Raw genomic sequence first — 115343 nt, forward strand, 5'->3', positions numbered from 1 at the left:
TTATAATATAAATTTTATTTATTTGGGACATTTTCATCTTTCTTATACTAGGACATTATCATCTTTCAATCATAAGTATAGTTTTGATTTCAAATAATATATTGACATGGCAATACAAGTGTAGTATACTTAACAAAGTTGAGTTTTAAGAAGAAACTAGCCGTTTCTCACCTTACGGCATAGCTAGTAAGGTTAAGTGGGATTTTTAAGTGTAAAGTTTACATTTTCCTATTGGAATATTGAGAGGCGGCGTGAGCTGTCTCTTTTTTGCATGCTTATATAATTTTACTAGGGGGTGAAAATTATTAATAAGGGTTTTCTCGTAAATGAAGAAATAAAGGCAAAAGAAGTAAGAACTATTGCAAGTGATGGAAAACAGCTGGGAATTTTGCAAGTAGATGAAGCATTTAGACTTGCAGAAGAAAGCGAATTGGATTTAGTTATGGTATCTCCTAATGCGAAACCTCCAGTTTGTAAAATCATGAATTATGGAAAGTTTATATATGAACAATCAAAAAGGGAAAAAAAGTCTAGAAAGAAACAAAAAGTTATTGTTGTAAAGGAAATTAGACTTAGTCCATCCATTGAGGAGCATGATATTTCTGTCAAGGCAAATAATGCAAGAAAGTTTTTACAATCAGGATATAAAGTTAAAGTTTCAGTTAGATTTAGAGGAAGAGAAGCGGATTATTCATTTACTGGAAGAAAAATATTAAATAATTTTTATTCTAAACTTGAAGATATCTGTTCAATAGAAAAAAAAGCAAAGCTTGAGGGAAGAAATATGGTGATGATATTGTCACCTAATAAATCATAAATAAAAGCATAAATAATGGAGAGGAGGAATTATTATGCCAAAAATGAAAACTAAGAAGGGTGCAGCAAAAAGATTTAAAGTTACAGGAACAGGAAAACTTAAGAGAGCAAAAGCTTTTAAAAGTCATAAATTAACAGCTAAAAGTTCAAAGAGAAAGAGAAATCTTAGAAAAGTAGGTTATGTTTCAGAAGCTCAAGAAAAAAACATGAAGAATTTACTACCTTATTTATAATCGAAAATTCTAAAAGGAGGTTAAAGGAATGGCAAGAGTAAAAAGAGCTGTTAATGCTCGTAAGAACCATAAGAAAGTATTAAAATTAGCAAAAGGCTATTATGGTGGAAGAAGTAAATTATTTAAAACAGCTAATGAGTCAGTTGTAAGAGCACTTAGAAATGCATATGTAGGAAGAAGACTTAAGAAAAGAGATTTTAGAAAGCTTTGGATAGCAAGAATAAACGCTGCAGCAAGATTAAATGGACTTTCCTATTCAAAATTCATAAATGGAATAAAAACTGCTGGAATAGATATAAATAGAAAGATGCTATCTGAAATAGCAATAAACGATCCTAAGGCATTTGCTAAATTAGTTGAAATAGCTAAGAAACAATTAAGTGCATAAAATAATTTACATATGGAGTGTAGAGTGTCTACACTCTTTTGTTTATAGGAATATCAATTAAAAGTTCAGGTGGATTTTTTGAATATAATAAATAGTAAAAATAATATTCAGATTAAAGAAATTAAAAAATTAAGAAACAGGAAATACAGAAATCAGAAGGATAAATTTCTGGTAGAAGGATTTAGATTTTTTGAAGAGGCTGTAAAATCAGAATTTATAGTTCCAACTATATTTGTAAATGAAATTTTGCAAGATAAATGGGAAGAATTTATAAAAGATAAAAATTTAGAAGATTTAATTAAAGGAAAAATATATTATGTTTCAAATAAACTATTTGAAACTATTAGTGGTACAGATAATTCCCAAGGTGTAATTGCAGTGGTGAAAAATAGGAAATTAGAGGTTAAATCTCAAAATGGATTTTATGTACTTACAGATAGAATACAAGATCCTGGAAATATGGGAACTATAATAAGAAGTGCACATGCGTCAGGAGCTTTAGGTGTAATATTGACTAAGGGAACTGTTGATATTTATAATGAAAAAACATTAAGATCTACAATGGGATCAATTTTTCATATACCTATTATTTATGATTATAATTTGGAAAATATAAAATCTTTAAAAAAAGATGGATTTAAAATTTTAGCAAGTACTCTTGATACAGATATAGATTTTTATAAATGTAAATTAGCTGATAGAATAATAATTGCAGTTGGTAATGAAGGGAATGGACTAAGTGAAGATATAATAAATATGTCAGATATAAATGTTAAAATACCAATGCCAGGAAGTGCAGAATCTTTAAATGTATCTGTGGCCGCAAGTATAATGATGTTTGAAATAGTGAGGAGAAGATTAAAATAAATTTATATTGACATTACAATAGGATAATTGTATCATTTACAATAAATAATGATAAAAATCAATATATTTATACTTTGATGGAAAGAGTAGGAGTATAACTATTTACAGAGAGAGAAAATTTAAGTTGAGAGTTTTCTTATATTTGTTTTACTTTGAAGTTCGTTCCGGAGTTCTAATTGTGAATTTTATAGTAGCAATTAGCGAATAAAAATCGTTAAATTTTGCAAGAGGATATTTTTATAATATCAATTTGGGTGGTAACGCGGATACAGAGTTCGTCCCTTTTGGGAAGTGCTCTTTTTTATTTTATTGAATTTTATATATTTGTGAAAGGAGAAAGCATGATGATAAAAGAAAAACTTGAAAAGATAAGAGAAAATGCTTTACAAGACCTGAAGAATAAAACAGAGGTTACAGAAATAAATAAGATAAGAGTTAAATACCTAGGCAAAAAGGGGGAATTAACTCAGATACTGAGAAATATGAAATCACTTTCTAAAGAAGAAAGGCCTATTGTTGGAAAATTTGCCAATGAAGTTAGAAAAAATCTTGAAGAAGCTATAGAAAAGTCTTTAAATAAAATAAAAATATCCAATATAGAAAATAGACTGGAAAGTGAGAAAATTGATATAACTATGCCTGGTAAAAAACAAATTATAGGCAAAAGACATCCACTTGAGCAAACTTTAGAAGATATGAAACAAATATTTATTTCAATGGGATTTACAATAGAAGAAGGTCCTGAAGTTGAATTGGATTATTATAATTTTGAAGCATTGAATATACCTAAAAATCATCCTGCAAGAGGTGAACAGGATACATTTTACATAAATGACAATATAGTTTTAAGAACTCAGACATCTCCAGTACAGATAAGGATAATGGAGAAAGAAAAGCCACCTATAAAAATGATATCTCCAGGTAAGGTATATCGTTCTGATTCAGTGGATGCCACACATTCTCCTATATTCTATCAAATGGAAGGACTTGTAGTTGACAAAGGTATAACATTTGCAAATTTAAAAGGCACACTTGAAATGTTTGCTAAAAGAATGTTTGGAGATGGAATAAATACAAAGTTTAGACCACATCATTTTCCATTTACAGAACCTTCTGCTGAAATGGATGCCACTTGTTTTGTATGTGGAGGAAAGGGATGTAGAGTATGTAAAGACGAAGGTTGGATAGAGCTTTTAGGATGTGGCATGGTTCATCCACAAGTACTTAGAAATTGTGGAATAGATCCAGAAGTGTACAGTGGATTTGCTTTTGGTATGGGTGTAGACAGAATGGTTATGCTTAAGTATGGAATAGATGATATACGAAATATGTATGAAAGTGACATGAGATTTTTAAATCAATTTTAACATTTATATATTTATAGTAATTTAGGAGGGAGTAACTTATGAAAATTCCAGTTAGATGGTTAAAAGATTATGTAGATATAGATATTTCTGCTAAAGAATTGGGAGATAAATTAACATTAAGTGGATCAAAGGTTGAAGAAATTCAGACCACAGGGGATGAAATAAATAAAGTAGTAACAGGTAAAATTATAAATATATATAAACATCCGGATGCAGATAAATTGTCTGTATGTAGTGTTGATATAGGAAAAGATGAACCAATACAGATAATAACAGCAGCTACTAATATGAAAGAACAGGATGTAGTACCAGTAGCATTACATGGATCAACTATACATGGTGGAGTGAAGATAAAAAAAGGAAAATTAAGAGGGCTAATGTCAAATGGTATGTTTTGTTCTGAAGAAGAGCTTGGAATAGCAGGAGATGAACCGGTATACGGACTTATGATACTTCCAAAGGATACACCTGTAGGAAAAGATATAAAGTCAGTTGTAGATATGGAAAGCAGTATTATAGATTTTGAGATAACTTCAAATAGACCTGATTGTTTAAGTGTTTTAGGAATAGCAAGAGAAACTGCTGCAACATTAAATAAAAGTTATAAGAATCCTGAAATTACATATAAGGAATCAAATCTATATAATGTTAAAGATGAGATAAAGGTTGAAATTAAAGATGAACTCTGCAAGAGATATATGGCAAAGGTTATAAAAAATGTAAAGATAGAGCAGTCGCCATCTTGGATGCAGAAAAGACTTCTTGAAGCTGGAGTTAGACCTATAAACAATATAGTTGATATTACAAATTTTGTAATGCTAGAACTTGGTCAGCCTATGCATGCTTACGATATAAGAGATATACATTCTAAAAAAATAATAGTAAAAAGAGCGGAAGATGGTGAAAAGTTTACCACATTAGATGGAGAAGAAAGAGAATTAGACAATAATATACTCACTATAAGAGATGGTGAAACTGCAATAGGTCTTGCAGGTATAATGGGAGGACTTGACTCAGAAATAAAAGATGATACCAAAGATGTAGTATTTGAGTGTGCAAATTTTGATGGAACTAATATAAGAATTTCTACACAGAAATTGGCACTTAGAACTGAGGCTTCATCAAGATTTGAAAAAGATATTGATCCTAATTTAGCAGAAATTGCAATGGATAGAGCTTGTCATTTAATAGAAGAACTTGGAGCTGGGGAAATTGCAGAAGGAACTATTGATATCTATAATAAAAAAGTTGAACCTCATTATGTGCAGGTGAATTCAGATTGGATTAATAAATTTTTAGGAATACACATATCTAAAGAGGAAATGGCTGATTGCCTTAACAGATTGGAATTAAAAACAGAGATAAAAGACAATATTTTGAATGTCTACGTTCCTACATTTAGAAGCGACATAAATATAAGAGAAGATGTAGCTGAGGAAGTTGCAAGAATATATGGATATGATAAAATCCCTTCAACAGTTATAGAAAGTGTAAGTACTAAAGGAGGAAAAAATAAGAAACAAAAACTTGACGATAAAGTTATAGATATACTTATTGCAAGTGGTTTAAATCAATCTATAAGTTATTCTTTCTTTAGTAGGAAAGCTTTTGATAAAATATGTCTTCCTAAAGATAGTAGTCTTAGAAATGTAGTTGTTATAAGAAATCCTTTAGGTGAGGATTATAGTATAATGAGGACTACTTCAATTCCATCAATGATGGAAGCACTTAGTAGAAATTACTCACGAAGTAATGAATCTGCTAGATTATTTGAAATAGGGAAAGTATATATGCCAAATGATGACCCAAACAAATTACCAGATGAAAAAAATATTTTGACTGTAGGTATGTATGGAAATGTTGATTATTTTGATTTAAAAGGTATCGTGGAAAATATATTAACTTCATTTGAAGTAAGTAAATTTTCATTTGAGAGAGAAACTGAAAATCCAAGTTTTCATCCTGGAAGAACTGCAAATCTATTTGTAAAAAAGGATCTAATAGGTACATTTGGTGAAATTCATCCAACTGTTGCTGATAATTATGGAGTTGGAGTAAGGTGTTATATTTTAGAAATAAATCTAGATTCATTATATAAATATGTGGACTTAACTAAAAAGTATAAGCCACTTCCTAAATTCCCTGCTGTATCAAGAGATATTTCTATTGTGGTTGATAAAGATACTCTTGTACAGGATGTTGAAAGTATAATAAAGAAATATGGTGGAAATATGCTTGAAAGTATAAAACTATTTGATGTTTATACTGGAAAGCAGATAGAAAAGGGTAAAAAATCTATAGCATATTCTATAAATTATAGATTAGAAAATAAGACACTTACAGATAATCAAGTAAATAAAGTTCACAATAAGATACTTAGAGCACTTGAAAATAAACTTGGCGCTAAGTTGAGATAGTAAATTTTTATAAGAGATTATTACTAAAGATTATTTTTAATATAAAATAATTAATTAGTAATAATCTTTTATACTATGCTTTAATGGGAAATTTTACCTACAAATTTACAAATAGTAGTTTAATCTATATGTAATTTGTGATAGAATAATGGTATAGTTATTTAAAATGGCGATAGCTAAGAGGGTGTTCAAATGAATATGGTAACAGTCATGATAAATGGTATAGAGTATAAATTAAAAGGCGATGAGCAAGAAGAATATTTGCATAGATTAGCTAGTTATGTAGATAAAAAAGTAAAGAATGTACTTGAAATTAACAATAAATTAAGTACTTCTTCGGCGGCGATATTATCTGCTTTAAATGCAGCTGATGATATGTTTAAAATAAAGGAAAAAAATGAAAAATTAAAAAAAGAAATTGAAGAATTAAAAGAAAGTCAGAAATTATATGAAGGACAAATAAGCTCTTTGAAAAAACAACTTAAACATATGGAAGAATATAACTCTGAACTTGAGAAAAAATTAAAAGATTATGGAAGCAATAATAATTACAAGGAAAAAATGGAAAGAGATAGCAAAACAATTATGCAGTTAGAAGAAGAAATAAAATTGACTAAGAAATCTGTTGAGGAGTACTTAAAAGAAAATGCTAAAATTAAATCTGAAAATAAAGAGTACAAGTTTAAGATACAATCATTAAGATATAAGATAATGGATCTTGAAAACAAATTGCAGGAAAATCAAATAAATTTGGCTAAAGAGAGAAAGAAGAGGAATCCTCTTTTAAGTGAAAAGTCAGTGTAGAAATCGAACTAATGGAAAATGTTAGTTCGATTTTTTTATTATTTTTTAAGACTTTTTTAAGATGTTTATAGGAAAATATATAAAACTTTGAATGTATTAAATATTACTATATAATAAGTAATGTGTAAGGAGATGACTATATGAATAAAGTAGAACTGCTAGCCCCTGCTGGAGATATGGAAAGTGTATACGCTGCTGTACAATCTGGAGCAAATGCCATTTATATTGGAGGAGATAAGTTTTCAGCTAGAGCCTATGCTCACAATTTTGATAATGAGTCTGTAAAGTCAGTTGTTAGATATTGCCATTTATATAATGTCAGCGTATATGTAACTATAAATACTATTATAAAAGATGTTGAAATGAAAGATGCACTTACATATGTTGAGTTTTTATATAATATTGGAGTAGATGCAATTATAGTTCAGGACATAGGTCTTGCAATTCTTGTAAAGAAGCATTTCCCAGATTTTGAGATTCATGCATCTACTCAAATGACAATACATAATTTAGAAGGTGCACTATTTTTAGAATCAATAGGATTTGACAGAATAGTGCTTTCAAGAGAACTGTCTTTAGAAGAAATAAGGCTTATATCTAGCAAACTTACTGCGGAAACTGAAGTATTTATTCATGGAGCACTATGTGTATGTTATTCAGGGCAATGTCTTATGAGCAGTATGATTGGTGGAAGAAGTGGAAATAGAGGAAGGTGTGCACAACCTTGCAGATTGCCTTATAATATAGTGAGAAATAAAGATAAAGTTTCTAAAAGAGGGTATCTTTTAAGCCCTAAAGATATGTGCACTATTGACAATGTAAAAGATATAATTGAAAGTGGAGCTTTTTCTTTGAAAATTGAAGGAAGAATGAAGAGGCCTGAATATGTTGCAGGAGTCGTAAAAGAGTATAGAAAGGCAATAGATAGATGTTTAAGTAATAAAATGTCAAATAAAAGTGCTTTAAACACAGATAAAAGTAAAAAGAGATTGCTGCAACTTTTTAATAGAGAAGGTTTTACAAAGGCATATTTATTTAAAAATACTGGAAGAGATATGATGTCGTATTTATCTCCAAGAAATACAGGAATAGAGATAGGAAAAGTTGAAAAGGACATGACTGTCATTTTAAAAGATACTTTGTCTATAGGAGATGGAGTAAGACATGATAAAAGCGGATTTAATGTATTTAAGATATTAAAAGGTAACATGGAAGTTTCTAGTGCAGATAAAGGAGATAGGGTAAAAATTTTTCCTACAAAGTACAGACGAGGAGATATGCTTTATAAGACTGCGGATTTAAATCAGATGAAAAATCTTCAAGACATATATAAAAATCCTTATGAAAAGAAGATAGAATTAAATTTAAAAGTAAAATTTCAATTAGAAAGTCCAATTGAATTAGAAACAATATATGATGGCAAAGTTTTTAAAGTAGAAGGAGATATTGTTCAAAGAGCAATAAAAAGACCTCTTAGCCAGGAGAGAGTATTTAGCAGTTTGCTTAAAACGGGAGATAGTATATTTAAGTTTTCTAATATAGAATTAGCATATTTTGAACATGGTTTTTTACCTATATCTTCATTAAATTCAGTAAGAAGAAAGCTTATAAATTGTATTGAGAAATATATATTGGATAAAAATATAAATCGATCAAAAAAAGTTGTGCCACATATAGAATCATTTAAAAGGTGTTCATCTGTAAAAAAGTTGCCAGAAAAAATGGTATCTGTAACGAATGAAGAACAGCTTAGAGCTGTTTTGGAGTCTAGCTTAGATTTTATATGTATAAATCCCTTTAAAAGAAATTTTAAAATTGATTTAGAGAATTTGAAAAATAGAAAAGTATATATAGTTGTGCCAAATATAGTAAAACGGGAATTTGAATATATATGCAATTTTATACATGATAATATAAATAAAATAGAGGGGATAATTACATCTAATTTAGGTATAATAAATAGATTTAAAGGAAATGTAGATATAATAGGTGATTATAAGCTGAATATATATAACAGGGACTCTCTTAATTTTTATAATAATTTTATAGATGGGAGTTGTTTAAGTGCAGAACTTAGCAGAAATGAAGTAAAACATATGCTCAATAATAATCAAAACAATTGTCAGATGCTTGTGTATGGTAGAGTACAGGTTATGGTAAGTGAATACTGCCCTATAGGCAGTACATTTGGAGGAAAAGATTCATTTAAAGAGTGTAATTTAGCATGCGAAAATAGCGAGTATTCACTTATAGATAGAAAAAATAAAGTATTTCCAGTTAGTACAGATAGATTTTGTAGAAGTTATATATACAATAGTGTCCCAACAAATTTAATTCCAAATATAAGTGAGTTAAGAAAGATAGGAGTAAATAGTTTTAGAATAGATTTTATAGATGAAACTTATGAACAGGCAAAGGAGATAATTGATTCTTTTATTAATGAAAAATGGAATAAAGATTTTTCTGGATTTACAAGAGGACACTATAAGAAAGGTATAGAGTAAAGATAAGAAGTCTACTAATCTACACAAATTTATTACTTATTTATGAAAGGGGTATTACTATACGATATGAATGATAAATCTCTCAAAACATTGGAGTTTGATAAGATAAAAGAAAAGTTAAAAAAATATGCTATTACCAATGCAGGTAAAGATATAATAGAAAAATTGAAGCCTTATGATAATGTGTATGAAGTTAGAAAACACTTAACTGAAACTATGGAGGCATTTAAATTGCTTATAAAAAAGGGTTCCCCTCCTTTTGATGGTTCCTATGATGTTAGAAATGGAATAACAATGGCTAAAAAGGGTTCAGTGCTTATGCCTATACAGATATTGAGAATAGCTGGAGTGCTTAGAGCTTCAAGAAGGTTTAAAACATATATAAGTCATAAAGAAGAGGAAGAGTCCTATAGGATATTAGAAGACGTTTGTTCTGGAATTACAGAGTTAAAATCACTGGAAAATAAGATATTTGAGTCTATAGAAAGTGAAGATCATATTTCAGATAGAGCAAGTTCTAAATTATATGATTTGCGAAGAAAGTTAAGAAGTAAAAATGCATCTGTAAGAGATAAGGTAAATTCACTTGTAAGAGGATATTCTAAATATCTGCAAGATGATCTCTATACAATTAGGGGAAGTAGGTATGTACTTCCTGTAAAAGCTGAATATAAAGCATATGTTCCAGGTTTAGTACATGATCAAAGTTCCAGTGGAGCCACTTTGTATATAGAACCAATGGGACTTGTCAACTTAAATAATGAGATAAGAGAACTTATGCTTGAAGAAAAAGCTGAAATAGATAGGATACTTGCTGAGCTTTCAAAAGATATATATAATAATATATCTGCTGTTGAAATAAATGCAAATATATTGTGGAAGCTGGATTTCATATTTGCAAAGGCAAAATTTGCAAGTGAGTTCAATTGTACAGTGCCTGATGTAAATGAAAATGGGATTATAGATATAGTGCAGGCAAAACATCCACTTATAGATAGAAAATCAGTAGTGCCTATGGATTTATACATGGGAAAGGATTTTAAATCTCTAGTTATAACTGGACCAAATACAGGAGGAAAGACTGTTACTTTAAAAACTATGGGACTATTGCATATTATGGCATTAAGTGGGCTTATGATACCTGCAAGAGAAAACTCAACTGTTGGATTTTTTAAAGAAATTTTTGCAGATATTGGAGATGAACAGAGTATTGAACAGAGCCTATCTACTTTTTCTTCTCATATGACTAATATTGTAAACATAATAAATAAGGCAGATGAAAATTCACTTGTTTTATTTGATGAACTTGGAGCAGGTACAGATCCTACAGAAGGAGCTGCTCTTGCTGTATCAATACTTGAAAATTTAAAGAAAAGACATTCAACTATAGTTGCAACTACTCATTATAGTGAATTAAAAGTATATGCTTTAAAAACAGATGGAGTTGAAAATGCATCTGTTGAATTTGATGTTAAAACACTAAGGCCTACATATAGGCTTATGATAGGATCTCCTGGAAAATCTAATGCTTTTGAAATATCAAAGAGATTGGGACTTCCTGACTTTATAATAGAAGATGCTAGAAAAAATATATCAAGTGATGCCTTAAAATTTGAAGATCTTATACAAAATCTTCAAAATAAAAATTTGGAAGCAGAAAGATATTCAAGAGAGGCTAGGAATCTAAAAATTGAAGCTGAAAGAATCAAAGAAAAGTATGAAAAAAAGCTCGATAAACTTAAAAACATTAGAGAAAAGACTATTATGGAAGCCAATAAAAAAGCAAGAAATATAATGAAGGAAGCTAAAGAAGAAGCAGATACTATATTAAAGGAAATGAGAAGATTAGAAAAACTTGGATATAGTAGTGAAGCTAGAAAAGAACTTGAACGTCAAAGAAAGGGACTTGGAAAAAAACTAGACGATGCTGAAGAAAAGCTGTATGTGAATAAAACAAATGAAGGTGAAGAAATTGACAGCGTAAGAGAAGGAGAAGAAGTTTTCTTGCCATCCCTTAACCAAAATGTAATTGTACTTACATTGCCAGACAATAGAGGGGAAGTTCAAGTACAGGCAGGTATAATGAAAATAGATGTTAAGCTTAAGGATCTTAGAAAGGCAAAGAATTCTCAGAAAAAGTCAGATAGGACTAAAAAGAGATCTCCTAAGTTGAATTTGAAATCTGTTCCTAGTTCTGTGGATCTGCGTGGTATGGATTCTATAGAAGCTACTTATACAGCTGATAAATATTTAGATGATGCATATATGGGTGGACTTAAGGAAGTTACAATAATACATGGAAAAGGTACAGGAGTGCTTAGAAATTCAATAAATGAAATGTTAAAACGTAATTCACATGTAAAAAAATATAGACTAGGTGAGTATGGAGAAGGAGGTACAGGTGTTACAATAGTTGAATTAAAGTAGATTTCGTAATTTGGTGGAGGAGTAATAATATGATTATAGTAAGTGCTTGCCTTTGTGGTATAAATACTAGATATGACGGAAGAAGTAGTCTAAAAAAAGAAATTTTAAAACTTGTTATAGATGGAAAAGCTATACCAGTTTGTCCAGAACAACTTGGAGGATTAAGTACTCCAAGATTACCTTGTGAAATAAAGGGTGGATCTGGAATAGATGTAATAGAGAAAAGAGCATTTGTAGTTAATTCACAGGGAGTGGATATGAGTGAAAATTTTTTAAGGGGAGCCTATGAAACATTAAACATATGTAAAAGATGTAATGTAACTTCAGCTATATTGAAATCAAGAAGCCCATCTTGTGGATATAAGAAAATTTATGACGGAAGTTTTAATGGAAATATAATAGATGGAAATGGAGTAACCTGTGAACTTTTAATAAAAAACAATATAAAAGTATATAATGAAGATATTTTTTAGATGGAAGACTTATACATGTTATCATTTGGTAAAAACATTGTAGTTTAAGTGATTTTAATCACCATTTATAGTATAATTATAAATATTAAATATTACGCAGTAAGCATACAATAATCAGATTCATTTACTATAATTGCATATTATATTAAATAATTCATATAAAAATATACTATTTAATATATAACTAAGTAGGAGGTATTGATATGTATAAGGAAAGGTATGAAGAGTGGTTAAATTCAGATCTTATTGATGAAAAGGCAAAATTAGAGTTAAAAGGTATTAAAGATGAGAAGGAAATAGAAGATAGGTTTTATAAGGACTTAGAGTTTGGTACAGGTGGTCTTAGAGGTGTAATGGCAATTGGTACTAATAGAATGAATATATATACTGTAAGAAAGGCAACTCAAGGATTGTCAAATTATCTAATAAATAAGTACAATGAAGATATATCTGTATGTATTGGATATGACTCAAGACTAAATTCTGAAACTTTTGCTAAAGAAGCCGCTTTAAATTTATGTGCAAATGGTATTAAAGTAAATTTATTTGAATCATTGCGACCAACTCCTATGTTATCATATGCAGTTAGAGAACTTAAAAGTAAAGCAGGAATAGTTATAACTGCGTCACATAATCCTAAAGAATATAATGGTTATAAAGTATATGGAGAAGACGGAGGCCAAATTACAGATGTACCTGCAAAAGAAATATTTAAGTATATAGAAGCAGTTGATGATCTTTCAAAGGTGAAGACAATAGATATTCATGAAGCTAAAAATAAAAAATTGTTAAATATTATAGGTGAGGAAGTTGATAAGACATATATAGATAAAGTAAAAAAGCTTTGTATAAGAAAAGAACTTATACGCGATATGGCAGACAAACTTAAAATAATATATACTCCACTCCATGGAAGCGGAAATATACCTGTAAGAAGAGTACTTAAAGAGCTTGGATATAATAATGTTCATGTAGTACCGGAGCAGGAAAAACCTGATGGGAATTTTCCAACGGCACATTATCCTAATCCAGAAGATCCAAAAGTTTTCAATATAGCTCTTGAAATGGCAAAGGACATAAAGCCAGATATAATATTTGGAACTGATCCAGATTGTGATAGAATAGGTGTTGTTGTAAAAAAAGCAGATGGTAAATATAGTGTGCTTACAGGAAATGAAACAGGCATTTTACTGACTCATTATATATTATCTTCCTTAGATGAGATGAAGATACTTCCTAAAAATGCTGCAATTGTGAAAACCATAGTTACTACAGAGGCTGCTGAAAAAATAGCTGAAAGTTATGGAGTAGAAGTAGTAAATGTTTTAACAGGATTTAAATATATAGGAGAAAAAATAAAAGAATTCAATTCTAAAGGAGATAAAAAGTTTGTATTTGGATTTGAGGAAAGCTACGGATATTTGTCAGGAGATTTTGTAAGAGATAAAGATGCAGTAATTGCATCAGCACTTATATGTGAAATGGTTCTATATTATAAATCAAAAGGAATGACACTTTATGATGCACTTATAAAATTGTATGAAAAGTATGGATTTTATAAAGAAAAACTTGTGGCAATAGAACTTAAGGGCATAGAGGGTCGTGAAAAGATAGAGAAGATAATGCAATACCTTAGACATTCAATGAAAGACAATTTAGATAATGTGAAAATAGTAAAAAAGATTGACTACAAACTTGGAGTAGAAAAAGATTTGATTGGTATAAAGGAAAAAACCATTGATTTGCCTAAGTCAAATGTTCTTAAATTTATTTTGGAAGATAAGTCATGGTTTGTAGTAAGACCTTCTGGCACAGAGCCAAAGATAAAGATATATCTATCTGTAATAGGAGATAACTTAGATGACTCTAAAAAAAGAATAGAGATTCTTCAGAAAAAAATTGAAAAAGTACTTAATGATGCATGTAACTGTTAATTAAAACACAAATATGAAAAATAGGTGAGATTTATGGATATAAAGGTACACTTGAAAGATAAGTTATCAAGTATGTTGTTTTTGGAAATAGATAAAAATAATCTGAAAAAAATTTTTAATACAGATTTAAAAGGGCAAATATATTTACCTATAGCTGCAAGTAATATAATTGATACTGTTAAAGCACAAAAGAATATGGATAAAATACCTGTTCAGTTTTTTATAGAAGGAATGTTTTATGTATTAGGAGCAGATAGAGATTTCAAGTATAATGACAGCTATATTGAAATATTAAAAAATACACCAAATAGTGTAAAGTTTATAAAAGGTAAGATAGCAAAGCAGGTTAAAGATAAGAAATATGAGGATGCATATATACTTCTTAAAGGGCTTCTTAATGTAGAAAAAACTAAAGAAGTTTATGATAAAATAATAATTCTTGTAGATTATATTAGAAAAACTGATAGCAGTTACAAATCTGAAGAATTAGAAATTTTGGAAGATGCAGAGAGTATAGATAACTATGCTCTCCCATATTTTTATGATGCAATTATTCAAAGAGAAGATGAAAATTATGAAAAAGCTCTTTTTTGTATAAATAATTACATATCAAGAGGCGGAGAAAAAACTATGGAAGCCTTGGATTTCAAAGAGTCTGTAAAGTCAGTAGTTGAATTTAATAAAGCAAAAGAAATACTAAATGAAAATCCTACAGAAGCTTTAAAGATAATGTTGCCTTTAATGGATGTATTTGGAGATCATCCATCCTTTTATTACTATGTGGCAGTAGCATACAGACTATTGGAAAACTATGAAAAAGCCATATACTATTTAAATGAAGCTTTAAATATAGATAGCAGTATAGTTGAAGTTATAAATGAGATGGGAATAAATTATGCATGTATAGGAGATTATAAAACAGCGATTTCCTATTTGCGAAAGGCATTTGAAGCTACTAGATCAGTTGAAATTTGTACAAATTTGGTAATGTGTTATTTGAATTTAAATGATATGAAAAGTGCTAGAGAGCATTTTAATATTGCAAAAAAATTAGATCCTAAAGATGAAGTTGTGATTCAACTTGAAAATATATTTAAATAAATTGTAAATTTTTATATGTATGATTTTTTATTTGAAGGGAGATTTTTAGTTTGAAAGTAAAAAAAGCTATAATACCAGCAGCAGGTCTTGGAACTAGATTTTTGCCTGCAACTAAAGCACAGCCAAAGGAAATGCTTCCAATAGTTGATAAACCAACTATACAGTATATTATTGAAGAAGCTGTAGCATCTGGAATAGAACAGATTTTAATAATTACAGGAAGAAATAAGAGGGCTATAGAAGATCATTTTGATAAATCTGTAGAGCTTGAAAATGAACTTGAAAATCATAATAAGAAAGAACTTTTAAATTTAGTTCAAAAAGTATCAAATATGGCAGATATATATTATATACGTCAAAAAGAACCTAAGGGCCTAGGAAATGCTATAAGTTGTGCCGAAACTTTTGTTGGAAATGAGCCCTTTGCAGTTATGCTTGGTGATGATGTGGTAGATAGCAAAGTGCCATGTTTGAAGCAACTTATGGACTGTTATGATGAATACAAAACATCTATACTGGGAGTACAAAAAGTTCCTAAAGATGAGGTTTACAAGTATGGAATAGTAAGGGGTATGTATATAGAAGATAGAGTGTATAAAGTAAAAGGACTTGTTGAAAAGCCAAAATGTGAAAGTGCACCTTCTAATATAGCCATACTTGGAAGATATATAATAACTCCATCTATATTTGAAATATTAAAAGAAACTGTTCCTGGCAAAGATGGAGAAATTCAGCTTACAGATGCACTTAAGACCTTGGCAAAGATAGAGGCTATGTATGCTTATAATTTTGAAGGAAGAAGGTATGATGTAGGAGATAAATTAGGGTTTTTGCAGGCAACTGTAGAATATGCCCTAAAGAGAGATGAGTTGAAAAAACCTTTTATGCAATACCTTATGAATTTAAAAGATACTGATTTATTTAAAAATGTAAATAAGGAAGCAATGGATGAAGTTAGTAAAAATAAGTTTACAAATTCATAAATAAAATATATTGAATAATTTTTACTATGATGTAAAATAGAAAAGAGAGTTTGCTTAAAAACTTTATAAAAATAACTTTAGGAAGTGTTGATATGCAAAAAAGTAAAAAACTTATTATATATGATATGATATTGCTAATAGGTTCCTTATATTTTGCACTGCTTTTAAAATTTGACTTTACTTCTATACCATCTGAATATATGGAATTCTTAAAATTATCATTGGTTCCAGTGATAGGTATAACACTTATATTTAATAAGTTTTTTAAATTATACGATAGCATATGGAAATATGCATCTGTAGAAGAACTGCTTTCTATTATCTATTCAATTTCACTTTCAAATATTGTGTTTATAATATATAGCCGTTTTGTAAACTTTACGTTTCTAGGAAATAGATATTATAGATTCCCATTTTCTGTTCATATAATTTTTTGGATACTATCAGTAGTTACACTGGGGGGAAGTAGGTTTTTAATTAGAATAGTTGAACAGAGCAAGGGAGAGAAAGACACAAAGGAGAACGGTAAGAAACTGCTTATAATAGGAGCAGGCGATGCATCTTCTATATTGATAAAGGAAATAAAGAGAAATACCAATTTAAATTATGATATAGTTGGACTTATTGATGATGATGTTGCTAAAAAAAATAAGATGATAAGTGGAGTAAAAGTTCTTGGAGGAAGAAATGACATTATAGATATATGCAAAAAAAATAGAATAGAAGAAATAATAATTGCAATTCCTTCTGTGGATATTGATTCAAAAAGAGAGATTATAAATATATGTAAAAAAACAGGTTGCAAATTAAAAACATTACCAGGAATATATGAAATTGTGGACGGAAAGGTAAATATAAGCAAACTTAGAGATGTGAATATAGAAGACTTACTTGGCAGAGATGAGGTAAAGCTTGATAATAGCAATATAAATAAGTACATAAAGGATAAAGTTATATTAGTTACAGGAGGCGGAGGATCAATAGGATCTGAGCTTTGTAGGCAGATATCAAGGTTTAACCCAAGAGAACTTTTGATTTTGGATATATACGAGAACAATGCCTATAGTGTACAGATGGAACTTAACTATAAGCATCCAGAACTAAACAAAAAGGTTATTATTGCATCAATAAGGGATATTAATAGAATGAGAGAAATATTCTCAAAATATAAACCGGATGTTGTATTTCATGCAGCTGCTCATAAACATGTTCCACTTATGGAATTAAATCCACAAGAAGCTGTAAAAAATAATATAATAGGAACTTATAATGTACTTAAATGTTGCAATGAATTTAAAGTTAAAAAATTTGTCCAAATAAGTACAGACAAGGCAGTAAATCCTACAAATATAATGGGAGCTACAAAGAGATTTTGTGAAATGATGGTTCAGGCTTTTGATCAAGTTAGTGATACTGAATATGTTGCTGTAAGATTTGGAAATGTACTTGGAAGTAACGGTTCTGTTATACCATTATTTAAAAATCAAATAGCCCATGGTGGTCCTGTTACTGTTACCCACCCTAAAATAAATAGATTTTTTATGACAATTCCAGAAGCAGCCCAACTAGTTATACAGGCAGGTGCAATAGCAAAAGGTGGAGAAATATTTGTTCTTGACATGGGAAAACCAGTTAAAATAGTAGATTTAGCTAGAGATCTCATAACACTTTCTGGTTATAAGCCTGATGTGGATATAAAAATAGAATATACAGGACTTAGACCAGGAGAAAAACTCTATGAAGAACCACTTATGAATGAAGTGGCACTTACATCTACGGAACACAATAAGATATTTGTTGAGAAAAATAGCAATATAGATATTGGTTTTATAAATAGCTCTATAGATGAATTTAAAAAAGTAGTAAATAGAGATAAAGAAAGTGTATTCGAGCTCATGGAAGAAAAAGTTCCTACTTACAGGAGAAAGAAGAATGATGAGGAATCTGCTTAATACTTGATTAAAATTATAATTTTTATGTGGAGGAAATATGAAAGTTCTAATAATTTCCCATATGTATCCTTCAAATTTTAATAATATGGCTGGAATATTTGTATATGAGCAGGCTAGGGCACTTGTACGAAATGGATGCGAGGTAAAGGTTGTAAGTCCTGTACCTTGGGCACCTTTTCCACTAAAAAACATGAGTGCAAAATGGAAGGGATATTCAAATATACCATATAAGGATAAAATAGGGTCAATAGATGTGTACTATCCAAGGTATCTAGAATTTCCAAGAGGAATTCTATTTAATAGGTCTGGATATTTTATGGGGAAGTGTATAACAAGTACTGTAAAGCAAATATATAAGAAATTTAAGTTTGATGTAATACATTCAAATGTAGCACTGCCAGATGGATATAGTGCAATTATAGTAAATAGGAATTTGAAGCTTCCACATGTTGTTACTATACATGGGCAGGATTTTCAAAATACAATATATAGAAATAAAAAGTGTAAACAAGCAGTATTTAAAGTTTTAAATAGAGTAGACAGAATAATAACTGTGAGTACAAAGCTTGGCAATATTGTAGCTCAAGAGAACTTTTATAAAAAAGTGAGAGTTATACATAATGGCATAGATGAAAAAATTATAAAATGTAATTCCGAAGATAATCTAAATGAGGAAAAGAAAGATAAAATTAAAATTCTAAGCGTGTCAAATTTAAAGAAAACAAAGGGTATACAGATAAATTTAGAGGCAATAAGTAAATTAAAAGATAAGTATAAGAATATACAATATGATATAATAGGAAGCGGAGAATTTGAAAGTGCACTTAAAAATCTTGTAAAAAAACTTAACTTAGGAAAAATAGTAAATTTTTTAGGAAGTATGGAACATAGCAAAGTAATTGAAAATATGTCACAATATGATATATTTTCTCTTCCAAGTTACAATGAAGGATTTGGTGTTGCATATATAGAGGCAATGTCTCAAGGACTTCCTGTAATAGGTGTAAAAGGTGAAGGAATTGAAGATGCTATAGAACATGGATACAATGGATTCTTAGTTAAAAGAAAAGATGTAGATAGTTTAGTTTCTGTTCTTTCATATTTAATTGAAAATGAGAAAAAGAGAATGGAAATAGGTATAAATGCAATTGATACTGTAAAAAGATATTTTACATGGGATAAAAATGCTAAAGAGGTTATAAAATTGTATAATGAAATTATATGATTTTATAAAATTATGAAAATTCAGGAGGAAAAATGATGTCACAATTAAAAGATGAATTGATATCAAAATTAAACAATAAGACTGCAAAACTTGGTGTAGTTGGTCTTGGATATGTAGGACTTCCACTTGCAGTGGAAAAAGCAAAAGTAGGATATAATGTTATTGGTTTTGATGTTCAAGATAAAAAAGTTGAAATGGTAAATAATGGACATAATTACATAGGAGATGTAGTTGATTCAGATCTCTCAGTATTAGTTGAGCAAGGAAAGCTAAAAGCTACTACTGATTTTCAATTTGTAAAAGAAGTAGATGCAGTTACAATATCTGTACCTACTCCACTTGATATTTATAAGCAGCCTGACTTATCATATGTAGTTAACTCTACAAAGAGTGTGGCAAAATATCTTCATAGAGGTATGCTTGTAGTACTTGAAAGCACTACATATCCTGGAACTACAGAGGAAGTTCTTAAACCTATACTTGAAGAAAGTGGATTAAAGTGCGGAGAGGACTTTTTCCTTGCATTTTCACCAGAGAGAGTTGATCCTGGAAATAAGAAATATAAAACAAAAAATACTCCTAAGGTAGTTGGAGGATGCACTAAAGAATGTACTGAGGTTGCAGCAACCCTTTATAGAAATGTACTGAAGAGCGATGTATTTACAGTATCATCACCTGCAGTTGCAGAAATGGAAAAAATACTTGAAAATACATTTAGAAATATAAACATAGGTCTTATAAATGAAATGGCAATTTTGTGTAGTAGAATGAATATTGACATATGGGAAGTAATTGAGGCTGCAAAGACAAAGCCTTATGGATTTATGCCATTTTATCCAGGCCCAGGACTTGGTGGACATTGTATACCACTTGATCCATTTTATCTTTCATGGAAGGCAAAGGAATATGATTTCCATACAAAACTCATAGAGGCTTCTGGAGATATAAATGATTCAATGCCTGCTTTTGTAGTTGATACAGCAATGAAGCTTTTAAATAAATATGAAAAAAAGGCAATGAATGGTGCAAAGGTGTTGCTTCTAGGTGTTGCATATAAAAATGATATAGATGATATGAGAGAATCACCAGCACTTAAAGTAATAGAACATTTAGAGAAAAATGGAGCAGATGTTATTGTAAATGATCCATATATACCTAAGTTTAAATATAAAGATAAAGAATATAATAGTGTTGAATGGAAAGATGTTATAGATGAATCAGATATAGTTATAATAACTACAAATCACAGCTGTTATGATTATGAAGAAATTGTTAAAAGAGCAAAGATTGTATATGATACTAGAAATGCTACAAAAGATGTGAAAAATAATAGAAATAAAATTTATAAACTATAAATATTTAAGAATATAAGTCCTAGTTTATAGGACTTATATTCTTAAATGGAGTAATTTTAATGAGGAGTGTTTTTATGAAAAAGTTAAAATTTGCAATTATAGGTTGTGGAAGAATTTCTTATAAGCATATAGAAGCATTGGTGAATAATAAGGAAGAAGCAGAGCTTGTATGTACTTGTGATGTAATAAAAGAAAAGGCAGAGGAAAAGAAAAATGAGTACATAGATAAAATGGGAGAAAATGCAGAAGTAAAAGTATATACAGATTATAAAGAAATGCTTGACAATGAAGAAATAGATGTTGTTACAGTTGCAACTGAAAGTGGATACCATCCAGAAATAGCAATTTATTGCATGAACAAGAAAAAACATGTTATTGTAGAGAAACCAATGGCACTTTCTATAAAGGATGCAGATGACATGATAAAATGTTCTAAGGAAAATAATGTTAAGCTGTGTATAAGTCATCAAAATAGATTTAATAAGCCAATTCAAAAGCTTAGAAAAGCAATTGATGATAATAGGTTTGGAAGACTTATAAATGGAACTGCAAGGATTCTTTGGAACAGAAATATGAATTACTATAAGCAGGCACCTTGGAGAGGTACTTGGAAGTTAGATGGTGGTACTTTGATGAACCAATGTATACATGATATAGATTTATTGCAGTGGATGATGGGTGGAGAAATAGATAGTGTATATGCTCAGTGTGATACATTTTTAAGAGATATAGAAGCAGAAGATTTTGGTGCAATAATTATACGATTTAAAAATGGTTCTATTGGAATAGTTGAAGGAAGTGCATGTGTGTATCCAAAGAATTTGGAAGAAACACTTAGCATATTCGGAGAAAATGGTGCAGTGTCCATAGGAGGTCTTGCAGTAAATAAGATTGAAACATGGAGATTTGCAGATAATATAGATAGCGAAGAAGAAATATTAAAACAACAGCAAGGGGATCCTGATACAGTATACGGCTTTGGTCATACGCCACTTTTCAAGGACATGATTGATGCAATAAACAATGACAGAGCTCCTCTTGTAAGCGGAGAAGAAGGTAAAAAAGGTATGTCTATAATTCTTGCTGCATATAAATCAAGACTTACTGGAATGCCAGTGAAATTTCCACTTAAGGATTTTTCAACTATGGATATGGTAAATATAAGTAAGATACATAAATAGAATTATTAAACTATGTATTCTAGAAGGAGTAAAAAATGGATAATTATTTTATATCTAAAAAAGCCATTATAGGAAAAAACGTAACATTTGGTCATTTTGTAGTTATAGAAGATGACGTCATTATAGGAGATAATTGTATTATTGGCAATAATGTAGTAGTGCATAAAGCTACAAAAATCGGCAGTAATGTAAGAATAGATGACAATGCTATTATAGGAAAACAGCCTATGAGAGCTGCAAATAGCATATTTAAAGATGATGAAAAAGATATGGAACCTGCTATTATAGGAGATGAATGCCTTATAGGAGCCTCTTCTATAGTCTATGCAGGTTGTAAAATAGGTGAAAAAACCTTGATTGCAGATTTGGCGGTAGTTAGAGAAAATGTATCTATAGGGAGAAAGACTATAATAGGAAAAGGTGCTACAGTGGAGAATTACTGCACTGTAGGATCTAATTGTAAAATACAGACCAATGCTTATATAACTGCATATTCCAAAATAGAAGATTATGTATTTATAGCACCTTGTGTTGTAACATCAAATGACAATTATGCAGCTAGATCAAAGGAAAGATTTAATCACTTTAAAGGTGTAACGGTAAAAAAAGGTGGCAGAATAGGAGCTGGAGCTGTAGTATTGCCAGGGAAAACTATAGAGGAAGATGGGTTTGCAGCAGCGGGAAGTCTTGTTACAAAAGATGTAGAAAGTGAAACTATAGTTGCAGGTAACCCTGCTAGATATTTAAGAAAGGTACCAGAAGATCAGCTGCTTAGAAATCAGTAATTATTTAACCTATGAGGTGTAACTTATGAAAATATGTATGCTTACATCAGGACATGATGTATTTGACAATAGAATTTACTATAAAGAAATACTATCTTTGAAAAAAAAATATAGTGAAATTTATCTAGTGGCTCCTGGAGATAGAGATTTTGTTACAGAGGATGGAGTAATAGTTAAATGTTTTCCAAAGAGGAAGAACTGGCATGACAGAGTAGAACCTATGAGAAATATGTTTAATATAGCAAGTAAAATAGGAGCTGATATATATCATGCACATGAACCAGACTCATTTCAGGTAGCTACAAAATTAAAAAAACATTTTGGATGTAAAATAATATATGACTCTCATGAATACTATCCAGAAGCTTTCTCAGAGCATTTTAGATTTAGCAAATCCATAGCAAAAAAGGCTGTATACATCTATGAGAAAAGGCTTGGAAAACAAGCAGACTGTATAATTACTGTAAATAGTATTTTAGTAGATAAATTTAAAAAATATAATGAAAATGTAAGGTTAATACCTAATTATCCTGTTTTGCAAAGTGGAGATTTTAAAAAAGAAGCACATGAAAAGCCTACTTTTATATATGTAGGTGGACTTAGAGAAGATAGGGGAATATTTAAAATACTAGAAGCTGTAGAAACTATAAAAGATAAGGACTTTAAATACATATTTGTAGGTCCTTTTGAAACTAGTGAATTTGAGAGTAAGTGTAAAAATTTTGTAGAAGATAAATTATCTCAAAATGATATTACATTTACAGGAAAAATTCCACATACACAGGTGTTTGACTATCTAAAATTATCAGATGCAGGATTTGTACTTTTGCAGCCAGGAAACTGGAGATATGTGAATTCTGAACCTATAAAGTTATTTGAATATATGAGCAGTAAAACTGCAGTTATAGGAAGTAATTTTCCAATGATAGAAAATGTACTTACTAAATCTGGAAGCGGAATACTTGTTAGGCCAGATTCTCCTGAAGAAATAGCTCGTGCTATCATTGAAGTTGCAGAAAATCTAAATAAGGCTAAAATTATGGGCGAAAGTGGATACAAAGATGTTACAAAAGTATATAATTGGAATGTGTGCGAAAGGGAATTGCTAGATGCATACAGTCAATTAGGATAATGCATTTTGGAGGAGCTATGAGTGAGTCAAGAAAGAGTATGAAAAGTATAGCCAAATATAGCATGATCATAACTGCTCTATTGGTAATAAGTAAATTTACAGGATTTTTAAGAGAATTTATAGTTGCTATACAGCTAGGTGCTACGGCAGAATCGGATATATTTAAAACTGCAAGTGCCATGCCTCAAGTGTTTTTCAGTGCAGTTGCAGCTGCACTAGTTACTACTTTTATACCTGTATTTTCAAATGTAAAAAATGATAGAAAAAAGGCAGATAGGTTTTTTAACAATGTATTGAATATAGTTGGAATTCTATGTATAGTGCTTTCAATTATAGCAATAGTAGTTTCTCCACAGCTTGTGAAATTATTTGCAGGTGGTTTTAATGGAGAGAATTTCAATACAACAGTTAAGCTTACACGAGTGCTCATGCCATCTATAATATTTTTGGGGATAAGTGGCCTTTATACTGGATATCTTCAATCCTATGGAAAATTTGTTCAACCAGCTCTAACTGGAATTACAGCTAATATAGCAATAATAATAGGCCTCGTTATATTCTACAATCGATATGGGCTTTTAGCAGCTATATTGTCTGTATTTGCAGGAGCAATAACTCAAGCAATAACTCAAAGACCTTTTATGGGAAAAAATTATAGGTACAAATTTATTATAGATTTTAAAGATAAGAATGTACAAAAGATGATGGTGCTTTCTGTGCCAATACTTATAAGTAGTGCAGTTTCTCAAATAAACTTAATGGTGGCAAGAAATTTTGCGTCATATTTAATAAATGGAAGTATATCCGTTATAGATTATGCTACTAAATTTAGCACTATAATAAATCAAGTTTTTATAGTGTCTATAACTACTGTTTTGTATCCAAAACTTACTGATAGATTTGCTATGAATGATATGGATGGATTTAAAAATCTCTTTGTTAGATCTGTAAATATAGTTATGATGGTAGCTATTCCTCTTGTATTTGGACTTGCAATTTTAAGTGAACCTATTATAACACTTATACTTCAGCATGGAAAGTTTGACAGAAGTGCTACAATAGCAACTTCAACATGTTTAAAGTATCTTGCATTTTCAGCATTTGGATATTCCCTTATGGATATACTTGGTAAAGTATTTTTTGCAATGAAAAATACTGTAATACCTATGGTAAATGGTTTTATACTTGTTGTAGTAAATATTATATTTATACTCGTTTTAGGACCAATTATGAAAGTAAATGGAATTGCATTTGCTACTACGTTATCAGTGACGATATTAGCTATTATTCTATTTGCAGAAATTAGGAAAAAGGTAAGTGGAATAAGTTATAAATTTATATTTATAGGATTTGTGAAGATGTTAATATCAGGTGCTGTTATGGCACTTTTGGTGTTTGAATGTTATACATTTTTAAATAGTGTACTGCCAGAGAAAAATATATTTTTAGCTATAAATATAATGGCAAGTACATTGGTAGGTGTATTAGCTTATACAATTATGTTAATAATTTTAAAAGTAGAGGAATTGACAGAATTAATAAAGCTAAAGATTAAAAAGTGATAGGAGAAGAATTCAAATGGGAAGCAGAAAGTCAAAATTTATATTATATAGTGTTTTAATAGTAGTTATTATTTTAACTTCTATTATATATAGAATGAAATTTTATAAACCATATAGTGATAATAATCAAAACCTACCACCTGAATTGAGAAATAAGACAATAGTTAGATTGTGGATGAAAAAAAGTATTATCTCTCCTATAAGATCATATCAAATAGAGAAATTCAATGAGGAAAACAAAGATAATATATACATAATATTTACTGAGTATAAAGAAGATTATTACAATGCTTTAAGAACAACCCTTGCAACTAAAAAGTATGCGCCTGATATTTTTGAGTATGGATATACTGATCTTATGAAAAATGATCAGGTAGCAAGTTTAAAAGATATTGGATTTAATACTAAAAGTGTTGACAGTTCAAATATAGTTACATATAAGAATATGTTTCTTGGAGTTAAACTTATGGAAACAAATGCAAAAATGATATGGAATAAGGAGATATTTAAAGAGGCGGGACTTGATCCAAATAAGCCGCCTAAAACATATGAAGAGCTTATAGATTATTCCTTGAAGATAAAAGAGAAATTTCCTAATATTACTCCATTTGCATTTCCAATAGGTGAATATGAAGATATGAAAATTTCAATTGGTGAGCCTAGTGTAAATGAAGGAAGTATATATACTAGTTTTTGGGACTATAAAAAGGGAACTTATAACTTTAACCATGCTAAAGATATATTGAATGTGTATAAAGAAATGTATTCTAAGAATTTACTTGCAAAAGATTTTGCAAGTAAAAGTAGAAATCAGATGAGATCTGAATTCTATCGTGGAGATATAGCTATGATGATAAGTACTTATGAAGATAGAGGATATTTTTCAAATATACTTCCTTTAAATTTTGAAATGGGAATACAGGATATAATACAAACAGGAGATAATCCAAATGTATATTATTATGTAACAAATAGCAATTTCCTAGTTGCAAATAAGTATGCTATAAGTGATAAAAAGAAAAGAGAAGCTATAAAAGAAGTATATGACTATATGGTAAGTGAGGATGTAAATAAGGAAGTAATGGAATCCAGAAATGCATTGCCACTGAATGTTAAAACTACAAAAATAGAAAATGATATATACAGTGAATATGGAGATGTAAGCAAATTTAAAAATGAAACTTATGATCCTACATTATTTTTGAGTAGGGATTCCGCATATGAAATTGGTCTTATAGTTGATGCAATAAAGGGAAATGATTCAGTAGATGATGTTATTAATAAATTAAATGATAAATATAAATATTACTATAATTTTGCAGTAGATAAGGAAAACTTTAATTTTAAATACTATAAAAAGTAATTATGTGGATTTTATATGATTGGAGAAATAACCAAAATGCATGAATATATTTGTGAATATTTAAAAGAACATAATAAAATTATATTAATATCAATAATAGCTTCTGCTGTATTTGGTTTAATACTATACAGTAAAATAGGTATGAGGACATCAGCTATGCTCTTTGTAGCACTTTTTTGTCTGATTATAAATGTTTATTTAATATATGAGGATAGAAGAAAATCAATACTTATGTTTTTAATCTTACTACCTATTTATACTACTGTTAGAAGAATATGTTATTTTGATTTGCTGTTTTTTAAGGTGACATTTGAAACAATTTATGTGACAATTTTAAGTGTTAGTAGTTTTAAGGATATAGTGTATACTGTGAAATCCCTATTTAAGTCTAGAGAAGAACTTTCATTCAAATTTATATGTATGATAGGTGCATTCTTCATATTTTGTGTAAACAGTGCATTTTATTCTGTTAATGTATTTAATAGTTTAAGTGAAGTTTATATAGGGGTTTTTGCACCAATTATGATAATGTTGTGCACAATTACATATTTTGAAAAAGAAGATAAATACCTTATATTTTATAGTTTTATTGTGGCAATTGATTTCAGCTGTTTGTATGGATTTTTTCAGATATTTAGCAGGGGATTTTCACTTTCCTCAATAAAGACAAATAAGATATATCTCACTTTTGGTTATAATAATGTAAATATATTTGCAGGAATATTAGTGTCTGTACTACCGCTTTTAATTGAGATGATATTGTACAAAAAAAATAGTAAGTTGGAAAAAATATTTTTGTATCCTTCATTTATACTGTATTCTATAGCAGCTCTAATTACGTTCAGCAGAGGAGCGTGGCTTTGCTATATAGGTGTTATATTTTTATCACTCTTAAGCAAAAGATATAGAAAAATATTAATAGTTTTGTTGGTGCCAGCAATTTTTGTTGCAAAGCCTGTATTTCACTATATAATAGACAGAGGTACTTCAACTTCATTTTTACATAATGAGTCTGCAGTAGCTAGATTGCAATCAATATTTACTGACCTTAATATTATGAAAAATTACCCTTTTGGTATTGGAGGAGGAAATTTTGCAGAAGCTTACAACAAATTCTGCTTTCAAGGATATTTGTCAATGCCAGAAAATATAAGATTTAATGCAACTGCGGCACATTATACACTGGAAAATGCACATAATTTGCTGCTCCAAATAGGAGTTGAATTTGGAATAGTTTCAGCTATTATATTTGTTGTTATTGTGCTCAATAGATTAAAAGTATGTCTAAAAAATATTGAGTACTGCAGAGGAGTGTTTAATTCCGTAATTATATATTCTATGTTTTCTTTAATAACTGGAAATGAATTTGATCATAAGGGAGTAATTACAGGAACAATTATAGCTTTTGTAATGTTTGGTGTAATAAGTCTATCTTTAAAGAAAAAAGATAGTGTAAATAAATTAGATTCTACAATGGGGGAAGATTGATTATGGCTAAATTAAAAAAAATGACGGTATCTATAGTAATTCCCTGTCGAAATGAAAGAAATTATATAAAAAGATGTATAGATTCTTTTATCAATCAAACTTACGATAATAGTTTGTATGAAGTTTTAGTATGTGATGGTATGTCTGATGATGGTACTAGGGATATAATTAAAAATTATGAAAATATGTATGATAATATAAAGCTTATAGATAATAAGGGACTATCTGCACCTAGAGGAATGAATGAGGGAATTAAATCAAGTAAGGCTGATGTTATAATAATCTTTGGTGCTCATGCCTATGCAGATGAAAATTTTATAAAAGAAAATATATTAGCACTTACAACCCATGAAGTTGGATGTGTAGGAGGTCCTATAGAAACTATAAATGAAAATGATAAAGGACTTGCAATTTCCATGGCAATGAGTTCGCCCTTTGGAGTTGGAAATGCCTTATTCAGGTATTCTAAAGAAGAAACTTATGTAGATACTGTGGCATTTGGATGTTACAAGAGAGAAGTTTTAGATGATATAGGGTATTTCGATGAAGAACTTGTTAGAAATCAAGATGACGAATTAAATTTTAGAGTAATTGAAAAAGGATATAAAATACTTTTGTCACCTAAAATAAAATCTTATTATTATAGTAGAGCATCACTTAGAAAACTTTGGAAGCAGTACTATCAATATGGATTTTGGAAAGTTAGGGTAATGCAAAAACATGGAGGCCTTGCATCATTAAGGCATATTGTTCCAGCTGCATTTGTTCTCACAAATATAATAGGAATACTTGGAAGTATATTCAATAGATGGATATTGTATCTTTGGATGTTAGAGGTAATATTATATCTTAGTGGAGATGTGTTATTTTCTTTTAAACTCATTTTAAAAAATAAAAAGATATGGAAGTATATATTTTTAATTTTCCCAATACTTCACTTAAGTTATGGTATAGGATTTATAAATGGATTGTTTAATTTCTATGTTTTTAAATCTAATAGGGCTATTAAAAATAATACTAAAATGTCTCGATAGATAGAATTTTACATTTACATACATCTATTGGAAAACAATATTTGTGTGATTATTTTTGTATTTATAAAATGAATATAAATTTGAAAAAGAGGTGTTCTGTTTGAATATAGGAAGTAGAATAGTTACCATTTTAATATATTTATATGTAATATTTCAGCCGCTGTTACCTGGAAAGTATAAAATAAATGGTATTCCTTTTAATGGAGATGCAATACTAGCACTAGCTATATTGATTTATGTAGTGTCTGCTATTTTATTTGTAGATTCAAGGAGAAGGTTTATATCAGGTGTAAAAAATTTTTTTATGAGTTCTATAGGAATATTTATGTTTTTATTGATTTTCATTATGCTTGTATCTACGTCATATGCTGAAAGTAGAACGATAGCCTTATCTGAAGCTGCTAGATTTGTAAGTTATATTGGACTTTTTTTTATAATAAAATATGAATTTTCAAGTCAAAAAATAATAGATAATATTTTAAGACTATATATTACATCAGTTTTTATAGTTGGAATAATAGGCATAATTGAGGGTATATTTGGAATAGGATTTGTTCAACAAAGTGAACATGGTATAAGAGATAGGGTATTTTCTACTATGGAAAATTCAAATAACCTAGGTGCATTCATGGTAATTGCAATTTTTCCTATAATAATGTTGCTTTTAAAAGAAAGAAATAAGATAAAAAAGAATGTATACTTATTTTTAATGTTGATTGCGTTAACCAATATAATAATTTGCTATTCCAGAAATGCCTGGATTGGGCTTGCCATTGGATGTGTGATTCTAGGACTTATATATAGCTGGAAGATCATTTTGGCACTTGTAGTTCTAGGTGGAGGATCACTATTTATACCGGCTATATCAAATAGGCTAGCTGAATTTACAGATGCAAGTCAGAACATGTCTAGAATAAAACTTTGGGACATAGCTTGGTTTATGATAAAGGATCATCCTATAAGAGGAGTAGGAAACGGAAATTATAGAGTTATGTATGATAAATACAAACTGCTGTTAAAGCAAAAGATAGAGTACTATCCTTCTAATAATTTTCATCCACATAATATTTTGCTTAAAGTTCAATCGGAATTAGGAGTGTTTGGAACAGGTGCATTTTTAGGTATGGTTATATCTATTTTCTGTAGAATTTTGAAGTTTACAAGAGAAATAGACGATGAATTCTATACGCCATTTTTCAAAGGATTTTTAGCTTCATTTATTGCATTTATGGGTATGAATCTCATAGATAATTTTTTCTCTGCACCTAAAGTAATAGCATTTTTCTGGCTATTAATTGCATGCTTTGAATCTGTAATGTACAGAAAGCAGCGGGAAGGTGATTTGTATTATTAAGGTACTACAAGTTATATCGGGAAACGACAATGGCGGTGGAGCAAAACATGTTATAAATATATGCAATAATAATGTATTTGACATGAAAAGTTCTATTGCAACTATAGGAAAAGGATATATGTATGATAGTGCAATTAAAAATAATATAGAAACAGAAAATTTTTCTTTTAGAGAAATTATAGGCAAGAAATTTATAGACTATTTGGTAGATAAAAATATAGATATAGTTAATTTTCACGGTGCTAAATCAAATTTTGTATATTTTTTAATTCATAATAAATTACATATTCCCTGTGTAGTTACAATTCACAGTGATTATAGATATGACTTTTTAAATAATAAATTTAAAAGATATGTCTATACACCACTTAGCAAAGCAGGACTTAGAAAGTTTCACAATTATATATGTGTATCTGATTGCTTAAAAGAATTATTAGAACATAAGGGGTTTAAGGGTTCTAAGTACATAGTAAACAATGGAGTTGATTTTAAAGACTTTAAGGTCAATATAGAAGCTGACAATTTAAAGAAAAAGTTAAATATTGGAGAAAATGATTTTGTCTATGTTATGGTAGCAAGAATGCATCCAATAAAAAATCATGAAAAACTTATAAGGGCATTTTATCTCTTACAAAAAAAGAACTCAAATGTAAAACTTATCTTAGTAGGTAATGGGGAATTAGAAGATCATTTAAAAGAGATGGTATGTAACCTAAAAATAGAGAATAAAGTTATATTTGCAGGATTTAGGGAAAATGTTTTTGACTTTATAAATTTATCGGATATAAGTATTCTAACCTCTTTAAATGAAGGCGGAATACCACCTATTGTAATTCTTGAAAGTGCAATTTTGAAAAAAAGCGTCATATGTTCTAGAATAGGCAATATGAGTTCAATTATAGATAGAGATAGTGGATATTTAATAAATCCAAATGATGAAAGAGATATTTTAAATGCTATGAATGAAGCTTACGAAAATAAAGAAAATTTAAATAATATGGGAAAAAATCTGTATAATAATATAAAAAAGAAATTCTCATTGGAGGAATTTTGGAAAAGATATTATTTTGCTTATTTGCATATTCTACATGGAGTGAAATAGATGCGTAAAAAAACATTTCTAAAAAGTTCAATAATAGTTATGATCCTTATAATAGCTGGAAAATCAGTAGCTCTTGTAAGGGATGCCCTTATAGCTGATAGATTTGGGGCTACTTATGTTGCAGATATATATAATTTTGGAATAGGTATAGTATATCTTTTAACTACGGTAAGTTATGGCCTTACAACTAGTTTTATACCATTCAATACAGAGGCAATTGATAAAGAGAGTATAGACAAACGAAATAGATTTACAAATAATATTATAACAATAGCCTCTGCAATTACTATTATAGTTACAGTAATTTTAATATTATTTACAAGGCAGATTATATATATATTTGGTCATGGATTTACAGCAAATACATTGGTGTTTAATACATCTGTAAAGATAACTAGAATAATGTTTTTGTCACTTATATTTGTGACTATTCAAAGTGTAATATCAGGAGTACTTCAATCTCACAAGGAATTTTATGAACCAGCTGCAATGTCATTGGCATCAAATATAGTATATATAGTATATCTTATATTCTTGGCTTCTAAATATGGTATAAGTGGATTTGCATTTGCAATTGTATTAGGATTCTTTACCCAGCTTCTTATAAATATACCTAAGTATAAAAAACTTGGATATAAATATTTTCCTGTTATGGATATTAGAGATGAAAATGTACATAAGATGTTTAAACTTATGATGCCAATTGTAATAAGTACTTCAGTTGTGCAGTTAAATGTATTTGTAAATAGATGTTTTGCCACTAATATATACTTTGGGGCAACAACAATACTTGATTTTTCAAATAAGATAAATACTTTAGCTTATGAAGTTTTTGCCATTGGAATTGCAATGATTGTATATCCAACACTATCTGAATTAGCAGTAAAGAAAAATTTAATGGAGTATAAGAAGTCACTTTCAAGTGCAATTACTACAATAATGATAATAATGATTCCTGCATCTGTTGCAATAGGAATGCTCAGGGTCCCTATTGTAAACATAATATTTGAAAGAGGAGCATTTACTAAAGAAGCTGGAGTTTTGACCGCAAATGCAGTATTATTTTATTGTCCTGCTATGATAGCATATGGAGTGCGAGATATTTTAAATAAGGCATTTTATTCGTTGAAAGATGTTAAAACTCCTATGGTAAACAGTTTTATGGGAATAATATTAAATATAATAATAAATTTGTTTATAGTAAAATATATGCAAGTATCAGGGTTAACTCTTGCAATTACTATATCAGCTATTGTGACAACTCTACTTATGATGTGGAATTTAAATAAAAAAGTTCAAGGTATGAATTTGACAGTGCTTTTTGCAAATTTTCTTAAAATAACGGCATCTTCAATAGTTATGGCCTTAGTAATATTTTTTGTCAATAGAATATGTAGTCTAGAATTTACAAATGATAAAATTAGTAGTTTAATGTCAATTTTAATGTCTTTTTTCTTTGGAAGTGGTACTTATTTTTTAGTTCTGTATGTAGTAAGAATAAAGGAGTATTTTGAACTTATAGATAGTATCAAGTATAAAATTTTAAATAAATTTTAATTATAGGATTAACAAGGATAAATTAATTTTGTATAATCTAAAATATGGATTTTAATTTATAAATGGAAATTGGAGGAGAATAATGCAACCTGAAAATATAAAAATTGATTTAGATAAAGATATAAAGAGTAAAAAAATTCAATTTGCTGTAAAAAGAGCGCTTGATTTTATACTTTCTCTTATTGGAATTATTATTTTAAGTCCAGTGTTTTTAATAGTAAGTATATGGATTAAAATGGATTCAAAAGGACCGGTCATATTTAAACAGATTAGAGTTGGAAAAGATGGTGAAAATTTTATTATATATAAATTTAGAACTATGGTAGCTGACGCTGAAAAAAAGAAAAAATTGAATATAAGTACTGAAAATATAGCAAATTTTATATTTCAGGATAAAAAAGATAATAGAATTACAAGAAGCGGTGCATTTTTGAGAAAAACTAGCCTAGATGAGATTCCACAGCTTGTTAATGTGTTAATTGGAAATATGAGTTTAATTGGACCAAGACCAGAGATACCAGATGTAGTAAATGTATATCCTGAGGCATATAGACAAAGACTTATGGTTACTCCAGGTATAACTGGACTTGCACAAATAAGTGGAAGAGGAGAAATTGAACTTTCTAAAACAGTATATTATGATTTAACTTATATAAAACAATTTTCTATATGGTTAGATATTAAAATATTTTTTAAGACATTTTTATCTGTATTTAAAAGAGAAGGAGCATATTAAAAATATGTTTACTAAGATATTGGAATATAATGTATTTAACGGTACAAAAAAGCAATTAATAGATTATATAGAAAAATTTTCAAAAATAAATATAGTTTCAGGAAATCCAGAAGTGTTATATAATGGAATTAGAAATAAGGAGCTTTTTAAATTATTTACAGAAAAGTACTCTGTTATAATCCCTGATGGAGTTGGAACTGTTTTAGCTTCTAAATTAATTGGAGTTCCAGTAGCGGAGAAAATAGCTGGTATCGATGTTATGAAAGATATAATTTACAAGTGTGAAAGGGAGAAAAGATCAGTGTACCTTATTGGAGCAAAACAAAATGTACTTGAAGGATGTATAAAAAATCTAAAGGCAACTTATACTAATTTAAACATAGTAGGTAGTCACAATGGGTACTTTGATTTAAACAATTGTGATGATCTTGTGGAAGATATAAAGAAAAAGAATCCTTACGCTATTTTTGTTGCAATGGGTTCTCCAAGGCAGGATCTATTTATAAGTAAAAATATAAATAAACTTCCATGTAAAATATTTATGGGAGTAGGAGGAAGTTTTGATGTGATTTCAGGTGAGGTTAAACGAGCTCCAGAATGGATGATAAATTTTGGAATGGAGTGGCTATATAGAGTATTTAAAGAACCTTGGAGAATAAAAAGACTATCTTCAATACCTAAATTTTTATTAAAAGTTAAGGAGTACAAAAGAAAAAATTAAATTCCTTTTGGCTCCTTAACTTATTTATAATTGATTGTCCAATATATCTTTAAAATTTATACTATTAAGGTCTTGAATTAAGTTATCTTGTATTTTAGATAAAGCTTTATTTATTGCACAGTAAGATGCATAATTTATGTTACAGTGTGCAGGATCATCAAGACACTTATTTATATATATTGGCCCATCTATAGATTCAATTACATCTTTTAAGGTTATGTCTTCAGGAACTCTGTTTAAAGCATAACCTCCATTAACTCCTCTATAGGATTTTATGATTCCACTGCAAGTTAATTTCCTTAAAAGTTTTAAAAGAAATCTAAGAGGAATTCCTTGCTCTCTAGATATAGTTTTAGCTGATGATTTTTCACCATAACCTAATTTTGATAAATAAAGTATAACTCTAAATCCGTAGTCTGCTTCTTGTGTTATTCGCATAATATCTCTCCAAATAAAAAATTATATTAATTGTGATTAATTTATTCTTTAACTATAATTAATTATAACTAAATATAAGGATAATATAAAGTAAAATATTAAAGTAGTAATATTTTTTAAGGAAGTTTGTTAAGTGTTTCCATAGAATAACCTTTATTTTTCCAATCTTGGATAACTGAATCCAGTATTTCAGTATTTGTTTTTGAAACTGCATGAAGCAGAATTATTGCACCATTATGGGTAAGATTTGATATTTTTTGTTTTGCAAATTCCTGTGAAGGTTGATTGTTTCTATCCCAATCATTGTAGGCAAAGCTCCAAAATATAGTTTTATATCCTAATTTATTTGTATAAAATAGAGATAGCTCACTATATTTGCCCATAGGAGGTCTAAAAAATTTAGGCATTTCACGGCCAGTTACTTTTTTGTAAGCTTTCTCAGTTTCAGTAAATTCATCTTCAAATTCTTGTGGATTTTTTGCACGTTCTGCCATAGACGGATGCTTAGCTGTGTGATTGCATACTAGGTGACCTTCGTTTACCATTCTCTTTATGAGATCTTTGTTATCATTTATATATGGCTTTGTAACGAAGAAGGCAGCTTTTACGTTATTCTCTTTTAATATATCTAATATTTTACTTGTGTATCCATTTTCATATCCTTCATCAAAAGTCAAATATAATACTTTTTTGGATGTATCTCCGAGATAATAAGCTGAATACTTTTTTAAAAGATCTTTAACTTCCTCAGGTTCTTCTGAAGGAAGATTATTTTTTTCTGGCTTGAAAAACCAATTCTTTTCTTCTTTATCAAACTTAGAAATATCAATACCTGTGAGATTATATGATTTTTCATCTTTTTTTATATTACTATCTAAGGCAGATACTTTATTTATAGAGGAAAATGTCATAGATAGAATCATAAATATTAAAAGAAAGCAAATAATATTTTTTTTCATTTAATAATCACCTACCATAAATTAATATGTAGTTATAATGTGCTTATATAAAGTAATTTATACTATGAATGTGTTGGAATTATAAAATGTGTTAAAATTAATTATAGTAAAATTTAGTATAAATGGGATAAAAAATTTCACATGAATAAATTATTAATGGATGTTAACAAAATAGTCTATTAATATTATTTTGAGAAAAGATAGTATTCTGATATAAAGTTTCCAGTAATAGATTTGCATTATATCATGGAAATTATTTTAGTGCAGATATATTGTTTTTAATGTTAAAAGAAAGTTATGAAATATTATTGATTTTTGTTTAAAAATATTATAATTGGCAAAAATATATAATAAAATAAGTAAGAAAAATTTAAAAAAATAAAGGAAAATTATTCCACATGGAGAATATTTTAAAGTAGCTAATTTTATAACAATATGGAGAGGGGGTAAAATTGTCTGACTCGGACTGTGCAGTTTTGCATATGCTGAATTCTATAATTTAATAATTTAGGATTCAGTCTAAGATAAAATAGCATGTAGATTATCTTAGGTAAAATTAAAGTCAAGGTTGACTTGACGCTAAAATCATTCTATTCATATTCATAATAAATTATGATTTTAGTAGAGTTTGATTTAATATGAATTTAAAATTTCAAATTAAAGAAGATATGCTTATAGTTCATATGATTGGAGAATTGGATCATCACAGTGCTGAGGAGGTTAGAAATAAAATAGATGATGCAATTGAAAAAGATAATCTCAACAAACTTATATTAGACTTTTCTTCCGTAAGTTTTATGGATAGTTCAGGTATTGGCGTAGTGATTGGAAGATATAAAAAACTGAATTTAAGAGGTGGAAAAGTATGTATTGTCAATGTTATCGATTCTGTAAAAAGAGTATTTGAGTTGTCTGGAATGTTTAAAATAATAAAACTTTATGATAGTATTGATCAGGCTGTTGAGAATATTTAATGGGGGGATAAAGAGATGTACGATAACAGTATGAAAATAGAGTTTATTAGTAAATCGCAAAATGAGAGCTTTGCAAGGGTAGCAGTGGCTGCTTTTGCATCTCAATTGGATCCAACTGTAGATGAATTGACAGATGTGAAAACTGCAGTGTCGGAAGCAGTTACAAACTCTATTATTCATGGTTATGAAAATAAGGAAGGTATTGTAAAAATTACTGCTTATATAAAAGGAAGAGAATTGACATTGATAGTAGAAGATAATGGCGTGGGAATAGAGGATGTAAATCTTGCTATGCAGCCTCTTTATACTTCTAGACCAGATCTTGAAAGATCAGGAATGGGATTTACAGTTATGGATACTTTTATGGATTCTCTTAAGATAGAATCTGTAAAAAACAAGGGGACAAGAGTTATAATGAAAAAAGTTTTTAAATCATTAAGTTAGGTGAATAATATGAGTGAAGAAGCTGTAAAAATATCTAATTATGATTACAATGACAACTTAAGGCTTATAAAATCAGCTAGAGAGGGTAATAAAGAATCCTTAAATAAACTTGTAGAGCTTAATTTCCCATTGGTTACGTCAATAAGTAAGAAGTTCTTAAACAGGGGTTATGAATATGAAGATATATTTCAAATTGGATGTATGGGACTTATGAAGGCAATTAATAATTTCGATGAAAGTTATAATGTAAAATTTTCTACTTATGCAGTACCTATGATAATGGGAGAAATAAAAAGATTTTTAAGAGATGACGGAATGATAAAAGTGAGTAGAAGTGTTAAAACTACTGCAAAAAAACTTCATTACGATAAAGAGGCATTAACTAAGAAATTAAATCGAGAACCTACTGTAGAAGAATTGTCCGAGTATTCAGGGGTTAAAATAGAAGACTTGATATTTGCATCAGAATCTGCCAGTAATATGCAATATTTATATGATACTATCCATCAAGATGATGGTTCACCAGTGCTTTTAATTGATAAATTGAGTCAAAATCCAAATGAGGATGTTGAGATGGTGGATAGAATAGCCTTAAAAGAAACTTTAAAAAATCTTGATGTTAGATCACGGCAGATTATAATGCTTAGATATTTTAAAGATAAAACTCAAGTTCAAGTTGCAAAAATGCTTGGAATAAATCAAGTTCAGGTGTCAAGAATTGAAAAAAAGGTATTGAAGATGATGAGAAAGGTATTGGAAGAATAAAGAATTAATCTATTGTATTTGATAAGATATTATCTAGTACAATAGATTAATTTTTTAATATGGGTTTATTTATTGTCTGAATTTGAATTATTAATAGGTGTTGAAGTATTGTCATCTGTAGTATTAGCTGAATCATCTGTTGTATTGTTATTAGATTCTCCATTAGATGGTGTATCAACTTCATTTTCATCATCTAAGTCTTTGTAGTCTTCATCTTCATTATCAGTTAAGGTTTTGTCATCGTCATTTTCGAGAATATCAGTTATTTTCTTGGAGTCATTTTTAATCCATGTGTGTGGAAGATTACATGTAGTTGTTGGAACAGTTCCGCTTATAAAAAATTCAGTATATACTTTGCTACCAGTTGGATCTAGATAACAAAGAGGAGAGGCGAGATCTCCTGATTCAGAACATATTTTTGCGCTTACTACTCCAGAAGGTACAGATATATCTTTTGAAGAAAGTCCAACGTGAAAAGGTTCCATTATAGCTGCCCACAATGCAGCAGCTGAATTACTGTTTAAAGAGCTTGGTAGTGTTGAATTGCTGTCATTTCCAATCCACACTGATGCAGAATAATATGGAGTTAGACCGGAAAACCATAAGTTTTTATTATAACTTGAGGTACCCGTTTTACCACTTACAGGCATATCTCCAAATTTTGCATTATAACCAGTTCCACCTGAATTTACAGGACCTTTTAACATGTTATACATTATATATGCACTAGAAGATGAAAGTACTCTTTCAGTTTTTACTTTTGTTTCCAAAAGTACTTTGCCAGATCTATCTGTAACCTTTGTATAAAGTCTTGGATAAGTATAAAGACCTTTATTTCCAAATACACCATAGGCAGCTGCCATTTGAAGAGTATTTGTGCCTTGGTGAAGTTCACCAAGTGCAAGGGAAGATATACTTGACATATCTGTGGAATCCAAATTTATACCAAATTTTTCACCATAAGAAACTCCTTTATCAAGTCCAAGTTTGTCTTCTAATTTAAGAGCAACTATATTACTTGATCTAGTAAGGGCAGTTCTCAATGTCATATCAACATTTGTGAATGCTTCATCATTTTTTGGATAGTATGGAGTTCCATTAGAACCATATTTTTCTGCCAAAGTAGAAGACCATTCGGAGTCTTTTATAGTAGTTGCAGCTGTATATTCTCTAGAGTCTATAGCTGGACTATATACAGTAAGTGGTTTTATGCCAGAGCCTGGTGGTCGTAGATAACTGCTAGAGGCTGCTCTGTTAAAAGACATTGCAGGCTGTGTGCCTCTACCACCTACTAAAGCTTTAACCTCTCCAGAATGATAGTCTATAACTACAGCAGATGCTTGAGGCTGAACTATTCCATTTTTATCTTTATAGGAGATACCATTAAGTATAGAATTGTTATTAAGCGTATCTTTTGTTTCTTCCTGAAGATTTTCATCCATGGTAGTATAAATTTTGAGTCCACCGTAAGTTAAAAGATGATCAACTTCTGTGTCACTATAATTATATTTTGATTTCAAGTCTGCTTTTACACTTTCAATAGCTGGTATAGAAAACCACTCATATTTAAGTTTATTATTTGGTGGTGTGTATGGCTGTATTCCCAACTTTCCATTAGAAACATCCTTTATAGCATCTGTATATTGTTGTTCTGTAATGTAATTGTTATCATACATTTTTTTTAGTACACTTTTTGTTCTATTTAAATATAAGGATGGATTATTTTTAGATGCAGTTGAGTAGGGATAGTATATAGATGGGCTTTGGGGTATACCTGCTATAAATGCACATTGAATTAAATTTAATGAACTTACTGATTTTCCAAAATACTGCTGGGAAGCAGATTCAACACCAAATGATCTTCCTCCTAAATAAATTGTATTCATATATGCTTCAAGTATTTGATCCTTAGTCAAAAGTTTTTCGAGTTTTATAGATAAGTACATTTCTTGTATTTTCCTTTTTATAGTTACTTCTTTTGACAAATATATATTTCTAACCAGTTGTTGCGTTATTGTAGATGCTCCTTGAATTCCAGTTTTGTTTGTTATTTTATTTTTTATATCAATAAAGATTACACTGAGTATTCTCTTTATATCTATACCATTATGCTGATAAAATCGCTCATCTTCAATACTTACAAAAGCATTTTTTAAATTCTGTGGAATACTGCTAAATGGTACAACAGTTCTGTTCTCGGTACTGACTACTACATCCATAAAATCGCCCTTATCGTCATATAGTACAGATGGTTCATTTAAGTTCAATACTTGATTTACATCTAAATCAGGGGAGTTTTTAATAATAGCAGCGCATACACCAAGGGCTGCTACGGATGCTAATAAACAAATAAAAATTAAAATAGTAAAAGTAAGTTTTAGACCTTTATACCGAGACTTTTTATGTCTCTTTGCCATAATTGTCCTCCTTATTAAAATTATATTTATAAGTTTTAAATTATAAGTTATTATATCATAAATAAAAGTATTAATGAAATTAATGTACTTTATTGAAGTGATAATAAAAACTGCAGATTATAAGCATAATTTGCAGTTATTTGTGTCTTATTTTATTTCTTATATATTTTATTTTGATTCCCAGTTAAAAACGTAAGGAACATTTCTGTAGTAGTCACCATAGTTTAAACCATAGCCTACAACAAATACGTCTGGAATCTTGAAGCAGTAAAAGTCTGGATTAAGATTTGTCTTTCTTCTTTCAGGTTTATCTAGTAATACACAGCATTTAACAGAAGAAGCACCTAATGACTTTACATGATTTAATACAAAATCCATTGTTATTCCTGTATCAGTTATATCATCTACTACAAGAACATCATAGCCTCTTATATCATCAGGAATATCATTTACTATTTTTATATGTCCTGATGAAGTTTCTGAATTTCCATAACTTGAAGTAGTCATAAATCCTATTTTTAATTTTGTATCTATTTGTCTTACTAAATCAGCTGTAAATATAAAGCTTCCTCTTAATATTGAAAGAATGTAAAGATTTTTTCCTTTATATTCTTCTGTAATTTGTCCACCTATCTCAGCTATCCTTTTAGATATTTGATCTTTAGTTATTAATATGTTTCGAGATTTTTCTTCCATTGAAATCCTCCAAATGTATATTATTAATTTATGTAGTATAAAATTATATTATTAATATTAGCAATATTTTTTTTACTTTTCAATGTATTTTCAATTATTATGTACATTAAATAGGAATTATATGATGATTTTTGTAAAATTTAATTTTATTTAGTAAAATATATTCTTAATTTGTATATTTATGGAATGATAATTATAGTATAATAATCTAGAATGATGATTTGCAAATGATTGGAGGTAATAATGTGATATACGGAAATATAGATGGAATAAGAAATTCCACATTGAATAGACTAGAAGAAATTTATGAGTTTAAAATGCCTCAAACTAGTATATGTAATTTAGAATTAATGGAAATAGTCAGTGATATTACAGAATATTTAAATAGAGAAATATGTGTTTTAATTGATAGGAAGGGAAATGTAATTAGAGTTTCTGTTGGAGATAGCAGCTCTGCTGAAATTGAATCATCCAAATTTTTAGATGGAAAACTTTCAAAAATTAGAATAATTCATACTCATCCAAATGGGAATTCAAAGTTTTCATCACTTGATATATCAGTGCTCTTAAAATTGAAACTTGATTGTATAGTTGCTATAGGAGTTAAATCTGGAGTACCATCAACTGTAAGTATTGGATTTTGTAAAGTTTGTGATGGAAAAATTACACATGAAGTTTTAAAAAATTTATCACCTAGAGTGGCATTAAATTATAATATACAGGACAAAATAAATTATATAGAAGGTTTAATGACTAGAGATAGACTTGTAGAACCTGATCTTGAAAAAGCCATACTTGTTGGAATAGATAGTATGTCAAGTTTAGATGAACTTGAAAAACTTGCAGAAGCTTGCAATGTTTTTGTTTTAGATAAGGTACTTCAAAAACGTACTGTTCAAGATTCTACATTTTATGTTGGAAGAGGTAAAGTACAAGAATTGTCTTTCTTGGCACAGATTAAAGGAGCAAATTTGATAATATTTGATGATGAACTTTCAGGTTCACAAATGGCAAATATAGAAGATATACTTGGATTAAAGATAATAGATAGGACTACACTTATATTAGATATATTTGCAAGAAGAGCTAGAAGTAAGGAAGCAAAAATACAAGTAGAGCTTGCTCAATTAAAATATAGGCTTACAAGACTTTCGGGAATTGGAGTATCTCTTTCAAGAACTGGTGGTGGAATAGGCACAAGAGGACCTGGTGAAAAAAAACTTGAAATAGATAGAAGACATATAAGAAATAAAATATATGAAATGACATCAGAATTAAAGAAAATAGCTAAGGTAAGAGAAGTTCAAAGAAAAAGAAGAAAAGATATGCCAAAGATTTCTTTGGTAGGATATACTAATGCAGGTAAGTCAACTTTAAGAAATTCACTTTGCGAACTTGAAAGTTTAAAAAGCAATTTAACTAAGAAAAAGGTACTTGAAGCTGATATGTTATTTGCAACTCTAGACACTACCACAAGGGCAATTGAATTAAAAGATGGAAGAGTAGTTGCACTAACAGATACAGTTGGTTTTGTGAAAAAACTTCCACATGAATTGATAGAGGCTTTTAAATCAACTTTAGAAGAGGTAATATATTCAGATTTACTTCTTCATGTTGTAGATGTATCTTCAGAAGATGCAATAACTCAAATAGAAGCCGTGGATGATGTATTGATTCAGCTTGGTGTAAAAGATAAACCTATTTTACTTGTATTGAATAAAATTGATAGAGAAATAAATAATAATATAAATAAGATTAAAGAAAATTACACAAAATCAAATATAGTTTGTATTTCTGCTAAAGAAAAGTTAAATTTTGATGTACTCTTAGATAATATATCAAATCTTATAGAAAATGATAATGTAGAAGCTGATTTTTTAATACCATATTCTAATCAGAAAATAGTAGCTTATTTACACGAAAATTCTAAAATAAAAAGCGAAGAGTACAAAGACAATGGAACATTTATAAGTGCTTTAGTGGATGAAAAAACATATAACAAGTATAAAGAATTTATATTGCAAAAATGAGTTGACTTATTAAAGAAAGTGTGTAATAATATTAATTAATAAATAGTAATTATTAATTAAATAGAATTAGTAAATAATAATAGAAATTGGAGGAATTTAAAATGGATAAATATATATGCAATGCTTGTGGATATGTTTATGATCCTGCTGTTGGAGATCCTGATAATGGAGTTAATCCAGGAACGGCATTTGAAGATTTACCAGATGATTGGGTATGCCCACTTTGCGGAGTTCCAAAAAGTGAGTTTGAAAAGGAAGAGTAATAAAAACTTATATGTTAAATCCCCTATAGCTCCTAGGTATTAAAACTTAGGAGCTTAATTTTATATAGACAAGATAATATTATATATTCAATATATAGTTAGTTTAAAATTTATATTGTTTTTTTATTGCAATTTATTATATAATATATAAAAATTCTGATATATTTATGTAATTTAATTTGTTATTTTATGTGGCTTAAAATAGATTAGTTATACATATTTATGTTGATGAATAGAGGGGGGATTAAAGGAGATGGGAAAAAAAATATTAGAATATCAAAAAGTATTTAATAATGCAATTGATAAGTTAAAGAAAAATGAATCAGTACTTGCAGTGATGGTATTTGGAAGCATGGTTACAGGAGATTTATGGGAGCAATCAGATATTGATTTATTTGTTATACATGATGATAACAATATGAATTTAAAGAATATTTATACTGAAATAAATAATATACCAATTCATATTAAATTGATAAGTAAAAATAAATTTTTACAGCCTAATGAGAAAAATTTGAAAGGCGGATTTATACATAGAATAATAGCATCATCTAGACTTGTATTTTCTAAAGATATGGAAATAACCTCAAAATATGATATTGGAAGATATTATCCTGATATTGATAGAAAAAAGTGGAATATAGTTTATCTTGGAAATACACTGAATAGTGAAGAATTATGCAAAAAATACCTTGAAACTGATGGATTATATACTGCATATGTTTCTGCTATAAAGACAATAGAAGAATTTTCAAAATTATATGTTAACTATGCAGGATATATGATAAGTAAAAATGTTGTATCAGTTGCTATGAGCTTAAATGAAAAGTTTAAAAAAGTTGTGGATTTATTGATGTTTAATAATACAGATGATAAAACTATGAAGGATTCTATAATTAAAGTACTTGAATATATTGATAGATACATAAATCAAAATATAAGAAATCTTACAGATATTCTTATAAGTTATATGAAAAGAAAAGACTGCTTTTTAAGTTCAGAGGAGATAAAAAATGATGTGATTTTTAAAGATTATGATATATGCATGGAAGAAGTACTCGATAAATTGTGGAGAAAAAATATTATAAAAAGACAGAAAATGGATTATAAAATAAAAGGTAAAATAGTGCTTTTTAAGGAAAATGTATATTTTATTTAAGTGAATTATTTTGAGTAATAAAAGAGTAATAAATTTTGCTGATTTTTTTATTTTAATGGGGATGATAGATGTGGAGAAATATTTTTTGAAACTTGATGGAGATGGTATAGTTAAGTACAAGGCAATAGAAAAGCATATAAAGAAATTAATAGATTTAAATGAGATAAAAGACGGGGAAAAACTGCCATCTATAAGGAAATTGGCAAAATTTTTAAATGTAAATAATGTGACTGTGGTAAATACATATAAAGAACTTGAAAATGAGGGATATGCTTTTCAAAAAATGGGAAGTGGTACTTATGCAAAGAGAAGAGATATAAGTAGAAATTATAGAAGAGAATATTCAAATGTACTTAAAAGAATATCTAATGATGAATTTTGCAAATATTTAAATTTTACTGGAGAAATGCCAAATGGAGATTTTTTTCCAGTAAAGTCCTTCAAAGAAGTTATAGATGAAATTCTCGACAGAGATGGTTCAAAAGCTCTAACATATCAAGAGGCTTTAGGATATAAGGGACTTAGAGAGAGTATAAGTGATGTATTTTGGAATAATAAAGTTTCAAGTGAGGATATATTAATAGTATCTGGTGCGCAGCAGGGAATAGATGTAGTATCAAAAGCTATTATAAATACTAATGATAATGTTGTTATAGAAAAGCCTACATATAGTGGGGCTTTATCTGTTTTTAAGTGGAGAAGGGCTCGCATAATTGATATACCTATGACAAAAGATGGAATAGATATAGGTCAATTTGAGAAGGCATTGAGAAAAAATAATATAAAATGTTTCTATACAATGAGCTATTTTCAGAATCCAACAGGTATGAGTTATAGTTATGAAAAAAAGAGGGAAATATTAAATTTGGCAGAGATATATGATTTTTATATAATAGAAGATGATTATCTTTCAGAACTTATATATGATGATAATATAACTTATAATAGTTTTAAGAGTTTAGATGTAAATGATAGAGTTATATATATAAAAAGCTTTTCAAAAATATTTTTACCTGGTATAAGAATAGGGTATTTAATACCACCTAAAAAATTTAAGGAAAGTATACAAAACTCTAAGATAAATACAGATATATCTACATCAAGTCTTATGCAGAGGGCTTTAGATTTATATATAAGAAAAGGTTTTTGGAAAGACTATACAAATAAACTAAATTCAATATACTATAATCGATATAATTATACTAAAAGATGTCTTTTAAAGTATTTGAAAGATAAAACTGAATTTAATGATCCAGGAGGTGGTCTTCACTTTTATCTCAAGATTTTGGGAAATAAAAATATAGATTCTATAAAGTTGTTTAATGCTTTAAAAACAAATAATGTTTTAATAACTCCAGGTACTTTATTTTATAAAAATCCTTTACAAGGAGAGAAATATTTTAGGTTGAGTTTTTCTCAAATAAATGAAGATGAAATAGAAAGGGGAATCAATATAATAGCTCATATTATGGATAAACTGAATTAAGGATTTAGAATTTATGATATCGAGGTGATATTTTGCATTCACGTTCTATGTTGAATATTAATTGGAATGAAGTTGATACATATAGTGATGAAAAAATAAGCTACTATTTATATGTAGAGGGAAAAAATATAAATGCAATTTCTAAAATAAGAAATTTAAGTAGAGAAGTAGTTGAAAATCAAATAATAGCTGGTAAAATAAAATACGGTATTCTAGCTAAAAGTAAGAATGCAGGAGAACTTTTTAAACATATTTCTATGTCAGGGAAATTTGATAAAATAGACGTAGTTGAGAATTTAGATGAAGACAATAAGCATAATCTCATTGAATTTATAAGATCAAATTATGCTGACATGAAGACAAAAGATAAGGAAAATGCACTTTGGATATTAGGTGAGATTAAAGATAAGAGTGTCTGTGACATTTTAGTTAGAGGAATAGTACATAAACATGTAAATGTAAGGAGAATGGCTGTTTCTGCACTTGGAAAAATAGGTGACAAATCAGGAGAAAATGCACTTATTAAAGCTCTTGATGATGACAATCCTCAAGTTGTTATGTATGCTATAAAGGCATTGACAAAGATAAAAAGCAATAAAGCAATTTCTAAAATTGAAGATATAAAAAATAGTAATTGCAAGGAATATGTAAAAAAATCAGCTGAACAGTATTTAATAGATGTTAAGAGCTTTTGAAAAAGGTGGTATTATATGAGTTATTTTACAATTAAAGAAGAAGCAGAAGCCAGATTTGAAGAAAAAAAATCTACATTTATAGGTAGAGTAAAACGAATTAATACAGAAGTAGAAGCAAAAAAATTTATAAATAGTATAAAAGAAAAGGAGAAAGAAGCAAGACACAATGTCTATGCTTACATCATAGGAGAGAATATGAATATTCAAAGATATAGTGATGATGGTGAACCTCAAGGTTCCGCAGGTATACCAATTCTTGAAGTTATAAAGAAGAATAAGATAACTGATGTAGCAGTAGTAGTTACTAGATATTTTGGAGGAATTTTGCTTGGCAAGGGAGGACTTTTTAGAGCATATTCAAAAGCAGCATCTTTAGCAATTGAGAACGGACAAGTTATAGAAAAAGTTCTTGGAGTGGAATTGAATATAGTTATAAATTATGAAGATGTAGATAAAGTTAGATATGCTTTTAAGAAGAATTCATGGAGAATAGAAAAAGTAGATTATTCAGATAAGGTATCTATCTTAGTGTATTGTGATATTAAAACTAGTGATTCTATTATTAATAAAGTTATAGAGCTTACAAGAGGTAAGTGTCAGGTTATAGTAAGCGATGAAGAATATTACTTTAAGACAGAGGATAAGCTATATAAAGAGTAGTGTATATTCCCATTAAATAAGTATTTTAACTTTTATTTGTATTATATAGTGTTAATTTGTGTTTACAAATATTTATGTGATATAATATTTAATGTTTTATACAAAAGGTAATTGGGAGGGATTGTATGTCAGGACATTCAAAATGGCATAATATACAAGCTAAAAAGAGTAAAGTAGATGCTAAAAAAGGTAAGATATTTACTAAAATAGGTAAAGAAATTGCAATAGCAGCAAAAGATGGATCTAATCCAGATACAAATTCAAAACTTAGAGATGTAATTTCAAAAGCAAAGGCAAATAATATGCCTCAAGATACTATAAATAGAGCTATAAAAAAAGGCGCCGGTGAAATGGAAGGAATGAATTACGAAGAAGTAACTTATGAAGGATACGGCCCTGGAGGAGTTGCTATAATAGTTAAAGCACTAACTGATAACAAAAATAGAACGGCAGGAAATGTAAGGACTGCTTTTACTAGAAGTGGCGGTAATTTAGGAGCAAGTGGTTGTGTTAGTTGGATGTTTAAAACTAAGGGACAAATAATCATAGAAAAAACAGATGAGTTAGATGAGGATAGTTTGATGATGAAGGCACTTGATGCAGGTGCAGAGGATTTTAACACTGAAGATGAAGTGTATGAAATTACAACTACAGTAGAGGATTTTGCAAGTGTTCGTGATTCGCTTGAAAAAGATGGATTGAAATTTGTTTCTGCTGATATAGTAATGACACCAGATAATATATTGTCAGTTGATATGGAAATGGCTGAAAAAGTTCAAAAACTTATTGATAAGCTGGAAGACAATGATGATGTTCAAGATGTTTATCATAATGCGGATTTTCCAGATGAATTTGAAGGATAAACAAGATAAATACTTACATATATGTTCCACATGTAGATCATTTTCAATAAGGGGTAATATAAGTATTCATATTATCTAATAAAATTGAGAGTGATCTTTTACTTATATGTAAAAGTATTATTTTATAAATGGAGATGATTATTTTGACTTACGAACTTGATGAATCTGATAAGAAAAATGGGGAATATATGAAAGAGGAGATACATAAGATTTTCTCTGGATTTTTTGGAGAGTATATATTACTCAATATTTCACAATACCTTGTAGAACCAATTAATACTTTAGAAAAAAAGAATTCATGGAGTCATGTTTTAAATACTCTAAGTACATTTAAGCGTCCAGAATTAGATTCTAGTATTGAAGAATCAATTAAAAAAGGAAAGGTAAATTGGCCACTAGTAGAAGCATTTATTGAAAAAAGTAGAAATAAGATAGGGACAAGTCATAATGCAAATGTTTATGAATATACAGATATATTAAATAATTTTGAAATGAGCAAAGATGATGTTGATTTTTGTAATAGCATGTTTAAATATATGAATTCAGAAAAACAGATAAATTATATGCATGATTTGATTGAAGCACTAGATGATGATTTAAGAGTGTTAAGTGAACGATATAGAAATGAAGTGGAAAAAGCTGATCTTGAAAAACAAGAAGTTATGTCAAACTTAAACGATTTAAATACAGATGGAAGCAGGAATAAGTTAGGGAAAAGTATTGGAATGATAAATTTACCAAAGACTATTTTAATTGGCTGTGAATATAGGAAATTTACACCATTTAGCAATGTGAAAAATTTGATATATAAGTTTAGTCCTAAAATAGATGAAATTAGAAATGTCTTAGATAATGGTAATATATATGTAGTTAAAGGAATAAATCTTCTTCCTGATTATAAGGAATCTAAGCTATCTATTTTTAAATTTGGATTTTCATTTGTATTAGGAGTAAAGGTTTCGAGCAAAGATTATATTCCAGATGGAATGAAAGCTTTCACAATTCCTTCTCATAAATATGTGTATTATACTTCAAATGCCAATATAACTCTAAAAGATTTAATTACAGAAGATGTATCAACTATAAATTTTTTAGATGAAAAATTTACTTTGTCAAAGTTTCCTATGATAGAATTGTACAGTAGAAATTTTATAGATAGAAATGAAGATAATGTTGAATTTAACACATATATACCTGTAGAATAATTCTTCATTTAATAATTTATAAATATGGGTATATATGTATAATTTTATTAAATTGTGTCCATAATATTCAATAAGGAGGGATATTATGGATACAGTAAGAGTGCGAAAAATAGTATTAACAATTGTAACTATTTTGGTTTTTACATTAAGTTGTTATATATGTATAACTAAACTTAAAAGTTATGATACAGAAAAAAATATGTATCAAGTTAAGGAATATGATTCTGTAAATGCTAGTTCGAATTTAGGAAATAAACTTTCCAGTAAATGCAATTTGATATTTAAAATAAAATATGCTAAAAGTGGTGATGTTATAATAGAGAAGGAAGAAACAGGAGAAAAGTTAGCAGGTAATACTAAAGCTGATATAGAAAATTTGTATAAGAATACTGAATATAAAGTTGATAGTTTCAGCCCACTAGAAGTAGTGTTTGTAAAAACAGTAGATAAATATGCTCCAAATAAATATGTACTTGGAATCAAAGATGGATTCATAGCAATATATAAGACAGATAAATATGGAAATATGTTTATAGAAAACAAATCGAGAGATATAACTAACATAAAGACAAGCAGATTAAAGGAAAAAGATATAGAACTTCTTACACAGGGAGATAAGTATTTTGAGTGCGATACACATGAAGATGCAGAAGCCCGCCTTGAAGACTATGAATAATAGTCTTTGGGCTTTATTTATTTACTTGAATAAAATTTTTTAAAATGATAAAGTATTATATGTTATAATATGTTTGTTGTAGAAAATTGGATTAATAAGTATATTTACTATAAATGTATTTTGGGGGAAGTTAAGTGTATGAATATATAATTGGAATTTATAAAGGAATGAATAAAGATTACATAATAGTTGAAAATAATGGTATAGGATATAGGATAAATACTTCAGGAACTACTATTGCTAATGTACCTGAAATTGGCAGTGAAATTATGGTTTATACTACCCAAATAGTACGAGAAGATTTTATTGGACTGTATGGTTTTCTTACAAGAGAGGAATTGTCCATGTTTAATTTACTTATAGGGGTTAATGGAATAGGTGCAAAGGCATCATTATCTCTTTTATCTATAGCTACAGTAAATAATCTAAAATATTCTATACTATCAGAAGATGAAAGTACTATAATTAAAGCTCCAGGAATAGGGAAAAAGACTGCAAAGAGAATTATATTGGAGCTGAAAGATAAAATAGATTCTAAGGATATAAATTCTGATGTTAACTGCCTTAGTGTAGAAAATAAAGAATTTGATACTAAAAAGGAGGAAGCAAAGGAAGCACTTATCTCACTTGGATATTCTGAGAAAGAAGCCTCTAAAGCATTGGATATAGCTGATATGAATAGTTCAGTTGAGGATATAATAAAGTCTGCACTTAAATTTTTAATGAATTAGGCAGGTGAATTTAGTATGGAAAATAGAATTGTCACTCCATCTATTCTAGAAGGTGAAAATGAATATAGTTTAAGGCCTAGAAAACTTTCAGAATATATAGGACAGAAAAATGTAAAAGAGAAACTTAGAATATTTATACAAGCTGCTAAAAACAGAAAAGAGGCATTGGATCATGTGCTTTTATATGGACCTCCAGGACTTGGAAAAACTACACTTGCAAATATAATTGCACATGAAATGGGAGGAAATCTAAAGGTTACATCTGGACCGGCAATAGAAAGGGCAGGAGATCTTGCAGCTATACTTACAAATTTAAGTGATATGGATGTGCTTTTTATAGATGAAATTCATAGGCTCAATAGAAGTGTAGAGGAGATACTGTACCCTGCAATGGAAGATTATGCACTTGATATAGTAATAGGTAAAGGAGCTGCATCAAAGTCAATAAGACTTGACTTGCCAAACTTCACCTTGATTGGGGCAACTACCAGAATAGGACTTTTAAGCTCTCCACTTAGAGATAGATTTGGAATGCTCTGTCCTATGCAATTTTATACAGATGATGAATTAAGCGAAATAGTACTTCGATCTGCAGAAATATTAAATGTTCAGATAGATGAAGATGCTGCAATGGAAATAGGAAAAAGATCAAGAGGTACGCCAAGAATTGCAAATAGGCTCTTAAAGAGAGTAAGAGATTACTCAGAAGTTGAAGGAGATGGAAAAATAGATATAAAAACAACTAGAGATGCACTTGAATTACTTGAAGTTGATAATGAGGGATTTGACAGTGTAGATAATAAAATACTTGAAGCTATAATAGACAATTTTGGAGGGGGACCTGTTGGACTTGAAACACTTGCGTATTTTATAGGTGAGGAAATTGATACTATCGAAGATGTATATGAGCCATACTTAATTCAAAAAGGATTTATAATAAGAACTCCAAGAGGAAGAGTAGCATCTGATAGTGCATATAAGCATTTGAATAGGAAACGAAGTGATAATAATTTAAGACAGTCATCATTATTTGACAAGTAAAAGTTAATAGCATAATGAAACGGAGTGAAATAGTTGAAAGTTACTGATTTTGATTTTTATTTACCAAAGGAACTGATTGCACAGCATCCATTAAGTCATAGAGATGAAGCAAGGCTAATGGTGCTAGACAAAAAAACTGGGAATATAGAACATAAAGTATTTAAGGATATAGTAGATTATTTAAATCCAGGTGATTGTCTTGTACTAAATGATACAAGAGTTTTACCTGCTAGACTCATAGGCTCTAAAGAAGGTACAAATGGTAAAATGGAAATACTTTTATTGAAAAGGACTGGAGATGATACCTGGGAAACTTTAGTAAAGCCTGGTAAAAGAGCTAAAATAGGTAGTAGATTTAATTTTGGAGGCGGAAAGTTAAAGGCTGAAGTAATTGATATAAAGGAAGAGGGAAATAGAATAGTAAAATTTGAATATGAGGGTATATTTGAAGAAATACTAGATGAACTTGGACAAATGCCTCTTCCACCTTATATAAAAGAAAAACTTGAAGATAAAGAGATGTATCAAACTGTATACTCTAAAGAAGAGGGTTCAGCAGCTGCACCAACAGCAGGATTACATTTTACAAAAGAACTTTTAAATAAGATAGAGAAAAAGGGAGTGGATATTGCATTTTTAACTCTTCATGTTGGACTTGGGACATTTAGACCTGTTAAAGTTGAAAACATAGAAGATCACAACATGCATTCTGAATATTACTGCATGAGTAAAGATACAGCAGATAAAATAAATAATGCAAGAAAAAATGGACACAATATAGTTGCTGTTGGAACTACCTCTTGTAGAACACTTGAAACTATAGGGGATGGAAATGGCATGGTAAGGGAACAATCAGGATGGACAGATATATTTATATATCCAGGATATAAGTACAAAGTTGTAGATAAGCTTATAACGAATTTCCATTTGCCAAAATCTACTCTTATAATGCTTGTAAGTGCTCTATGTGGTAGAGAAAATATATTGAATGCATATAATGTTGCTGTAGATAAAAAATACAGGTTCTTTAGTTTTGGGGATGCCATGTTTATAAAGTAAAGAGGTGTTTTAATGTATAAATTGCTAAAAAAAGATGGAAATGCAAGAAGAGGTGAATTAACTACAGTACATGGTGTTGTACAAACTCCTGTTTTTATGAATGTAGGTACCTTAGGAGCAATAAAAGGTGCAGTTTCTTCAATGGACTTAAAGAAAATTGGATGTCAAATTGAGCTTTCAAATACATACCATCTTAGCTTAAGACCAGGAGATGATGTGATTTACAAACTTGGAGGTCTTCACAAGTTTATGAATTGGGATAGGCCTATTTTAACTGATTCAGGAGGATTTCAGGTTTTTTCACTATCTAAAATAAGAAAGATAAAAGAAGAGGGTGTCTATTTTAATTCACATATAGATGGAAGTAAGATATTTATGGGACCTGAAGAAAGTATGAGAATTCAAAGCCATCTTGGATCTACTATAGCGATGGCATTTGATGAATGTATAGAAAACCCTTCACCAAAAGATTATGTTAAAAAATCTGTTGAAAGAACTTCTAGATGGCTTAAAAGATGTAAAACAGAAATGGATAGATTGAATTCTCTTCCTGACACTATAAATAAGAATCAAATGCTATTTGGAATAAATCAAGGCGGAACTTATGAAGATATAAGAGTGGAACATGCAAAGGAAATAGCTGCTATGGATTTGGATGGATATGCAATAGGTGGTCTTGCAGTAGGCGAGAGTGAAGAGGAAATGTATAGGATAATAGAATGTGTAGTTCCTAATTTGCCACAAGATAAACCAATTTATTTAATGGGTGTTGGAACACCTTCAAATATACTTGAAGCAGTAGAAAGAGGAGTAGATTTCTTTGACTGCGTTATGCCTGCTAGAAATGGTAGACACTCTCATGTGTTTACTGAAGAAGGTGAACTAAATCTTTTAAATGCCAAGTATAAATTGGATGACACTCCTATTGATAAGACATGTAAATGTCCTACTTGTAGAAATTATACAAGAGCATATATAAGACATCTTTTCAAAGCAAAAGAAATGCTAGCTATGAGGCTTTGTGTAATACATAATTTATACTTTTATAACAACTTAATGAAAGAAATAAGAGATGCTATTGATGGAGATTATTTTTCTAAATATAAAGAAAATAAGCTTAAACAATGGAATAAAAAAAATTAAAATTTGTATAAGGAGGTTTACATAATGAATTTTGCACAATTATTGCCTATTTTAGGCATGTTAGTGGTTTTCTATCTTATTATATTTATACCTGAAAGTAGAAGAAGAAAAAAGTTCAATAATATGATTGCCAATTTAAGAGTTAATGATCAGATAATTACAAAAGGTGGCATAGTAGGAAAAATTACAAATATACAGGACAAAGAAGTTACTATGCAGACAGGACCTGACAAAGTTAAAATTAAAATTGCTAAGGCAGGTATAATGAGTGTGTTGACTGAAAGAAAAACCTCAGACGTTTCTAAAAAATAATTATGTAATAAAGCATCCTCTATCTACATAGATACTATATTAGATGGGAGGTTGTTTTATTATGGATAGATATAACGCTTGTGTTTCAACTGCTGAAGGTGTCTTAAGAAGTTTTATAATCACGGTAATTATGTTATTGTTTTTTGCTGTAATTATGACTTTTGTTGAAGTAAATGAATATATGAGTTCTGTTTTTTACGTTATTACTACTATTTTAAGTATAATGTATGGTGCGATATATGCTTCGCAAAGAATAAAGAAAAAGGGTTGGATTATAGGTATTATAGTTGCTCTTTTGTATGTGTTTATACTATATTTAATATCTTTGGTTTCTGGAAATACTGTTGTTATTGGATCTAGTGGTATTAAAAGACTTGTAATTGCACTTTTAGTAGGAAGTATATCTGGAGTTATTGGAGTTAACATATAATTAAATGTTTGTAAATATAGGGCTTAACTAGTTTTGTAAACTTTATTTTGATTGTAGTTTATGTTATAATCAAACAGAAATCTTTAGAAATGGGGGAAATTAGATGAAACATATAAAGACTATAAATAGTACTAATATAAAAGATAGTTTAAAAAAACCAGGCTGCAAAGAATGTGCCAATTCTTGTCAATCGGCATGTAAAACTTCTTGCACAGTTGCTAATTTAGCATGTGAAAACTAGTGTAGATTTAAGGCAGTAACATAATGTTACTGCCTTAAATCTACGCAATTTCATAGAAATATTATTTTAGGAGGAAAAAATTTTGGCTGATATTCATAAGTTTATTAAAGGAAAAGATTATTATGTTATAGATGTTAATTCAGGTACAGTTCATATTGTAGACGAGCTTGTATATGACATATTAGATGATGATAGACTTAAGACTTTAGATGAAGTATTTAAGTCTATTGGAGATAAATATAAAAAAGAAGATATTGAAGAAGCTTACTCTGAAATCCAACATCTAGTTGATGAGGGAATGCTTTATTCTAAGGATTTATATAAAGATGTTGCAATTAAAAATGATAATACTCCATCTTATATAAAAGCACTTTGCTTAAATATTGCACATGATTGCAATTTAAGATGTAAATATTGTTTTGCAGATGAAGGCGAATATAAAGGGAAAAGGGAACTTATGTCTGCAGAAATAGGAAAAAAAGCTATAGATTTTGTTATAGAAAAGTCTGGGCCTAGAAAGAATATAGAAGTTGACCTATTTGGAGGAGAACCACTTATGGTTTTCGATACAGTAAAAGAAATAGTAGAATATGCAAAAGAACAGGAAAAAATTCACAATAAGAATATAAGATTTACAATGACTACCAATGCAACATTATTAAATGATGAAATAATGGATTATTTGGATAAAAACATGGGAAATATAGTGTTGAGTATAGATGGTAGAAAGGAAGTAAATGATAAAGTAAGGGTAAGGGCAGATGGCACAGGCTCTTTTGATACTATATTTCCTAAAATAAAGAAAATGGTTGAAATGAGAGATAAATCTAAGCAGTATTATGCAAGAGGGACATTTACAAGAGAAAACACAGACTTCTTTAATGATGTAATATTTCTTGCAGATCAGGGATTTGATGAAATATCTATTGAACCTGTAGTGCTTCCAAAAGAAAATCCACTTTCACTTAGAGAGGAAGATTTACCAACTATATATGAACAATATGATAAACTTTACGAAGAAATGCTTAAGAGAAATAAAGAGGGTAGAGGTTTTAAATTTTACCATTTCAATATAGATTTAAATGGAGGACCTTGTATATATAAGAGAATATCTGGTTGTGGTGCTGGACATGAATATGTGGCAATAACTCCAAGTGGTGATATTTATCCATGTCACCAATTTGTAGGAAATGAAAAATTTATAATGGGAAACCTAAATGATTTTGACAATATAAATACAGATATTCAAAAAGAGTTTAAAACTTCTCATATTTATAATAAACCAGAATGTTTAAATTGTTGGGCTAGATTTTACTGTAGTGGAGGATGTCAAGCAAATAATTATAATTTTAATGGAGATATGAAAGTTCCATATTCACTTGGATGCAAAATGCAAAAAAAGAGGATAGAATGTGCTATTGCACTTAAAGCCAATACTATGCAGAATTAAAAATATATTGACGGTAAAATTTTAAAGTAATATAATGGCTAATGTGTATATATTAAACTAAAGCTGTTTGTTGATATATAAAGGAGGATAAAGATGAAATCTAGGGCAAAAAAGAGCACTAGGGTAAGAAGCTCTATAATTTTGATATTCTGTCTTGCACTGATAGGATTTTTGGCGTATTCAGGTGTATATGGATTTAATTTTGCAGGATATAGACTTAAGTCCTTTAGTGAAGTAATAACAAAAGGACTTGATCTTCAAGGTGGAGTTTCCATACTAGAAGAGATACAATCCAAAAATGTAAGCCAAGAAACAGTAGACAGAACAGTAGATCTCCTTTCACTTAGAGTAAATAAATTGGGAGTAAGTGAAACAGTAGTAAGAAAAGAAGGAAAAAATAGAATAAGAATTGAGGTTCCAGGTAAATTCGATGCAGAAGAAGTTGTAAATGGAGTTGCAAAGACGGGAAAACTAAAATTTGTAGGACCTGATAATAAAACTATATTGACAGGTAAAGATGTAAGCGATGCAAGTGCATACATAAATCAACAAACTAACCAGCCATCAATAAGCCTTGAATTAAATGAAACTGGTGCTAAAAAATTTGCAGATGCTACGGAAAAATATCTGGGACAGAAAATTTCAATATATTTAGACGATGATCTACTTACAGATCCAACTGTTAATGCGCATATAACTGATGGTAAGGCTGAAATAACTGGAAGTAAAAGTCTTGAAGAAGCTCAAAGAGAAGCAAATCTTATAAAATCTGGTGCACTTCCAGTTGAAGTAAAACCTGTGGAAGTTAAAACTATAGGAGCATCACTTGGTGCCAATGCACTTCCACTTAGTATATTGGCAGGTAAGGTAGGTATAGGTATTGTAATGCTATTTATGATATTGTATTATAGACTTCCTGGACTTATTGCAGATATAGCCTTGACTTTATATATATACATAGTCTTGGCGACATTTGCAAATGTAAATGTAACACTAACTCTTTCAGGTATAGCTGCATTTTTGCTTACAGTTGGTATGGCAGTAGATGCAAATATACTCATATTTGAGAGAACAAAAGAAGAACTTAAAAGTGGACGATCAATTAAATCATCTATAAATATTGGATTTAAAAGAGCAATGTCTTCTATACTTGATTCAAATATCAGTTCTATAATTTCTGGAGTAGTGTTATACAATATAGGTACAGGATCTGTAAAAGGATTCGCCCTTACTTTCATGATAGGTGTAGTTTTAAGTATGTTCACAGCAGTAATTGTTACTAGAACTTTGATGAAATTGGTTGCAGATGTAGGACTGTTTAGAAATAAAGCTACAATTGGAACATTTGGAGTTCATGACTTTAGAAAGGGGATAGTAAAGTAATATGAATAAAGTATACAGAATTATAGAAAAAAGAAAAATATGGTTTACAATATCCCTTATCATAATTGCTATAGGAATGTTCTTTATAGGTACAAAAGGACTTGAATATGGACTTGATTTTAAAGGTGGAACAGCAGTCGAGATAAGTATTGGTGAAGACTTTCAAAAGAAAGATGTAGATAGTATAATCAAAAAATATTCTAGTGACTTTGTGTCTAATAAGACTGATAATAAGTCTATATCTATAAAAAGTGCTAATTTAGATAGTAATAGTGTAAGTCAAATTGTAAATGCTTTAAAAAAGAAGTATAAAAAGAGTAATCTTACTAACCAAGAGAATATAGGTGCATCTATAGGTAAAGAAGCTAGAATAAATGCTATTGAAGCTGTTGTCATAGCTATTACAGCTATGTTTATATACATAGTTATAAGATTTGAGTTTACATATGCAATGGCAGCTATTATAAGCCTTATTCATAATGTACTTATAATGTTGTCTGTGTATGCTATTGCAAGACTTTCTATAGATTCAAGTTTTATAGCAGCAGCACTTACAGTTATAGGATATTCAATAAATGATACTATAGTTGTTTTTGACAGAATAAGAGAAAATCATAAATATATGAGAAGAGAGGATCCTGAGGTAATAGCAGATGCCAGTGTAACCCAGACACTTGCAAGGTCTATAAATACAGTTATCACTGTTGTAATAACTTTAATTGCAGTGTATATATTTGTACCTTCAGTTAGAAATTTTTCAGAGCCTTTACTAGTTGGAGTTATTTCAGGATGTTATTCATCTATATGTATAGCAAGTCCATGTTGGGTACTTATAAAAAAGCATATGTCTAAAAGAAAAAAGTTGAAAACAGCTACAAATAAGGCAAATTAACTTTCAAAATATATTTTAATATGTTAGAATAAAAAATCTAGAGTATATTAAAACTCTGGATTTTTTTATTGGGAAAAATCTGCTTATATTGTGTTTGTAAAAAGCGGCAATATAATTTATAATATAAGTGCTTTTGATAAATTTGGAGGATTTTATTATGGAGATACGACAAGATAATAATTATGGTTTCAATTTTTCGAACTTACATGACCCATTTCTTTTAAGAGATATGGGTAAGGCACTGAAGAGAATAATTAAGGCAGTAAATGAAAGAGAAAAAATTGTTATATATGGAAATTGTGACTTAGATGGAGTAACAGCTGTTTCTCTGTTGTTTCTTGTTCTTAAGTATTTGAATGCAGATGTAGAATACTTTATTTCTGATGATATGAATGACAAACTTAATATAAAATCCAGTATAATAAAGAATCATATAAAATTTTTAGGTGCCAAGTTAATAATAACTACAGGTTGTGGAAGTCAGTCAGTATCTCAGATTGAATTATGCAAAAATTTAGGAATGGATGTTATAGTAACAGATTATCACCATTGTGGAAGTTTACTTCCTCGTGCAGTTGTTATAAATCCAAATCGAAAAAACTGTGATTATCCATTTAAGGAATTAACAGCTGTTGGAGTTGCTTTTAAACTTTCTCAAGCTATTTCACTGTACTATCAAATGAGATGTATAAATAAGTATTTGGATTTAGTTGTTTTGGGAACCCTCTCCAAAGGAACTGAAATAACAGGAGAAAACAAGGAAATGTTAGATCAGGGAATATATCATCTTAAACATACAAACAATTATGGATTCAAGGCTTTAATGAAGGTATATAATATAAAAGATATCAATAGGGAAAGTATATACAGGTTATCAAATAGTTTGACATCTTCAACTAGTATAAGCAATAGATATATAGATAATGCCAGAATAGCAGTAGAGCTTTTTATAACTGAAAATATGGACAGGGCTGAACAGATAGCTAAATATTTAAAAAATGAAATTTTGGAATAGTAATTTTTAGGGCTTTATGATAATATATTGAATAGTGATGAATTTTATTGAGTTAGTCCGAGGGGGTACATATAGGTGGATTTAAAAAATAGCGTAAGAGTGATAGAAGGATTTCCAAAAGAGGGAATAAGTTTTAAAGATATAACTACAGTACTTAAAGATAAGGATGCCTTCAAATACGCAGTTGATGAGATTGTAAAACATCTTAAAGATATGAATATTGATTTAGTTGTAGGGCCGGAAGCAAGAGGATTTTTATTTGGAGCTCCAATAGCTTATGCAATAGGTGCTGGATTTATACCTGTACGAAAAGGTGGAAAACTTCCATGTGAAACTGTAAAGGTGATTTATGATTTAGAGTATGGAAAAGATGAACTTGAAATGCATAAAGATGCCATACGTCCAGGCCAAAGAGTTGCAGTAGTAGATGATCTACTTGCAACAGGAGGAACTATATCTTCTGTAGCTAATCTTGTAGAAAAATTAGGTGGAAAAATAGTAAGTGCGGATTTTGTAATAGAACTTACAGATTTAAAAGGAAGAGATAAATTAAAGAACTGTGATGTATTTTCATTAATACAGTATAATAGATAGTTTAAGTATAAGTTTAAATTGAAAGTTTGTGTAGTATATAATATAATATTAGTAAAAAATGATGGCTGGTTCAGAAAACCAGCCATTGATTTTAGGGAGTATGAGTATGCTAGAAAAATTAATGGAGAAAATAGATAAAAATTGTAGTAATGTGAATAAGGATATGGTCAGTAAAGCATATTATTTTGCTGATAAGGCTCATAAAAAGCAGAAAAGAGAGTCTGGAGATCCTTATATAACACATCCTGTAGAAGTAACTTGCATACTTGCAGATATGGGAATGGATACTGATACTATAGTTGCAGGCTTACTTCATGATGTAATAGAGGATACTAATTTTACTCACGAGGATATAACACATGAATTTAATGAAGATTGGAATGTCAAAGGTAAAATGGGAACTTGAAGACTTAGCACTTAGATACATAAATCCTAATGAATACTATTTTATAGTGAGAAAAATTTCAGAAAAAAGAGCTGAGAGGGAAAAGTACATAGATAAAATAATATCTGAATTGAAGGAAAAATTAGAAGAGGCAGGTATATACTCAGATATAGAAGGAAGACCAAAGCACTTTTACAGTATATATAGGAAAATGGTTAAAAAAAATAAGACAATAGATCAAATATTTGATTTAACTGCAGTTAGAGTTCTTGTTAATACAGTTAAGGATTGTTATGCAGTTCTTGGAATAGCACATACAATGTATAAACCTATGCCTGGAAGATTTAAAGATTATATTGCCATGCCAAAACCTAATATGTACCAGTCATTGCATTCTACAGTTATGGGGCCACAGGGAAAGCCTTTTGAAATTCAAATAAGAACTTTCCAGATGCACAGAACTGCTGAGTATGGTATAGCTGCACATTGGAAATATAAAGAGGGAATAAATAAAGAGGACAGCATAGATAAAAAACTTACATGGATAAGGGAAATGCTTGAATGGCAAATGGAAACATCTGATGCGGAAGAATTCATGAAGGGATTTAAAATAGATCTATTTTCAGATGAAGTATTTGTATTTACTCCAAAAGGTATAGTTATAAATCTTCCTTATGGTTCAACTCCCATAGATTTTGCATATAAAATACACACAGATATAGGAAATAACTGCTCAGGAGCCAAAGTTAACGGTAAAATGGTTCCTCTTAATTATAAATTAAAAACTGGAGAAATAGTTGAAATACTTGTTTCAAATACTTCAAAAGGACCTAGTATTGATTGGCTTAATGTAGTAAAGAGTAATCAAGCAAAGAGCAAAATAAAAGCCTGGTTTAAAAAATCTCAGAAGGAAGAAAATATAACAAAGGGAAAAGAGCTTCTTGAAAGAGAAGCTAAAAAACAAGGATATAATTTTGGAGAAGTTGCTAAGGGTAAAACTGTAGATGTTATACTTAAAAAATACAATATGACATCTATTAATGAATTATATGCAGCAATTGGAATTGGAGCCCTCAATCTTCAAACAGTAGTTCTAAAATTTAAGCAGGTCAATGCTTCTATGATGAAGAAAAATGCTGTAGATTGGAGAACTATACAGGCTCAATTAAATAAGTCAAATAATAGACCTAATAGAACTAAGAAAAAGTCACCTGGAGTAATTGTAAAAGGCGAGAGCAATGTATTAGTTAGATTTGCAAAATGTTGCAATCCAGTACCTGGTGATCCAATTGTTGGGTACATAACAAAGGGAAGAGGAGTATCTATTCACAGAAGTGATTGTAAAAACATAGATTATCTGTTAAAAAATAAAGAGAATAAAGTTGTTGAAGTTAGCTGGGGAAAGCCTAAAGGAGAAGAGTATATAACAGAAATAGAGATTAAAAGTGAGGATAGAGAAGGACTTTTAAATGAAGCAATAGAAATTATATCACAAAGTGAAACCAGCTTATATGCAATAGATGCCAAACCTAAGAAAAATGGTATAGCAATAATGAAAATGAAACTTAAAATAAGATATGTAAAAGATATTAAAGATGTAATGAAAAAACTAAAAAAAATGAAAGGTGTACTCGAGGTATATAGAACAACAAATTAGGGGGAAATAAATTATGCGTGCTGTAGTTCAAAGAGTTAAGAGTTCAAAAGTTGAAGTTGATAATAAAATTATAGGAAGCATTGGAATGGGATTAAATGTACTTCTTGGAATATCAAGAGAAGATGATATGAAAGATGTAATGTATTTAAGAGATAAAATAGTGAATTTAAGGATATTCGAAGATGAATCAGGAAAATTAAATAAGTCCCTTTTAGATGTTTCAGGAGAATTGCTTATAATATCTCAATTTACATTGTATGGTGACTGTAGAAAAGGTAGAAGACCAAGTTTTATAGAAGCACTTTCAGGTGATAAATCTGAGAAACTATACAATGCCTTTGTAGATCAATGTAAACTTGTTGTAGATAAAGTTGAAACTGGTAAATTTGGAGCTGATATGCTGGTATCTATAGAAAATGATGGGCCAGTAACTATGTTAATTGATAGTAAAAAGATATTTTAATATTACAATATAGAGTGTGAGGTGTGTTTATGAAAATAAAAAGAATGCCAGTTGGAGTATATTATGCTAATTGTTATATACTTTTAGATGAAGAAAAAATGGAATGTGCAGTAATTGACCCAGGTGGTAATGCAGATACTATAAAAAGTGCACTTAAGGATCTAAATGTTGAAAATGTGAAGTTTATTTTATTGACACACGGCCATGCAGATCACACAGGTGCAGCTAGAGAGATAAAAAAGTCTTACAATGCACCAATTTATATTAGTGAGAAAGATTGTGATATGATGAGGCGTGGAGCTTATATGTATGGTGATATACATGACATTGTAGATAATTTTTTAGTAGACAATGAAGAATTGGATCTTGGAAAACTTAAAATAAAGGTAATCAATACTCCAGGACACACTCCAGGAGGAGTATGTTTTTTAGTAAATGGTGTAGTGTTTACTGGTGATACTTTATTCAATGGAAGTATTGGAAGGACGGATTTTGAAGGTGGAGATCAAAAAACACTTATAGAAAGTATAAAAACTAGATTGATGAGTCTTCCTAATTGTACTATTGTATTACCAGGCCATGAAGAAAGAACTTCTATAGAAAAAGAGAGAATCACAAATCCATATTTGTAATAATGAATATTAAATTATCAATGATATTTGAAAAATTGGGATAGCGAATATATAATAGTGTATATTGGCAGTAATTAATGAATATTTTTATGAATATATAAACTAATATGAGAGGAAGTAAATATTTATGACTATTCAGTCCCCTAAAGGTACTAAAGATGTTTTGCCTAATGAAGTATATAAATGGCAATATCTAGAAGATAAATTTAGAAAGATAGCGGCAGCATATGGGCATAGAGAAATAAGAACACCTGTATTTGAGTATACTGAATTATTTCAAAGAGGTGTAGGAGAAACAACTGACGTAGTGCAAAAGGAAATGTACACTTTTGAAGATAGAGCAGGTAGGAGTATTACTCTAAAGCCTGAAGGAACATCTCCTGCTGTAAGAGCTTTTGTAGAGGGAAGCTTGTACAATGAAGCACAACCTACTAAGTTATTTTATTTTACACCAGCTCTTAGATATGAAAATGTCCAAAACGGAAGATTAAGAGAGCATCATCAATTTGGTGTTGAAGTTTTTGGATCAAAAGAAGCTTCTATAGATGCCGAAGTTATAAGTATAGCTATGAGTGTTTATAAGGAACTTGGAATAGAGGATGTAGAGCTTAATATAAATAGCATAGGGTGTTCAAAGTGTAGAAAAAAGTACAATGAAGCTTTAAAGAAATATCTTTCAGAAAGATATGATGAATTGTGCGATACATGTAAAACTAGATTTAATAAAAATCCTATGAGAATACTTGACTGTAAAATAGATGGTAAAAAGGATATAGTTAAGAATGCACCTGAAATACTTGATTACATATGTGATGAATGTAGAGAGCATTTTGAAAAATTACAGAAGTATTTAAAAGCACTTAATATAGATTTTAAAATAAATCCACATATTGTCAGAGGATTGGATTACTATACAAAAACTGTATTTGAAATAATAAACAATGATATGACAATATGTGCAGGTGGAAGGTATGACTATCTTATAAAAGAAATAGGAGGACCAGATTTACCTGCAATGGGATTTGGAATGGGAATAGAGAGAACACTTCTTACACTTAAGGAAAACGGAATAGAAATACCAAGTAGGCCTTACATAGATTTATATATAGGATCTATGGGAGAAGATGCAAAATGTGAGGCACTTAGACTTGCAAGTGTTCTGAGAAAAGGTGGTTTGAGGTGTGAGTGTGATCATATGAATAGAAAAGTTAAGGCTGAAATGAAATATGCAAACAAGATAAATGCTAGATTTACAGTTATACTTGGAGAAGATGAATTAAAGTCTGGTAAAGCTAAATTTAAAAATATGGATGATGGTAATCAAATGGAATTAAATTTAAATGATTTTGATGGAATAATTAATTTAATAAAATAAATTACATACGATAAAATGTACAACAGGAGTTGAAAATAAATGGGAGAATATTTAGAAGGTCTAAAAAGGACCTCTATGTGCGGTGTTTTAAGAGAAGAAAACATAGGACAACAATTTACTGTAATGGGATGGGTTCAGAGAAAGAGAAATCTTGGTGGATTAATATTTGTAGATTTAAGAGATAGAACAGGAATAATTCAGGCTGTATTTGGAGAAAAAATAAATAAAGAAGCATTTATAAAAGCGGATGCATTAAAATCTGAATATTGCGTTGCAATTAAAGGAACTCTTGTAAAAAGAGAATCTGTAAACAAGGAAATACCTACAGGTATGGTAGAACTTGAAGGAGAATACATAAAGATATTTTCAAAGTCAGAAACTCCGCCTATATATATAAAAGAAAATTTAGATGCAGCAGAGAAAATAAGATTAAAATATAGATATCTTGATCTTAGAAGACCTGATATGCAAAGAATATTTGAAATAAGACATAGAACTTCAAAAGTTATAAGAGATTTTATGGATGAAAATGGATTTTGGGATATAGAAACTCCTATACTTGCTAGAAGTACACCCGAAGGTGCTAGGGATTATTTAGTTCCAAGTAGAAATTATCCTGGAAAATTTTATGCTCTTCCACAATCTCCTCAGCTATTTAAACAGTTACTTATGGTATCTGGTTATGATAGATATTTTCAAATTGCAAAATGTTTTAGGGATGAGGATTTGAGAGCAAATAGGCAACCAGAGTTTACTCAAGTTGATATGGAAATGTCATTTGTTGAAGAAGATGATATAATTGAGTTAAATGAAAGACTGATAAAAAGAGTATTTAAAGAGGTAGCTGGAATTGATGTTAAAATTCCTATTGAGAGAATGCCATATAAAGTTGCAATGGAGAAGTATGGTAGCGACAAACCTGATCTTAGATTTGGAATGGAAATAAATGATATAACTGATGAAGTTAGTGATATGGATTTTGTTGTATTTAAGAGTGCAATTGAATCTGGAGGATCAGTAAGAGCTATAAAGGTGAAAAATTGTGCTTCTATGGGAAGAAAACAGCTTGACAAACTAGTACAATTTGTGAAAGACTATGGTGCAAAGGGACTTGTTTGGATACAAAATAGAGATGAAGGAGTAAAGTCCTCAATAAATAAATTTTTAAACCAAAAAACAATAGATCGTATATTTTCAAAATTACAAGTTGAAAAAGGTGATTTGATACTGATAGTTGCTGATAAGAATTCCGTAGTGCTTCAGAGTCTTGGAGCTTTAAGAGTACATATGGCAAAGCAAACTGGTATACTTGACAATAATAAAGACTTTAGATTTGTATGGATAACTGAATTTCCTCTTTTATCCTATAATGAAGAGGAAAATAGATATGAAGCAGAGCATCATCCTTTTACAATGCCAATGGAAGAAGATATAAAGTATTTAGATACTGATCCAGGAAGAGTTAGAGCAAAGGCTTATGATATAGTACTAAATGGAGAAGAGTTAGGTGGAGGAAGTATAAGAATACACGATACAGAACTTCAAGAAAAGATGTTTAATGTTATAGGAATAAGTAAGGAAAAGGCATTGGAAAAATTTGATTATTTACTTGAGGCATTTAAGTATGGTCCACCACCACATGGTGGACTTGCGTATGGCTTTGATAGAATGGTAATGTTCCTTGCTGGAACTGAGAATATAAAGGATGTAATTGCATTTCCTAAAAATCAAAATGCTTTTGATCCTTTGACACAGGCACCAAACTCAGTTGATGAAACTCAGTTAAATGAACTTGATATATCGGTAAACAAACATGAATAATTAAAAATATGATTTTATGTTAATTATATAATTCCTGCTGTGTGCGTAAGTGTAAATTTTTATTGACCGAACACCTTTTAAGAGGAAATCCAACTCTTTTTGTGGAATGATACTTAGGCATTGCCTAAGAACAGGAAGCAGAAAGGCGATTTCCACCTGTTTGACGCGGGTTCAATGATTTGCACTTACGGCATTGGCGGGTATTATTTAATTTATAAAATATTTAAAAATATTATATTAAGTAACCCAGGCTTAATTTTTTAGGGAGATGATAAAATTGGGTTATGCATATATTGTTTTAGCTGCTGTGATTTTCAGCACTATGGAGATTACAGCAAAACTTGCAGTAGGTTTAAATCCTATTCAGCTAAATTTTTTAAGATTCGTAATAGGAGGAATTATTCTTATTCCACCAACTGTTAAGGCGTTAAAGATGAAAGGTGTGAAATTGGGGAAAAAAGATTTGTATTATTTTTTGTGTACTGGATTTCTATGTGTTGTTGTGAGTATGTCATTTTTCCAACTTGCAATTACTTATACTAAGGCATCTATAGTTGCTATAATATTTAGTACAAACCCTGTGTTTACCGTAGTTTTGGCTTATTTCATATTGAAAGAAAAACTAAATAGAGGTACTGTAATATCAATAGTTTTAAGTCTTATAGGTATAGCTTGTATATTAGATCCATTTGCTTCAAGTTCAGGTATAATAGGAATAGTGCTTTCAATTATGGCAGCAATTACTTTTTCACTTTACAGTGTAGTTGGTAAGATGAGATCTGGAAGATATGGGAGCACAGCCTTAAATTGTATAACATTTTTAGTTGGCAGCTTTATTATGCTTGTAATTATATTAATAACTAAGCTTTCCGCAATTAGAAGCATGATAAATCCTGAAGGAAACTATAGTTTTATGTCAAATATACCTGTTTTTGCTGGAATAAACCATCAAAATATATTCCCTCTAATTTTTCTTGGAGTAGTAGTAACGGGGTTAGGTTATTTGTTTTATTTTCTGGCAATGGACGAAACATCTGCAACAATGGCGTCTGTAGTTTTCTTTATTAAACCTGCGCTGGCACCTATTTTAGCATTAATTATTTTAGGTGAGAAGATACCAATTAATACTATGGTAGGAATACTATTTATTTTAATAGGATCTTATTTTTCATTGACTGCAAAAGGGAAAGCTTACAAAGAAAATGTTGAAAAAGCTTAGAAAACAAGGCTAGCTCTTAATGAGTTAGCCTTATTTGTAATATATGTGTTCATTTTTAAATCTTGGATTTTATCTCTTCAATTGTTTCCTTAATTTCTGATTTTGAAATTCCTCCGGATTTTAAGGAGGATTCACTTTCTTTTAACAGTTTCTCATAAAAAGCTAAGGCATCTTCCACACATGCTCTATCATAATTGCTATCTTCTAGTATACAATAGGCTATATTATCAGCTTTGTCGTATTTCCCTTCACATGCATAATAATCTCTTATTTTATTTTCGAGGGAAATTGGAAGCTCATATTCCATTAGATTATCTATTAAAGTTTCTATATCATTAAAATAACTGCCAAGGGTATAGTGGTCACTTTTATTCATATAAGTATCTATAAATACATTCAAACATCTTTGATTTATGTAAAAAGCCTCATTTGATTTATTCTGTTTTTCTAAAACGTCGCCTTCTTCTTCTAGAAGTTTTGACATCATTATACACTTATCTGTATTTGGATTTCCATTTGTATTTATCATATCTAGTAGATTATCAGTAGTAAAGGAATTGAAAAATTTTATTCCCAATCTAAATATGTCTTTAAAGGCAGCATCTATTAATTCCATTGCATGTGTATAATTTTTACTGTCTTTTTGTTTTTTTATTTCATCTAAATAATTATTAAATCTTTTTATCAATTCGTTACTTAGACTTTGCTTTAACATTTTTAAACCATCCTTTCAACAAATATATACAGTTTAACATTTTTAAACATTTATTCAGCCACATTTATTATATAATAAATTTTCTATATTATATAGAAATAAATATATTATCTATTTTTATGAACAAATAGATATTAAGTTGTATATTTTATAATTAAATATACAAAATATAAATATGTATTGAATATAAATTTATATTGTGATATTATAGATACAACATATAGTTTTAAAAACTATGTATAATTATATTAGTAATTTATATTAGGAAGTGATTTATTTGGAAGGCGATTTAAAGTTTTACACAAGAGGAGAGGAAATTGCAAATTCAATAACCCATGGTATAGGAGCTGCACTATCTGTTGTGGCACTTGTACTTTTAATTGTATTTGCAGAAAAGAGAGGAGATAAATGGTATGTACTCAGTTATACTATTTATGGTATATCTCTTTTACTTCTTTATTTAGAATCAACCTTATATCATAGTATTACCAATATTAAGGTAAAAAAATTATTTAGAATATTTGACCATGCATCTATATACCTACTGATAGCAGGAACATATACTCCTTTTACTCTTACTGTTTTAAGACCTACAATTGGATGGAGGATATTTGCCATAATATGGACTCTTGCACTTGTAGGTATAATAATGAAAATATTTTGGATAGGAAAGTTTAATGTACTTTCAACTATGATATACATCTTTATGGGATGGTTAATAGTGTTTGCTATGAAGAGTCTTGTTATGCTTATTCCCACTGCAGGTATAGTACTTTTATTTGCAGGTGGAATTATTTACACACTGGGTGCTTTCTTATATCTATTTGATAAAATACCATATAATCATGCAATATGGCATATCTTTGTAATGGGAGGCAGTGTATGTCACTTCCTATGTATATTTATCTACCTTCTACCAACTAAGTAGAATATTAATGAGTTATTAGGCATTATTCCAATATATACTGGTAATGCCTTTTTATTATGTTGTTAAAAAATGAAAATTAGTATATACTAGTGTATATACAGTAGTATAGTATAAATATCATTTTAGAGGTGTAATTATGGATAGACCATCTTTAATTAGAGAAATTAATAAGTTGAAATTAGAAAGGGATGCCTGTATATTGGCTCACAATTATCAAAATCCAGAAATTCAAGATATAGCTGATATAGTTGGAGATTCTTTTGCACTTAGTAGAGCAGCAGCAGAATTAGAAAATAATGTATTAGTATTCTGTGGTGTTAGATTTATGGCAGAAAGCGCTAAAATATTGTCACCACAAAAAACTGTTTTACTTCCTGCAAAATATGCAGGATGCCCTTTGGCAGATTCTATAGATGAAAAACAACTTGAAATAGAGAAAAACAAACATCCAAATGCTAAGGTCGTATGTTATATCAATTCTTCTTCAAAAGTAAAGGCATTAAGTGATGTATGTTGTACATCTTCTAATGCAGTTGATGTTGTTAAGAGCGTTGATTCTCAGGAGGTTATATTTGTGCCAGATGAAAATCTTGCTTCTTATGTGGCAGAACAAGTTGAAGATAAGAAAATAATATCATGGCCAGGACATTGTATTACTCATGCTAGAATAACTATGGAGGATGTTTACAATATAAAAAAAGAACATCCAATGGCTAAAATGCTAGTTCATCCTGAAGTATCTGAAGAGATAAGATGTAGTGCGGACTTTGTTGGAAGCACATCAGAAATAATAAATTATGCAAAACAAAGTCAATGTAGTGAGTTTATAATAGGTACTGAAGTAGGAATTCTCCATAAAATGAAAAATGATAATCCAAATAAGAAGTTTTACTTATTGAGTAGGAGATTGGTATGTGAGAATATGAAAATGACTACTTTGGAAGATGTTTATAATTCTCTCATAAATATGGAAAATAAAATCACAATTCCAGAAGATATAAGAATAAAAGCACTTAATTCTTTAAATAGAATGCTTTCTGTTAAGCAGAAAGTAGTAAAATAGAAGGTGATTTAATTGAAAAGATATTTAGTTGAATATAATAGAGATTTTATTGTAAATAGTGATTACGATGTGATTATAGTTGGAGCTGGAATAGCAGGTCTTTATACGGCTTTGAATATTTCAAAGAATTTGAAAGTTTGTGTTCTTATAAAAAAAGATATTTTTGATTCGGATTCATATTTAGCACAAGGTGGAATTGCAGCTAGTATAGGTGATGATGATAGGCAGCTTCATATAGAAGATACTTTAAATGCAGGATGTTATATAAATGATAAAGAGGCAGTAAATACTCTTGTATATGAATCAGAAGAGGGAATAGATAGTTTAGTTAAGTTAGGTGTTAATTTTGATAAAGATTCTAAGGGAAATTTTTATAGATCTTTAGAAGGAAATCATTCAATTCCAAGAATACTACATGTAAATGGAGATGCTACAGGAAAGGGAATAATGGATGTTCTTATTAAAAGAGCAAGTGAAGCTCCTAATATAGAACTTATAACTAATGTTTTTGTTATAGACGTGGTAACTGATGATAAAAAAGTATGTACTGGTGTAACTGGATATTATAAAGGTAAATTTTTTTACTTTAAATCAAAATGTTGTGTTATAGCTTCAGGTGGAATTGGACAAATATTTTCTAAGACTACAAATATGGGAGTGCTTACAGGTGATGGTATTGCCATGGCAATAAGGGCTGGAGCTGAGCTTGAAAATATGCAGTATGTACAATTTCACCCTACGGCATTGTATTCAGATAATAATGAGGAAAGAATGTTTTTAATATCAGAGGCAGTTAGAGGAGAAGGGGCAGTACTTAGAAGAAAAAATAGAGAAAGATTTATGATGGACTATGACAGTAGAATGGAACTTGCACCAAGAGATATTGTAGCAAGAGCTATTAAAAGTGAAATGGAGAGGTACAATTTAAAATATGTGTACTTGGATGTAACAATGCATGATGAAGAATTTTTAAAAAATAGATTTAAAACTATATATAGTAAGTGCAATAAGCTTGGAATAGCAATAGATAAAAACTATATACCAGTAACTCCTGCACAACATTATTTTATGGGAGGCATAAAGGTAGATCTTTATGGAAGAACTAGTCTTAAAAATCTCTATGCTGTTGGTGAGTGTTCATGTACAGGAGTTCATGGCGCAAACAGGCTTGCAAGTAATTCTCTTATGGAAGCTGTAGTTTTTGGGAGAAGAGTTGCAGTTGATATTTCAAATATATGTCAAAATTATAAGTATGATGGTTTAGATAGTTTTTGTAGTAAAAATGATAACAAAGTGGGAAATTTAAAGTATAAAGCAAAATCACAGAATTTTAAGCTTTCTATGTTAAAGAAAAATATAAAAAATATAATGGAAAAAGATGTAGGTATAATAAGAACAGTTAATAAGCTTGAAGTGGCACTTGAAGCTCTTGAAAAACTAATGAATAATATGGAAAGTATAGAATCAATAAATGAGGATTATATAGAAATATATAATATGTGCCAAGTGTCTACATCTGTTATTTTAGCTGCTATTAATAGCAAAAGTTCTATAGGAAGCAATTATGTAAAGGAATATTGTAAGGCATTTGTTTAAAAGATGTAAGGTGGTGGAGATTTGAATTATTTAATAATTGATGAATTTATTAGAAGAGCACTTATAGAAGATATAAATTATGAAGATATTACTACAGATACTTTACTTAATGGAGATGAAATATCTAAAGGCAATTTAATTGCAAAAGATGCAGGGGTAGTTTCAGGTATTGATGTAGCAAAGAGAGTATTTCAAATTTTAGACCCAAATGTTGTATTTACTGCTATGAAAAAAGATGGAGATACAGTGAAATCTGGAGATATAATTGCAAAGATATGTGGAAATTCAAAGTCCATATTAAAAGGTGAAAGAGTTGCTCTTAACATAATGCAGAGGATGAGCGGAATTGCAACTAAAACTCGAAATATAGTGAACTTAGTAAAAGATTATAATGTAAAAATAGTAGATACAAGAAAAACTCTTCCTGGATTCAGAATTTTGGACAAGTATTCTGTAACTTCAGGAGGAGGATACAATCATAGATTCGATTTATCTGATTTTGTAATGATTAAAGACAATCATATAAAAGCAGTAGGTTCAATAAGAGAAGCAGTAAAAAGAGTAAAGAATAAACTTCCCTTTACAGTTAAAATTGAAGTTGAGGTTGAAAGCTTAAAACAGCTAGAAGAAGCAGTTTCTACTGAAGCTGATGTTATAATGCTTGATAATATGGATATAGACACCATGAAAAAAGCGGTTAAGTTTATAGATGGAAGATTTAAAGTAGAGGCATCTGGAAACATAAACGAGAAAAATGTAAAAAGTGTGGCATCTACAGGAATAGATTTTATATCTATTGGGTGTCTTACTCATTCTGTTAAAGCACTTGATATAAGTCTCAAATTTTATTAAAGTTTAAGGGCTGTAGTAGTAAAAATTAATGCTACAGCTCTTAAACTTATGTTAAAAAGTTTTATTTTGCATTTATATATTTTGTATCTGCATAATTATTTATTATTATAGTTCTATTATCTAGAGCAGCTGTTAAAAAGAAAGTTAAAAGACACACTAACCATTCCATGAATATAACATGTGGAAATATCCTAAATGAAGGTACAAGCTCCCAAATAAATAATACTACTATACCTGCAAGAGTTGTGAAGAAGGCTGAACTTCTTTTGCAAAGTTTTGGAGCAAATATAGTAAATAGAAATATAATTGTAAATGCAGTGGAAAGACTTAAGCCTATTAATATTGTTTTTAATATACCTGACATAGATAGAGCCATGATAAAAGTAAGTACTCCAATAACTACTACAAAGAATTTAGTCATTACAGTAAGTTTTTTATCTTTTATATTTGGATTTATAGATTTTTTATAAACGTCATTTGTAAACATTGTAGATGCAGCAATTAAAAGATTGCATGCAGTAGATACATCTGCTGCCCATAGAGCAGCAAGAGTTATTCCAGCTGCAACTGGATTTAAAGATAATATCATTTTAGGTAAAGCTAAAGTTGCACTCATGTTTGGAAAGGAAACTTTAGCTGCCATGCCAATTATTGCACATAAAAATCCTATTGGAATCATAAGAAGTCCACCTATTACAAAAGCTCTCCTTGCCACTTTAGGATCTTTAGCTGCAAAGGTTAATTGAACAGGACCCTGCATTGACATGATTTGAGTTGTCATAACTATGATCCAGCTAAGTATAACCCATATACCTATTCCTTTTATTGGACTGAAATATGGTATATTATGAGGAAGACTCATTTTTATGTTGTGCATACCACCTGTTGAAGCTACAGCAAGTATAGTACATAATATAATTCCCGTATATTTAAGTGGTACATTGAACAAGTTGCATAATCCTGCTGACCACATACCACCTATAAATGTTATTCCAATAAATACGCAGGCACTAACAAGCATACCAGTTTTCAGCGTAAATATATCAGGTAAAAGTGAGGAAAGTATAGCACCGCCTGCTATATACTGAAGAGATACAATTACTATTAATATTATTATTTGGGATATAACACAGATAAGTCGTCCTTTTTCATCGTAGAATTTTCCAAATAGTTCTGGAACTGTAGACACATTAAATTCTCTGTATTTAGATGCAAGTGCAAGTCCCATGATTATGGCACCAAATCCCCAAGCTACATTATACCATCCAGCAGAAAGTCCAACATTATAAGCTTGTTCAGCAACACCTATAGTAGAGGCACCTCCAATTGCAAGTCCTATTAATGAGCATGTTACAAGAGGAGTGGTGAGCTCTCTTCCAGCTAAAGTATAACTTTCTCCTCCTTTAGATGATCTTTTTTTGGCAAAAAAGCTTATTAGAAAAAGTAAAGATATATACAGTATAATTATGATTAAAGATGTATTCATTTTATAAATTCCTCCATTTCAAAAATTTTTACTCTAGAGTACTCATGTAAATTTAATATATAAAGACATAAAAAAAAGCCCCTGGCCAAGGGACGAAATAGTCGTGGTACCACCCTAATTGAACAAATAAATTTGTAAAGCAAAAAAGGTACCTAATTTAAAGGGACGAATAACCGTGGTACCACCCTAATTTAGAAACAAATTTATTGTTCTTCTCTTTCTCTTAACGCGAGTTAAACGGCTCAGCCTACTTATTAGTTCAGCCTGCGGTTCAGGAATGTATTTCATAAGTAGAATTTATAGATTCTACTGTTTCTATATTTACATGTACAATTCAAAAAATGAGAAAAATATAGAAACAAGCATATCAAACAGTTTACACCAACCACTGTTTCTCTTTGTGATATACCTAATTACTTCTTTCCGTCTTAACCTTTATATAATTAATATCCTTTATGTGATTCGTATTATAGTACCATATTATAATTTAAAATATTAATGAAATCAATATATGTTATATAAGATTAGATTAAAATAGGCTTTGTTTACTAATAATATCTACTTATTGTTAAATATTACGATTTATTTTAATATGAATATTTAATAAAAAATAACTTTTACCTTTCTATATGTTCTTATTGTATATGTTATAATATAATTCATTAAAGAAATAAATGTGTAACATATTTATTAATAGTTAGTAGGTGATCTAATTTGAATATTTCGTTTTTAGGAGGAGCTCGTGAAGTTGGGGGAAGTTGTATTCTCTTGAAAATTAATAATAAAAACATACTCCTTGATTGTGGAATAAGACAAGGAGCATCTAAAGATCCTATTCCTGATTTTAAAATTATTCAGGAAAGTGGTGGTATAGATGCAATAATTGTAAGTCATGCACATATGGATCATATAGGATGTTTACCAATAATAAGTAAGGAGTATCCAGCTGCAAGGATATACACAAATGTTATGACGAAAGATCTTATGAAAGTATTACTTTATGACAGCCTTAAGATAATGAATAATAGGGAAGAGGAAATTCCACTTTATGCAGAATCTGATGTTAAAGCTATGCTTAATCGTGTATTTCCAATTAATTATATGGTTGAATTTCCAATGTTTGAAGGCATAAAATTGTGCTTTTATACAGCAGGTCATATAGCAGGAGCTTCTTGTGTATACATAAAATCTCCTGAAGGATCATTGTTTTATTCAGGTGACTTTTCAGTATTCTCACAAAAAACAGTAGAAGGCCTTAAAATTCCTAAATTAAGACCAGATGTAGGAATTTTTGAAACAACTTATGGAGATAGACTTCATTCAAATAGAGAAGTAGAAGAACAAAAACTTGTAGATATAATAGAAGAATGTGTTTCAAGTGGAGGAAAGATGCTTATTCCAGCTTTTGCACTTGGAAGAGCTCAGGAAGTAATACTTATAATAAAAAGAGCAATGAATAAGGGAATAATAAAAAATACAAAAGTATATGTTGATGGTATGATAAGGGATATAGCTAGAGTATATAAATTGAATCCATTATATCTTAAAAACTCATTAGGAAAGAAAATATTGAGGGGAATAGAACCTTTTTATGATGACAACATAATTCCAGTGGAAAATAGGGCTATGAGAGAAAAAATACTTGAAGATAAAGATAGTTGCGTAATAATTTCAAGCTCAGGTATGCTTACAGGTGGTTTTAGTCAGTATTATGCAGAAAAATTAGCACCTTGTGAAGATTCATATATAGTTATAACTGGTTATCAAGACGAAGAGTCCCCTGGAAGAAAGCTTTTAAACCTTTTAGAAGATGAAGATAAGACTTTGGAATTGAATGGTAGAATAATACCAGTAAAGTGTAAAGTAGCAAAAGTTGGACTTTCAGCACATAGTGATAAAGGTGAAATAAAATCTTTGATAAAGATGCTTTCACCTAAAGATATATTTATGATTCATGGAAATGAGGATGTAATTCAGTCTTTTTCCAAAGAAATTGCTTCAGAATCAAGATCAAGAGTGTATTCTCCAAAGTGTGGAGAAAGTTATTCTATTAATGTAAACAGACCAAGGAAACAATTGAGCAGGCATATAGGAAAAACAATGAAAGGAAATACATTAAATGAGATTGATGTAAAAAAACTATGGGAATTTGTAATGGATAATTATGGACAAAAAAATTTTACTGTAGAAGAACTTGCTTTTATATGGACTGGTAATGAGGGTTTTACTAGAGATATTGATAAAAATTCTAATGATTTTCTAATAGAAAGTATGATGCATTTTCAACATAGTCTTGTTGAGTCTGTTTATTTTGAAAATGATGTAAGACGACTGTTTTTGTTTAAGCCTAAATTAAAAAAAGAAGTGGAAGAATTGCTTAAACCACATGAATTAAAACCAAATGAATTAAATGATATTGTGAATAAATATTTTTCAAGTTTTAATTTCAAAAAAGCAAGCTTAATATATAAAGAAAAAAAGATTGTGCTTAATTTTGATTTTCCATTAGTAGTTGATGATAAAATATATGAAGTTATAGAGGAATTTAAAAGAGATGTAGAATGGAATGTTGAAATTTCAAATACAACAAATATAAATGAAGTGTCTGTAATTGTAAATGAAATGCTTAAAAATGCAGATATAAAGAAAATTTCATATAGATTAAATGAAAGAACAGTTAAAGTTATTTTGAATTCATATTTTGATGTACCAAGTCACATAACAGATGAATTTTTAAAGCGTACAGGGCTTTTTATGTCCATTGAATATTCAAATAGATCCATTAACAACAAAGGTGAAACTCCTATATTAAGTAAGGGAAAAAATAACTCTGCTATGGAGCAAAATGCAGCTTTAAGTGTTATAGACAATGAGTTTAAAGATAAAAAATTTAAGCCTTATAAAAAAAGCATAAAGTCATGTAATGGTGAAAAATATATAGAGCTTAGCTTTATAACTAATGTAATAGGCAGAAAATATATTAAAGAAATAGAAAAACTTTCAGAAAAAACAGGTTGGGATATAAAGATATCTGATAGTGCAAATCAAAATGATATAATAAATATATTAAAGAGTATTTGTAACATGCATAACATAGAGTTGAAAAAAAATCCATCTTTTATGATAGATACATTGACAGCAGGTATAAAACTTGAAAAATCCTATCCAGAGGAAAAGATTAATATTGTAAAAGATGAATTTGAATGTAAAACTGGATGTACTTTGGTGGTTGATGTGAAATAAATTCAGGGCATGAGAAGAATATCTGCTATAGAATCTCTGTATGAAGTGTTTTCGTCAAAAATAATACATATTAGAGATTTAATAGCTGATATTCTATTTTGAATTTTTACTTTGTATATTTTGTATATTTAGATATAATAAGTTAAATTAAATTATTGTTTTGTAAAATTAGAATTATATAGCATATTTCATCATCATTTATTGTTATGTCATATTCATTTTCTAGTTGAGTTATTTCTTTTCTGATTTTTATGAATTGTAGTTTGTTTTTAATTTTAAAATCATATGTATTCTCAAATTTAACATATTTTTTTGTATGCATCTATCTAACATACACTCCATGTGTACAATTAAGTCTACAAAGTAATCTTTTGAGTTATTATCATATTTTAAATCCAAATTTTTAATGAATTTTCTTATATTTATCACTGCAAGTTTTGGATTTATGAATTTAACGTATTCTTCTAGCATTTCTTTTGAAATTTCATATATACTTTTAGTATCATTTAAATTTGGTACAATCGTATTTATGTTCATATCTAAAAATTTTATGAATTGATTTTTAAATCCAGTATCTAAAAGTTTATTTATTGGGAAATAAGGAATATTTATTTTAGGATGTATAGTTCCTATGCAAGCTATTAAATCATATTTTTTAGTTAATTCAGATATAGTTTTATCAAGATTTATGTAAGTAGTAGTTATAATAGTTACTTCATTTTTATATTTGTCAGGAATTAAAGAATATAATAACTTTTTAGCTACCATACTTGATCCTTTTCCAGTAGCACATAGAGTAAGGATTGCTTTACCCTTTTTTGTTAATATCTCTTTATTAACATTTTTGAAATTATTAGAAAGTATATTGTAAATATTATCTATAGAATCTTCTTTATATAAAACTTGTCTAAGACTTTCAATTACTAAAAGTGTAGATACATTATCTATAACTTTTATTTTTATTCCAGTTTCATTCATTATTCTTTCACCAAAATCCTTTAATGAACCCATATCAACTAATAATAATATTCCCTTTTTTTTATTTAAGGCAATTGCTGTAGATTTAACTTTAATATATGTTTCTTCTATTTTAGCATCTAATGGCATATCTATGCCTTTAACTAAATCTGTATTCAAAAGACTGTTTGCAACATTAGCCATACTTTTAGCTGTAGAATTTCCATGACATATTACAATAATACCAATGGTATCTTTTGTATTGTATTTATGAGTGTTGTTGCCCAATAATATACTTAAAAAACCCTTTTCATTTTCAGGAATTGATACTGCAAATTTTTTATTAATGATATCTGCAATTTTTTTAGAAACTGCAAATTCATTAGTATAATCACCTTTTACTTTAATCATATTGGGACTTTCTATTTTTTTATTTTCATTTAATCTATTTAATAAAGCGTTTATATGAAATGCAAATGCAAATATAAATTCGTTTTTAAATTTGACATTTAGCATCTCTTGGGCAATGACTATGGATTCTTGAGATACGTCTACAACTTCTCTAGGTAATAGTTTATATAATTGTTGTATATTTAATCTATTTTCTTTAAAATTGTTTATTATATTTTTAAATTTATCTTCTATGATTGAATTAATTTTTAAGTTAATTTGTTGTTTGTTAAGATGTTTGCCCTTTAAATGCTCTAATTCACTATCAATTATATTGTATATGTTTATATTTAAGTTATCTGGATGATATATTTTTCTATTTTCTGGAGATATAATTAAATTATCATTAAATATATCAAGGTAATTCTTTGTTTCTTTAGGCAAACTGTTATATGAAAATATGCAGTTCCTAATTTCTTCATTTAGCATTTTAAATTCAATAAAAAGTGGAGTGTTATTTTGTAAATATCTCAAGTAAGCTTTTGCACATAAAAGTTTTATTTCAGATTTTAATTGTCCAATATTACCACTTTTGAAATCATATATTGATAGAACTTTTAAAACTTCTGGAGAAACAGATATTTTCATATTTAATTTCACTGATTCAAAATAAAATAAACTTTCTACAAATTCAACTCTTTCATCTATTTTTTTATTTCTGAGAGGAGGTAGAGTTATTGTAACTGGAATTCTTCTTAAAAATGTAGGTAAAAGTATACTATCAGGTTCTTCGGTGGTAGCAGCTATTACTAAAATATTACTCTTGCGTTTTTGAGATTCACCTAATTTATGATATTCATTTTTATCCATTAGGTAGAATAACATTTCTTGACCATCAGGAGGTAATCTATGAACTTCGTCTAAAAATAGGATACCTCCATTAGCTTTTTCTACTAAACCCACTTTATCTTGATCAGCGCCTGTGAAGGCACCCTTTATGTGACCAAATAATTCTGACATTAATAGTTGAGGATTGTTGAAATAGTCGGAACAATTAAATGATACAAAAGGGAAATCTTTTCCTTTTGATTCTTGAAAAAGTTTACCATATTGATACATAGCATAAGCAAAAGTAGTTTTGCCGACACCACTTTCACCTAAAAGTAATGTGTGAAGTCCATTTGGTGGATACATAATAGCAGCTTTGGCTTGTCCTATTTCGTTTTTTAAGCTGCTATCATGACCAAGTAAAGACTGGAAAGGGTCTTTATCTTTATTTTTATAAGATTTTATTAATTCTTTAAACTCATCTAATGAATATTGATTTTTCACAGTAGAACTATCGCCTAATAAATTTTCAATGGCATATCGTGGAATAAATTTTACAGGTCTAGTATTTATTTTTATTAACTTATTGTTTTTCCATAATTGATTTAATATAGTACTTGCATTATTTCTTATAATATTTAAAGAATTTTCTATTTCTCTAGCTGATATTCCCAATGTATCTTTATTTATATTATTTATAATATAATTATAGCTAACTGTATTTGTAATATAATTCCAAACTAAATCTATCTTTTTCATAATATCACCTACTACTTAAATTGTTATTGGATTATAGGATTTAATTATGTTTTCAATTTATATGATAAAACATTTTATAAAAAATTGTAATACACTAAATAAAATATTAAGTATTTTAATAGATATTAATTTAATATTTAAAATCAAATATTTCATATATATAAAATTATTAGTGCATTAATTAAATTATAAAATAATGCACTAATACATTCTATTGTTACAGTAATATTTTATTTTATAGCTAATGTATTGTTTTAAAGGGTTTTATATATTTATGCACTATATTGGCATAAAGTTTGCTGTATTTAAAGGTGTAAAGCAAAATAGATTGCACTGGGGGGTAATGTATATGAATCAAAAAGTAGAATTATTAGATGAAGATTTGATATTTCTTAATTATGAAGCAAAAGATAGACAGGAATTGCTTGAAAATCTATTTAAAGAATTACAAAAGAGAGGATATGTTAAAAATTCATATTTACAGGGAATATTGAATAGAGAAAAAATTTTCCCTACAGGATTAAATACAGATGGGGTAAAAGTAGCAGTTCCACATACAGATGCTATTCATGTAAATAAGCCTGTAATAGTTGTAGCTAAGTTAAAAGATCCTGTGATTTTTAAAGAAATGGGAAATAGTGCAAACGATGTAAGAGTACAACTTGTATTTATGTTAGCAATTAAAAATCCAGATATTCAAGTTAAAACCTTGAGTAATCTTATGTCAATATTTTCTGATAAAGAAAAGCTAATTGATGTTTATGAAAGTGTTAATAAAAAGCAAATTATGTACAAGTTATCTAAAATATTAGTTAATAAATAAATTTTTTATACAATATAAAATAAAATTTTAGGAGGTTTTATTATGGGTAAAATTAAAAATATTTTTGTTGCTTGTGGTTCTGGAGTAGCTACTTCGCAAACGGTTGCATCTAAGATTTCTAGTATGTGTGAAGATGAGGGACTTAATGTAAACGTTGAGGCGGTGGATATCAAATCGTTGGAAAATATCATAGATCAATGTGATATATATGTATCAATTGTATCTGCAGGACATGATTTTGGAAAACCTACAATTAATGGTATTCCATTTTTAACTGGAGTTGGAATGGAGGAAGAATTTAAAAAGCTAAAAGAATATATATTATCATAGAAATTTCCAATAGACATACTAAAAGTCTATTGGAAACTGTGAAAATAACTTAAGCACACAAAATAAGTTAAATACACAAAATAAGTTTAACATAAATTTAGGTTAAAATGTATTAAAAAATAAAATTTTATAAAATAGGGGGTAATTAAATATGGCAATTATAAAATATATATTAAGTCTAGGTGCAGCAGTATTTTTACCAATAATTATGATAATACTGGGATTGTTTATGAAAATGAAACCTAGAAAAGCAATAATTGCAGGATTAACTCTTGGTATTGCATTTACTGGTATGAATGTAATATTAAATTTTATGTTTACTTCTATAAGTCCAGCAGCTAAAGCACTTGTCAGCAATACAGGAATTAAATTGAATTCTATAGATGTTGGATGGGCTCCTATGTCAGCTATAGCATGGGCATGGCCTTATGCTGTATTGGTTTTTCCACTTCAAATAGGAATAAATATTATTATGCTTTTATTAAATTTGACAGATTGCCTAAATGTAGATTTATGGAATGTATGGGGAAAAATTTTTACTGCTACTATGGTTACAGCAGTAACAGGAAATATCTTCTTAGGATTTATTTCAGCAGCAATTCAAGTAGTTTTAGAATTAAAAAGTGCTGATATATCTCAAAAACAACTTTATAGAATTACTAAAATACCTGGGGTAGCATGTTCACATTATATGACTATACAAGCAGCAATACTTGCACCGATAAATAAACTTTTAGATTTTGTACCAGGAATAAATAAAATTAATTTGAACTCGGAAGAATTGAAATCTAAAATAGGTATATTTGGCGAAAATAGTATTATGGGTTTCATCGTAGGAGGATTGATAGCTGTATTTGCACATTATAATTTAAAAGATATATTAGGAACAGCTATAGAAGTTTCAACAGCACTTGTTTTATTTCCAATGGTAGCAAAATTATTTATGCAATCCCTTGCACCAATAGCTGATGCTACTAGTGCAGTTATGAAAGAAAAATTTAAAGGAAGAGAAATATATATAGGACTTGATTGGCCATTTTTAGCTGGACAATCTGAAATATGGGTAGCTTCTATAATACTTGTACCATTTGATTTGATTATTGCTGTCATAATGTCAAAAATGGGTATGAATAATGTTATTCCGCTAGCAGGTATAATAAACATAATTGTTATAGTGCCAGCACTTATTGTTACTGGTGGAAACCTAATAAGAATGATAATACTTGGATTTTTGGGAACTCCTATCTATTTAGCAGTTGCAACTAGTTTTGCACCAATAGTAACTAATCTTGCAAAATCAGTTGGAACAATAGATGTTCCTGCAGGTCAGTATATAACCTATTTTGGAGTTGAAATACCTGGATTAAGATGGTTACTTGCACATGGATTAAATATAATACATGGGGAAATAATACCTGCTATTTTACTAATTGGATATCTTGCTTTATTCGTTTGGTATAAGAAATATATGAAAAAACGTGATTTACTGGAAAGTGAAAAATAAAGAAATAATAAAACCATTTATAAAGGTTTTAAAGATATAAAGTCAAATATATTTATATTATAAAATAAGGAGTGAGTATTAATGTTAGAAAGCTTGAAAAGAAAAGTTGTAAAAATAGCATTTGAAGCTGATAAAAATGGACTTTGCAAACATAGATCAGGAAATTTTAGCATAAGAGATAAGGAAACGGGATATGTAGTTGTAACACCTACTGGAGTTGATAGAAAAGAGTTAACTTATCATGATATTTGTGTAGTTGATCTTGATGCTAATGTAATAGAGTCAGTTACAAAATTAAAACCTACAAGTGAGCTTTTAATGCATTTACAAGCTTATAAAACGAGAGAAGATATATTTTCAGTTGTGCACACACATTCTCGATTTGCTACATCTTTTGCTGTTTTAAAGAAAAATATTCCAGCTGTTATATATGAATGTGCAAATCTTGGATTAAAAGATGGTGTTATCCCTGTGGCATCATATGGAAGACCAGGAACTAAAGAACTTTCAAATAGTATAATAAATCCTATAAAAAGATCTGATGCAATTCTTTTAGAGGGACATGGAGTTATGACTGTAGATAAGGATCCTGATGAAGCTCTTTTAAAGGCTTATTATGTTGAAGAAATTGCTGAAGTATATTATAGATCACTTGTAATAAATAATGGTAACGAACCACCTGCATTTCCGGCTGAGGAATTGCAAAAATGGGAATATCCATCTGAGATAAAACTTATAAAATAATTGAAATTTGTTATAAATCCACAATAAAAATTTTTATTGTGGATTTGTTATATATTACTATTAAAAATTTTAATATATTAATATGTTATTTAAAAATATAATATAGAATATAGATAGAATATATTTTAAAAATGTGCAATTATATATTATGTATAAAATAAAAATATCTAATGGTGTATCATTATTTAGTAAATAAGTAGTATAAACATTGAATTCAATTAGGTTGAATATAATATAAAACTTTTGTACAATATAATAGGTATATCAAAGATAGTTTGTGTTTTGGGTGCTAATAAAATTTAAGTAATAGCTAACTTTTAAACAAAACGAGGAGTGAGAAGTATATGGAAAATATAGAAAATTTGGTAGTAAACAACATAAGAATACTTTCAGCGGAAATGGTTCAGAAGGCAAACTCAGGACATCCAGGTTTTCCAATGGGAGCTGCTCCAGAAGCATTTGCAATTTGGGCTAAGAATATGAAGCATAACCCTAAAGATCCTAAATGGATTGGAAGAGATAGATTTGTACTTTCAGCAGGTCATGCTTCAGCAATGCTTTATTCACTTTTACATTTATTTGGATATGGATTATCCATGGATGATCTAAAGAACTTTCGTCAGTGGGGAAGTAAAACACCTGGTCATCCAGAATATGGTCACACTATAGGCGTGGAAACAACTACAGGACCTCTCGGACAAGGAGTTGCAAATGGAGTAGGAATGGCTATGGCAGAGCAGTTTATGGCATCTAAGTTCAATAGGCCTGGATTTAACATAATAGATAACTACACTTATGTGCTAACTGGTGACGGATGTCTTATGGAAGGTGTTGCACTAGAGGCTATATCACTTGCAGGACAGCTTGGACTTGGGAAACTTATATTGGTATATGACTGCAATAACATAACAATAGAGGGAAGCACAGACATAGCATTTACAGAAGATGTAGCAAAGAAATTTGAAGCATGCGGATGGCAGGCATTGAAGGTTGAAGAGGGAACAAGTGTAGATAAAATAGATTCAGCTATAAAAAAAGCAAAAGAAGAGAAAAATAAGCCAAGTGCAATAATAGTAAAAACTCAAATAGGTTACGGATGTCCTGAAAAGCAAGGAAAAGCTGCAGCTCATGGTGCACCTTTAGGAGAAGAAAATTTAAAAGCTACAAAGAAGTTCTTGGGTTGGGATTATAAAGAAGATTTCTATGTACCGGATGAAGTAAAACAGTTTATGAATGAAAAAATAGAAGAGTTAGCTAGTAAAGAAGATGAATGGAAAAAGCTTAAAAAAGACTATGATGCTAAATATCCTGAACTTTCCAAAGAGTTGGATAATTGGTTAAGTGGAAAGCTTCCAGTCGATTTAGATACTGAAAAAGAGATATGGGATTTCGATAAGCCTATGGCAACAAGAGCCGCATCAGGTAAAATATTGAATAAACTTGATAAAATAATGCCAAATTTAATAGGAGGATCTGCAGATCTTGCTCCATCTAATAAGACTTATATGGATGGTGAAGGAGATTTTTCAAAGGAAAATAGATCAGGAAGAAATATTCACTTTGGAATAAGAGAACATGCTATGGCTTCTATAGGAAATGGAATGGTGCTTTATGGTGGATTAAAAGTATTTGTAGCAACTTTCTTTGTATTTAGTGATTATATGAAAGGTGCAATGAGATTGTCTGCTCTTATGAAGTTGCCACTTGTTTATGTTCTTACTCATGATAGTATAGGAGTAGGAGAAGATGGACCTACTCATGAACCAATTGAGCAACTTGCAGCAGTTAGAAGTATGCCTAACATGACAGTTTTCAGACCTGCAGATTCAAAAGAAACAGCTGCAGCATGGGATTATGCACTTACAAAAGCTGATGGACCAACTTGTCTTGTACTTAGTAGACAGAACTTGCCTTTGTATAAGGAAACGGGAATTGGAGCTTTAAAAGGCGGATACATACTTAAAGATTCTAAAAAATCAACTCCTGATATAATACTTATGGCAACTGGATCTGAAGTAGAACTTATTTATAAAGCAGCAGAGGAGCTCGATAAAAAGGGTGTAGATGCAAGAGTTGTAAGTATGCCTTCTTTTGAAGTATTTGAAAAACAAGATGAAGCATATAAAGAAAGTGTACTTCCAAAAAGCGTTAGAAAAAGATTGGCAGTAGAGGCAGGATCTTCATTTGGATGGTATAAATATGTTGGATTAGATGGTGATATTGTATCAATAGATCATTTTGGAGCATCATCACCTGCAGCTACATTATTTAAAGAATTTGGATTTACAGTTGAAAATGTAGTAGATAAAGCACTTAAAATTTTAAAATAGTTTAATAGAGTTCATTTTACAAGTAACCATGAGTATAATTTTTACTTATGGTTACTTGTGTTATACTACTGAGTAGTATAAAATATTATAAAATAGATTATATAGAATGTTTTATCTATAATGAGCCTTATAAAAAGGAGATGTTTAGATTTGATTAATTTCCATTATTCAATTCCAACCCAGATTTTTTTTGGAAAAGGACAGATAAGTGTTTTGGCAAAAAATATAAAGAAATATGGTTCTAAAGTACTTCTTGTGTATGGAGGAGGGAGTATTAAAAAAAATGGAATATACGATGCTGCTGTTAAACTTTTAAAGGAAAGTAAGATAAAATTTTGGGAACTTTCCGGTGTAGATCCAAATCCAAGAATATCAAGTGTAAGAGATGGTATTCAGATATGTAGGGAAAATAGAATAGACTTTATACTAGCAATTGGGGGAGGAAGCGTAATTGACTGTGCTAAGGTGATAGCAGCAGGTTTTTATTATGGTGGAGATCCATGGGATATTGTAGCGGATTCATCAAAGATAAAAAAAGCACTTCCTATTGCAAGTATTTTAACTTTAGCAGCTACTGGGTCTGAAATGGACATATTTGCAGTAATTACAAATGAGGAAACTAAGCAAAAACTTGCAACTAACAGTCCATATATTGCTCCAAAATTTTCTATACTTGATCCTACATATACCTATACTGTATCAAAAAGACAGACAGCATCTGGAACGGCAGATATAATGAGTCATATATTAGAAATATATTTTAACAACGGGGAAGGAACTTATTTGCAAGATAGGATGGCAGAGGCACTTTTACTTACTTGTATAAAATATGGGCCTATTGCACTTGAAGAGCCGAATAACTATGAAGCAAGATCAAACTTAATGTGGGCTTCAAGTCTTGCTATAAATGGACTTTTGACTTATGGAAAAGTAAAAGGATGGAGTGTACATCCTATGGAACATGAATTAAGTGCATATTATGACATTACACATGGTGTGGGACTTGCAATATTGACGCCTTATTGGATGGAATATGTATTAGATGAAAATACAGTTGATAACTTTGTAGATTATGGTGTAAATGTATGGAAAATTGATAGAAGTGAAGATAAATTTGAAATAGCACATAAATCTATAGAAAAGACAAGAGAGTTTTTCAATAAGTTAGGACTTCCATCTAGACTTAGAGATGTAAATATAGGAGAAGAAAATATTGAGAAAATGGCCAAAAACCTCACTAAAAATGGTAAGATAGGTGAATTTAAGCCTCTTTCTAAAGAAGATATTGTAAAAATATATAAAGCAGCACTTTAAGTTTATTTCCCCCACTCTAAAAATAAGTGGGGGTTTATCATAATATAATTGTATATAATATAAATACAAGATAACTTATAAATTAATTTAGGAAGGTGTAATTTTAGATGTTAATTACTTGCGATAATTTATTAGAGGAGTATAGAAAGAAAAAAACTAAAAAGATACCTAAAAGAATGAAATTTATAGGTATATTTAATAAAGATGTTTATAATATAACTGCACCATTTACTCATTCAGGTAGAACAATTATAGCAGGAAGAGTAGAGTCAAGATTTCAAAATGACTCAATGGTATCATTTTTTGAAAAATATAAAGATGCATGGTGTCATATAATAGAATCTCCAGTTATGAAACTTGAAGATCCATTTTTTACTAGAATAGATAATGAACTCATAGTAGGTGGAGTTGAAGTATTTAAGGATATAAACAATCCAAATAATTTAATATGGAGAACTGTAATATATAAAGGAAAAGATATTTTCAATTTAAAGCTTTTTTTTGTAGGACCTGATGGAATGAAAGATCTTCGTATAACTCAACTAAAAGATGGAAGTATAGGCATACTTACAAGGCCACAGGGATCAAAAGGTGGAAGAGGTAAAATAGGATTTATAAAAATAGACAGATTAAATGATTTGAGTAAAGGTGCAATTGAGGATGCTCCTATTTTGAGCGATTTTTTCAATGATGAAGAATGGGGAGGAATAAACAGTATTTATCCAATTGATGAAAATAATATAGGACTGCTAGGTCATATAGCTAAAATGGATGAATTAGGTATGAAACACTATTATCCAATGACTTTTGTTTTGGATATTAACTCTATGAAATATAAAGATGTTTCTATAATTGCAGAAAGAAGTGACTTCTTGCCAGGGCCTAGTAAAAATGCTACACTTTATGATGTAGTATTCAGTGGAGGACTTAGTTTTCATGGGAAAAGAGCTGTTTTATATGCAGGTATAAGTGACATTGAGGCACAGACACTTGAAATAGATAATCCTTTTTATAAATATATGAATAAAAATGATGAAAATAGTCTTTAAATTATTTGAATTTAGATATTAAGGGATAAGGAGGAAAAAAATGAATATAGAGAGATGTAAATTCAATCCTATTATCACCTGTAAAGATGTAACTCCAACAACTTCAATAAAAGACCTTGAAGTTGTTGGAGTTATGAATCCTGGAGCTACAAAATATAAAGATGAAATAGTCCTTTTAATGAGAGTAGCTGAAAGAGTTAAAAGTGTTGATGAAAATTATATAAAAGTTCCATATGTAGATAGTAAAGACAAGTCTGAAAAAGTGATAACTTTAAATAAGAAAAATAGTGAATTTGATTTTAGTGATTCTAGAACAGTAAAAAGAGTAGGAAGTAGTTGTGATTTTGAGTACCTTACATCAATGTCACATATAAGAATTGCAAGAAGTAGAGATGGAATAAATTTCAATATAGACAGTGATCCATTTATATTTCCAGAAGATGAATATGAAAGTTTTGGAGTAGAAGATCCAAGAATAACCAAAATAGATGATAAGTACTATATTACCTACAGTGCAGTATCTAAATATGGAATAGTAGTAAAGCTTGCTGAAACTCGTGATTTTGTAAACTATAAAAAATTGGGAAATATATTTGATACAGAAAATAAAGATGTAGTTATATTCCCTGAGAAAATAGGAAAAAAGTACTTTGCACTTAATAGGCCAGTTTCTAAAAGTACTGGAAAACCAATAATATGGATAGCAGAATCTGAGAATTTAATTGATTGGGGAAATTACAAAGTACTTGCAGAAACTAGAGATAATTCTTGGGATTCTAAAAAAATAGGTGCAGGAGTGCCACCAATAAGAACAGATAGAGGATGGCTTGAAATCTATCATGGAGTAGATAAGAATGACAGATATTCTATGGGAGCACTTTTACTAGATTTAGACAATCCTGAAAAAGTTATAGCACGGAGCAAAAAACCAATTTTAGAGCCTTGTGAGGAGTATGAGAAAAATGGTTTCTTTTCTAATGTAGTTTTCCCTTGTGGTGCTGTTAAAGTTGGAGAAAAACTTTATATATATTATGGTGCATCTGATAATTCCATTGGCCTTGCAATATCTAGTATTGATGATATTTTAAGTACACTTTGTATTTAGAACCACAGAGCATCTAAAACTCCTATTAGGTGGCTCTTTTTTTATATTAATTGAGGAGTAAAATATAATTATAAATGCAGCTTAATAATTTTTGTGGAGGATTAATATGAAAATAGGAGTTATTATGGGAGGAGTATCTTCTGAAAGGGAAATATCTTTAGCTTCTGGAAGAGAAATAGTAAAATTCTTTGATAAGAATAAATATACTGTAGTTCCAATAATCATAGATAAAAAACAGGATATAATAACAAAAACAACTGATATAGATTTTGCTTTTATAGCACTTCATGGTAAATTTGGTGAAGATGGAACAGTTCAATCTGTTCTTGAAACTTTGAATATACCTTATTCAGGATGTGGGCCACTTACAAGTGCAATATGCATGGATAAGGATATGACAAAAAAGGTGTTAAAGAGTAATAATATCAATACTGCAAAATGGATATGTGTAAAAGACATAGGTGAAATAGATTACGATTATCTAGATGAAATGGGATATCCAGTAGTTGTAAAGCCAAATTCAGGTGGATCTAGTGTGGCAACAAGTATAATCAATAAAAGAGAAGATGTTGAAGATGCAGTAGTTCAGGCTCTAAAATATGATGAAGAAGTTATGATTGAGGAGTATATAAAAGGTGATGAAATTACCTGTTGCATGCTTAACGGAAAGACTCTTCCAATTATAGCTATAAAGCCTAAGTCAGGTTTTTTTGATTATAAAGCAAAGTATACAGCTGGTGCTTCTGAGGAGATAATAGTGGAACTTGAAGAAAATTTACAAAAACAGGTTGAAGATATGTCAAGAAAGTGCTGGGATGTGTTAAAATGTAGTGTATATGCTAGAGTGGATTTTATTATTAAAGATAATGTACCTTATGTGCTTGAATTAAATACACTATCAGGAATGACTGCAAACAGTCTTTTCCCAAAGAGTGCAAATGCTGTTGGAATATCTTATACTGAGCTTTTAGATAAAATAGTTGAGTATTCTACTAAAAATACATTGACAAAATAAACAGTTCAATGGTATAATCTTTACATTGTTTTAGATAATTGAATACACTTATCAAGAGTGGTGGAGGGACTGGCCCTGTGAAACCCGGCAACCAGTATTTTATACATTGGTGCTAACTCCTGCAGCAGAAGCTGAAAGATGAGAAAATTATTTTAGTCTTTAAATCCGGGAGTTTTCCTGGATTTTATTTTATTTATAACATATTATTTAGGGGGAAAGATTTATGAAAAATATCAAAAGAACAGTCGCAGTCATATTTTCTTCAGTATTTATTTTGGGACTATTATCAGGTTGTGGAAATCAATCAGGTACAACTGACAGTGCATCAGATGATAGCAAAAAGGAAATAACAATAGGAGCATCTCCAAAGCCTCATGAAGAAATACTTGAAAAAGTAAAACCTATATTGGCAAAAGAAGGATATGAACTTAAAATAAAAGAATTTAATGATTATGTAACTCCAAATAAGGCACTTGCATCTGGAGAAATAGATGCTAACTTTTTTCAACATATACCATACTTAAATGATTATAACAAGAAAAATGGAACTGATTTAGTTTCTGTAGCTAAGATTCACTTAGAGCCAATGGGATTGTATTCAGATAAAATTAAAAGCGTAGATGATATTAAAGATGGTGCAGAAATTGCAATACCAAATGATGCTACTAATGGATCTAGAGCACTTAAATTATTACAAAAAGCTGGACTTATAAAAGTTAAAGATGGTGAGCTTATTTCAAAAACTGATATAACAGAGAACAAGAAAAATTTAAAAATTACAGAACTTGATGCACCTCAACTTCCTAGAGTTTTGTCAGATGTAGATGCTGCAGTTATAAATACAAATTATGCACTCCAGGCAAATCTAAATCCTACAAAGGATGCATTGGCAATAGAATCTAAAGATTCACCTTATGCAAATGTAATTGTTGTAAAAAAAGAGGATAAAGATAAGGCTTATGTAAAGGCACTTGTAAAAGCTGCAACTTCATCGGAAATAAGGGAGTTTATAGAAGATAATTACAAGGGAAGTATAATTCCATCATTCTAAACAAAAACATATTTATGAATAAAGATGATGTATTGTAAATTTATACAGTGCATCATCTTTATTTATGTGAAGTTTTGTGTAAAAATATATAAAGAGGTGAATTTATGTTTTTTGATATAAAGGTAGATAATAAAAGTCCTGTATACATTCAGATAAAGGATTATATAAAGAATATGATACTTAGAGGAATGCTTGCCGGTGGTGAAAAACTGCCATCTACAAGAGAAATGTCCTCTAGATTGAAAGTAAGTAGAAATACAGTAATATATGCCTATGATTTTTTAAGAGATGAAGGACTTATATATATGAAGAAGGGAAAAGGTGCATTTGTTGCAGATGTAAAAGTTGATTTTCAAGAGAAATGGGATGTTGATTGGGAAAAACGTGTAAGTTTATATGGAAAAGAGTGTAAGGATCTAGATATAATAAAAAGTGAAATCAAGTGGGAAAAAGGTATGATATCATTTAAAAGCATAGCTCCTGATGATAGATTATTTGATGTGGAAAATTTTAAAAAGGCATTTTTAAATTGTATATCTAGAGAAAGTGGCAAAATATTAAACTACGGATATGCAAAGGGATATAGACCTCTTATACAGTATTTAATGAAGTATATGGAAAATAAAGGAATAGATATATCTTCTAAGGATATACTTATTACAAATGGATTTACAGAGGGGTTTGATATTATACTTTCCTGCCTTATGAATGAAGGAGACAGTATAATATGTGAAAATCCAACTCATAATACTGCTATAAAAATTATGAAACTCCATAAATTGAATATAGAGGGAATAAAAATGGAAAAAGACGGAATAGATATTTCTGATTTAGAAGGAAAACTGAGAAAAAACAATTTTAAATTAGCCTATATTATACCATCATATCATAATCCAACAGGAATTGTAATGTCGCCTTATAAGAGAACCAAGATATATAATATATTTAAAGAATATAATGTACCTATTATTGAAGATGGATTTAATGAGGAACTTAGATATTTAAGCGACCATGTATCACCAATTGCAGCACTTGCAGGAAAGGGAAATAGTGTGATTTATATAGGAAGTTTTTCAAAAATATTATTTCCAGGACTTAGAATAGGCTGGATTCTTGCAGATAAAGAACTCATAGATCATCTTGAAAGTGCAAAAAGGAGTAGAAATATACATACATCTTTTCTTGATCAAGCAGTATTTTATGATTATTTAAGTGAAGGAAATTTTGAAAAATATCTTAAAAAAGCAAGAAGATTTTATAAAGATAAATATGAACTTGCAATAGGGCTTGTAAAAAAATATATTCCATTTGCCAAAGTGTATGGTGAAGGAGGACTTCATATATTTGTTCAAATTAAAGGTGTAAACTCGAGAAAACTACTTAAAAGGTGTTGCGAGAGAAATGTTATATTTACACCTGGAGATTTGTTTTATGTAGATGGAAGCGGTGAAGATACTTTCAGACTTGGATTCTCAAGGACAGAGGACGAGGATATAGAGAAGGGATTCAAAATAATAGGAGAAGAAGCAAAAAAATTGATGACTATTTAAAAAATTTATGATTAAGCTTATCTAAATAAAATTTCAGGGAGGAAATTTATGAAAAAGTTATCTGAAAAAATACTTTATAAAGGTAATTGGATATCTTTAAAAGAAATAAACTATTTGGGAAAGAAAAATGAAAAACTTAAATGGGAGGGAATAGATAGGACAAATACAAAGAACACTGTAGTTATGGTTGCAAAACTTATTCCATCAAATAGATATGTGTTTATAAAACAGTATAGACCTATGATAGATAATTATATAATAGGCTTTCCAGCAGGACTTATGGAAGACGATGATGTATGTAAAAATGCAATAAGGGAACTAAAGGAGGAAACTGGATACTTAGGTGAAGTTGAATCTGTAAGCCCTATTTTGTATTCTAATGCAGCCCTTTTATCAGATACTGTAAGATTGGTAACTTTAACTGTAGACGAAAATGTACCTGCTAATAAAAAACCAGTACAACACCTTGAAGATGAAGAAGATATAGAAGTAATGCTAGTTGAAAAAGATAATGCTTTGGGTTTCTTAAAAGATCAGCAAAAAAATGGAACAGCAGTTGCAATTGGATGTTGGTACATATTTTGTGGATTAGAATGGAATTAAAGTTGCTGTGGAGATGATTGGTACATGGTAAAAGATTTAATTATAATATGCAGTATAATTAGTGCATGTGGAGTAATTGTAGTTCTAATTGTGTTTTTTACGTTATTTACACATAAAAAATAATTACTGTTTTTAGAGGGGTGTATACTTTTGAAAGATTGGCTTTTAAAAAAGGATGACTATGTACCTGAAGATGATTCAGATAAATTTATAGATAAGAGTATATTTTCAATTTTAGGTATACTATCTCGCATTAAAAGGATAGATAAGCTTAAAGGTGGATTTATGTATAGAGTAAATCCAATTTTAAAACTTCTGTTTATGATACTTAATATAGTATTTTTATCTCTTTCAAGAAATTATATATATATTGCAGCTGTAGATGTATATTTTCTTCTTTTATTAAGCACTCTTGATGCTGAAAGAATAAAAAATATACTCTTCCTCAGTATTTTAATGCCTGTATTTACATTAATAATGCTCATACCATCTATTATACTTGGAAATTTAATAAATAGTATTATGCTTATACTAAAGATTTTTGGAACTATAATTATTGCAAATATATTTTCATCTACTACTAAATGGAGTCATATAACAAAATCTTTGAAGGTGTTTTTTGTGCCGGATATATTTATATTTATATTTGATATAACTTTAAAGTACATTTACATATTAGGAGAGTTTTCACTTGATATGTTTCATTCTCTAAAATTAAAATCCGTTGGGAAAAATAATAAGAAGTACTCTTCTATAACTAAGATAATGGGAAATCTATTTTTAAAATCAAATGAAATGGGAAGTGAAATGTATTCTGCCATGGAATGTAGGGGATTTACGGGAGAATATACATACTTTACAAAGTTTAAAATTACTTTTGTGGATTTGATCTATAGTTTTATGTGCATAGGTATTATAGCACTGTATTTTTACATGAGGGTGGCATGATTTAGATGATAGATATGAGAAATGTGAGTTTTAAATATAAAGATGTTGAAGCAATAAAAAATATTACTGTAAAAATTAAAGATGGGGAATCAGTAGCACTTATAGGTGCAAATGGAAGCGGAAAATCTACACTTTTAAAACTTATAAACGGTATAGTCTTTCCGAATAATGGAACATACTATTTCGATGGAGTTAATATATGCAAAAAACAACTTGAAAATAGCAGGTATTCAAAGATATTTCACAAAAAAATTGGGTTTTTATTTCAAAATTCAGATGCACAGCTTTTTTCTCCTACTGTGTATGAAGAGATTGCTTTTGGACCAAGACAAATGGGACTTGAAGAAAGTATTGTTAAAGAGAGAGTTGAAGACTGTTTAGAGCTTCTTCAAATTTATGATTTGAAACATAGACAACCATACAATTTAAGTGGAGGAGAAAAGAAAAGGGTAGCTTTAGCTTCTGTACTTTCACTTAATCCTGAAATTCTCACACTTGATGAACCTATGAATGGTATAGATCCAAAGGGAAAAAAATTTTTAAGAGAACTTCTTTTAAAACTTAATTTAGCAGGAAAGACTATAATTTGTTCAACTCACGATTTTGAATATACAAAGGGTATTTTTAAAAGAGCTTTGGTATTTTCAGAAAATCATGAAATAATAAGAGATGATCTATATGAAAATGTAATAAATGATGAGAAGTTTTTAGAAGAAAATAATATAAAGTGATTATGACTATATTCATTGACATAAAATATATGTTATAATATACTCAAGATAAAAGTAAATATTCATAAATCCAGGTGCCTAATTGGTGAAAAGGGAATGTGGTTAAAATCCACAACAGCCCCCGCTACTGTAATTGATGACGAATCTTTTTTTATACCACTTTAATTTATAAGGAAGGTTTTAAGATTAGGATGATTCATAAGTCAGGAGACCTGCCTGGAATTTATTTTAAGTAAACTTTCGGAGGGAAAGTTCCTTAACATGAATTATTACGGCATGTGTCGTTTTTGTAATGGGAGCAGACTAACCTTTAAGGTTTCTTGCTCTTATTTTATTTTGAGGAGGATTTGTTATTATGGCAAAGATTATGCTACAGGGGACAGGATCATCTGTAGGAAAGAGTATAATAGTTACGGCACTTTGTAGAATATTTAAGCAAGATGGATATAGTGTATGTCCGTTTAAATCTCAAAATATGTCATTGAATTCCTATATTACTTTAAGTGGTGGAGAAATGGGAAGGGCTCAAGTGCTTCAGGCCTATGCAGCGGGTTTAGAACCAGAAGTTTATATGAATCCAATACTTTTGAAACCTACATCAGATAAAAAGAGCCAAATAATAGTAAATGGTAAGGTGTATAAAAATGCAACTGCTATGGAATACCACAATATGAAATTTAAATTTAAAGAAATGATAAAATCACAATTTAAAAGTATAGAGGAAAAATTTGATATAGTTGTTATAGAGGGGGCAGGAAGTCCTGCAGAAATAAATTTGAGAGATAGGGATATTGTAAATATGGGACTAGCTGAAAGTGTAAATTCTCCTGTTATATTAGTAGGCGATATAGACAAGGGAGGTGTATTTGCATCTCTTGCTGGAACTATGTTATTGCTTAAAAATGAAGAAAAAAATAGAGTAAAAGGTACATTAATAAATAAATTTAGAGGAGATTTAGATATACTTAAACCTGGAATTGATATGCTATATGATATTATAAAAGTTCCATGTGCAGGAGTAATACCGTATTTTAACTTGAATCTTGAGGATGAAGATGGTGCTATTTCTTTTAACAGAAAAATTACAAGTGCTATCGATATAGCAGTTATAAAACTTCCACACATATCTAATTTTACGGATTTTGATGCACTTAAAAATGAAAAAGATGTGTCTGTAAGATTTATAAGTTCAAAGCAGGAATTTAAAAATCCAGATATAGTAATTATACCAGGAAGCAAAAATACTATAGATGACCTTATAAAGCTTAGAGAATCTGGACTTGAAGATTGCATAAAGGAATATTCAAAAACTGGAATTTTGATTGGAATCTGTGGAGGATATCAAATACTTGGTAATTCTATAAAGGATCCATATGGAGTTGAAAGTGACTCAGAAAAGATTCAAGGAATGAAACTTTTAGATGTAGATACAATACTTGAAAAACAGAAAGTTACAACTAGAGTAAAAGCTAAAAATAAAGATATATCTGTTTATGGATATGAAATTCATATGGGAATCTGCAAATATGGGAAAAGAGCCATGCCACTTTTCAAAATAGTAGATAAAAATGGAAATAAAGTTAATTTAGATGATGGAGCAGTAAATTTAAAAGGTAATATTATGGGAACGTATATTCACGGAGTTTTTGATTCTCCAGATTTTAGAGAATATATTTTAAATAAAGTAAGAATTGAAAAGGGTCTTCAAACTCAAAAATCTTTAGATTATAGAAAATTCAGAGAAGAACAAATTGACAAGTTGGCAGATATAGTTAGAAAAAATATAGATATGAAATTTATATATCAAATTATAAGATCCCAAAATGGAAATCAGGAGATGTAACTTTATGGTTTTAGATTTGCTTTGGATGAATTTTTTAGACATACTAGTAGCTGTTTTTATTGACTGGATAGTAGGAGATCCCATGTGGTTTCCACACCCAGTTGTGTTTATGGGAAAATTAATAAGTGCTCTGGAAAAGCTAGGTAGAAAAATTTGCAGTACTGATAAAAAAATTAAATATTTTGGAGGTGTTATAGTTGTAATTCTTACATCAGTAAGCTTTTTAATTCCATTTTTACTGATGTACATATTTAGAAAAAATATTATCGCTTTTAACTTGGTAAATATAGTATTTATGGCTACAGCACTTTCTGCAAAATCTCTCAATAAAGAGTCAATAAAGGTGTATTTTTCTTTGAAGTCATGTGACATACAAGATGCAAGAAAAAAGCTTTCCTATATAGTTGGAAGAGATACTACAAATCTTGATGAAAAGCAAATAGTAAGAGCGGCAGTTGAAACTGTAGCTGAAAATACATCAGATGGGGTAATTGCACCGCTGTTTTACGGGATTATATTTGGAGCACCACTTGCAATGATGTATAAAGCTGTAAATACTATGGATTCTATGCTTGGGTACATGAATGAAAAGTATAGATATATTGGATTTTTTCCAGCAAAAGTGGATGATGTGTTTAACTTTATACCTGCAAGAATAACTGGAATTTTAATAAGTATTGTAAGTCCAGTTGTTGGTGGAAATATAATAAATTCTTTTAAAATAATGGTGCGTGATAGAAAAAATCATAAAAGCCCAAACTGTGCATATCCAGAAGCTGCTGTATCAGGTGCACTTGGAGTTCAGCTAGGAGGAACAAATATTTATTTTGGGCAACCTGTCTATAAACCTACTATAGGAGATGATAATATTTCTCTTGATTTTGTACACATAAAATATGCAATAAAACTTATGTATCTTTCAGAAATAATTGGAGTCTTAATCTATAGTGCTTTAATATATGTAATCATAAATTTATAGAAGCTTTAAATTTTATGAAATAATAAATAGGATGTGTTTAATATGGAACATGGTGGAGATATATACACAGATGGAGTTTTAAAAGGTAAAGATTTAATGGATTTCAGTTCAAATATAAATCCATTAGGAGCACCAGAAGGATTTAAAAAAAATATATGTGAAGCAATTGAAAATGTAGATAAATATCCTGATATAGAGTACAGAGAACTTAAGAAAAGTATAAAGAATTATCTGGAAAATTATGATTACTATTTTGGGAAAAACACATTTAAAAGTAATGTGAAATTAGAATTAAATAATATAGTTCTTGGTAATGGTGCCTCAGAAATAATAGATATGGCTATTAGCTGTTTTAAAAGTATATGTATAGTAGTTCCTTCCTTTATAGAATATGAAAAAAATGCACTTAAATGGGGCTGTAGCATAGTTTATTCAAAGTTAAATTCTTATATGAATCTTGACTATGAGGATATATTAGAAAAAATAAAACATGTACAGTGTCTTATTATAGGAAATCCCAATAACCCAAATGGGCAAGTTATTGATAAGAAAAAATTTAAAACTATACTAAACTATTGTGAAGAAAATGAAAAAACTATAATTATAGATGAAGCTTTTGTTGAGTTTACAGGAAATGCCTCTTTAAGTTTTTTAAATGAAATAGAAAATTATAACTGTCTATTTATAGTAAGGGCACTTACTAAATTCTTTGCACTTCCAGGTATAAGATTTGGATACGGAATTTCAAAAAATAAAAATATTATATTTAGTATTAAAAGAAAACAAAATCCTTGGAATATAAATTGTTTTGCTGAAACTGCAGCAAAATATGTATTAAATGACTGTAAATATATTTCAAAATCATTGAATTGGATAGCTTCAGAGAGAAAATTTATGGAGGAAAATTTAAAAAAAATAAATATAATAGATAGAGTATATACCACTTATTCAAATTTTGTTTTATGTAGACTTTTAGGTGTTGATTCACATGAGTTGTATGAATTCTGTTTAAAAAAAGGTGCACTTATAAGAAAGTGTGAAAACTTCAGAGGACTTGATAAAAGATACATAAGACTTGCAATAAAGGACAGAGAAAAAAATAAAAAGATGATAGATATAATGGCAAAGTTTAGTTTAAATTAAAAATTATTAAGTGATTGGTAGATGATGTGATTTGAGTGAAAAGCTATTTGTTGCTCTGTCTTCCCAAAAGATAAATGTACTAATAGTTGGAGGAGGAAGAGCTGCTTATATAAAATTAAAGACTTTTTCAACTAAAGGTGCACAGGTATTTGTAGTAGCAAAGAAGTTTCTCAGTGAATTTGATGAATTTAAAACTATGAAAAATGTACATATTTTAAAGAAAAACTATGAAAAAAAGTATATTGAAAAAAGCCATATTATAGTTATTGCAACTGATAATGCAGAGTTAAATTCAACTATAAGAGAAGACTGTAATAACATGAACAAATTATATATAGATTGTACAAAACCATCTCTTGGGAATTGCATTACACCATGTCAAAGAAATACGAAGAATATATACTTTGGAGTAAACACATCTGAAGTGTCACCTAAAGGGGCTGTATTCGTAGCTGATAAAATGAGGGAATATGCAGAAAAATATGATGATTTTATAGAGTTCACTTTTAAAATGAGAAGAAAAATGGAAGGTAATAAAAATAGAAAAATTGTAATGAGATTCATATGTTCAGAGGATTTTTACTTTTTTTATCAAAAAGGTAAGGCTAAAACTATTATTGATATGTTTTATGGTAAGTAGGTATGGTCAACTAATTTAAAATTTATGGATGGTGATATTTTGAAATATAGAGTTGGAACGAGAAGAAGTAAACTTGCACAAGTTCAAACTGAAAGAATAATTGGCTTGATTGAAGAAAAATGTGATATAAAAAGTGACAAAGTTTTAATAGAAACTACAGGAGATAAAAGACTTGACATATCATTGAATAAAATAGGTGGAAAGGGTCTTTTCATAAAGGAAATAGAGATTGCACTTTTAAAAAATAAAATAGATGCAGCAGTTCATAGCATGAAAGATGTGCCTTTTGATGTTCCAGATGAATTTGAAATTGCAGCCATATGTGAAAGAGAAGATCCAAGAGATGTATTTATATCTAATAAAGGTGTTCATTTTAAAGATCTTAAGGTAGGTTCTAAAATAGGAACTAGCAGCAATAGACGAGGAGAGCAAATTAAAAGTTTTGAAAGAGGACTTGAAATAGTTCCTATAAGGGGAAATGTACAGACAAGGATAAAGAAAATGAGGGAAAATAATTTAGATGGAATAGTTTTAGCAGCTGCAGGGGTAAAGAGATTGAATCTTGAAAGTTTAATTACTGATTACTTTAGTACTTATGAAATGGTTCCAGCAATAGGTCAAGGTGCACTTGGAGTTGAAGTTAAGAGAGAGAGAACGGATGTTACTGCAAGTTTTAGAAAAATAGAGGATGTAAATGCAAGAATGTGTGTAGAGGCTGAAAGAAGTTTTATGAGGACATTAAATGGTGACTGCCATTCTACAATAGGAGCTTATGCAAAAATAACGGGAGATTCTATGAAAATTATAGGACTTTTTAAGTTGAATGGTAAACTTTTAAAAAAGCAAGTTGAAGGAAATAAAGAAAAATATGTTGATCTTGGAATAAAACTAGCCAAAGAAATATTGAAGGGATGATTAAAATGAGTCAAGGTAAAGTGTACCTTATAGGAGCAGGTCCAGGTGATGAAGAACTTTTAACTTTGAAGGCCATAAGAAAGTTAAAAGAGTGTAATTTAGTTATGTATGACAGACTTGCAGGAAGTCAGATATTGAACTATATAAATGAAGATTGCAAGGTGTATTACTGTGGTAAGCAGCCAAATTGTCATTATAAAACTCAAGATGAGATAAACGATATGCTTGTAAAATTTGCAAAAGAAGGATATACAGTAGGAAGAATTAAAGGTGGAGATCCATATATATTTGGAAGAGGAGGGGAAGAAGTACTTTCACTTTCAAAAGAAAATATTGATTTTGAAGTTATACCAGGTATAACATCTTTTATTTCAGTTTTAAATTATGCAGGAATACCTGTTACTCATAGAAATATTGCACAGGGATTTCACGTTTTTACAGGAAAAGCGGCAAAAAATCTCAATATTAACTGGAAATCTGCTGCAACAATTGGAGGAACTCTTGTATTTTTAATGGGATTTTCAAGTCTTAATACTATAGCAAATAAGTTAATTGAAAATGGAATGGATAAAAACACCCCTTCTGCAGTTGTAATGAGAGGGACTACATCAAAACAGAGAAAAGTAATTTCAACTCTTGAAAATATATACGAAGAATGTAAAAATGCGGGGTTGAGTTCTCCTTGTATATTTGTAATAGGTGAAGTTGTTAAATTTAACAATGTGTTTAATTGGTATGAAAAAAAGCCTCTGTTTGGAAAAAATGTATGTATTACAAGGTCAAAAAATCAATCAAAGTCAATGAGGGAAAAACTTATTGAACTTGGAGCACAAGTTACGGAAATCCATTCTATAAAGATTAAATACACAAGTGAAAATATATTAAAGTATATAGATAAATTGCCTAATTATGACTACATAGTATTTACTAGTGTAAATGGAGTAGAGAGCTTTTTTAACAGGCTTTTAAATGAAAATTATGACATTAGAAATATAAAGGCAAAGTTTGCTGTAATAGGACCTGCAACTTATGATGCAGTGAAAAAGAGAGGAATTATACCATGTATAGTTGCATCTAAATTTGTAGCAGAAAGTTTGTACTCTGAGATGAAAAAATTTATACATAAAGGAAATAAAATACTTGTACCAAGATCTAAAAATTCAAGGCCTTATCTAGTAGAAAAACTCAGAGAGTCAGGGTGCATTGTAGATGAATGTTATACTTATGAAACTCTTTGTGGTGATATAAATGAAGCTGTGAACTTTGATGATGTGGATATAGTTGTATTTACAAGTCCAACTACAGTTAGAAATATGGTGTCAATTGTGGGAATAGATAAACTACAGAAAAAATCAGCTATAGCAATAGGACCTATAACAGGCAAAGAACTTGATAAATATAACATAAAATATAAAATGTCTGACACATATACTACAGATGGAATTATAAATAAGATGCTTGAGAAATAAAACTAAAGATTTTAAAGGGAGGTAATTTTTATGTTTAGAAGACATAGAAGATTAAGACAAAATAGTGTAATAAGGGATATGGTTAGTGAAACAACTTTAAATAGAAGTGATTTCATATATCCTATATTTGTGGTTGAAGGTGAAAATATAAAAGAAGCTATACCATCTCTTGATGGTAACTATCACTATTCAATAGATAGGCTTTCGGAAGTTGTAGATGAAATAAAGGAAGCAGGAGTAAAAAGTGTAATACTATTTGGAATACCTGATCACAAAGATGAAATAGGATCTTCTGCATTTTGTGAAAATGGAATTATTCAAAAGGCAATAAAAAAGTTAAAGAGCCTCTATCCTGAGCTATTTGTAATAACTGATGTATGTATGTGCGAGTACACAGATCATGGACACTGTGGAATATTACACGATCATGAAGTTGACAATGATGAAACTATAAAATATATAGCGAAAATAGCAGTTTCACATGCAAAAGCAGGAGCGGATATGGTTGCACCTTCTGATATGATGGACGGAAGAGTAGGGGAAATAAGAAAGGAATTAGATAAAAATGGATATAAAAATGTATCTATAATGGCATATAGTGCAAAATATTGTTCGGCGTTTTATGGACCATTTAGAGATGCAGCAAACTCAAGTCCTAAGTTTGGTAACAGAAAGGGATATCAGATGGATCCAAGAAATGTAAGAGAAGCAATGCTTGAGATAGAAGATGACATAAAAGAAGGTGCGGATATAATAATGGTAAAGCCTGCCATGCCATACCTTGATGTTATAAGGCTAGCAAGAGATAAATTTGATGTTCCAATTGCAGCTTACAATGTAAGTGGAGAATTTGCAATGGTTAAAGCAGCTGCAAAAGCAGGACTTATAGATGAAAAGGCAGTTGCAACTGAAATGCTAACTTCAATAAAAAGAGCAGGTGCAAAAATGATAATAACGTATTATGCTCTTGACATATGCAGGTGGATAAAAGAAGAAATTTAATGTAGAGGTTGATTTTATGAAAAGTGTTATTATAGCATCAGAAAGTAGTGGAAGTGGAAAGACTACAGCTACAATTGGGCTTATGGCAGCACTTGTAAAAAAAGGGCTAAAAGTTCAAGGTTACAAGGTAGGTCCCGATTATATAGATACTGCGTTTCATGAGAAGGTTACAGGAAAGGCATCTAGAAATTTAGATATATTTTTAATGGGAGAACATGGAATTAAGGCATCTTATATGAGAGGAAACGGAGATGTTGGAATAATAGAAGGTGTTATGGGACTTTACGATGGAAAGGGAATAGACTCAAAATATTCTACAGCACATGTATCTAAAGTTCTTGGGATTCCAGTAGTACTTGTTATGAGTTCCAAGGGAAGAAGTGCTACAATTTGCGCTGAAATAAATGGAATGATTGATTTTGGAAATATAAATATAGTAGGTGTAATATTTAATAACATAAGTGAAAGTTACTATAAGCTTCTAAAGGCTTCTGTAGAGAAAAACTGTAATGTAGAAGTATTTGGGTATATTCCAAAAGACAATAGAATTTCCCTTGAAAGTAGACATCTGGGGCTTGTCCAAAGCAGTGAAGTCGAAGATTTAAACTCTAAAATAGATATTTTATCTGATATGGTATTAGAAAATATAAATGTAGATAGGATGATGAAATATTTTAAAGAAGCAAACTATGCAAAAGATGAATTTCACATTGAAAATAAAAATTTAAAAATAGCTGTGGCATTTGATAAAGCTTTTTCATTCTATTATAAAGAAAATCTGGAAATTTTAAAAGAGGCTGGAGAAGTTGTGTTTTTTAGTCCTCTTCATGATAAAAAATTACCGGAAGATATAGATTTTCTTTATATAGGAGGGGGATATCCAGAAATATTTATAAAAGAGCTTTCTGAAAACAAGTCAATGCTATCTGACATAAAAAACAAGTTAAATTTAGGATTAAGGTGTTATGCAGAGTGTGGAGGACTAATGTATCTTATGGATACTGTAGAGGATTTTTCAGGAGGTGGAAATTTCAATTCTGTTGGATTTTTTACTGGAAGTGTTCACATGACTAAAAAACTGCAAAATTTTGGCTATGCAAATATAAAAGTATCAAAGGAAAACAATGTGTTAAAACAGGGACTTAGTATAAACTGTCATGAATTTCACAAATCCTATATTGAGTCAGATGAAAATAGGATATATGAAGTTACAAAAGAGATGTACAATGGAAAAACAAAAATGTGGAAATGTGGTTATACAAAGAAAAATACACTTGCATCTTATGCACATGTTCACTTTTTTGGAAACTTAGATTTTATTAAAGATATGCTAGATTTTAAGTAAATAGAGAAGGGGATTGGGTTTATGAAATTATTAAATGATACATTGAAGGCTATACATGGAAGAGATGAAGAGGCTGTAAAAAGTGCATGGAATAGAATTGACAATTTAAGTAAACCTATAGGCAGTCTTGGGGAAGTTGAAAAAATAGGTGCAAAGATGTCAGGTATAACAGGAAAGGTTTTCAACAAGATAAACAAGAAAAATATTATAATAATGTGCTCGGACAATGGAATATGGGAAGAGGGAATTAGCAGTTGCACTCAAGAGCTCACTGTAACTGTTACAAACAATATAATTAGAGGTACTACAGGAGTATGTGTGCTTTCAGATTTTTATGGATGTGATAAGACTGTAATTGATATAGGAATAAAACAAGATGTGAAAATACCAGGACTTATAAATAAAAAGATAGCATATGGAACAAAAAATATGACTAAAGGTCCTGCTATGACAAGAGATGAGGCAATAAGAGCAATTGAAGTTGGAATTGAAGCTGTAGATGAGCTTGTTAAAAAAGGATATGACATGTTTGGAACAGGAGAGATGGGAGTTTGTAATACTGCAACTAGTTCAGCGGTGTTAAGTGCACTTACAGGACTTGCACCAAGTTTAGTTGTAGGAAAGGGCTCTGGAATAACTGACAAACAGCTGGAAGCTAAAAGAAAGGCTGTAGAAAGGTCAATTTCTATAAATAAACCCAATAAAGATGATGTAATAGATGTACTTTCAAAAGTAGGAGGATTTGATATTTGTGGAATGTGCGGATGCTTTTTAGGTGCTGCAAAAAATAGAGTCCCAATAGTAATTGATGGATTGATATCTTCTACAGCGGCACTGTGTGCTGTAAAGTTGAATGAACATGTTAAAGATTTTATATTTCCATCTCATCTTTCTGCAGAACCTGGGGCAAAGTATTTAATGGAAGAACTATCAGTAAAACCTATGCTTAATTTAGATATGAGGCTTGGTGAAGGTTCTGGATGTCCTTTTGCATTTAGTATAATAGAAGCTTCTCTATATGCTTTAAACAATATGGCAACTTTTGAAGATTCAAATACACAAGATGAGCATCTTATAGATATAAGAGAAGACCGTTAGTAAGTGATTATATATTATGAGTAATTGGAGGTAAAAATAGATTATGGTTGAATATAAAAAGGTACCTATGGATATTGAAAAGAGAAGTTTTGAAATAATAAGTGAAGAAATGGGACCTCATAATTTTACAGATGATGAACTTCCTATAGTAAAAAGAGTGATACATACTACTGCAGATTTTGGATATAAGGATATAATTTATATAAGAAAAGGAGCTATAGAAGCTGCTTTAAATCTTTTAAAGTCAGGAGTTACAATTTATACTGATACAAATATGGCTATGGCAGGAATTAATAAAAGGGCTTTAAGTAAACTGAATTGTAAGGTTGAATGTTTTGTATCTAGAGAGGATGTAGCAAAGACTGCTAAGGAGAAAGGTATAACTCGTTCAATGGCAGCAGTTGAAATAGCGGCAAGAGAGGGTGTAGAGTTTTTCGTATTTGGAAATGCACCTACTGCACTTTTTAAACTTAAAGATCTTACACTTAAAAATATTGCACATCCAAAATTTATAGTTGGAGCTCCTGTAGGATTTGTAGGTGCTGCAGAGTCAAAGGAAGAAATAGAAAAAATTAATATTCCAATGATAACTATAAGAGGAAGAAGAGGAGGCAGTAACGTAGCTGCAGCTATAGTAAATGCACTAATGTACATGATAGTTAAAAGGTAGGTTAAAGAAATTTTATTTCTACTTTGAGGTGATGTAATGCTGGATATGTATGTAAATTATGAAGGTAAGAAATTGAGATGCGGATATACAACAGGTTCCTGTGCAGCAGCAGCTGCAAAAGCTGCAGTGACGATGCTTTATTTTAATGAAGATTGTAGTGATATAAAAATAGATACACCTGCAGGTATAGAACTTGTAATTCCCATAGAAAAAGTAAATAAGAGAGAAAACTATGTGGAGTGCTGTGTTATAAAAGATGGTGGAGATGATCCGGATGACACAGATGGAATTGAAATATGGGCAAGAGCTGTTAAAACTGGGGATAAATACAGTTTAAAAGGTGGAATCGGAGTTGGAGTAGTTCAGGCAAAAGGTCTTTATGTAGGTGTTGGAGAGCCAGCTATAAATCCTGTTCCAAGACAGATGATAGAAAAAGAAGTCAAAAATGTACTGCCAAAGGGATGTGGAGTGGAAGTTACAATATTTGTCCCAGAAGGAGAAAAAGTTGCAAAGAAAACTTTTAATCCAAGGCTTAATATAATTGGAGGAATTTCAATACTTGGAACTACAGGCATAGTTAAGCCAATGTCTGAATCATCACTTATAGAGTCAATTGAAATTGAAATTGCTCAAAAAGCATCACTAGGGACTAAAAATATAACTTTGGTATTTGGAAGTATGGGAGAAGATGTAGCGGAAAAGCTTGGATTAGACAGACGGGAAATGGTTATAATATCTAATTATGTTGGTAAGTCACTTGCAATGTGTGTAGGTGAAGGAATAGAGCATGTTACATTAGTAGGTCATATTGGAAAAATGTCAAAGATAGCCATGGGGTGCTTTAACACACACAGTCGTGTGTGTGATGGAAGGCTTGAGGCTATGGCTCTTGAACTTGCGCTTATGGGAAAAGATACAGAACTTGTAAGAAAAATATACAATCAAAAGACTACAGAAGGTGCTGTAAATTATCTTGGAGAGGGATATGAAGAATTGTATAGAAGACTTGGCACGAAAATATTAAAAAAGATAAAACAGTATATGCATGGAAATATTGAAGTTGATGTAGTAATTTATTCAATGGAAAAAGGAGTATTGTACAATTCTCTTGCAAGTTAATATTAAAGTAATATTAGAAAGGATGGCTTTTACATGTGCGAAGTTTTTGTAGTTGGAATAGGGCCTGGAGATAGAGATTATATTCTTCCAAAGGCAGTTAAGGTTATGAATAGGTCAGATGTAGTATTAGGGTTTAAAAGGGCACTTTCAAGCATTGATTTTATAGATGTACCCAAAATGGAAGTTAATAAGTTAAAAGAGATAATATCAATTATAAACTCCAAAGATTATAAAGTTGTTTCAATTGTAGCTTCAGGAGATCCTATGTTTTATGGAATAGCAGAATATCTAGGCAAAAACTATAGTGGAAATATAGAAGTAGTTCCAGGAATAAGTTCTTTTCAGTATATGATGTCTAAAATCGGGAAAAGCTGGCAAAATGCATATCTTGGAAGTCTGCATGGAAGAGATATGAACATTATAGATACAGTAAAGCAGAATAAAATTTCAATATGGCTTACAGACGATAATAATTCTCCTAATAGAATATGTAGTATATTGTTTGAAAATAAAATAGAATCTAAGGTATATATAGGAGAAAATCTTTCCTATGAAAATGAATCTATAACTTCAGGATATCCAGATAGGCTTAAAAATCTAAAATTTAGCGGATTGTCTGTAGTTGTAATAGAAAATTTAGATATTCAATAAAAACTTATTTAACTAATTTAAGGAAAGGATGTATTTATGTATATATCAGATAGTGAGTTTATAAGGGGAGAATGCCCTATGACAAAAGAAGAAATAAGGATATTAAGTACTGCGAAGATGAATTTGAAAGAGGACTCAAGAGTACTTGATATAGGTGCAGGTACTGGGTCAATGAGCATACAAATGGCAAAGCTATGTAAAAAGGGTGAAGTTATAGCTATAGAAATGGATTCTACGGCACTAGATCTTATAAATCGAAATAAAATAAAATTTAAAGCAGATAATTTAACAGTAGTAGCAGGAGATGCTCTTGAAGTTGAAAAAAGCATAACACCTTATTTTGATGGAATATTTGTAGGTGGAAGTAAGGGAAGTATAGATAAAATAATTAAGTCCTATGATAGTAAACTAAAACCAGGTGGTAAAATGGTGCTAAATTTTATAACTCTTAGAAATTTGAATATTGCCCTGGAAACTTTAGAATCTTTAAATTACAAGATAGATTGTATACAGGTATCTGTAAGTAGAGTAAAAGGAAAGAGCCGTATGATATTTTCAAATAACAGTATATTTATTGTGACTGCTTTTAGATAATTATTAGAGGATGTGATTTACTTGAATGAAACTAATTTAAATACTGGAAAACTTTATGGAATAGGTATGGGGCCTGGGGATGAAGAGCTTATAACTCTCAAAGCTATGAATACAATAAAAAAATGTGATGTTATATTTGTGCCTTCTGCAAGAGAAGGAGGAGAGAGTACGGCACTTTCAATTGCAAAGAATTTTATTCCAAAAAATAGAGAAATTATTGTAAAACACTTCCCAATGGGAGGAAAAGACCAGAAAAGAAAGATAAAAGAGGCTTCTATTGAAATTGAAGAGAAGTTGAAAATTGGTAAAAATGTGGCGTTTTTAACTATAGGTGATCCATTTATATACAGCACATATATCTATGTTCTAGAGTATATAGATGCAAATGGATATAGTGTTGAAACAATTCCAGGAATAACATCGTTTTCTGCAGCAGCAAGTATTTCTGGGGAAACTATAGTAATTGGAAATGAAAGACTTTTAATAATTCCAGCATCCCAGATAGAAAAGATAAGAGATGAGAAATTTTTAGTTATTATGAAATTAAAGAAAAACGAGAGAGAAGTTCTAGACTTTTTAGAAGACAAGGGATTCAAATATGTATATGTTAAAAGGGCTTATAGAGAAGGACAGCAAGTACTTAGAGATAGAGATGAAATATTAAAAAACAGTGATTATATGTCACTTATAATAGCACATAGGGACTGAAAAAAGTAAAACTAGGAGGAATAAAATGAAAAATAAAGTTTATTTTATAGGTGCAGGTCCTGGAGATCCTGATTTGATAACTGTTAAAGGAAGGAAGATAATTGAAAACGCAGATGTAATTATATATGCAGGTTCTCTTGTATCAAAGGAGCACTTTAACTACTGCAAAGATGGTGTAGAACTTTATAATTCAGCTTCTATGACACTTGATCAGGTAATAGATGTTATTAAGAAAGCTTGCAGAGAAGATAAAAAAGTAGTAAGACTGCATACAGGAGATCCATCTATTTACGGTGCAATAAAAGAGCAGATGGATAGGCTCTCTGAAGCTGAAATAGACTATGAGGTAGTTCCTGGGGTAAGTTCATTTACAGCAGCAGCAGCTTCTATAAAGAGAGAATTTACTCTTCCAGGAGTTAGTCAGACTGTAATATTAACTAGAATCGCAGGGAGAACTCCAGTACCTGAAAATGAAGACCTTGAAAAACTTGCAAGTATAGGTTGCTCAATGGCACTATTCTTATCTGTGGGAATGATAGATAAAGTAGTTGAAAAACTTAGAAGAGGGTATAAGAGAAATGTTCCTGTAGCTGTAATTCAAAGGGCAAGTTGGAAAGATGAAAAATATGTGCTTGGGACTCTTGATGACATTGCAGAAAAGGTAAAAGAGGCAAATATAACTAAAACTGCTCAAATACTTGTAGGAGATTTTATAAATAGTAACTATGAAGAGAGTTTTTTATATAACAAAAATTTTTCTCATGGCTACAGAAAGGCTGAAAATGAAAATAGCACTGATTAGTGTAACAAAATCTGGAAATAAAATAGCAGATAAATTAAAAGAAAAGTATGATGTTGACTTATATTCTACAAGTAATATTAAAAACTTTAATTTAAGAAAAGTAACTAAAAACGCAATGAAAAATTACAGAGCTTTAATATTTGTGTCATCTACAGGAATTGCAGTTAGGGCAATAGCAAATTTTATAGAGTCAAAGGACAAAGACCCTGCAGTTATTGTAATAGATAGCTGTAAAAGATTTGTAATTAGCCTTTTAAGTGGACACATTGGAGGAGCAAACAAGCTTACAAATGAAATAGCAAATATGCTGGAAGCAGAACCTGTAATAACTACAGCTACAGACAACATGGGTATAATTGCACCAGATGTAATTGCAGTTAATAATGATCTTGAAATAGATAATCTTAAAATTGCAAAGAATATATCAGCTCTATTAGTTAATAGGAAAAAGGTGTACTTTAAAGATGAAGAAGGTATCATAAATTGCCCAAAGGGATATACAAGTGAAATAGACACTTCAGATGGAATTGTAGTTGTGACCAATAAAATTTCTCCATTTAATTTAAATTCAAAAAATGTTGAGTGTTTGAAATTAATAAGAAAAAACATTGTGCTTGGTATAGGATGCAAAAAAAATTTTGATGCAGAAACTATGAAAACACAAGTGATTAATGTATTAAAGGAAAAGAACATAGATAAGAGAGCTGTATGCAAGGTGGCAACTGTAGATTTAAAGGCTTCAGAAAGTGCAATTTTACATTTAAAAGATTATTTAAAGTGTAATCTTGAAATATTTTCTAGAGAAAGTATAAAAAGAGTACAACATAAATTTGAAGGAAGCGACTTCGTAGAGAAAACTATAGGTGTAAGAGGTGTATGTGAACCTTGTGCATATCTTGCAGGAGCAGTGGAATTGACAGAGAAGATGAAGTTAAATGGCATGACTTTGTGTATAGGAAAAATTAAATAATAAAATAGGAGGTGCTTTAGTTTGGGAAAACTTTATGTTGAGGGGATTGGCCCTGGAAGCCCTGAAAATATGACATTAAGGGCAGTTAGAGCAATAGAGAAAAGTGAAGTTGTAGTAGGATATACAAAATACATTGATATGATTTCACATTTGATTGAGGGAAAAGAGATTTTTTCAACTGGCATGAAAGGTGAAGTAGAAAGATGCAAAAAAGCTATTGAGCTTTCAAAAGACAAAGTAGTATCAATAATAAGTACAGGTGATGCAGGAATATATGGAATGGCAGGGCTCATATTAGAGCTTGGTAAAAATGAAAATATAGAAATAATACCAGGTGTTACAGCATCTCTATCAGCGGCATCTATAGTTGGAGCCCCACTTATGCATGATAACTGTAATATAAGTTTAAGTGATCTTATGACTCCATATGACCTTATAAAGAAGAGAGTTAAACTTGCAGCAGAAGGAGATTTTGTAATTTCACTTTACAATCCTAAAAGTCACGGAAGACCATTTTATCTTAGAGAATGTATTGATATTATAAAGATGTATAGAAGTAAGACTACACCTGTAGCTATAGTAAAAAATGCACTTAGAGAAGGCCAGTCTTTTAGTGTAACAACTCTTGAAAATTTCTCAGATGATATAGTGGATATGATGAGTATAGTTATAGTTGGAAATAGCAAAAGCTATATAGATGGACAAAAATTTATAACTCCAAGAGGGTATAAGATAAATTCATAGTCACTATACTAAATTATGTAATGATAAAGTAAGGAGGATTATTTTGTGAAAAATAAAGGTATACTTGTAGTGAGCTTTGGAACAAGTATTTTGAGTATATTAAAGTCATGTATAGAGAATACTGAAAACTCAATAAAAAGGGAATTTGAAGGCTATGAAGTGAGAAGGGCATTTACATCAGGTATGATAATAAATAAATTAAAGTCAGATTATAATTTGAATATAGATAGTGTAGATGAAGCTCTTGAAAAGATGCTTCAAGATGGTATTCTAGAAGTATATGTGCAGCCACTTCATATAATTCCTGGAGATGAATACGATAAGCTAGTTGAGGTATCAAAAAAATATAAATCTAGATTTAATAAAATTGTAGTTGGAAGACCTTTACTTTATAGAGAAGGAGATTATAAAATAGCTGCAAGTGCCCTGAAAAAACAACTACCTGAATATGGAGATAGTGAAGCGATTATCTTAATGGGACATGGAACAAGTCATCCTATAAATGCAAGTTACTCTATGCTCCAAAATATACTGCGAGATGAAGGAATGAAAAATATATTTGTATCTACAGTTGAAGGCTATCCAGTTTTAGAAAACACAATTTGTGTTTTAAAAGAGAAAAATATAAAAAGAGTTATTTTGATGCCATTTATGCTTGTAGCAGGAAATCATGTAGTTGAAGATATGTGTGGTGAAGATAAAAACTCATGGAAAAATATTCTTAAAAATATGGGATTTGAAGTTGATCTATATTTGCACGGATTAGGAGAAAATAAGGCATTTCATGAAATATACATACAACATATAAAGGATTCTATAAATGGAAATCCGCTGCTAATGGAGATGAATAAAATTTGATTGGATTAATTCTTGGAACATCAGAAGGTAGGGATATACTGTCAAGTCTAAATAAAGTTACTTGTGATATATTTATATCTACTGCTACAAAATACGGTGGAGATATTTTAAAAGATTATAAATTTGCCTGCTTAAATACTATGCCTCTTGATTATAATGGACTTATTCAAGTTATTAAAGACAAAGGCATAGATGTACTTGTAGATGCCTCACACCCTTATGCTGTTGAAATAACTAAAAATGCTGAAAAGGCATGTAAGGATTTAAATATAGAATATATAAGATATGAAAGACCATCATGTATTGAAGAGTTCAAAGATGATAAGAGAATTATTACTGTAGAAGATTATAGAGATCTATATGAAAAGATTAAATTTATTGATGGAACTATACTGAATACAACTGGAAGTAAGAATTTGGACTTTATAATGAGCATGAATTTAAAAAATAGAATAGTCCACAGAGTGCTTCCACGACCTGAAGTAATTGAAAAATGCTATAGATTAGGTGTAGGTATGGATGATATAATTGCAATAAAGGGACCTATAAGCTATGAAATGAATTGCTTATTTATAAGAGAATATGAAGCAAAGGCAGTTATTTTAAAAGACAGTGGAATAAGAGGAGGAACTTACGATAAGGTAAAAGCATGTTTAGACTGTGGAATATATGCATTTGTTATTAATAGAAAAAAGATTAAATATGACAATGTATTTTATGATATAGAAAAAATGGTAAATTATTTAGAAAAAAAATATATTTTTAGGGGATAAATTATGAAAGTTACAACTTTTTATCCTGGAGGTTTTGGAGAGATAATACAGGGAACAGTTGAAAATAAAGATATATTACTATCTTTTCCAGTAAATATTTATACTAAAGTAAGTTTAATTAAATGTGGTGAAGGTTCAAAAAAACACCTGTCACAAGATTATTTAAGAAAGTCCTATAAGTTTATGATGAATATATTAAAACTTTGGGGATATGAAATGGAATTTAAAGATATTTTAATAAAAATTGAATCAAAAATACCTAAGGGAAAAGGTATGGCAAGCAGTACTGCTGATTTATGTGCAGTTTATAATTGCTTAATTGAAATGTTTAATAGAAAATATGATGAAAATGAACTTACAGAGCAATGTATAGCTATAGAGCCAACAGACAGTATAATCTTTGAAAAAATGACTATATTTGATTATAAAACAGGTAAGTATAAAGAGTCTATAGGAGATTATTTTAAATTTAATATATTAGCTTTTGAAGGAGAAAAAGTTATAGATACTATAGATTTTAATAATAGTAATTTAAACTCTTTGGCAAGGATAGATGATCTTATAGATCCTTTGAGAAATGCTATTAAAAGTAAGGACTTAAGTGAGATGTCAAAGATATCAACGGAAAGTATATTTAGAAATCAGAGAAGACTTCACAATGAATTTTTAGAA

General features: G+C 29.5%; 103 protein-coding genes, 1 other RNA gene, 1 pseudogene, 2 riboswitches and 2 other annotated features (1 of these 109 running past the window's edge). Of the genes and pseudogenes, 98 read left to right on the forward strand and 7 right to left on the reverse strand.

Annotation, left to right across the window (positions count from 1 at the left end; translation table 11 throughout):
• Positions 1–141: 141 nt before the first annotated feature.
• Positions 142–277, forward strand: a sequence feature (ribosomal protein L20 leader region).
• An 18-nt stretch (positions 278–295) separates the two neighbouring features.
• The 28 genes from infC (at position 296) to H2684_RS06265 (ending at position 34861) form a co-directional block, all read left to right on the forward strand.
• Positions 296–817 (forward strand): translation initiation factor IF-3, encoded by a 522-nt coding sequence (gene infC, locus H2684_RS06130; RefSeq protein ID WP_182088519.1) that lies wholly within the window; start codon positions 296–298, stop codon positions 815–817.
• Between the two features lie 34 nt (positions 818–851).
• Positions 852–1049 carry a 50S ribosomal protein L35 gene (rpmI, locus tag H2684_RS06135; RefSeq protein WP_182088520.1) on the forward strand — a complete coding sequence of 66 codons (198 nt, stop codon included), beginning with the start codon at positions 852–854 and terminating at the stop codon, positions 1047–1049.
• Positions 1050–1077: 28 nt separating this feature from the next.
• Positions 1078–1437 (forward strand): 50S ribosomal protein L20, encoded by a 360-nt coding sequence (gene rplT / locus H2684_RS06140; protein ID WP_182088521.1) that lies wholly within the window; start codon positions 1078–1080, stop codon positions 1435–1437.
• An 84-nt stretch (positions 1438–1521) separates the two neighbouring features.
• On the forward strand, positions 1522–2304 hold the full coding sequence (locus H2684_RS06145) for an RNA methyltransferase (protein ID WP_182088653.1): 783 nt from the start codon (positions 1522–1524) through the stop codon (positions 2302–2304).
• A gap of 65 nt (positions 2305–2369) precedes the next feature.
• Positions 2370–2590 (forward strand) — a binding site (T-box leader).
• Between the two features lie 61 nt (positions 2591–2651).
• On the forward strand, positions 2652–3671 hold the full coding sequence (gene pheS, locus H2684_RS06150) for a phenylalanine--tRNA ligase subunit alpha (RefSeq protein ID WP_182088654.1): 1020 nt from the start codon (positions 2652–2654) through the stop codon (positions 3669–3671).
• A gap of 38 nt (positions 3672–3709) precedes the next feature.
• Positions 3710–6088: a phenylalanine--tRNA ligase subunit beta gene (gene pheT, locus H2684_RS06155; RefSeq protein ID WP_182088522.1), complete on the forward strand. Its 2379-nt coding sequence runs from the start codon at positions 3710–3712 to the stop codon at positions 6086–6088.
• A gap of 192 nt (positions 6089–6280) precedes the next feature.
• The gene (locus tag H2684_RS06160; RefSeq protein ID WP_182088523.1) at positions 6281–6892 is read left to right on the forward strand and encodes a cell division protein ZapA; all 612 of its coding nucleotides are present in this window, start codon (positions 6281–6283) and stop codon (positions 6890–6892) included.
• Between the two features lie 140 nt (positions 6893–7032).
• Positions 7033–9396, forward strand: coding sequence for a U32 family peptidase (locus H2684_RS06165; RefSeq protein WP_182088524.1), 2364 nt, complete (start codon positions 7033–7035; stop codon positions 9394–9396).
• Between the two features lie 66 nt (positions 9397–9462).
• Positions 9463–11823: an endonuclease MutS2 gene (locus H2684_RS06170; protein ID WP_182088525.1), complete on the forward strand. Its 2361-nt coding sequence runs from the start codon at positions 9463–9465 to the stop codon at positions 11821–11823.
• Between the two features lie 29 nt (positions 11824–11852).
• Positions 11853–12296 (forward strand): DUF523 domain-containing protein, encoded by a 444-nt coding sequence (locus H2684_RS06175; RefSeq protein ID WP_182088526.1) that lies wholly within the window; start codon positions 11853–11855, stop codon positions 12294–12296.
• Positions 12297–12499: 203 nt separating this feature from the next.
• Positions 12500–14230, forward strand: a complete 1731-nt coding sequence (locus H2684_RS06180) for a phospho-sugar mutase (protein ID WP_182088527.1) — start codon at positions 12500–12502, stop codon at positions 14228–14230.
• Positions 14231–14263: 33 nt separating this feature from the next.
• The gene (locus H2684_RS06185) at positions 14264–15331 is read left to right on the forward strand and encodes a tetratricopeptide repeat protein (RefSeq protein ID WP_182088528.1); all 1068 of its coding nucleotides are present in this window, start codon (positions 14264–14266) and stop codon (positions 15329–15331) included.
• Between the two features lie 50 nt (positions 15332–15381).
• Positions 15382–16314 (forward strand): UTP--glucose-1-phosphate uridylyltransferase GalU, encoded by a 933-nt coding sequence (gene galU / locus H2684_RS06190; protein ID WP_182088529.1) that lies wholly within the window; start codon positions 15382–15384, stop codon positions 16312–16314.
• Positions 16315–16406: 92 nt separating this feature from the next.
• Positions 16407–18266 (forward strand): nucleoside-diphosphate sugar epimerase/dehydratase, encoded by a 1860-nt coding sequence (locus H2684_RS06195; RefSeq protein WP_182088530.1) that lies wholly within the window; start codon positions 16407–16409, stop codon positions 18264–18266.
• A 37-nt stretch (positions 18267–18303) separates the two neighbouring features.
• Positions 18304–19491 carry a glycosyltransferase gene (locus H2684_RS06200; RefSeq protein WP_182088531.1) on the forward strand — a complete coding sequence of 396 codons (1188 nt, stop codon included), beginning with the start codon at positions 18304–18306 and terminating at the stop codon, positions 19489–19491.
• A 35-nt stretch (positions 19492–19526) separates the two neighbouring features.
• Complete coding sequence (locus H2684_RS06205) at positions 19527–20846, forward strand: nucleotide sugar dehydrogenase (RefSeq protein WP_182088532.1); 1320 nt, start codon at positions 19527–19529, stop codon at positions 20844–20846.
• A 74-nt stretch (positions 20847–20920) separates the two neighbouring features.
• Positions 20921–22027, forward strand: a complete 1107-nt coding sequence (locus H2684_RS06210; RefSeq protein ID WP_182088533.1) for a Gfo/Idh/MocA family oxidoreductase — start codon at positions 20921–20923, stop codon at positions 22025–22027.
• Positions 22028–22062: 35 nt separating this feature from the next.
• A complete protein-coding gene (locus tag H2684_RS06215; protein ID WP_182088534.1) occupies positions 22063–22812 on the forward strand; it encodes an acyltransferase in 750 nt (249 codons plus the stop codon).
• 25 nt (positions 22813–22837) lie between these two features.
• Complete coding sequence (locus H2684_RS06220) at positions 22838–23944, forward strand: glycosyltransferase family 4 protein (protein ID WP_182088535.1); 1107 nt, start codon at positions 22838–22840, stop codon at positions 23942–23944.
• The gene (murJ, locus tag H2684_RS06225; protein WP_347707531.1) at positions 23902–25506 is read left to right on the forward strand and encodes a murein biosynthesis integral membrane protein MurJ; all 1605 of its coding nucleotides are present in this window, start codon (positions 23902–23904) and stop codon (positions 25504–25506) included. The genes H2684_RS06220 and murJ (H2684_RS06225) overlap by 43 nt, the downstream gene beginning before the upstream one ends.
• A gap of 16 nt (positions 25507–25522) precedes the next feature.
• Positions 25523–26869 carry an extracellular solute-binding protein gene (locus tag H2684_RS06230; RefSeq protein ID WP_182088537.1) on the forward strand — a complete coding sequence of 449 codons (1347 nt, stop codon included), beginning with the start codon at positions 25523–25525 and terminating at the stop codon, positions 26867–26869.
• Between the two features lie 36 nt (positions 26870–26905).
• Positions 26906–28357: an O-antigen ligase family protein gene (locus H2684_RS06235; protein WP_243159292.1), complete on the forward strand. Its 1452-nt coding sequence runs from the start codon at positions 26906–26908 to the stop codon at positions 28355–28357.
• Between the two features lie 2 nt (positions 28358–28359).
• The gene (locus H2684_RS06240; RefSeq protein WP_182088538.1) at positions 28360–29391 is read left to right on the forward strand and encodes a glycosyltransferase family 2 protein; all 1032 of its coding nucleotides are present in this window, start codon (positions 28360–28362) and stop codon (positions 29389–29391) included.
• Positions 29392–29491: 100 nt separating this feature from the next.
• A complete protein-coding gene (locus H2684_RS06245; protein ID WP_182088539.1) occupies positions 29492–30745 on the forward strand; it encodes an O-antigen ligase family protein in 1254 nt (417 codons plus the stop codon).
• Entirely contained in the window at positions 30729–31847 is a 1119-nt protein-coding gene (locus tag H2684_RS06250) for a glycosyltransferase family 4 protein (protein ID WP_347707528.1), read from the forward strand. The genes H2684_RS06245 and H2684_RS06250 overlap by 17 nt, the downstream gene beginning before the upstream one ends.
• A complete protein-coding gene (murJ, locus tag H2684_RS06255) occupies positions 31848–33404 on the forward strand; it encodes a murein biosynthesis integral membrane protein MurJ (protein ID WP_182088540.1) in 1557 nt (518 codons plus the stop codon).
• Positions 33405–33486: 82 nt separating this feature from the next.
• The gene (locus H2684_RS06260; RefSeq protein ID WP_182088541.1) at positions 33487–34140 is read left to right on the forward strand and encodes a sugar transferase; all 654 of its coding nucleotides are present in this window, start codon (positions 33487–33489) and stop codon (positions 34138–34140) included.
• A gap of 4 nt (positions 34141–34144) precedes the next feature.
• Positions 34145–34861 (forward strand): WecB/TagA/CpsF family glycosyltransferase, encoded by a 717-nt coding sequence (locus tag H2684_RS06265; protein WP_182088542.1) that lies wholly within the window; start codon positions 34145–34147, stop codon positions 34859–34861.
• 24 nt (positions 34862–34885) lie between these two features.
• On the opposite strand, the gene H2684_RS06270 is transcribed toward H2684_RS06265, so the two are convergent.
• Together H2684_RS06270 and pdaA are read right to left on the reverse strand one after the other, a co-directional pair.
• Positions 34886–35299, reverse strand: a complete 414-nt coding sequence (locus tag H2684_RS06270; protein WP_182088543.1) for an Rrf2 family transcriptional regulator — start codon at positions 35297–35299, stop codon at positions 34886–34888.
• 116 nt (positions 35300–35415) lie between these two features.
• On the reverse strand, positions 35416–36258 hold the full coding sequence (gene pdaA, locus H2684_RS06275) for a delta-lactam-biosynthetic de-N-acetylase (RefSeq protein WP_182088544.1): 843 nt from the start codon (positions 36256–36258) through the stop codon (positions 35416–35418).
• A 638-nt stretch (positions 36259–36896) separates the two neighbouring features.
• Here pdaA and spoIIAA point away from each other — a divergent pair.
• From spoIIAA to sigF, 3 genes are read left to right on the forward strand one after another with little or no spacing between them, the layout of a single operon-like run.
• Complete coding sequence (gene spoIIAA, locus H2684_RS06280) at positions 36897–37232, forward strand: anti-sigma F factor antagonist (RefSeq protein WP_182088545.1); 336 nt, start codon at positions 36897–36899, stop codon at positions 37230–37232.
• A 15-nt stretch (positions 37233–37247) separates the two neighbouring features.
• Positions 37248–37676, forward strand: coding sequence for an anti-sigma F factor (gene spoIIAB / locus H2684_RS06285; protein WP_182088546.1), 429 nt, complete (start codon positions 37248–37250; stop codon positions 37674–37676).
• 9 nt (positions 37677–37685) lie between these two features.
• A complete protein-coding gene (gene sigF, locus H2684_RS06290; protein ID WP_182088547.1) occupies positions 37686–38441 on the forward strand; it encodes an RNA polymerase sporulation sigma factor SigF in 756 nt (251 codons plus the stop codon).
• Between the two features lie 65 nt (positions 38442–38506).
• Here sigF and H2684_RS06295 read toward each other — a convergent pair whose 3' ends face one another.
• A complete protein-coding gene (locus H2684_RS06295; protein WP_182088548.1) occupies positions 38507–40858 on the reverse strand; it encodes a PBP1A family penicillin-binding protein in 2352 nt (783 codons plus the stop codon).
• A 168-nt stretch (positions 40859–41026) separates the two neighbouring features.
• Positions 41027–41554, reverse strand: a complete 528-nt coding sequence (gene hpt / locus H2684_RS06300; protein WP_182088549.1) for a hypoxanthine phosphoribosyltransferase — start codon at positions 41552–41554, stop codon at positions 41027–41029.
• A gap of 245 nt (positions 41555–41799) precedes the next feature.
• Here hpt and hflX point away from each other — a divergent pair, with 245 nt between their 5' ends.
• The 28 genes and pseudogenes from hflX (at position 41800) to H2684_RS06440 (ending at position 68434) form a co-directional block, all read left to right on the forward strand.
• Positions 41800–43584 (forward strand): GTPase HflX, encoded by a 1785-nt coding sequence (hflX, locus tag H2684_RS06305; RefSeq protein WP_182088550.1) that lies wholly within the window; start codon positions 41800–41802, stop codon positions 43582–43584.
• A gap of 101 nt (positions 43585–43685) precedes the next feature.
• Positions 43686–43847: a rubredoxin gene (gene rd / locus H2684_RS06310; protein WP_182088551.1), complete on the forward strand. Its 162-nt coding sequence runs from the start codon at positions 43686–43688 to the stop codon at positions 43845–43847.
• A 253-nt stretch (positions 43848–44100) separates the two neighbouring features.
• On the forward strand, positions 44101–45006 hold the full coding sequence (locus tag H2684_RS06315) for a nucleotidyltransferase domain-containing protein (RefSeq protein ID WP_182088552.1): 906 nt from the start codon (positions 44101–44103) through the stop codon (positions 45004–45006).
• A 70-nt stretch (positions 45007–45076) separates the two neighbouring features.
• The gene (locus H2684_RS06320) at positions 45077–46492 is read left to right on the forward strand and encodes a PLP-dependent aminotransferase family protein (RefSeq protein WP_182088553.1); all 1416 of its coding nucleotides are present in this window, start codon (positions 45077–45079) and stop codon (positions 46490–46492) included.
• A 47-nt stretch (positions 46493–46539) separates the two neighbouring features.
• Positions 46540–47187, forward strand: coding sequence for a HEAT repeat domain-containing protein (locus H2684_RS06325; protein WP_182088554.1), 648 nt, complete (start codon positions 46540–46542; stop codon positions 47185–47187).
• A gap of 15 nt (positions 47188–47202) precedes the next feature.
• On the forward strand, positions 47203–47847 hold the full coding sequence (locus tag H2684_RS06330; protein WP_182088555.1) for a YigZ family protein: 645 nt from the start codon (positions 47203–47205) through the stop codon (positions 47845–47847).
• A 125-nt stretch (positions 47848–47972) separates the two neighbouring features.
• Positions 47973–48710 carry a YebC/PmpR family DNA-binding transcriptional regulator gene (locus tag H2684_RS06335; RefSeq protein WP_182088556.1) on the forward strand — a complete coding sequence of 246 codons (738 nt, stop codon included), beginning with the start codon at positions 47973–47975 and terminating at the stop codon, positions 48708–48710.
• 143 nt (positions 48711–48853) lie between these two features.
• Positions 48854–49915, forward strand: coding sequence for an effector binding domain-containing protein (locus tag H2684_RS06340; protein WP_182088557.1), 1062 nt, complete (start codon positions 48854–48856; stop codon positions 49913–49915).
• Between the two features lie 85 nt (positions 49916–50000).
• Complete coding sequence (locus H2684_RS06345; RefSeq protein ID WP_182088558.1) at positions 50001–50591, forward strand: hypothetical protein; 591 nt, start codon at positions 50001–50003, stop codon at positions 50589–50591.
• Between the two features lie 134 nt (positions 50592–50725).
• The gene (gene ruvA, locus H2684_RS06350; RefSeq protein ID WP_182088559.1) at positions 50726–51322 is read left to right on the forward strand and encodes a Holliday junction branch migration protein RuvA; all 597 of its coding nucleotides are present in this window, start codon (positions 50726–50728) and stop codon (positions 51320–51322) included.
• A 15-nt stretch (positions 51323–51337) separates the two neighbouring features.
• Positions 51338–52363 (forward strand): Holliday junction branch migration DNA helicase RuvB, encoded by a 1026-nt coding sequence (gene ruvB, locus H2684_RS06355; RefSeq protein WP_182088560.1) that lies wholly within the window; start codon positions 51338–51340, stop codon positions 52361–52363.
• Between the two features lie 33 nt (positions 52364–52396).
• Complete coding sequence (gene queA / locus H2684_RS06360; protein ID WP_182088561.1) at positions 52397–53422, forward strand: tRNA preQ1(34) S-adenosylmethionine ribosyltransferase-isomerase QueA; 1026 nt, start codon at positions 52397–52399, stop codon at positions 53420–53422.
• A gap of 12 nt (positions 53423–53434) precedes the next feature.
• Positions 53435–54565, forward strand: a complete 1131-nt coding sequence (gene tgt / locus H2684_RS06365; protein ID WP_182088562.1) for a tRNA guanosine(34) transglycosylase Tgt — start codon at positions 53435–53437, stop codon at positions 54563–54565.
• A gap of 24 nt (positions 54566–54589) precedes the next feature.
• On the forward strand, positions 54590–54877 hold the full coding sequence (gene yajC, locus H2684_RS06370; RefSeq protein WP_182088563.1) for a preprotein translocase subunit YajC: 288 nt from the start codon (positions 54590–54592) through the stop codon (positions 54875–54877).
• 61 nt (positions 54878–54938) lie between these two features.
• The gene (locus H2684_RS06375; RefSeq protein ID WP_182088564.1) at positions 54939–55307 is read left to right on the forward strand and encodes a TIGR04086 family membrane protein; all 369 of its coding nucleotides are present in this window, start codon (positions 54939–54941) and stop codon (positions 55305–55307) included.
• Between the two features lie 103 nt (positions 55308–55410).
• Positions 55411–55548 carry a six-cysteine ranthipeptide SCIFF gene (gene scfA, locus H2684_RS06380; RefSeq protein WP_182088565.1) on the forward strand — a complete coding sequence of 46 codons (138 nt, stop codon included), beginning with the start codon at positions 55411–55413 and terminating at the stop codon, positions 55546–55548.
• An 82-nt stretch (positions 55549–55630) separates the two neighbouring features.
• A complete protein-coding gene (gene scfB, locus H2684_RS06385; RefSeq protein WP_182088566.1) occupies positions 55631–56998 on the forward strand; it encodes a thioether cross-link-forming SCIFF peptide maturase in 1368 nt (455 codons plus the stop codon).
• Positions 56999–57091: 93 nt separating this feature from the next.
• A complete protein-coding gene (secD, locus tag H2684_RS06390) occupies positions 57092–58381 on the forward strand; it encodes a protein translocase subunit SecD (RefSeq protein ID WP_182088567.1) in 1290 nt (429 codons plus the stop codon).
• Position 58382: 1 nt separating this feature from the next.
• A complete protein-coding gene (secF, locus tag H2684_RS06395; protein WP_182088568.1) occupies positions 58383–59273 on the forward strand; it encodes a protein translocase subunit SecF in 891 nt (296 codons plus the stop codon).
• Positions 59274–59430: 157 nt separating this feature from the next.
• Positions 59431–60288: a DHH family phosphoesterase gene (locus H2684_RS06400; protein WP_182088569.1), complete on the forward strand. Its 858-nt coding sequence runs from the start codon at positions 59431–59433 to the stop codon at positions 60286–60288.
• A gap of 75 nt (positions 60289–60363) precedes the next feature.
• Positions 60364–60882 (forward strand): adenine phosphoribosyltransferase, encoded by a 519-nt coding sequence (locus H2684_RS06405; RefSeq protein ID WP_182088570.1) that lies wholly within the window; start codon positions 60364–60366, stop codon positions 60880–60882.
• Positions 60883–60988: 106 nt separating this feature from the next.
• Positions 60989–62924: pseudogene (locus H2684_RS06410) on the forward strand (bifunctional (p)ppGpp synthetase/guanosine-3',5'-bis(diphosphate) 3'-pyrophosphohydrolase).
• Positions 62925–62937: 13 nt separating this feature from the next.
• Positions 62938–63387 carry a D-aminoacyl-tRNA deacylase gene (gene dtd, locus H2684_RS06415; RefSeq protein ID WP_182088571.1) on the forward strand — a complete coding sequence of 150 codons (450 nt, stop codon included), beginning with the start codon at positions 62938–62940 and terminating at the stop codon, positions 63385–63387.
• Positions 63388–63416: 29 nt separating this feature from the next.
• Positions 63417–64019, forward strand: a complete 603-nt coding sequence (locus tag H2684_RS06420; protein WP_182088572.1) for an MBL fold metallo-hydrolase — start codon at positions 63417–63419, stop codon at positions 64017–64019.
• A gap of 127 nt (positions 64020–64146) precedes the next feature.
• On the forward strand, positions 64147–65394 hold the full coding sequence (gene hisS / locus H2684_RS06425; RefSeq protein WP_182088573.1) for a histidine--tRNA ligase: 1248 nt from the start codon (positions 64147–64149) through the stop codon (positions 65392–65394).
• Between the two features lie 39 nt (positions 65395–65433).
• Positions 65434–67215: an aspartate--tRNA ligase gene (aspS, locus tag H2684_RS06430; protein WP_182088574.1), complete on the forward strand. Its 1782-nt coding sequence runs from the start codon at positions 65434–65436 to the stop codon at positions 67213–67215.
• Positions 67216–67243: 28 nt separating this feature from the next.
• Positions 67244–67422, forward strand: a non-coding RNA gene (ssrS, locus tag H2684_RS06435) — 6S RNA.
• Between the two features lie 70 nt (positions 67423–67492).
• A complete protein-coding gene (locus tag H2684_RS06440) occupies positions 67493–68434 on the forward strand; it encodes a DMT family transporter (RefSeq protein WP_182088575.1) in 942 nt (313 codons plus the stop codon).
• Between the two features lie 55 nt (positions 68435–68489).
• On the opposite strand, the gene H2684_RS06445 is transcribed toward H2684_RS06440, so the two are convergent.
• On the reverse strand, positions 68490–69149 hold the full coding sequence (locus H2684_RS06445; protein ID WP_182088576.1) for a DUF6483 family protein: 660 nt from the start codon (positions 69147–69149) through the stop codon (positions 68490–68492).
• Positions 69150–69426: 277 nt separating this feature from the next.
• On the opposite strand from H2684_RS06445, the gene H2684_RS06450 reads away from it, so the two are divergent.
• The 4 genes from H2684_RS06450 (at position 69427) to nadC (ending at position 73588) form a co-directional block, all read left to right on the forward strand.
• Positions 69427–70077 carry a hemolysin III family protein gene (locus H2684_RS06450; RefSeq protein ID WP_182088577.1) on the forward strand — a complete coding sequence of 217 codons (651 nt, stop codon included), beginning with the start codon at positions 69427–69429 and terminating at the stop codon, positions 70075–70077.
• A gap of 136 nt (positions 70078–70213) precedes the next feature.
• Positions 70214–71140 (forward strand): quinolinate synthase NadA, encoded by a 927-nt coding sequence (gene nadA / locus H2684_RS06455; RefSeq protein WP_182088578.1) that lies wholly within the window; start codon positions 70214–70216, stop codon positions 71138–71140.
• Positions 71141–71152: 12 nt separating this feature from the next.
• Positions 71153–72736: an L-aspartate oxidase gene (locus H2684_RS06460; RefSeq protein WP_182088579.1), complete on the forward strand. Its 1584-nt coding sequence runs from the start codon at positions 71153–71155 to the stop codon at positions 72734–72736.
• Between the two features lie 21 nt (positions 72737–72757).
• Positions 72758–73588 (forward strand): carboxylating nicotinate-nucleotide diphosphorylase, encoded by an 831-nt coding sequence (gene nadC / locus H2684_RS06465; RefSeq protein WP_182088580.1) that lies wholly within the window; start codon positions 72758–72760, stop codon positions 73586–73588.
• Between the two features lie 61 nt (positions 73589–73649).
• Here nadC and H2684_RS06470 read toward each other — a convergent pair whose 3' ends face one another.
• On the reverse strand, positions 73650–75074 hold the full coding sequence (locus H2684_RS06470; RefSeq protein WP_182088581.1) for a sodium:solute symporter family protein: 1425 nt from the start codon (positions 75072–75074) through the stop codon (positions 73650–73652).
• A 714-nt stretch (positions 75075–75788) separates the two neighbouring features.
• On the opposite strand from H2684_RS06470, the gene H2684_RS06475 reads away from it, so the two are divergent.
• Positions 75789–78317, forward strand: a complete 2529-nt coding sequence (locus H2684_RS06475; RefSeq protein ID WP_182088582.1) for an MBL fold metallo-hydrolase — start codon at positions 75789–75791, stop codon at positions 78315–78317.
• A 249-nt stretch (positions 78318–78566) separates the two neighbouring features.
• Here H2684_RS06475 and H2684_RS06485 read toward each other — a convergent pair whose 3' ends face one another.
• A complete protein-coding gene (locus H2684_RS06485) occupies positions 78567–81251 on the reverse strand; it encodes a sigma-54-dependent transcriptional regulator (RefSeq protein WP_182088584.1) in 2685 nt (894 codons plus the stop codon).
• A 349-nt stretch (positions 81252–81600) separates the two neighbouring features.
• Here H2684_RS06485 and H2684_RS06490 point away from each other — a divergent pair, with 349 nt between their 5' ends.
• The 34 genes from H2684_RS06490 to H2684_RS06655 form a co-directional block, all read left to right on the forward strand.
• Positions 81601–82074, forward strand: a complete 474-nt coding sequence (locus H2684_RS06490) for a PTS sugar transporter subunit IIA (RefSeq protein ID WP_182088585.1) — start codon at positions 81601–81603, stop codon at positions 82072–82074.
• 42 nt (positions 82075–82116) lie between these two features.
• Entirely contained in the window at positions 82117–82404 is a 288-nt protein-coding gene (locus tag H2684_RS06495; RefSeq protein WP_207719402.1) for a PTS sugar transporter subunit IIB, read from the forward strand.
• A gap of 151 nt (positions 82405–82555) precedes the next feature.
• Positions 82556–83908: a PTS transporter subunit IIC gene (locus H2684_RS06500; RefSeq protein ID WP_182088586.1), complete on the forward strand. Its 1353-nt coding sequence runs from the start codon at positions 82556–82558 to the stop codon at positions 83906–83908.
• 81 nt (positions 83909–83989) lie between these two features.
• A complete protein-coding gene (locus H2684_RS06505) occupies positions 83990–84652 on the forward strand; it encodes a class II aldolase/adducin family protein (RefSeq protein ID WP_182088587.1) in 663 nt (220 codons plus the stop codon).
• A gap of 344 nt (positions 84653–84996) precedes the next feature.
• The gene (tkt, locus tag H2684_RS06510) at positions 84997–86982 is read left to right on the forward strand and encodes a transketolase (protein ID WP_182088588.1); all 1986 of its coding nucleotides are present in this window, start codon (positions 84997–84999) and stop codon (positions 86980–86982) included.
• 150 nt (positions 86983–87132) lie between these two features.
• The gene (locus H2684_RS06515; protein ID WP_182088589.1) at positions 87133–88296 is read left to right on the forward strand and encodes an iron-containing alcohol dehydrogenase; all 1164 of its coding nucleotides are present in this window, start codon (positions 87133–87135) and stop codon (positions 88294–88296) included.
• Positions 88297–88403: 107 nt separating this feature from the next.
• Positions 88404–89345, forward strand: coding sequence for a DUF1861 family protein (locus tag H2684_RS06520; RefSeq protein WP_182088590.1), 942 nt, complete (start codon positions 88404–88406; stop codon positions 89343–89345).
• A 40-nt stretch (positions 89346–89385) separates the two neighbouring features.
• Entirely contained in the window at positions 89386–90450 is a 1065-nt protein-coding gene (locus H2684_RS06525; protein ID WP_182088591.1) for a glycoside hydrolase family 130 protein, read from the forward strand.
• A gap of 106 nt (positions 90451–90556) precedes the next feature.
• Positions 90557–91465: a D-alanine--D-alanine ligase gene (locus H2684_RS06530; protein ID WP_182088592.1), complete on the forward strand. Its 909-nt coding sequence runs from the start codon at positions 90557–90559 to the stop codon at positions 91463–91465.
• A gap of 45 nt (positions 91466–91510) precedes the next feature.
• Positions 91511–91610: riboswitch (SAM riboswitch) on the forward strand.
• A gap of 78 nt (positions 91611–91688) precedes the next feature.
• Entirely contained in the window at positions 91689–92516 is an 828-nt protein-coding gene (locus tag H2684_RS06535) for a MetQ/NlpA family ABC transporter substrate-binding protein (RefSeq protein WP_182088593.1), read from the forward strand.
• A 104-nt stretch (positions 92517–92620) separates the two neighbouring features.
• The gene (locus H2684_RS06540; protein ID WP_182088594.1) at positions 92621–94066 is read left to right on the forward strand and encodes a PLP-dependent aminotransferase family protein; all 1446 of its coding nucleotides are present in this window, start codon (positions 92621–92623) and stop codon (positions 94064–94066) included.
• Positions 94067–94114: 48 nt separating this feature from the next.
• A complete protein-coding gene (locus H2684_RS06545; RefSeq protein WP_182088595.1) occupies positions 94115–94669 on the forward strand; it encodes an NUDIX hydrolase in 555 nt (184 codons plus the stop codon).
• A gap of 150 nt (positions 94670–94819) precedes the next feature.
• On the forward strand, positions 94820–95617 hold the full coding sequence (locus H2684_RS06550) for an energy-coupling factor transporter transmembrane component T (RefSeq protein WP_182088596.1): 798 nt from the start codon (positions 94820–94822) through the stop codon (positions 95615–95617).
• A 5-nt stretch (positions 95618–95622) separates the two neighbouring features.
• Positions 95623–96348: an ABC transporter ATP-binding protein gene (locus H2684_RS06555; protein WP_182088597.1), complete on the forward strand. Its 726-nt coding sequence runs from the start codon at positions 95623–95625 to the stop codon at positions 96346–96348.
• Positions 96349–96403: 55 nt separating this feature from the next.
• A riboswitch (cobalamin riboswitch) is annotated at positions 96404–96583 on the forward strand.
• Between the two features lie 120 nt (positions 96584–96703).
• Positions 96704–98191, forward strand: a complete 1488-nt coding sequence (locus H2684_RS06560; protein WP_182088598.1) for a cobyric acid synthase — start codon at positions 96704–96706, stop codon at positions 98189–98191.
• 4 nt (positions 98192–98195) lie between these two features.
• Positions 98196–99170 carry an adenosylcobinamide-phosphate synthase CbiB gene (gene cbiB / locus H2684_RS06565; protein ID WP_182088599.1) on the forward strand — a complete coding sequence of 325 codons (975 nt, stop codon included), beginning with the start codon at positions 98196–98198 and terminating at the stop codon, positions 99168–99170.
• Between the two features lie 42 nt (positions 99171–99212).
• Complete coding sequence (locus tag H2684_RS06570) at positions 99213–100313, forward strand: histidinol-phosphate transaminase (protein ID WP_182088600.1); 1101 nt, start codon at positions 99213–99215, stop codon at positions 100311–100313.
• A 31-nt stretch (positions 100314–100344) separates the two neighbouring features.
• Positions 100345–100953 carry an NAD(P)-dependent oxidoreductase gene (locus H2684_RS06575; protein ID WP_182088601.1) on the forward strand — a complete coding sequence of 203 codons (609 nt, stop codon included), beginning with the start codon at positions 100345–100347 and terminating at the stop codon, positions 100951–100953.
• Positions 100954–100992: 39 nt separating this feature from the next.
• Entirely contained in the window at positions 100993–101868 is an 876-nt protein-coding gene (gene hemC, locus H2684_RS06580; protein ID WP_182088658.1) for a hydroxymethylbilane synthase, read from the forward strand.
• A 5-nt stretch (positions 101869–101873) separates the two neighbouring features.
• On the forward strand, positions 101874–103337 hold the full coding sequence (gene cobA, locus H2684_RS06585; protein WP_182088602.1) for a uroporphyrinogen-III C-methyltransferase: 1464 nt from the start codon (positions 101874–101876) through the stop codon (positions 103335–103337).
• A 30-nt stretch (positions 103338–103367) separates the two neighbouring features.
• On the forward strand, positions 103368–104339 hold the full coding sequence (gene hemB / locus H2684_RS06590; RefSeq protein WP_182088603.1) for a porphobilinogen synthase: 972 nt from the start codon (positions 103368–103370) through the stop codon (positions 104337–104339).
• Between the two features lie 16 nt (positions 104340–104355).
• Positions 104356–105684, forward strand: a complete 1329-nt coding sequence (locus tag H2684_RS06595) for a cobyrinate a,c-diamide synthase (RefSeq protein WP_182088604.1) — start codon at positions 104356–104358, stop codon at positions 105682–105684.
• 21 nt (positions 105685–105705) lie between these two features.
• The gene (gene cobT / locus H2684_RS06600; RefSeq protein WP_182088605.1) at positions 105706–106782 is read left to right on the forward strand and encodes a nicotinate-nucleotide--dimethylbenzimidazole phosphoribosyltransferase; all 1077 of its coding nucleotides are present in this window, start codon (positions 105706–105708) and stop codon (positions 106780–106782) included.
• Between the two features lie 43 nt (positions 106783–106825).
• Entirely contained in the window at positions 106826–107452 is a 627-nt protein-coding gene (locus H2684_RS06605; RefSeq protein WP_182088606.1) for a precorrin-8X methylmutase, read from the forward strand.
• 36 nt (positions 107453–107488) lie between these two features.
• Complete coding sequence (gene cbiD, locus H2684_RS06610) at positions 107489–108571, forward strand: cobalt-precorrin-5B (C(1))-methyltransferase CbiD (RefSeq protein WP_182088607.1); 1083 nt, start codon at positions 107489–107491, stop codon at positions 108569–108571.
• A gap of 33 nt (positions 108572–108604) precedes the next feature.
• Positions 108605–109222 (forward strand): precorrin-6y C5,15-methyltransferase (decarboxylating) subunit CbiE, encoded by a 618-nt coding sequence (gene cbiE / locus H2684_RS06615; RefSeq protein ID WP_182088608.1) that lies wholly within the window; start codon positions 108605–108607, stop codon positions 109220–109222.
• Positions 109223–109258: 36 nt separating this feature from the next.
• The gene (cbiT, locus tag H2684_RS06620) at positions 109259–109816 is read left to right on the forward strand and encodes a precorrin-6Y C5,15-methyltransferase (decarboxylating) subunit CbiT (protein WP_182088609.1); all 558 of its coding nucleotides are present in this window, start codon (positions 109259–109261) and stop codon (positions 109814–109816) included.
• Between the two features lie 21 nt (positions 109817–109837).
• A complete protein-coding gene (locus H2684_RS06625) occupies positions 109838–110524 on the forward strand; it encodes a cobalt-factor II C(20)-methyltransferase (protein ID WP_279286871.1) in 687 nt (228 codons plus the stop codon).
• A gap of 25 nt (positions 110525–110549) precedes the next feature.
• Positions 110550–111326, forward strand: a complete 777-nt coding sequence (cobM, locus tag H2684_RS06630) for a precorrin-4 C(11)-methyltransferase (RefSeq protein ID WP_182088610.1) — start codon at positions 110550–110552, stop codon at positions 111324–111326.
• Positions 111307–112296 (forward strand): cobalt-precorrin 5A hydrolase, encoded by a 990-nt coding sequence (gene cbiG / locus H2684_RS06635; RefSeq protein ID WP_182088660.1) that lies wholly within the window; start codon positions 111307–111309, stop codon positions 112294–112296. The genes cobM and cbiG overlap by 20 nt, the downstream gene beginning before the upstream one ends.
• A gap of 21 nt (positions 112297–112317) precedes the next feature.
• Positions 112318–113040 carry a precorrin-3B C(17)-methyltransferase gene (cobJ, locus tag H2684_RS06640; protein ID WP_182088611.1) on the forward strand — a complete coding sequence of 241 codons (723 nt, stop codon included), beginning with the start codon at positions 112318–112320 and terminating at the stop codon, positions 113038–113040.
• Positions 113041–113085: 45 nt separating this feature from the next.
• On the forward strand, positions 113086–113898 hold the full coding sequence (locus tag H2684_RS06645) for a sirohydrochlorin cobaltochelatase (RefSeq protein WP_182088612.1): 813 nt from the start codon (positions 113086–113088) through the stop codon (positions 113896–113898).
• A complete protein-coding gene (locus tag H2684_RS06650; protein WP_182088613.1) occupies positions 113895–114671 on the forward strand; it encodes a cobalt-precorrin-6A reductase in 777 nt (258 codons plus the stop codon). Before H2684_RS06645 ends, H2684_RS06650 begins: the two co-directional genes overlap by 4 nt.
• 3 nt (positions 114672–114674) lie before the next feature.
• Positions 114675–115343: the 5' portion of a kinase gene (locus H2684_RS06655; protein WP_182088614.1), read on the forward strand. It continues 207 nt past the right edge of the window; 669 of the gene's 876 nt are visible here — the first part of the coding sequence; its start codon is at positions 114675–114677; its stop codon lies beyond the right edge, outside the window.

Origin of the sequence: Clostridium sp. cel8 (genome assembly GCF_014050525.1) — a bacterium.
Classification (GTDB): Bacteria; Bacillota; Clostridia; order Clostridiales; family Clostridiaceae; genus Clostridium_B.

Excerpts from the sequence above, each read along its gene's own strand:
- rpmI (WP_182088520.1), top strand. The coding sequence starts at position 852 with ATGCCAAAAATGAAAACTAAGAAGGGTGCAGCAAAAAGATTTAAAGTT.
- rplT (WP_182088521.1), top strand. The coding sequence starts at position 1,078 with ATGGCAAGAGTAAAAAGAGCTGTTAATGCTCGTAAGAACCATAAGAAA.
- pheT (WP_182088522.1), top strand. The coding sequence starts at position 3,710 with ATGAAAATTCCAGTTAGATGGTTAAAAGATTATGTAGATATAGATATT.
- H2684_RS06160 (WP_182088523.1), top strand. The coding sequence starts at position 6,281 with ATGAATATGGTAACAGTCATGATAAATGGTATAGAGTATAAATTAAAA.
- H2684_RS06165 (WP_182088524.1), top strand. The coding sequence starts at position 7,033 with ATGAATAAAGTAGAACTGCTAGCCCCTGCTGGAGATATGGAAAGTGTA.
- H2684_RS06170 (WP_182088525.1), top strand. The coding sequence starts at position 9,463 with ATGAATGATAAATCTCTCAAAACATTGGAGTTTGATAAGATAAAAGAA.
- H2684_RS06175 (WP_182088526.1), top strand. The coding sequence starts at position 11,853 with ATGATTATAGTAAGTGCTTGCCTTTGTGGTATAAATACTAGATATGAC.
- H2684_RS06180 (WP_182088527.1), top strand. The coding sequence starts at position 12,500 with ATGTATAAGGAAAGGTATGAAGAGTGGTTAAATTCAGATCTTATTGAT.
- H2684_RS06185 (WP_182088528.1), top strand. The coding sequence starts at position 14,264 with ATGGATATAAAGGTACACTTGAAAGATAAGTTATCAAGTATGTTGTTT.
- H2684_RS06195 (WP_182088530.1), top strand. The coding sequence starts at position 16,407 with ATGCAAAAAAGTAAAAAACTTATTATATATGATATGATATTGCTAATA.
- H2684_RS06200 (WP_182088531.1), top strand. The coding sequence starts at position 18,304 with ATGAAAGTTCTAATAATTTCCCATATGTATCCTTCAAATTTTAATAAT.
- H2684_RS06205 (WP_182088532.1), top strand. The coding sequence starts at position 19,527 with ATGTCACAATTAAAAGATGAATTGATATCAAAATTAAACAATAAGACT.
- H2684_RS06210 (WP_182088533.1), top strand. The coding sequence starts at position 20,921 with ATGAAAAAGTTAAAATTTGCAATTATAGGTTGTGGAAGAATTTCTTAT.
- H2684_RS06215 (WP_182088534.1), top strand. The coding sequence starts at position 22,063 with ATGGATAATTATTTTATATCTAAAAAAGCCATTATAGGAAAAAACGTA.
- H2684_RS06220 (WP_182088535.1), top strand. The coding sequence starts at position 22,838 with ATGAAAATATGTATGCTTACATCAGGACATGATGTATTTGACAATAGA.
- H2684_RS06230 (WP_182088537.1), top strand. The coding sequence starts at position 25,523 with ATGGGAAGCAGAAAGTCAAAATTTATATTATATAGTGTTTTAATAGTA.
- H2684_RS06235 (WP_243159292.1), top strand. The coding sequence starts at position 26,906 with ATGCATGAATATATTTGTGAATATTTAAAAGAACATAATAAAATTATA.
- H2684_RS06240 (WP_182088538.1), top strand. The coding sequence starts at position 28,360 with ATGGCTAAATTAAAAAAAATGACGGTATCTATAGTAATTCCCTGTCGA.
- murJ (WP_182088540.1), top strand. The coding sequence starts at position 31,848 with ATGCGTAAAAAAACATTTCTAAAAAGTTCAATAATAGTTATGATCCTT.
- H2684_RS06260 (WP_182088541.1), top strand. The coding sequence starts at position 33,487 with ATGCAACCTGAAAATATAAAAATTGATTTAGATAAAGATATAAAGAGT.
- H2684_RS06265 (WP_182088542.1), top strand. The coding sequence starts at position 34,145 with ATGTTTACTAAGATATTGGAATATAATGTATTTAACGGTACAAAAAAG.
- H2684_RS06270 (WP_182088543.1), bottom strand. The coding sequence starts at position 35,299 with ATGCGAATAACACAAGAAGCAGACTACGGATTTAGAGTTATACTTTAT.
- pdaA (WP_182088544.1), bottom strand. The coding sequence starts at position 36,258 with ATGAAAAAAAATATTATTTGCTTTCTTTTAATATTTATGATTCTATCT.
- spoIIAA (WP_182088545.1), top strand. The coding sequence starts at position 36,897 with ATGAATTTAAAATTTCAAATTAAAGAAGATATGCTTATAGTTCATATG.
- spoIIAB (WP_182088546.1), top strand. The coding sequence starts at position 37,248 with ATGTACGATAACAGTATGAAAATAGAGTTTATTAGTAAATCGCAAAAT.
- sigF (WP_182088547.1), top strand. The coding sequence starts at position 37,686 with ATGAGTGAAGAAGCTGTAAAAATATCTAATTATGATTACAATGACAAC.
- H2684_RS06295 (WP_182088548.1), bottom strand. The coding sequence starts at position 40,858 with ATGGCAAAGAGACATAAAAAGTCTCGGTATAAAGGTCTAAAACTTACT.
- hpt (WP_182088549.1), bottom strand. The coding sequence starts at position 41,554 with ATGGAAGAAAAATCTCGAAACATATTAATAACTAAAGATCAAATATCT.
- rd (WP_182088551.1), top strand. The coding sequence starts at position 43,686 with ATGGATAAATATATATGCAATGCTTGTGGATATGTTTATGATCCTGCT.
- H2684_RS06315 (WP_182088552.1), top strand. The coding sequence starts at position 44,101 with ATGGGAAAAAAAATATTAGAATATCAAAAAGTATTTAATAATGCAATT.
- H2684_RS06325 (WP_182088554.1), top strand. The coding sequence starts at position 46,540 with ATGTTGAATATTAATTGGAATGAAGTTGATACATATAGTGATGAAAAA.
- H2684_RS06330 (WP_182088555.1), top strand. The coding sequence starts at position 47,203 with ATGAGTTATTTTACAATTAAAGAAGAAGCAGAAGCCAGATTTGAAGAA.
- H2684_RS06335 (WP_182088556.1), top strand. The coding sequence starts at position 47,973 with ATGTCAGGACATTCAAAATGGCATAATATACAAGCTAAAAAGAGTAAA.
- H2684_RS06345 (WP_182088558.1), top strand. The coding sequence starts at position 50,001 with ATGGATACAGTAAGAGTGCGAAAAATAGTATTAACAATTGTAACTATT.
- ruvB (WP_182088560.1), top strand. The coding sequence starts at position 51,338 with ATGGAAAATAGAATTGTCACTCCATCTATTCTAGAAGGTGAAAATGAA.
- tgt (WP_182088562.1), top strand. The coding sequence starts at position 53,435 with ATGTATAAATTGCTAAAAAAAGATGGAAATGCAAGAAGAGGTGAATTA.
- yajC (WP_182088563.1), top strand. The coding sequence starts at position 54,590 with ATGAATTTTGCACAATTATTGCCTATTTTAGGCATGTTAGTGGTTTTC.
- H2684_RS06375 (WP_182088564.1), top strand. The coding sequence starts at position 54,939 with ATGGATAGATATAACGCTTGTGTTTCAACTGCTGAAGGTGTCTTAAGA.
- scfA (WP_182088565.1), top strand. The coding sequence starts at position 55,411 with ATGAAACATATAAAGACTATAAATAGTACTAATATAAAAGATAGTTTA.
- secD (WP_182088567.1), top strand. The coding sequence starts at position 57,092 with ATGAAATCTAGGGCAAAAAAGAGCACTAGGGTAAGAAGCTCTATAATT.
- secF (WP_182088568.1), top strand. The coding sequence starts at position 58,383 with ATGAATAAAGTATACAGAATTATAGAAAAAAGAAAAATATGGTTTACA.
- H2684_RS06400 (WP_182088569.1), top strand. The coding sequence starts at position 59,431 with ATGGAGATACGACAAGATAATAATTATGGTTTCAATTTTTCGAACTTA.
- dtd (WP_182088571.1), top strand. The coding sequence starts at position 62,938 with ATGCGTGCTGTAGTTCAAAGAGTTAAGAGTTCAAAAGTTGAAGTTGAT.
- H2684_RS06420 (WP_182088572.1), top strand. The coding sequence starts at position 63,417 with ATGAAAATAAAAAGAATGCCAGTTGGAGTATATTATGCTAATTGTTAT.
- hisS (WP_182088573.1), top strand. The coding sequence starts at position 64,147 with ATGACTATTCAGTCCCCTAAAGGTACTAAAGATGTTTTGCCTAATGAA.
- aspS (WP_182088574.1), top strand. The coding sequence starts at position 65,434 with ATGGGAGAATATTTAGAAGGTCTAAAAAGGACCTCTATGTGCGGTGTT.
- H2684_RS06445 (WP_182088576.1), bottom strand. The coding sequence starts at position 69,149 with ATGTTAAAGCAAAGTCTAAGTAACGAATTGATAAAAAGATTTAATAAT.
- nadA (WP_182088578.1), top strand. The coding sequence starts at position 70,214 with ATGGATAGACCATCTTTAATTAGAGAAATTAATAAGTTGAAATTAGAA.
- H2684_RS06470 (WP_182088581.1), bottom strand. The coding sequence starts at position 75,074 with ATGAATACATCTTTAATCATAATTATACTGTATATATCTTTACTTTTT.
- H2684_RS06485 (WP_182088584.1), bottom strand. The coding sequence starts at position 81,251 with ATGAAAAAGATAGATTTAGTTTGGAATTATATTACAAATACAGTTAGC.
- H2684_RS06490 (WP_182088585.1), top strand. The coding sequence starts at position 81,601 with ATGAATCAAAAAGTAGAATTATTAGATGAAGATTTGATATTTCTTAAT.
- H2684_RS06495 (WP_207719402.1), top strand. The coding sequence starts at position 82,117 with ATGGGTAAAATTAAAAATATTTTTGTTGCTTGTGGTTCTGGAGTAGCT.
- H2684_RS06500 (WP_182088586.1), top strand. The coding sequence starts at position 82,556 with ATGGCAATTATAAAATATATATTAAGTCTAGGTGCAGCAGTATTTTTA.
- H2684_RS06505 (WP_182088587.1), top strand. The coding sequence starts at position 83,990 with ATGTTAGAAAGCTTGAAAAGAAAAGTTGTAAAAATAGCATTTGAAGCT.
- tkt (WP_182088588.1), top strand. The coding sequence starts at position 84,997 with ATGGAAAATATAGAAAATTTGGTAGTAAACAACATAAGAATACTTTCA.
- H2684_RS06520 (WP_182088590.1), top strand. The coding sequence starts at position 88,404 with ATGTTAATTACTTGCGATAATTTATTAGAGGAGTATAGAAAGAAAAAA.
- H2684_RS06525 (WP_182088591.1), top strand. The coding sequence starts at position 89,386 with ATGAATATAGAGAGATGTAAATTCAATCCTATTATCACCTGTAAAGAT.
- H2684_RS06530 (WP_182088592.1), top strand. The coding sequence starts at position 90,557 with ATGAAAATAGGAGTTATTATGGGAGGAGTATCTTCTGAAAGGGAAATA.
- H2684_RS06535 (WP_182088593.1), top strand. The coding sequence starts at position 91,689 with ATGAAAAATATCAAAAGAACAGTCGCAGTCATATTTTCTTCAGTATTT.
- H2684_RS06540 (WP_182088594.1), top strand. The coding sequence starts at position 92,621 with ATGTTTTTTGATATAAAGGTAGATAATAAAAGTCCTGTATACATTCAG.
- H2684_RS06545 (WP_182088595.1), top strand. The coding sequence starts at position 94,115 with ATGAAAAAGTTATCTGAAAAAATACTTTATAAAGGTAATTGGATATCT.
- H2684_RS06555 (WP_182088597.1), top strand. The coding sequence starts at position 95,623 with ATGATAGATATGAGAAATGTGAGTTTTAAATATAAAGATGTTGAAGCA.
- H2684_RS06560 (WP_182088598.1), top strand. The coding sequence starts at position 96,704 with ATGGCAAAGATTATGCTACAGGGGACAGGATCATCTGTAGGAAAGAGT.
- cbiB (WP_182088599.1), top strand. The coding sequence starts at position 98,196 with ATGGTTTTAGATTTGCTTTGGATGAATTTTTTAGACATACTAGTAGCT.
- H2684_RS06570 (WP_182088600.1), top strand. The coding sequence starts at position 99,213 with ATGGAACATGGTGGAGATATATACACAGATGGAGTTTTAAAAGGTAAA.
- cobA (WP_182088602.1), top strand. The coding sequence starts at position 101,874 with ATGAGTCAAGGTAAAGTGTACCTTATAGGAGCAGGTCCAGGTGATGAA.
- hemB (WP_182088603.1), top strand. The coding sequence starts at position 103,368 with ATGTTTAGAAGACATAGAAGATTAAGACAAAATAGTGTAATAAGGGAT.
- H2684_RS06595 (WP_182088604.1), top strand. The coding sequence starts at position 104,356 with ATGAAAAGTGTTATTATAGCATCAGAAAGTAGTGGAAGTGGAAAGACT.
- cobT (WP_182088605.1), top strand. The coding sequence starts at position 105,706 with ATGAAATTATTAAATGATACATTGAAGGCTATACATGGAAGAGATGAA.
- H2684_RS06605 (WP_182088606.1), top strand. The coding sequence starts at position 106,826 with ATGGTTGAATATAAAAAGGTACCTATGGATATTGAAAAGAGAAGTTTT.
- cbiD (WP_182088607.1), top strand. The coding sequence starts at position 107,489 with ATGCTGGATATGTATGTAAATTATGAAGGTAAGAAATTGAGATGCGGA.
- cbiE (WP_182088608.1), top strand. The coding sequence starts at position 108,605 with ATGTGCGAAGTTTTTGTAGTTGGAATAGGGCCTGGAGATAGAGATTAT.
- cbiT (WP_182088609.1), top strand. The coding sequence starts at position 109,259 with ATGTATATATCAGATAGTGAGTTTATAAGGGGAGAATGCCCTATGACA.
- cobM (WP_182088610.1), top strand. The coding sequence starts at position 110,550 with ATGAAAAATAAAGTTTATTTTATAGGTGCAGGTCCTGGAGATCCTGAT.
- cbiG (WP_182088660.1), top strand. The coding sequence starts at position 111,307 with ATGAAAATAGCACTGATTAGTGTAACAAAATCTGGAAATAAAATAGCA.